Here is a 115,343-nt window from a genome sequence, read left to right as displayed (position 1 = left end):
CCGGCAACGTCTGCACGGAAGACTTCGTCAACGTGCTCGAAACCATGGGCGTGGCAACCGGTATCGATCTGCACGCGATGATGGCCGCCTCGCAAGCCTGCGAGACAGCGCTTGGCCGGCAACTCGCCAGCCGCGTGGCGCGCACCGGTCTCAACCCACTGCTTTCCGTCGCCGCTGCGCAATGACACTGCCCGCCGCTACGCTGCGCATCGAGTCGCAGTTCTGCCTCGATCAGGGCTTTACGTTGGTCGAGGCGGACGACGGTCGCGTCGTTCTGACTTGCGACGTCCTCCCGCGACACACCAATCGCCATGGCAACGCCCACGGCGGTCTGATCGCCACGCTGCTCGACACCGCGATGGGCATGGCCACCCGGGCGAGCGGTGCGGTCGACAACCTTGGCACCGCGAACCTGACGATCAACTACCTTCGCCCCGCTCGCGGGCGCATCACGGCGCACGCGCAGGTGCGGCGCAGTGGCCGCACGCTCGCCTTTTGCGAGGCGCAGGTACTTGACGACGACGGTCAGTGGCTTGCCACGGCCAGCGCCGTTTTTGCCGTTGCGGTTCGTACCGCAACACCGAAGTAGCCCCCGCCTGACCCGCATCGCAATACGCCACACAACTAAAACATTCCGGAGACACCCTTCATGCCTTTCGCAACACGACGCCGCCTCGCGTACGCCGCGGCCTGCCTGTCACCCCTGATGCTCGCCCCTGTCAGCGCGCACGCCGATGTCACGCTTTACGGCCTGATCGACAATGCCGTTCGCTACGAGACGAATGCCAACGCCAGCGCCTCACGCCAGTTCGGTGTCGCGCAGGGCTCGTTCACGGGATCTCGTTTCGGCATCAAGGGCACGGAGCAGATCGCCCCGGATCTCGAATCGTTCTTCGTGCTGGAGAGCGGCTTCAATCTCGGCGACGGAACGTCGTTGCAAGGCACCAAGGCCGCCGGCTTCGGGCAGGACTCATCGAACGGCGCCGGCCGGATGTTCGGGCGGCAAGCGTTCGTCGGTTTGCGCGGCAGCTACGGCGCGCTGTCGATCGGACGGCAGTACAGCGTGGGCTATCAGGCCATGGGCGCTGCACAGATCTTCAACAACCCGAATCTCGACACGTTGATCGTGGCGAGCAACTACGTCGGCAGCCGGCTCGACAACACGGTGAAGTACACACTGGATGCAGGTGGTTTTTCGCTGGGCACGGCTTACACGTTCGGCAACGCGGCCGGCAACGGGCATGCGAATTCCGGCGTGGGCGTGACGGCCGGCTATACCGCGGGCAGCGTCAACGGCACGCTGCTCTACCAGCGCCTGACCTCGGCCGACGGCACGCAGTCACGCAACACGTACGGTTTTTCGACCGGTGCCGCGTTCGGCCAGTGGCGAGCGACGGCAGGCTATTTGCACAGCCTGTTGAGTGAAGTGGAAACGCGCAACGACGTGATGCTGCTCGGCCTGAGCTATAACCCCATCCCTGCGCTCACGCTGGGCGTGGGCGGCTTCGTCGACTGGCAGGCGCAGCCGGGCGGCAAGCGCACTGCCGTCTACGGCATGGCGGATTATCAGTTGAGCAAACGCACCGACGTGTATCTGGAAGTCGACCGCAACAACATCAGCGGCCGGTACACGCTCATTGCCTCGCAAGGCACCTACGGCAGCAAGGTAGGCGTCTCGCTCGGCATTCGTCATACGTTCTGACGGGTGAAGGAATACGACGGGACCGCTAGGCGGCGAGTGTTTCGTCCAGCTCGCGAATCGTCTGGAACAGCACGCGTGTCCCGTCGAGCAACTGCTCGGGTTCGATCCATTCCTCCGGGCAGTGACTGCGGCCGTTCAGGCACGGGATGAAGATCATGCCGATCGGGCCGGTCGGCGCCACGTAGACGGCGTCATGACCGGCACCGCTCGGCAGGCGCATCGACGGGTAGCCCAGACGCTGCGAGGCGCGCTCCACCGCGTCCATGACCACCGGCATGCAGTCGGTCGGCTTCGAGCGGCTCAACGGCGTGCTGGTGCACTTCACACGCAGCGCGACGAGATCCGCCGCCACCGTTTCGAGCACCTGCTCAGGGAACCCGGCCAGTACGTCGTCGTTGTCGCTGCGCACCTCGAGCACCAGTTCGACACTCCCCGGCACCGCGTTGGGCACGTTCGGCGTCATGGCGATGCGGCCCACGGTGGCCACCACGTAATGCGGATTGCCGCTCAACTCGCTCGCCAGTCGATGGGCAGCGTCGATGATGCGTGCGGCCCCGACGAGTGCATCGCAACGAATATCCATCGGGGTCGTGCCCGCATGATCCGGTCGGCCATGCACGACGAGTTGCACGCGGCGAATGCCGACGATGTTCGTCACCACACCAATCGGCAACCCGCGCGATTCCAGCACCGGCCCCTGTTCGATATGCAACTCCACGAACGCGGCCGTCTCGCCCGCACGGCGCAGCGGCTGCGATAGCCGGTCAGGGTCACCGCCCACGCGGCGCATGCCATCAGCCAGCGTCTCGCCCTCGGCATTGCGCGCGGCGAGCATCTCGGCAGACAGCACGCCCGAGAGCGCACGGCTGCCCACGCAGGAGATCCCGTAATCGCTCGGCTCTTCCGAAAGGAAGTCGATCACCTCGAACGGGTGCGCCAGCGTGATGCCTTGCTCCTTGAGCGTATGGGCAACTTCAATACCCGCCAGCACGCCGATGATGCCGTCGAAGCGCCCTCCGCCCACCACCGTGTCGCAATGCGAGCCGGTGACCAACGGCGCCTTCGAGGCATCGCGACCGGGCATGCGCCCGATCAGATTGCCCCCTTCGTCCTGATGCGCGTGAAGACCGGCCGCTTCCATCTCGCCACGCAGCCACGCGCGCGCTTCGAGAAACAGCGGCGAAAATGCGCGGCGCGTCCACGGCACATCCGGGCGCGTGAACTTGGCGAGCGTTTCCACGCGGTCCCAGAGTCGCTTTGCATTGAGCGGCGGCATAGGGACGATGGCGTCCTGATTCATTGTCGACATAGTTTCTTTTTCCCCGCCGTTCAACGCAGGCGCGGACGCAGGAACTGCCCGTCGCCCTGCTGATTGACAATGCCTTTCCCGTCGAACACCTGCTGCCCACGGCACCACGTCCCCGTTACACGCACGGTGAACTCGCGGTCTTCGAACGAACTCCAGCGCACGGCCGACAGGCTCGTCGACGGGTCGTAGGCGTAGCGTTCCGGACGAAGGATCACGACATCGGCGTCGGCCCCTACGTTGAACGTGCCTTTGCGGTCATCGAGCAGGAAGTGTTGCGCCGGGTTGCGGCACAGCTGCTTGACGACCATCGTGGGCGAAATGCCGTGTTCTTCGCAGCCGGTCCAGAACGCGGGCAACAACGTTTCCAGCCCCGGGCCGCCCGACGAATTGCGAAACACGTTGGGATTCTCCTTGCGCTCAAGCCCCCAGCTCACGTGATCGGACGACACGAACGTGCATTCGCCCGCAGCGATATGCGTCCAAAGCAGGTCGACTTCGGCCTTCGGGCGAATGGGCGGATAGTGCTTGGTCTTCGCGCCGAAGCGACGCGTGTGTTCTTCGTGATTGAGCATCAGGTACTGCACGCACGTCTCGATGCTCGCCTGATGACCGGCACGGCGATACATGTTGCAGATCTCAAAACCGCGCGAGGTCGACACGTGCACCGCGTGCGCACGCGCTCCCGTCTCGGCGCCGATCTCGTAGATCAATGCCGTCGCGAGGTTCTCGATCAGCGGCGGATGGGCACGCAGGAAGGCATCCCAGCCGGTATCGCCCGCCTCGATCAGGCGCGCGACGTTCTTGCGCGTGAGGTCCTGCATCTGGTTGTGCACGCCGCACACGATCCCCGACGGGGCAATGCGACGGAACGCTTCATACAACATGTCTTCCTCGACACGCGGAAACCGCCCCGGCGTCGCTTCGAACGTCGAGAACTTGAACGCGCACACACCGCCTTCGATCAGCCCGACCGCCGCATCGAGACCATGCGTGTCGTTGAGCGTGCCGAACAGCGCCACATCCACATGGCAATCGCGCTCCACTTCCGCAATCTTGGCGTCGAGTTGCGCACGCGAGGCCACCGGTTCCGGATCGTCGTAGGGCATGTCGACCATCACCGTCACGCCGCCGGCCGCCGCCGCGCGCGAGGCCATACCGAGCCCTTCCTGATCGCGCTGACTGCCCGAATGCACTTGGCCGTCGACCACGCCCGGCATCACCCACTGCCCGCGCGCATCGATCACTTCCTTTGCCGACGGTGCCGTGCCTTGGCCGCGTGCGGCGATCTTGCCATCGCGCACTGCAAGCCAGCCGTCCACCACGATTGCGTCGGCATCGACCAGATTGCCGCGCATCACCCAATCAAAATCGCTCATCGTTTGTCCGCGTTATTCCAGCGTGTTGAAAAGTTATGCGCCAGTGTAATGAGTGGTTCGGCCAAACGTCTTATGCTTAAATATGCGCACCAATTAACAAAAAGTTAAGGGTATGAAACTCAACCTGCGGCAGATCGAAGTCTTCCGGGCCATCATGCTGAGCGGATCGATCAGCGGGGCATCGAAGCTTCTGTTCGTGTCCCAACCGGCCGTCAGCCGCCTGATTTCCTATACCGAGCAACGGCTCGGCTTCACGCTTTTCGAGCGCATCAAGGGGCGGCTTTACCCGACGCCCGAGGCGCGCCGCCTCTTTACCGAGGTCACCACGCTGTATCAAAGCGTGCAGCGCGTGAACGAGGTGGCCGAGAATCTGGCGGAGAACCGCGACGGGCAACTGCGCCTGTCGTGCAGCCCCAGCCTTGGGCAGTCACTGCTGCCGCGTGCCATCGCCGCGTTTCGCCGCCGCTATCCCGAAGTGCGCGTCGTGCTGCAAACGCTGATCCCGAGTGTGATGCTGCAATCGCTGCTGAGTCAGCAGGTCGAGCTGGGCGTGGCATATATGCCGGTCGATCATCCGAGCCTCGCCACCATCCCGCTGTACGAGAACAAGATCGTCGCGGCCCTGCCCTCCGACCATCCGCTCAGCACCCGCGAGAGCGTGACGATGGCCGAGCTCGCCAAAGAACCGCTCATCGGCTACAGCCCCGATATTCCGTTCGGGATGCTGACGCGAAACATGTTCGGCGGCCCCGACCAGCAGCCCGAACCCGTGGTGGAAGTGCAACAGGCGCACGTGGCCTGTGCACTGGTGCAAGCCTCCGCCGGCGTGGCGCTGGTCGACGAAATGACCGTGAAGGGCCCGGTCTGGACCGACGTCGTGACGGTGCCGATCGTCGACACCGTCAATGTGCCGGTCAACGTGTTCCATCTTCAACTGGAGCCGATGTCGCGGCTCGCGCAGGAGTTCGTGCGTGTGCTGCGTGCCCTCGACGCCGGCTGGCGGCCGCGCCATACCGGCAACCCCAAGAAAAACGACGGGCACGAGCCCACCGATTGACGTCCCGCGCACCCTTAACATGAAGTTATATGGTGCGTATAAATGACGCGACGACATTATCCGGGTGCTTTCTCATAATCTCCTCGACGCAACGCGCTTTGGGCGTTGCCAATGAACGAGGAGAGCAATTCGGATGGGACGCGTATTGACGTTGAAGGATGTCGAAGCCGCCGTGCTGGGCGGTTCGGTGTTTGCGTGCGGTGGCGGCGGCTGGGCGGAACATGGCCGCCAGCTCGGCACGCTGGCCGTCACCCTTGGCCGCCCGGAACTGGTGACGATGGACGAAGTGCCGGACGACGCTTGGATTGCCACGGCTGCCGCCATCGGTGCCCCCGGCGGGCTCACCGACTGGGAGATGCTCGGCATCGACTACGTGAAGGCCGCGCAGCGCGTGCAGGACGCACTGGGTGAATCGCTGTACGGCCTCATCATCGGGCAGAACGGTATGTCGAGCACGCTCAACGCGTGGCTGCCCTCGGCCGTGCTCGGCACCAAGGTCATCGACGCCGTCGGCGACGTGCGTGCGCATCCGACCGGCGATATGGGGTCGCTGGGGCTGGCCAACTCGCCCGCCCCGATGATCCAGAGCGCCGTCGGCGGCAACCGCGCCAACAACGCCTATATCGAACTGACGGTGCACGGCGCCACGGCCAAAGTCTCGCCCGTGCTGCGCAAAGCCGCCGACATGGCGGGCGGCTTCATCGCCAGTTGCCGCAACCCGATTCGTGCCGAATACGTGCGCCGCCACGCGGCACTCGGTGGCATCAGCATGGCGCTCTCGCTGGGCGAGGCGATCCTCGCCGCGCAGCCCAAGGGCGGCGCCGCCGTGATCGACGCGATCTGCAAAGCGACGCGCGGCAGCCTCATCGGCACCGGCAAGGTCGCGCGCAACACGCTGGCCTACACGCAGGAAGCCTTCGACATCGGCACCGTCGAAATCGGCGAAGGCCCGAACCGGCGCGTCATTCACGTGATGAACGAGCACATGGCCGTCACCGACGCGCACGGCGAGCGCATTGCCTGCTACCCCGACGTCATCACCACCCTCGACACCGACGGCAACCCCGTGTCCGCCGGCAAGCTGCGCGAGGGCATGGAGGTCGTGATTCTGCACGTGCACAAGGGGGAGATTCCGCTCTCGTCGAGCGTGCGCGACCCGTCGGTCTACCCCGTGGTCGAGAAAGCACTCGGCATGAACTTCACCGATTACGCACTGGCGAGCTGAGGGCACCCGCATGAAACGAGAATTCCCGATTCCGCACGGCACCACCCTGCGCTGCAAAGGCTGGCGTCAGGAAGCGCTGCTGCGCCTGCTGGAAAACGTGCTCGCCGTGGGCGAAGATCCCGACAACCTGATCGTGTATGCGGCGATGGGCCGTGCCGCGCGCGACTGGCCGTCGCATGACGCCATGGTGCGGGCGCTGCTCACGCTTGAAGACGATCAGACGCTGATCGTGCAGTCGGGCAAGCCCATCGGCGTGCTGCAAACGCATGACCGCGCGCCGATCGTCATCATGGCCAATTGCAATATGGTCGGCCAATGGGCGCGTGCCGAGAACTTCTACCGCTGGGAGAAAGAAAACCTGATTTGCTGGGGCGGCCTCACCGCCGGTGACTGGCAATACATTGGCTCGCAAGGCGTGATTCAGGGTACTTACGAAATCTTCTCGCGCATCGCCGAGCGGCATTTCGACGGCGACCTGCACGGCCGTTTCATACTCACGGCGGGCATGGGGGGCATGGGCGGCGCACAACCGCTCGCGGGCCGCTTGGCCAACGCGGCCATCCTGACCGTCGAGATCAATCCCGAGCGCATCGAGAAGCGTATGAAAGCGGGCTACCTCGAATGCCGCGCCGATAATCTCGATCACGCCCTCACGCTGATTCGCGATGCGCAGGCACGACGCGCGCCGATCTCGGTCGGCTTGCTCGGTAACGCCGCCGACGTGTTCTCCGAAATCCTGGCGCGTGGCATCGTGCCCGACATCGTCACGGACCAGACGTCGGCACACGACCTCGTCTACGGCTATGTGCCGTCCGGCTACACGCTCGCGCAGGTGGCCGAATTGCGCAAGACCGACCCCGACACCCTCATGCGCGAGAGCCGCGCGTCCATCGTGCGCCACGTTACTGCCATGCTCGGCTTTCAGGACAAAGGCGCGGTGGTGTTCGACAACGGCAATCTGATTCGCACGCATGCCAAGGAAGGCGGCGTGGCCCGGGCCTTCGACATCCCCGTGTTCACTGAAGCGTTCCTGCGCCCGCTGTTCGCCCGTGGCATCGGGCCGTTCCGCTGGATTGCGCTGTCGGGCGACCCGGACGATATCCGCAAGATCGACGACTTCCTGCTCCTGCGCTTCGCCGACAACCAGATCGTCGCGAACTGGATTCGCCTCGCCCGCGAGTACGTGCCGTTCGAAGGCCTGCCCGCCCGCATCGGCTGGCTGGGGCACGGCGAGCGCACCGAGCTGGCGCTGGAGGTCAACCGGATGGTGCGGGACGGGGAATTGAGCGCACCGATCGCCTTCACGCGCGATCACCTCGATGCGGGCGCCATGGCGCATCCGAACATCATGACGGAGAACATGCGCGACGGCTCCGATGCCATCGCCGACTGGCCCCTGCTCAACGCCATGCTCAACTGCGCGTCGAGCGCCGATCTGGTCGCGATCCACTCGGGCGGCGGCGGATACAGCGGCTACATGACCAGTGCGGGCGTCACCGTCGTGGCCGATGGCACGCCACAGGCCGACGATCGCCTGCGTCTGTCGATGACCAACGACACGGCCAGCGGGGTGCTGCGCTATGCCGATGCCGGTTACGAAGAAGCGCTCGATGAAGTCGGATTGAAGGGCATCGGCCGCATCGATACCGCGTCGACACCGCAGCCATGACCACAACGGCGGACTGACGCGAACTCGCTAGCGGCCAGCACCCGCCCCGGCGCCCCGCGAGGGGCGCAATAACCATCTTCCATCCCTACGAGTATTTAATTAATAGTACTAATCATAAACTCATGAAAAAAATCAAACATTGGTGGATCGGGGCGGGCGTGGCGCTTGCCACAGCGGGAGCGAGCCAGATCGCTGCTGCGCAGTCGAACGTGTCGTTGTACGGGGTGGTCGATGTCTACGTCGCCGCCCAGAAGGCCCTTGGCAAAGAGCGCGCGTGGAACGTGAGCCCGGGCGGCATGGCGACCAGCTTCTGGGGCATCGGCGGGCGCGAGGATCTGGGCAATGGCTACGCGGCCGTCTTCGCTCTCGAAGCGTTCTTTCAACCGAATAACGGCGGCACGGGACGTTTTGCCGGCGACACCTTCTTCGGACGCAATGCCTATGTCGGCCTGTCGACGCCGGCTGGCGCGTTCCTGATCGGACGCAACACCACGCCGTATTACGTCTCGGCGTTGCGCTTCAACCCGTTCTCGACCTCGTTCGCCTTCTCGCCGGTGCTCAACCACATGTACAAGGGTGTTTCGGGTCAGGGGCTCGCTGGCGACAACGGCTGGAACAACTCGTTGCTCTACACGACGCCAGGCGGCAGCGACTGGCAGGCGAGCCTGATTTACGGCACGGGCAATAAGGCCGGTGCGCAAGGGCAGAACCAGTGGGGCGGCAACGCCATTTACGCGCATGGTCCGTTCTCGGCAACGGTGGCGTATCAGCAAGTGCGCTACGACAAGACACCGGGCGATCTGACCACACAAATCGCCGGGTTCAACTTGCAGTCGGCGGTCATGGCTGCCGTGGGTTACGACTTTTCGGTGGTCAAGATCACCGCGCTCTATCAATACCTGCACGACGGTATCGACAGCGGCGACCTGAACACGCATAGCGGGCAAATCGGCGCATCGGTGCCGATCGGCAACGGCGCCCTCCTCGCCTCGTGGATGTATGCCAAGAGCCACGGCCGGGGCGACCCGATCCGCTCGACGTGGTCGGTCGGCTACGACTACCGCCTCTCTAAACGCACCGACCTGTACGCGGCCTATATGCAAGATCGCGCGACCGGTTACTCCAGCGGCAACACGGCCGGTGTCGGCATGCGGATGGCCTTCTGATATGCACCCACTTCATGCCCCGGCCGCAGCGAACGGTTCGACCGATCGCAACCCCGATGACGCGCAGTCCATGCGCCCGTTCATCGCAGCCCTCGCGCAACGCGGCGAGTTGTTGCGGGTCGGCGAACCCGTTGATCCGCAGTTCGAAATCTCGGCGTGGCTCGCGCAGTTGGCCGATGGGCCTGCTGTGCAGTTCGACAGCGTGACCGGTCACGCGCAAGCGGCCATCGGCAATCTGCTGAACTCGGTAGAGCGCATTGCGCTGGGCCTCGGTATCTCGCGTACTGACATGCAACAGCGCATCGTCTCGGCCATCGAGCAAGGCATTGCGCCGCAACGGGTGGCACACGGCGCCTGTCAGGAAACCGTGATCCACACGCCGGACCTGCGGCGGGAGGTCCCTGCGCCGCTGTTCTTCCCGGGGGAGACCGGGCCGTACATCACGGCGGGCGTCATCTTCACGCGCGACAGCCGCACTGGCAAAGGCAATGTGTCGTTTGCGCGCGTGAAGCTGCTCGACGGCAACCGGGGCATGGTGGGCATCGCGCCCAATCATCACCTTGCGGTCATGGCGCGCGAGGCCAAGGCGCGTGGCGAGACCTTGCCGATTGCGGTGACGGTCGGCAATCACCCTGCCGTGCTGATCGCCGCCGCGCTGTATCTGCGTTTGGGCGACGACGAACTCGACTGCGCCGGTGCGCTGCTGGGCGAGCCGGTTCGCACTGTCGCCTGCAAGACCATCCCGCTGGACGTACCCGCTGCCTGCGAGTGGGTGCTGGAAGGCACGCTCGATATCGACGAGCAGCACGACGAGAAGCTCGTCTCGGAATTTCACGGCATGTACGAGCCGTATGGCAGCGGCCCGGTGGCGACGTTCCATTGCCTGACCCGGCGCAACGATGCGTTGTTCCAGATCATCGAGCCGGGTTACTACCCGGAGCACACGCTGATTGGCGGCGTCGCCATCGCTGCGGGGCTCGCTCGCTCGCTGCGCGCCGTTGCGATTCCCGTGCGCGAGGTGGCCGTCGGCCACGGCGGTTGCGGGCGTCTGAACGCCGTTGTGAGTCTGAGCGCGCATCGGGCAGGCGATGCCCAGAAAGCGATGTTCGCGTTGTGGGGCAGCGTCAATCTGATTAAGAACATCACGGTCGTCGACGACGATGTCGATCCTTGGAACGCCTCGCAAGTCGAATGGGCCGTCGCGACACGGATGCGGCCCGACCGCGACATGCTGGTGATTCCCGGCGGGCGCACCGACCGGTCCGAGCCGATCAAGCAAGACGGTGTGGCCACCAAGCTCGGGCTGAACGCGACACGCCGGGCATGCGACCGCCCGGACTGGACGCGTGCAGTGCCGCCGCCCGATGTGATGGAGAAGGTTGCGCAGCGAATTGCGGCACAGCCCTTAGCCAAGACCTAGCAAGTGCCTAGCCAACCCTTAACGTGGTGTTATGTGTTTCGAATATTAAGTCACACGACGTCATTCCCGAACTTCCCTAGCATCCTGATTATCCCGGCGGCGCGAGCGCATTGCCGGAACGACATCCGCCTGGAGACTCTTACATGAAAGACGTGCTTATCGACCCGGCTGCCGAGCCCGTGCCGCGCGCCCACCCCAAACAGGGGAACGCGGGCCGCCGCGCCATCATCGCCGCGTCGGCCGGTAACGCGCTGGAGTGGTACGACTTCACGATCTACGCGCTCTTTGCCGTCTATATCGGACAGAACTTCTTTCACGACAGCAACCCGACCGTGCAGTTGATGGGGTCGTTTCTCGCCTTCGGGCTCGGTTATGTCGCCCGCCCGCTGGGCGCGCTGCTGATCGGCTCGTATGGCGACCGCAAGGGCCGCAAGGCCGCGCTCACGCTCACCATCATGCTGATGGCGTTCGGCACACTGCTCATCGCCATTGCGCCGCCTTACACGGCCATCGGCGTGGGTGCGCCGCTGCTCATCGTGTGCGGCCGCGTGCTTCAGGGCTTCTCCGCCGGCGGTGAAGTCGGCAGCGCGACGGCGTTTCTTGCCGAACACGCCCCGGCCGACAAGAAAGGTCAGTATGCGTCGTGGCTGCAAGCCAGCATGGGCATCTGCAATATCTTCGGCGCGCTGGTGGCAACGCTCGTCACGACGGTGTTCACGCAGGATCAGATCACCGAATGGGCATGGCGCATTCCGTTCATCATCGGTCTGGCGATTGCCCCGGTCGGTCTGTGGATGCGTAAGGCGCTCGACGAAACGCCGCACTTCAAGCTCGAAGCCCAACGCATGAAACAACAGGGCGACGTGAAGAAGACCCCTTTGCTTCAGGTGCTGCGCGAACATCCGGCACAACTGCTGATCGGTTTCGGTCTCTCGGTGCTGTGGGCCGCCGGCCCCTACGCCCTCATCATCTTCATGCCGATCTACGTGCAGAAGTCGATGGGCTTCACCAGCTCGCAGGCGTTTCTCGCGGCGTTTATCGGCAACTTCTTCCTGACGGCGGGCTGTGTGTTGTCGGGCACGCTCTCCGACAAGTTCGGCCGCCGCACGATGCTGCGTCTCGGCGCGGTCGCCCTGCTCGTCGGTGTGTACCCGCTGATGATGTGGCTTGGTGCATCGCACACGACGCTCACGCTGGTCATCGTGCAATCGGCCTTCTGCGCCATGATTTCGCTGTTCGTGGGTGTCGCGCCCGCCGCACTCTCCGAGATCTTCCCGACGGCCGTTCGCTCCTCGGGCATGTCGCTGTCGTATAACGCGGCCGTCACGCTGCTTGGCGGCTTTGCCCCGGCGATTCTCACGTGGATTACCTACACCACGGGTGTTGCCTTCGCACCTGCCTTGTACGTGATGGGCGCAGCCGTGGTGACGCTCGTCGCCGTGGCCTTCATGCCCGCGCGGCGTGCCGACTAAGCGCTGATCTGGCGCTGATCGGGCGCTGACCACAATCGACGCATCAGACGCGTCAGGCGCATCCCCGGTAACCACGGGCGGTGCGCCTCCTCACTTCTCACCCAACAGGGAGTCCGACATGCAGGCTGGCATGCTGCAAGGCGTCCGCATTCTCGATTTCACGCGCGTACTAGCCGGACCGTATTGCACCGCGATGCTGGCCGATCTCGGCGCGGAGGTCATCAAGGTAGAACCGCCGGCCGGTGACGACCAGCGCTACATGGGGCGGATGGTTCAGGGCGAGAGCGCCAACTTCGTGCTGAACAATCGCGGCAAGCAGAGCCTGCGGCTCGATCTCAAGCATCCCGACGGGCAACAACTCGCCCAGCGGCTCGCGCAAGTCTGCGACGTCGTCGTCGAGAACTTCAAACCGGGGGTGGCCGAGCGTCTGGGCATCGGCTACGCGCAACTCGCCGCGCTCAATCCCAAGCTCGTTTATTGCAGCATCTCGGGTTTCGGCCAGCAAGGACCCAACGCCGGACGTCCGTCTTACGACGTCGTCGCGCAAGCCATGAGCGGCATCATGAGCGTGACCGGCGAACCCGACGGTGCGCCCACGATGGTGGGCGAATCGATCGGTGACATCTGCGCCGGGCTGTACGCCGCGTGGGCCATCATGGCCGCGATGTTTGCGCGCGAACGTACCGGCAGCGGACGGTATATCGATGTCGCGATGCTCGACTCGCTGATCGCCATTCAGCCAACGGCACTCTCGCAATTCCTGTTCGGCGGCAAAGTGCCCGCACGCGTCGGCAACCGGCATCCCATGAGTTCACCGTTCGGTGCCTACGAGGCCCTCGACGGCCATCTTGTCATCGCGGCGGCCAACGACAAACTCTTTCACGCGGTCGCCCTGCTGATCGGTGCGCCCGAGTTATGTACCGATCCACGCTTCGTGACGGACACGTGGCGCAGCCAGCACGATCACGAATTGCGTGCGCACATCGAACGTTGGTCGAAGACGCAGCGGGTGTCAGATGCCGTCGATGCGCTGACGCGCGCGGGCGTGCCCGCCGCCCCGATTCAGGACATTGCGCAAGCGATCGAGGGCAGCCACGTCGTGGCCGATGTCACCCACCCGGTACTCGGTGCCAGTCAGGTGATGCGCCAGCCCGTGCAGTTTTCAGGTGAACCACAACCCGGCGCAGCGCCAGCGCCGATGCTCGGCCAGCACACCGACGATGTGCTCGCACGCGTGCTTGGCCTGTCGGCCGACGCCATCGCGCAACTGCACCGGGACAACGTCGTCTAGCGCGACGCGGTGCCGCCGTATCCGATAAAAACAAGGAGACCCCATCGTGGACATGCGTTTCAGTCCCGAGGAAGAACAGTTTCGTCTCGAAGTCCGGGACTTCCTCACCCGTCATCTGCCGCAAGACATCCGCCTGAAGGTCGAGCACGGCCAGCGCCTGCACAAGCAAGATTACGTGCGCTGGCAGGACATTCTGCGCACCAAGGGCTGGTATGCCGTGAACTGGCCCGAGGCGTTCGGCGGCCCGGGCTGGAGCCCTGCGCAGAAGTATCTCTTCGCGCAGGAGTACGGTGCCCTGCCCTGCCCGCCGCTCGTGCAGTTCGGCGTCAACATGGTCGGCCCGGTGATCTACACGTACGGCAACGACGAGCAGAAGCAGCGGTTTTTGCCGCGCATTCTGGCCAATCAGGACTGGTGGTGTCAGGGCTATTCGGAACCCGGCGCCGGCTCCGATCTAGCCTCGCTCAAGACGAGCGCGGTGCGCGATGGCGACCATTACGTCGTGAACGGTTCGAAGATCTGGACCACATGGGCACAGTGGGCCGACTGGATGTTCGCGCTCGTGCGCACAAGTCACGAGGCGCGGCCGCAGCAAGGCATCTCGTTCCTGTTGCTCGACATGAAGTCGCCGGGCATCACCGTGCGGCCGATCCGATTGCTCGATGGCGACGCCGAGGTCAACGAGGTGTTCTTCGACAACGTGCGCGTGCCGGTGTCGCAACGCGTCGGCGATGAAGGCGTCGGCTGGTCGTACGGCAAGTTTCTGCTCGAACACGAGCGCTTCGTGATTTCCGGCGTGGCGCGCTCGCGGCGGCTGCTCGGTCAACTCGAAACCCTCGCTCGCGCACGCACGGATGGTGTCGGCAACAGCCTGTGGACCAGTCAGGCCATTCGCCTTCGTTTCGCCGATCTGCAAACGCAACTGCGCGTGCTGGAGTTGACCGAGTTGCGCTTTCTCAGCGCGATGAACGCCGGCCAGAGCCCGGGCGTGGCCGCTTCCATCCTGAAGATTCGCGGCACCGAAATCGAGCAGGCGATCAGCGAGCTCGCACTCGAATGCATGGCGCTCGACGTCGCGGCGTTCGACGAGGCGTTTCTCGATGGCCAGCACGGCACATCGGTAACCGCCGACGGTGCCGCCGCCGCAGGTCCGGCGTACTTCAATCTGCGCAAGGTCTCGATCTGGGGCGGGTCCAACGAAATCCAGCGCAATGTGCTGGCCAAGCAGGTATTGGGATTGTGAGCGCGCCATGAACTTCTCGACAAACGAACTGCAACGCATGCTGCAAGACAGCGCGCTCGACTTCGCGCGGGCGCACGGTGACTACGAGCGCCGCCGCAAGCTCATCGCCAGCCCCGCGGGGTTCAGCGAAGACGACTGGCGCCTGATGGCGGAACTAGGCTGGTTCGCCGTGTTGCTGCCCGAGGCCATGGGCGGCATCGGCGGCGGGCCGGTCGAAGCCATGTTGATTACCGAAGCGCTCGGCCAGTCGCTGGCCACTGAACCGTTCCTGTCTACGGCGGTGCTCGGGGCACGCGCGATCAGTGCGCATGGCACGTCAACGCAGCAGGCAAACCACTTGCCGGGCCTCGCCGAAGGCAAGTTGCGCACCGCCTTCGCGTATTACGAACAGGGGGCGCAGCAGAACCGGTATTGGTCGCAGCTACCGCTGCGTGCGGCGGCAGGCGGCTGGGTGCTGCACGGCGACAAGCACATGGTGTTCGACGGCCCCTCGGCCGGACTCTTCATCGTGGTGGCACGCAGCGCAGGCGCGGCGCACGAACGCGACGGGCTCACAGTGCTACTGGTGCCCGCCGATGCGCCGGGTCTCACGCAACGCGACTTCACCCGTCTTGATGGCGGCCGGGCGTGTCATCTGTCATTCGATCAGGTCGCAATCGCCCAGGAGAGCGTGCTGGGTGAGCCCGGGCGTGGTGCCGAGGTGATCGACGATCTGTTCGGCTGGGGCATTGCTGCGCTGTGCGGTGAGGCGCTCGGGGTCATGCAGGTGTTGCACGACGCCACGCTGGATTACCTCAAGACCCGTCAACAGTTCGGCCGGCCCATCGGGAGCTTTCAGGCCCTCGCGCATCGTCAGGTCGATATGTACGCGGCACTGGAGCAGACCCGCTCCATCGCGCTAGCCGTCAACATGGCGATGGCGGACGATCTGCCCGAAGCCTCACGTCTGCAATCGATGGCGAAGGTGCAGCTCGGGCGCGCGGCCAGCATCATCGGTCAGGGCGCGATTCAACTGCATGGCGGCATCGGCATGACGGAGGAGTTGAACGTGGGGGCGTACTTCAAGCGGCTGACCGTCATGAACGCGCAATTCGGCACGGCCGAGCATCATCTTGCGCGTCTGGCTGAGTGAGCTTTGTGGGGACTTGGGAGGTCTAGGGAGCCTCATCGTATCGCGCGGATGACCGCGCTTACGATGCTTACGACGCTTCCATCAACGCGAGCGACCGGTACGCCACCGATGGCGCCACGACGACGCAGTTTCTGCCGTTGGCTTTCGCGGCATAGAGGGCCGCGTCGGCTCGCGCCATCACGGCGGCCAGTGTATCGCCCTCGCCGAACTCATCGACACCCGCACTGAGGGTAGACACCACGTCGCGCCCCTGAACACCGGCGCCCGAGGCCGCCACGATGGCGCGCAGCCGGTTGACGAGGCGCCCGGCGTCCTCTCGTGTTGTTGACGGCAGCAGCAGCGCAAATTCCTCACCGCCGATTCGCCCGACCAGATCCCCCTGCCGGACTTCGCGCGAAATCACGGACGCCACGTGGGCGAGCGTCTTGTCGCCTGCGGCGTGCCCGAACCGGTCGTTGGTGACCTTGAAGTTGTCGATGTCGAGGATTGCAATCGATAGCGTCGAGCGCGTCGCCACGGCGGTTTCGAGGATGGCCTCCGCCCGCGCGATGAAGGCGCGTCGGGCCAGCACACCGGTCAGATCGTCAAACGTCGCCAGTCGCTCCATCCGGTCAGCCAGACGGTCATGCGCGAGCATCACCATGCCGACGGACAGGCACGGCAGCGTCAGCGTCGCCATGCCGAGGAACATGACGTTCAGCGGCGTCGCCTGCAAGAACACCGTCTCGTGGGCGAATCCGAGTCCGTAGGCGATGCAGCGCACGCCATGTACGACGGCCCCCAGCACGGCCGCGATCGACACGAAGTAATAGGCATATTTGGGTCTGCCGGCGGGCCGGTACTTCAACACCATCCAGCCGATCTGGAACCGCACATAGGCGATGAACCCAGAGACCATGGCGCTGCGCGCGTCCACGTGGGGCGACAGAAAGGTCCAGTAGACCAGCAGCACGAGAATGGCGACAACCGCCACGTATTCCCAAGCGAACGTGGTTCGGGTATGCAGAAATTGCCGGAAACCGTGAAGGCCGAGCATCGAGGCGGTCACCAGCAGACTGCTCGCGATCACCACGATCAGGTCGGTCGGCCCGGCCAGAAGCAGCCCCGCCGTAACAGCCAGCATGGCACTTGCGACGCCCCATAAGCGTATGCCCGGGACACCCGTCCGGAACAGCGAGCCAAGAATGGCAACGCTCATGAGGCACGACAGAATCGCAATGCTGATGAATACGGCCGAAATGGACATAGCTACGGGGTCGGGGGGGCTGTGTTTCACATATGTCCGCCAGCATAGCCGAAGTCGATGACCCCGCATCGCCGTTGATGAGAATTGCAACGAAACGGGATGCACCGCCCCATGCGACCCCGGCATATCGCTACCGTGGTTCGTGGTTGGTCGGAACCGGTGGCATGACAAGCTGCCCGAGCTCACCGCGTTGATACGCCCTGATCCGGTCTTCAAGCTGTTCGCGCGTGTTCATGACGAACGGGCCATGCTTGGCGATCGGCTCGTGCAGGGCAGGACCGGAAAGCACGACAAAGTGGCTATCCCCCTCAGCGGCGAGTCGAACGGCAATCGCCTCCTGTGCGGCGTGTTCGTCGAGAGCCACCGCGACGGCCTCCCCTTCGTTCAGATGCCGGACGTTCTCATCGACCGTCACGTGCAATCCGCCCGACACGGCATAGATCATCGCGCTCCAACCCCGCGGCACGTCATGGCTGAATTCGGCCGACGGCCAGAGAAATCCATCCAGCAACGTGAACGGCTCGGGCAGTTGCTGCGTGTGAGGTGCTACCACGCCATTGCTGCTGCCTGACGCCACCCGTACACGGACTCCCTTCGTCCTGAACTCCGGAATTTCATGGGGCTCCGCATGCACGGCATAGGGCGCATCGAACTTCTTGCTGGCAGGCAGATTCACGAAAATCTGCAACGCATGCACGTGCTGGTTTTCGCCCTCCGGCTGCTCCGTATGCACCGCGCCACGCCCCGCCGCAAACCAGTGCAGCGCCCCCGGATGAATCGGGCCGTGATTGCCGAGCGAGTCGTAGTTGACGTGAGCCCCCACGGCGTCCTCGAACATATACGTCACCGCCGAAATGCCCGCATGCGGATGCGGCGCAAACGTGGGGCCGGTCATGTGGAAGTGATCGAGCATGACGACCGGGTCCATCAGGCCGTCGAATGCCCGCTCTTCAAAGTGCTTGGCCCGAAAGGCATCGCCAATGGTCATGTCATGACCGGCGACGACTTTCGAGATACGTGCGAACGGGTTCATATCGGCTTACTTGCTCAGCGCGCTCTTGTACTGCCACACGAGGTTGGCAAACGGCATATCCAGATCGGCGTAGACCTGTGCAGCCTTGGGATCGTCGTTGCCGTGCAGCATTTCTACGCCAGCCGTCGCGTAGTCGGTGACGGGAATGCCGGCACCGGCGAGTCGTTGCAGGCCGACCGTACGCTTCGCATCGGTGAACGTGCCCGAGGCATCCAGCACGACACGCGGATCGTAGCCCGCCGCCTTGAGCGACAGTGCCGGGAACGTGGCGCAGACTTCCAGCGACACGCCCGCAATCAACACCTGCTTGCGGCCGGTCTTCTCGATGGCAGCGCGCACGTTGGGATCGTCCCACGCGTTGATCGACGTCCGGGCAATCACCGGCACGCCCGGCAACGCGGCGGTCAGTTCGGGGATGGTCGGACCCCACATGCCGTCGGGTACGGTGGCCGTCATGATGACCGGGATACCGAGCGTCTTCGCGGCCTTGGCCAGCGCCACGACGTTGTGCTTGAGCTGGCCGACGTCCATATCGCGTACGCCAGTGAACAGGCCGATCTGATGATCGACCAGCACCAGCACGGTGTTATCACGCGAGAGCAGCGAGTACGGTGCGCCCGAGGGGGCTACCGCGCTGGTGGCGTTGGCGGCATTGGCAGCATTAGCGACTGGGGCTGCGCTGGCGGTATTCGCCGTCACTGCGGAAGTGGTGGCAACGGCAACGGCGAGCGCGGCGGCCTTCAGGAAAGGTTTGGTTTTCATGGTCTTTGGGAAACGTAGGCATCTGGATCTGGAAAAGGCCCGGCACCTCTGCACCTCTGCGCCGCTGCCTGACTGTCCGGTGCCCATCGGCGCCGGTTGAAATGAATCATATTTATGCAACGACGATAGATAAATATGTCATTTGACAACCCATCGTTGCATGTATAGAACGATGAACATTACCCACACGTACCCGCGGATGCCCGATGAACCCCGTTTCGGTTGATTTGAATGACCTCTATCTGTTTGCGCAGGTCGTTGAGCAGCATGGATTTACGGCGGCGGGAGAGCGGCTCGGCGTCAGCAAGTCGCGAATTTCCCGTCGCATTACCGATCTGGAAGCCAACCTTGGCGTGCGGCTGCTCCACCGCACCTCCCGGCGGCTGAGTCTGACCGACGCCGGTCAGGACCTCTACGAGCATTGCAAGGCCATGATCGCGGAAGCCCGTGCGGGTGAGGATGCGGTTCGCCAGCGCACCGTCGAGCCCTCGGGGCTCGTGCGCGTCAGCATGCCGGTTGTCGTGACCGACATCGTGCTGGCCAAGCTGCTGCCCCGCTTCATGCAGCAGTACCCAAAGGTCAGGCTGGCCGTACAAGCCAGTAACCGGCAGGTGGATCTCATCGAAGAAAACGTCGATGTCGTCGTGCGGGGGATGGCGGTAGAAGTGGAGTCGTCGAGTCTGGTGCAGGCCCCGTTGTGCACGGTGCACTGGGGGCTGGTCGCGAGCCCCGCCTATCTGGCGCGTCACCCGGCGATCGATCGTCCGGACGCGCTACCGCACGGCGACCTGATGGTCTACGCGTCGATCAACGAACCGGTCACGTCGTTGCGACTGATCGGCACGGACGGCACCGTCACCACGCCGATCGTTCACACGCGGCTGCAAAGCGACAACATCGCCGCCCTGAAAGAAGCCGCGCTCGCCGGCATGGGCATCGCCAGCATGCCGTTGTATGCCTGTGCGAACGAAATGGACGCGGGTCTGTTGCAGGTGGTGTTGCCGGAATGGCGCTCGCGGGAAGGCCGGCTCGCCATCCTGTTCCCGACGCGGCGGGGCATGATGCCCGCCGTGCGTGCGCTGGTCGACTTTCTGAAAGACGCGTTGCCGCCGCTACTGCGCTAAGTGTTGGGAGGAAATTGGCAACGCCCGTGCGATCACGTTGACGTGTTGGCTGCGTCCCCCGCCAATGCCTGATCGACGAGCGCCTGCGCTTCACTCAGCAACTGCTGCAAGTGGCTGTCGTCCAGAAAGCTCTCCGCATAGATTTTGTAGATGCTCTCGGTGCCCGACGGGCGGGCGGCGAACCAGCCATGATCGGTGATCACTTTCAGCCCGCCGATCGGCGCATCGTTGCCGGGGGCGCGCGTGAGGATCGCGTTGATGGGCTCGCCTGCCAGCCGTGTCGAATGAATCCGGTCGGGCGACAACGCCGCGAGGCGGGCTTTCTGCGCCGGCGTGGCACTCGCCTCGCGACGCGCTTCGACCGGCGCCCCGAGGGTTTCGGTCAACTTCACGTAAAGCTCGCCGGGGTCGCGCCCGGTGCGGGCCGTCATTTCACCCGCCAGTAACGCCGGAATCAAGCCATCCTTGTCGGTGGTCCAGACCGTGCCGTCCCGGCGCAGAAAACTCGCCCCAGCGCTCTCCTCGCCCGCGACTGCCAGCGAGCCGTCGAGAAGCCCCGGCGCAAACCACTTGAATCCGACCGGCACCTCGTAAAGCCGCCGCCCGAGCTTCGCTGCCAGACGATCGATCAACTGGCTGCCGACGACCGTCTTGCCGATCGCCGCGCTGGCCGGCCAGTCCGGACGCTCGGCGAACAGGTACTGAACCAGCACCGAGAAATAGTGGTTGGCCGGCAGCAGGCCGACGCTCGGCGCCACAATGCCGTGGCGGTCGTGATCGGTGTCGCACGCGAACGCCACGTCGAATTTGTCTTTTTGCGCAATGAGCCGCTGCATCGCGTAGTGCGACGACGGGTCCATGCGAATCTGCCCGTCCCAATCGGCCGGCATGAAGCGGAAGGTCGGATCGATCGTGTGGCGCGTGACCGAAAGATTCAGGTCGTAACGATCGGCGATGGCCTGCCAGTAATGCACGCCTGCCCCGCCCATCGGATCGACACCCATGTGAATGCCGGTGTCGCGCAGCAACGTCATGTCGACGACGTGACGCAAATCGTCGACATAGCTGTTCAGAAAATCGTAGCCGTGTGTCGTCGACGCACGCATGGCCTTATCGAAACTGACGCGAGGCAAAGCGCGCAGCCCGTCGCGCAGCAGATCGTTGGCTTGCGACTCGATCCAGCCGGTGATTTCGGAGGACGCTGGGCCGCCATTCGGCGGGTTGTACTTGATGCCGCCGTTATCAGGCGGATTGTGCGACGGCGTGATGACCACGCCATCGGCAAAGCCAGCGGTGCGCCCGACGTTGTGCGTCAGGATCGCGTGAGAGACGGCGGGCGTCGGTGTGTATTCGCCGCCGGCGGCCACCATGACCTCGACGCCGTTGCCCGCGAACACTTCCATCGCACTGGCGAACGCCGGTTCGGACAGCGCATGGGTATCGATGCCGAGAAACAACGGGCCGTCGATGCCCTGCGCGCTGCGATAGCGGCAGATTGCCTGACACACGGCGAGCACGTGGGTTTCGTTGAAGGTCGCGAGCGACGACACACCGCGATGGCCCGACGTGCCGAATGCCACGCGCTGCGCGGCCACTTCCGGATCGGGAATTCGCACGTAGTACGCCGTGACCAGACGGGCGATATTGACGAGATGGTCCGGCGACAGCGTCTTGCCCGCGAACGGACTGTCCGGCGGACTCGTCTGCGTCGGCATTAACAAATCATTCATGGTGTTTTCCCTGCGATGTTGGCGGGCAAGCGAGGCTTGACGCCATGGCTCATGATCTGCGCTTTAGCGGCGGCGACGACATGCGTGACGTCGAAGCCGAAGTGGCGCGCGAGCGCTTCACGCGGCGCCGACATGCCAAAGGTGTGCAGCCCCAGAATGGCGCCGTCGATTCCGGTGTAGCGCTCCCACCCGAACGACGAAGCTTCTTCGACGGCCACACGGGCTGCGAGTTCAGGCGGCAGCACGCTGTCGTGATACGCCTGCGACTGGCTTTCGAACACCTCCCACGACGGCATGCTGACCACCCGCGCCAGAATGCCCTCGCGACGGAGTTCATCGTACGCCGCGACACATAACGCCACTTCGCTGCCCGAGGCCAGTAGCAATACGTCCGGCGTCGCGTCTTCCAGACCGGCGTCAACGCAGGCGTCGATCAATACATAAGCACCGCGCGAGACCCCGCTGGCACTGGCGTAGCGGGTTCGGTCCAGCACGGGCAACGGCTGGCGCGTGAGGGCCAGACAGACCGGCGTGTGCCGTAGCGTCATGATGAATCGCCACGCTTCCACCACTTCACCGGCATCGGCCGGGCGCATAACGATCATGCCCGGCATGGCGCGCAGTGACGCCAATTGCTCCACTGGCTGATGCGTCGGCCCGTCCTCCCCGAGACTGATGGAGTCGTGCGTCCAGATGGTGATGAGCGGCAATTCCATCATGGCGCCCAGCCGCAACGCGGCCCGGCAGTAATCGGTGAAGATCAGAAAGCTGGACACGAACGGGCGCAGCAGCGACAGACTCATGCCATTGGCCACGGCGCACATGGCATGCTCGCGCACGCCGAAATGAAAATTCCGGCCGGCATACGTGCCGTCGTCATCCGGCGCAGGCGGCTGAAAATCGCCGGCGCCGTCGAACGTCAACCGGGTGAGCGTCGAGGGCGACAGGTCGGCAGCGCCGCCGATCAGCCACGGCACGCGTGCGGCAATAGCATTGAGCACCTGCCCCGATACGGCACGCGTGGCGATGTCGGGTGCCGGTGCATCGAACGTGGGGAGCGAGGCATCCCAGTCATCGGGCAGCTTGCGGGCGCTCATTTGCGCCAGCGCGTCAGCCAGATCGGGATACTGCGCGCGGTAGGCCGCGGACTGTGCGGCCCATGCGGCGTAGGCCTCGGCACCACGGCGACCGAAGTTGTCGCGCAAATGCGCCGTCACGCCGTCCGGTATGTCGAACTGCTTATCCGGGTCCATCCCGTAGAACTGCTTGGCCAGCCGGACTTCGGCTTCGCCCAGTGGCTCACCATGCGCTTCGCGCGTGTCTTGCCGGTGCGGTGCGCCGTAGCCGATATGGCTTTGCACGACGATAAGCGTCGGTGCGTCGTCGGTGTCGAGAAACCGTTGATACGCCGCGCGCAATTGCGCAAGGTCGTTGGCGTCGCTCACGCATTCCACATGCCAGCCGTAAGCGATGAACCGTGCCGCGACATCTTCGGTAAATGCCAGTCGCGTCGAGCCTTCGATGGTGATGTGGTTGTCGTCGTAGATCCAGCACAAGTTAGCAAGCTTCAGGTGGCCCGCCAGCGACGCCGCTTCCGCGCCCAGCCCCTCCATCATGTCGCCGTCGCCACATAGCGCGTAGACGTTATGGTCGAACAGCGCCAACCCGGGGCGATCGTAGGTAGCACTGAGCCATCGCTGCGAAATCGCCATGCCGACGCTGGTGGCAATGCCCTGCCCCAGCGGCCCGGTGGTGGTTTCCACACCGGTCGTCCAGCCGTACTCAGGGTGCCCCGTGCAATGGCTGCCCGCCTGACGGAACGTCTTCAGATCCTGAAGGGTGACGGCCAGCCCATCGTACGTTTGCGGTGTCGGCGCGTCGGGGTCTTCCCCCTTCACGCCGCACAGATGCAGCAGGCTGTAGAGCAACGCACACGCGTGACCGTTTGAGAGCACAAAGCGGTCCCGGTTGGGCCAATGCGGATGTTCAGGGTCGTAGCGCAGAAACCATTGCCACAGGCAGTAGAGCGTCGGGGCCGCATCCATGGGCGTTCCCGGGTGCCCCGACTGCGCCTTTTGCACCGCATCGATCGAGAGCGTGCGCAGCGTATTGATGCACAGCAGGTCGGGATCTTGTTGTTGTATGACTGACGGCTCCATCGAATCACCCCGCAATGAAAATCGGCTAGCGTGAGCGTGCGGCCACCGGCCCGGTGCTGCTCGCCGGCGCAGAGAAATCCTCCGCCAGCAGGTCACCGATGCGCTCGATGGTGATGTCCGGCGGGTCGTAGCGGGCGAGCGCCTCGGCATCGAGCGCGTAGTGCCCTTGACGCGGAAACACTGTTGTCAGCCGATCGCCCCATACACCCTTCATGATCGACAGCAGCCGCAGCTTGTCGTCCACCATCACATAGCGCCGCGCCGGGAAGTCTTTCTCGATGGCGTCGAGCATCAGCTCCTTGTGCACATAAATACGCACCCGCCCTTCGACGGCATCCCAGAAGCCGGCACGCGCGATCTTGCGTGGCTGAAAGACAGCGTCACCATCCGACACGATGACGGTCGGCCCCCAGCGTTGCAGATGCGCGATGACCGCCAGTGCGCTCGGATACCGCAGCGTCTCGAACGGATAGTCCAGCAGAAACGCCGACATCGACAACATGCGCGGATCGTTGATGTCATCGAGTCGAAAACACTGAAGCGCGCCGAGGTAGTCGACGTAGCCGATCTGCAAACGCAGCGATTCGAGAATCGAGAAATAGCGCGCGCACATGGCGTCGTCGAACGACTCGGTCAGGCGCGTGTTCAGGTCGGCCAGAAAGCGATCGTTGTCCAGCAGGGTGTTATCGACGTCGAGCAGAAAAACGACGTCATGCGGCGCGCTCATCATGCGATTCCTCGATTGGCCGTATCAGGCATCTTTGGCCGGTGGCGTCGATGGCGATGGCGACGAGGCCGCCGCTTCCGCGTGGCCGCCAAACTCCTGCCGCATGGCCGACAGCACTTGATTGGCAAAGCCGGCCTGCCCGCGCGAACTGAAGCGCGAGAACAGCGCGGCACTGAGTACCGGCGCCGGCACGGCTTCGTCGATGGCGGCTTCCAGCGTCCAGCGGCCCTCGCCCGAATCCGAAACATGTCCGGCGAACTGGTCGAGTGCAGGGTCTTTGCGCAACGCGTTGGCAATCCGGTCGAGCAGCCACGAATCGATCACACTGCCGTGCCGCCACACTTCTGCAATCTCCGGCAACGCAAAGTCGTACTGGTAGTACTCAGGGTTTCGCAACGGCGCCGTCTCGGCACCGACCTCGTGCGTGTGCTTGCCGATACCCGCCTGTTTGAGGATGTTCAGGCCTTCGGCGATGGCGGCCATCATGCCGTACTCGATGCCGTTATGGACCATCTTCACGAAGTGCCCGGCGCCATGCAGGCCGCAATACAAATAGCCGTATTCGGCCGTAGCGCTGTCGTCGTCACGGGCATGTCCATTGGGCGACGGCGCGACGTTTGCTGCCCCCGGGCCGCCGTTGCCACCCGGCGCAAGCGCACGAAAGATCGGTGTCAGGTAGGTCACGATGTCCTGCTCGCCCCCGATCATCAGGCAGTATCCGCGGGTTAGCCCGGCGATACCGCCGCTGGTGCCGACATCGACAAAGTGAACGTTCTTTTCGCCGAGTTCGGTGCCGCGCCGAATCCCGTCGCGGAAGCTGGAGTTGCCGCCATCGATGACGATGTCGCCCGGCGAGAGCATCGGCGTCAGTTGTGCAAGCGTCGCTTCGACCGCGCCCGCCGGCACCATCAACCAGAGAATGCGGGGCGCCTTCAACATCGACATCATCGCGTCGAGCGAGTCTGCGCCGCTGGCACCCTCGGCTTGCAGTGCCGCCACCGCCGCGGGGCGCACGTCATGAACAACACATTGATGACCGTGGCGTGTCAAACGGCGCACAAGGTCTGCGCCCATACGCCCCAATCCAATCATGCCGACTTGCATAGCGTTCCTCCTGTCGTTGATCAAGCGAGTGAAGATGCTGAGTGCTGCAATAGTGACGTTGGCATTCGGCTAACCCGCGTGGCCTTCGCGGCGCTCGCGGCAATATCGAATCAGTGCGCGGCTGGAGCTGTCGAGCCCGGGCGCCGCCGAGCCGGCGAGCGCTGCCAGCGTGCGCTCGGCCAACGATTTTCCTAACTCTACGCCCCATTGGTCGAAAGCGTCGATATGCCAGATCGTGCTCTGTGTGAACACGCTGTGTTCATAGAGCGCCACCAGCACGCCCAGTGTGGCGGGATCGAGCGTATCGGCCAGCAGGGTATTGGTTGGCCGGTTGCCTTCGAAGACGCGATGCGGCACCAGCCAGTCCGGCACCCCCTCGGCCCACACCTCGTCATTGGTCTTGCCGAACGCCAGCGCTTCAGTTTGTGCGAACAGGTTCGCCAGCAACAGTTCCTGATGATTGCCGATCGGATGCGTGGCACGGCAAAATCCGATGAAATCGCAAGGCACCATGCGTGTGCCCTGATGCAGCAGTTGATGGAACGAATGCTGGCCGTTGGTCCCCGGTTCGCCCCAGTAGATCGGGCCGGTCTGGTAGTCGATGGGCGCACCGTCGAGCGTCACGTGCTTGCCGTTGCTCTCCATGGTCAGTTGCTGCAAGTACGCCGGAAAGCGCTGCATGTCGTGCGCATAGGGGAGCACGGCGGCCGTCTGCGCATCGAAGAAGTTGTTGTACCAGACGGACAGCAGCCCCATGAGCACCGGCAGGTTGCGAGACAGCGGTGCCGTGCGAAAGTGCTGATCCATGGCGTGAAAGCCGCCGAGCATCGAGCGGAAATTTTCAGGGCCCACGGCAAGCATGGTCGACAAACCGATGGCCGAGTCCATGGAATACCGGCCGCCATCCCAATCCCACAGCCCGAACAACTGGTGGGCGTCGATGCCGAACTTCGCGGCCGCTTCGACGTTGGTCGACACGGCGACGAAATGCCGGGCCACCGCGCGCTCGTCGCCCAGCGAGCGCACGATCCATTCGCGCGCCGTGGCCGCGTTGGTCAGTGTTTCCTTCGTGCGAAAGGTCTTCGAACACACGATGAACAGCGTTTCGGCAGGGTCGAGATCCTGCGTCGCTTCGAGAAAGTCGCTGCCATCCACATTCGAGATGAAACGGAACACCATCTCTTTCGATGCATATTGCCGCAGCGCGTGATAGGCCATCACCGGACCAAGGTCCGACCCGCCGATGCCGATGTTCACGACGTTGCGCAGGCGTTTCCCGGAATAGCCTCGCCATTCGCCGCGATGCACGGCCGAGGTGAACGCCGTCATCCGGTCGAGCACCGCGTGCACCTCTGCCACGACATCGTGGCCATCGAGCAGGATCGTCTGCGTGCGCGGTGCGCGTAAGGCGATATGCAGCGCCGCGCGGTCCTCGCTCACATTGATTTTCTGCCCGGTGAACATCGCTTCGATTTGCCGGGGCAGCCCGCAGGCGTTTGCGAGCGAGACGAGCAGGTCGATCGTCTCGGTGGTGATCAGGTTCTTGGCGTAGTCGAGGTACAAGCCGCAGGCTTGCAGCGAAAAGCGCTCGCCTCGGGTGGTATCGGCGGCGAACAGTTGCCGCAGATGCACCCGTCGCATGCGCTGAACGTGTTGCGTCAGGGCGTGCCACGCGGGTAACTCGGTCAGCTTTGCCTTGGACGCCGGACGTCCGGCATTGGCATAGGTGTCTTCGCTCATGGTGTTTAGCGTTCTCACTGCGTTGAAGTGTCGGACTGCGTCGTTGGGATCGCGCGCCCACACGGGCCATACCGAACGCGAAGACGCCTGCACCGAGCCTCTCCGATCGGCCCCGCGTCGTCGGTCCGCTGGCGTACGCACATCGACATGAGGCCTGTCCGTCCGCTACCGGACGGACAGCGTGCCGGCGCCAGCGGATAAAGGGCGGATGCCCTTTTCACCGAAAAGGGCCGTTGCTTGCCGCTCCGGAGACGTCAATATGTGGGAATTGCCGCGCATCTCGCGCTTTATGGGCGCGAATCATGCAGCCAACGACTTCGGTCCCTCAGAGTCGCCGATTCGAGCGGAACTGTTCAGCCGTGAACGGCTTGAGCAGCACGCCGTCAGTCTTGCCCAAGCCCAGCGAATCTCGCCGCGCGCCCCCAATGCCCGCGCGCTGGCCTCACGCGCCGCAGACAACGAGCGCGTGCTGCGCCATTGTTACGACGCCACCGCACAAGCCACCTTGCGCCGCCGCTCGATCACGCCCGCCGCAGAGTGGCTGCTCGACAACTTCCGGGCCGTATCCGGCCAGTTCACCGAAGTACGCCACGGAGTCGGCGCGCGCGCCTACCGAAACCTGCCGCAGTTGCTCGATGGTCCACTCAGGGGGTATCCGCGCATCTATGGCGTGATGTGGGCGTTTGTGGCCCACACCGACAGCCGGTTCGATCCCACGCTGTTGCGTTGTTTCGTGCTCGCTTACCAGAAGGTCGAGCCACTGACGATGGCCGAGCTATGGGCCATGCCGCTGACCCTGCGCGCCGTGATGATCGAAAACCTGAGGCGCCTGAGTGTTCACGTCACGCGCACGCAAGCCAGCCGCGAAGCCGCCGACAAGTACGCCGACGACCTGCTGGCCCTGGACGGCCGCATACCGCAGGCGGCAGGCCCGCCAGTCAGCAGTCCGCCGCGTTTTGTCGAACCGTTCGAACCCGCCTTTGCCGTGCAGCTGATCCAGCGCTTGCGCTATCAAGACACCTCGCTGCAATGGCTCAACGAGCAGTTAGCCAGACAGGGGCATTCGTCGGACGACGTGGTGCAGGCGGAGCACGCCAGTCAGGCAGCGGCCAACATGTCGGTGCGCAACCTTGTCGGCAGCTTGCGCGATATGCGCTCGTTCGACTGGCAGCCGCTGTTCGAGGACGTGAGTCTTGTCGATGCGCAGTTACGCCGCAACCCGGGCTACGCCGAGATGGATTTCGCCACGCGCGACCAGTATCGGCACGAGATCGAAACACTGGCAGCACGTTCGCCGCTCGCCGAGCTGGCCGTTGCCGATGCGCTGAATGCCAAGTCCGCGGCCGCCGCTCAAGCGATTGCGCACCCGTCCACGCGCCCGCCGAATGGACTCGATCAGGCAACCGATAACCATGACATGCAACGGCGCGCCGATCCGGGCTATTACCTGCTCGCGGCGGGGCGACGCGAGTTCGAGCGCGAAATCGGTTATCGGGTGCCGTTCGCGCAGCGCTGCCTTCGCGCCTACACGTCGCGTGGATCGGCACTCTACATCGCCTCGATCGTTGGCCTGAGCGCGTTGATTCTGGCCAACCCGCTGTGGTTGAGTCATCAGGCAGGCGTGAGCGTACTCGGGCTGCTGCTGCTCGCGCTCTTCGCCGCCATCCCTGCCTCCGATCTGGCCGTGATGGCGATCGACCAAATACTGACCAAGTTGATCGTGCCACGCCATCTGCCCCGCATGGCGCTCGCGCAGGGGGTTCCCTCGACGCTTAGGACCTTCGTCGTCGTGCCGACGCTGCTGACGAACGAAGCGGGTATCAACGAGCAAGTCGATCAGCTCGAACTGCACTACCTAGCCAATGCGGCGGGCGACGTCTACTTTGCCCTGCTCTCGGACTGGAAAGACGCCGATTCGGAACATCTCGAGAGCGACCTGCCCCTTCTGACGGCCGCGAGTGAACGTGTCGCGATGCTTAACGCTCGGTATGCCCATGTGAGTGGCAACTCGCCGCGATTCTTCCTGTTCCATCGCCGCCGGCTGTGGAACGAAGCACAGCGCAAGTGGCTGGCTTGGGAGCGCAAACGCGGCAAGCTTCACGAGTTCAATCGACTGCTACGTGGCGCCACCGACACATCGTTTGTCGATATCGACGGCGTGCCACCGCAAGCCCCGACGGACGTGCGCTACGTCATCACCCTCGACAGCGATACACGGCTGCCGATCGATGCAGTGCGCCAACTGGTGGGCACTGCCGCCCATCCGCTCAATCGACCGGGGATCGACCCGGTGACGCGACGTGTCGTCGAAGGCTACGGCGTACTTCAGCCGCGCATTACGCCGTCGTTGCCGACGCTTCACGAAGGGTCCGTCTATCAGCGTTTGTTCTCCGGGCCCTGCGGTATCGATCCGTATGCCGGCGCCGTATCGAACGTCTATCAGGACCTGCTCGGCGAAGGCAGCTACATCGGCAAGGGGCTGTACGATGTCGACGCGTTCGAAACATCGCTCACCGGCAGAATTCCTGAGAACACCATTCTCAGTCACGACTTGTTCGAAGGCATCTTCGCGCGCTGCGGGCTGGTGACCGATATCGAATTGTTCGAAGACTTTCCGTCGAACGCGCAGGTTGCCGCCGCCCGCCTGCACCGCTGGATACGCGGTGACTGGCAACTGCTGCCGTGGTTGTTCGGTACGAACGGCGAGAAGCTGCCTGCCGTCGGGCGCTGGAAGATGCTGGATAACCTGCGGCGCTCGCTGTCGGCGCCTGCGATGCTCGGCACGCTGCTCTGCGGCTGGATACTGACGAATGCGCCGGTCGGCGTGTGGACGAGTCTGGTATTGCTCGCCATCAGCGCCCCCGCGATTTTGATGATCGGTCACGGTCTGTTTCCGGGTGAACGGGGCATTTCATTGCGCAGCCATTGGCGGGCGGTGGGACGCGATGTGCTCTGGGCCATCGGCCACACGGCCATCGTCGTCACCATGCTGGCCAACCATGCGTGGCTGGCCGCCGACGCCATCGCGCGTACCCTCTACCGCCTGCTGATCTCGCGCCGGCGCCTGCTGGAGTGGGTCACGGCCGCGCAGACCAAGCTGCTGGCCGGGCGCTCGGTCGGTGAGTTTTTCTGGTCGTTGCGCGGTGCCATCGTCATCACCGGGCTGGCCGCAGCGGCCGTGGCGTACGGGCGGCCGCACAGCCTGTTCGTCGCCGCGCCCTTTCTGCTGGCGTGGGCGGTCTCACCGCTGATCGCGCAATGGATCAGCCACGCGGCGTGGCTCAAGCCGCTGCCCCGGCTTGCTGCCAGCGACGTGCCGGCCATGCGTATGGCCGGCAGGCGCATCTGGCGCTTCTTTGCCACGTTCGTGAACGACGCCGAGCACCATCTGCCGCCGGACAACTTTCAGGAAGACCCGCTACCCGTCGTCGCGCATCGCAGTTCGCCGACCAACTTCGGCCTCTATCTGCTGTCGGTGCTGTCGGCACGCGACTTCGGCTGGATCGGCACGATGGAGGCCATCGACCGGCTGGAGGCAACGCTGGGCACGTTGGCGCAATTGCCCCGCTACCGCGGACATTTCTTCAACTGGTACGACACGCAGACGCTTGAGCCCCTGCTGCCGCAATACGTGTCGACCGTCGACAGCGGCAATCTGGCGGCCCACCTGCTGGCCGTCATGGGCGGCTGTGCCGACATGGCCCGGCAACCGGTCTGTTCGACGACCCAGCTCGATGGCGTGCGCGATGCTGCCCGGCTGCTGCGTGACGCCATCGACCGCGAGCGTGACGACCGGCGCACGCTCACCGTCAATCGCAGTCAGTTGATCGAAGGACTCGATGCGCTCGAACAAACGCTGATTGCATCGCCCGGCGCTACGGCGACGGGCACACCGGACGTGACCCTTGCGGTCGCAGCCGAGCACTGGCGCTGGCGTTGGCATCTGTTGGACTCGCTGGCGACCACGCTGGTCGATCTGGCCCAGACCTTCGCGCAGGAGCGCGGGGACGCCGCGCACAGCGAGGTGCTCGCGTGGGCGAATGCCATCCGTGCCGACGTAACCAGCCATCTACGCGACCTGCCACTGCATGCGCCGCCCGTCACAGAGGCGGCCACCGACAAAGACGAGGCCACCGCCGCCGAGCCGGTCGACACCATCGCGCGTGCAGCGATCGTCGCGCGACTGAACGCGGTGTCGCAGACCGCGCGCAAGCTGTTCGATGAAATGGAGTTCCAGTTTCTGTTCGACACCGACCGCCGGCTGTTTGCCATCGGCTTCCGGGTCAACGAGGTCGAGCTCGACAACTCGTACTACGATCTGCTGGCGTCGGAAGCGCATCTGACAAGCTTTATCGCGATTGCGAAGGGCGACGTGCCAGCCACCCACTGGTTCCGGCTGGGGCGCAGCATGATTCCGTACGGCCGGTCGGCCGTGCTGATGTCGTGGTCGGGATCGATGTTCGAATACCTGATGCCCTCACTGGTGATGCAATACCCGCGGCACAGTCTGCTGGATCTGAGTTGCGAATTAGCGGTTGCATGCCAGCGGGCATATGGCCGCGAGCGCGACGTGCCGTGGGGTATCTCGGAGTCCGCCTACAACGTGCGCGACCGCTCGCTGACCTATCAATATGCGGCGTTCGGCGTACCGGAACTGGCGCTCAAACGCGGCCTTGCGCAGAATCTGGTCATCGCGCCCTACGCCACGGCCCTCGCGGCCATGTTCGACGCGCCCCACGCCGTGACCAACTTTCAGCGCCTCGACGCGGTCGGCGGCCGTGGCGTCTACGGCTATTACGATGCGGTCGACTACACGCCCTCACGACTGCCGCAGAACTGCACCGCCGTGCCTGTTCGTACCTACATGGCCCATCACCAAGGCATGGCGCTGGTGGCGATGGCCAACGTGTTGCTCGGCGGTGTCATGCGTCAGCGCTTTCATCGACAGCCGCTGGTGCATGCGGCCGACCTCCTGCTGCACGAGGCCAACCCGCGAGAAATCGGCGTCGTCGACCTCACACCCGATGTGGCCGATACTGTGCGCGCCGCCCAGACGACCGTGCCGGTGGTGCGGCGATATCAGTCCGCCAATCAGGCCATCCCGTCGACCCACTTGTTGTCCAACGGCGAGTACTCGGTGATGGTCACCACCGCCGGTTCGGGCTACAGCCTCTGTGCCGGCCTCGCCGTCACGCGCTGGCGCGAAGACCCGACCTGCGACGCGTGGGGCAGCCACCTGTTCCTGCGCGATACCGCAAGCGGCGAGGTGTGGTCTGCCGCGTTTCAGCCGCTGGGCCTCGAGCCCGAACGCTACGAGGTGTCTTTCTCCGAAGACCGCGCCTGCATCGTCCGTCAGGAAGGCCCGATCGTCACCTCGCTGGAAATCATGGTCTCGCCCGAAGACAACGCCGAGATCCGGCGTCTGTCGATTACCAACGCCGGCGCCGACAGTCACGAAATCGAAGTGACCTCCTACGCCGAAGTCGTGCTCGCCCCGATGGCGACCGACGCGGCGCATCCGGCCTTCTCCAACCTGTTTGTCCAGACCGAATATCTGCCCGAAGTGCATGGGCTGGTGGCCATGCGACGCCCGCGCAGCAGCACGGACAAACCCGTCTGGGCGGCACACGTGCTGGCCAGTGCCACGCCGGGCGATAACGTCGGCTACGAGACCGACCGGGTGTGCTTCCTCGGGCGTGGCCGGTCGATCCGCAATGCCGTGGCGATCATGGACGGCCGGCCGCTGTCGAATACCGTCGGCTCGGTGCTTGACCCGATTTTCAGCCTGCGCAAGCGCGTGACCATCGCAGCGGGAGCGACCGAACATATCGTCTTTGCCACGATGGTGGCCGACTCGCAGGACGCCATCCGCGATCTGACCGACAAGTACCACGACCCCGCCTGTTTCGAGCGCGCTTCGACGCTCGCGTGGACACAGGGTCAGGTCAACCTGCATCACTTGGGCATCACCGCCGACGAGGCGCATCTCTTCCAATACCTCGCCAATCGCGTGCTTTACTCCGACCCCGTGATGCGCCCCGGCGGCGATCTTCTCAAGCGCAACACGCTGAGCGTGCAGGCGCTATGGAAGTTCAGCATCTCCGGCGACCTGCCGATCGTGCTGGTGCGGGTGGACGACATGGATGACCGCGACACCGTCAGACAACTGCTGCGCGCGCATGAGTACTGGCAAGGCAAGGGGTTGCCGGTCGATCTGGTGATCCTGAACGAGCGCAAGGTGTCTTACATCCAAGAGTTGCAAGGCGCGCTGCAAACGATGGTGAGCGGTGCGCAGGTGACACCGGCCCCCGGCTCGCGTCATGGCGGCATCTTCGTGCTTCGCGCCGACGCCATGGCGCCGGACGAACTGACCCTGTTGCTCAGCACCGCACGCGCCGTGCTGGCGGGTGCCAAGCAAGGCAGCCTCGAGGAGCAGGTGGTACGCATGCGTCGCGTCGAGAGTCGCCGCGTCGTGCCCGTCGCCCACCTTCAGTCGGAACGCGCACCAGACATCGACGACGCCCCTGCCGCCCTACCCGTGCTGGAGTGTTTCAACGGGCTGGGTGGCTTCGCTGAACAAGGTGCGGAATACGTCACCGTGCTGGGCCGGGGCCAGCGCACGCCCGCGCCGTGGATCAACATTGTGGCCAACCCGCATTTCGGTTTTCAGGTCTCCGAGTCGGGGGCCGGGTACACGTGGGCAGAGAACAGTCACGAGAATCAACTGACGACATGGTCGAACGACCCCGTCGCGGACCCATGCAGCGAAGCGTTCTATCTGCGCGACGACGAGAGCGGCGAGTTGTGGACACCAACGGCGTTGCCGATTCGGCTGGAAAACACGCGATACATCGCGGCGCACGGTCACGGTTACAGCCGCTTCGAGCACACCGCGCATGGCATCAGAAGCGAGTTGACGCAGTTTGTCAGCTGGCACGACCCGGTCAAGCTCTCGGTGCTCACGCTGGAGAACCGGTCGCGGCATCATCGAAAGCTCTCGGTGACGGGCTATGTGGAATGGGTGCTTGGCAGCGACCGAGCCGCCAATGCGCCTTTCATCGTGACCGAGATCGATCCGGCGACCGGCGCCATGCTGGCAAGCAATCGACGCAACGCCGAGTTTGGCGAGCGCATTGCGTTTATCGACTGGCTGGGCAAACAAACCGGCTGGACCGGGGATCGAACCGAGTTCATCGGCCGTAACGGCAATCTTTCACAGCCGGTGGCACTCGCACCGGCGGGGCAGTTGAGCAACTGGACCGGCGCGGGACTCGACCCGTGTGGTGCGCTGCTCACGCAGGTCTCACTGGCACCGGGTGAACGCGTGCAACTGACGTTCATGCTGGGTCAGGCAGCCGATCGCGACTCGGCCCGCCAATGGATCCAGCAGTATCGCCGTCAGCCGCCGCTCGACGTGCTCGCCGATGCCCGGGCGCAATGGCACGACACGCTGACGCAACTGCAAGTGGAGACCCCCGATCGCACCGCCGATCTGATGGTGAACGGGTGGCTCCTGTATCAGGTCGTCGCGTGCCGCATGTGGGCCCGCACGGCGTTTTATCAGGCGAGCGGTGCCTACGGATTTCGCGACCAGCTTCAGGATTCCATGGCGCTGACGCTCACGCGTCCCGACCTGACACGCGCCCACTTGCTGAAAGCAGCGGCGCATCAATTCGCCGAGGGCGATGTGCAGCACTGGTGGCATCCGCCGGCGGATCGCGGCGTGCGCACCCATATTTCCGACGACCGGCTTTGGCTCCCTTACGTGCTGGCGCACTACCTCGACCAGACCGGTGATGTTGCCGTACTCGATGAGCACGTGCCGTATCTGGAGGGGCCGCCGGTCCCGGCAGACGATGAGAACGCGTACTTCGCACCGACCGTGAGCGCGGTGACCGGCACGTTGTTCGAACATTGCGAGCGCGCAATCGAATGCAGCCTGACCACCGGCACGCACGGCTTACCGCTGATCGGCGGTGGCGACTGGAACGACGGGCTGAACCGCGTGGGTTATCAAGGCAAGGGCGAAAGCATCTGGCTCGGCTGGTTTCTGTACGCCACGCTGAGCGCATTCGCCCCCATCGCCGACGCGCGCGGTGCGACGCTTGCCGCAAAACGGTGGCGCGAGCACGCCCGCAAGCTAAAAGCGGCATTGAACAACGGCGCTTGGGACGGCGCATGGTATCTGCGCGCGTACTTTGACGACGGCATGCCGCTGGGCAGAGCCGGTGACGCCGAGTGCCGCATCGACTCCATCGCGCAAAGCTGGAGCGTGATTTCCGGCGCGGGAGAAGCCGAACGTCAGCGCCGTGCGATGGAATCGGTCGAGCATTACCTGGTGCGCTCCGGCGACGATCTGGTGTTGCTGCTGACACCGCCGTTCGACAAGACACCGCTGGACCCCGGGTACATCAAGGGTTACGTGCCCGGCGTGCGGGAGAACGGCGGCCAGTACACCCATGCGGCCGCGTGGTGCATGATCGCGCACGCCATGCTTGGCGATGGCGATCGGGCGAGCGAGATGTTCAAGATGCTCAACCCGATCAACCATGCGAGCACCCGCGCAGGTGTCCACGCCTACAAGGTAGAGCCCTACGTGATGGCGGGCGATGTCTACGCCGCGCCCGCGCACGTGCGGCGCGGCGGATGGACGTGGTACACGGGTTCCGCCGGATGGATGTATCGCGGCGCGGTGGAGTACATCCTTGGCGTGAAAAAGCACGGCGAGTCGCTGACGCTCGCCCCTTGCATCCCGCACGAGTGGCGGCAATTCCGACTCACTTACCGGCATGGCAAGTCGCGCTATCTCGTGACGTTCACGAACCCGCAGGGGGTGACACAGGGGATTACATCGATCGATGTCGACGGTGAACGACTGCCGCCGGGGTCGAAACACGTCGCCTTGATCGACGACGGGCGTGAGCACACTGTCAGCGTCGTGATGGGGGCGGTGAGTTGAATCGCCCTCCCCCATGACGCCAACTTGCACGCCCCGCGATCAGGGCACCAGTACGATCTTCGAACCGATCTTGTTGCGCGCCATCTCGAACCCGTCGATGGCCTGCGCCAGCGGCAGCCGGTGCGTGACCATCGGTGCGAGCGACGCGTGGTTTTCCACCAGAAAATCACGCACCTCCTGCCACGTCGCGCGCGTCGCCCGGTACGTCCCGCGAATCTGGTGACGCTGGCGTACGAGCTTCGCGCCATCGAAGCTGATCGGTTTGCCGTGGATGCCACAGACCACGAACACGCCCGACGGTCGCAACACGTCCAGCCCGGCTTGCACCGCCGCGCCAACGCCCGTCGCCTCGATGACAATGTCGTATTCGTTCTCGCCCAATAGCGTGCGCATCGCACCTTCCGGGGCGCCGTGGAGATCCAGCGTCGCGTCGATACCCAGCGCACGGGCCGTCGCGAGACGTTCCGCATCGTTGTGGCCGACGATCGCCACGCGGGCGCCGCGCGCCTTCGCCAGCACCGCAATCGCCTGACCGATCGTGCCCGGGCCCATGACCAGCACACGGTCACCGGCTTGCACTTCCGCCGTCTTGACCGCCGACATTCCGATGGACAGCGGCTCTGCCAGCGACGCGACACCGGCATCCAGCCCGGACGGCAGCGTCAGGCAGTTGCGCGCGGGCACGCGCACACGGCTGGCAAATGCGCCGTCGCGCATCATGCCGATGCCCCGGCGGTCGCGGCACTCATCGACGCACCCGGAGACGCAGTATTCACATACGCCGCATTCGACCGAGGGGATGACAACGACCGCATCGCCGATTTGCAGCGTATCGACTTCGGCACCGAGTGTGGCAACACGGCCCGCAAACTCGTGGCCCAGCGTCACCGGGAAGGCGGATCGAAGGAAGTCGTAGCCACCCGACCAGTCGTAGATGTGCACATCGCTGCCGCAAATGCCGGCGGCCGTCACGTCGACGATGACATCGAGCGCACCGGGCTGTTCAGGTTCGGGAACGTCGCGCCACTCAAGGCCGAAGGCAGCGGTTGTTTTCTGAAGGGCTTTCATCGGGGGGACTCCATCAATCTTGTTGTCTTGCGTCGCCGCAAGCGATTACCGTGTGCGGCGCAGCGACGCATCGACATCATCGTGGCCGATCGCAAAGATCAGCGAATACACATCAACGGCAGGCGGCGCCAGCACCGGCAACGCATCGGTCGCAAGCGATGCAATGCGTTCGCGCAATGCCTCTGCTGCCGCCATATCCTCCGTCTCCACAAGCAGAACATGCGTGGGCATATCGGCTGCCGTCCAATGGGCAAAGGCGTTCGGCTGCGCGTCGAAGACTTCGCCCAGATGCGCGGCGACGGCACCGTCCAGCGCAGCACATGCGTCGAGCAATGGCGAGATGGCACCCGATGACGTCGACGGCGTCGGAGATGCGGCTTGCAGGCGAACGCACGCCACTGCCCCGCCGGTGCCCCCGCCCACGGACCCCAGCGTCCGGCAAGGCGCGCGCAACACGTGCGTCAAGGTCGAGCGCATGTTGGCCGACCACGGGGTCGGCTCGTCGATCACGTTCAGATACGCCATCGAACGGAACACTTCGGGCGACACCGCGCCGTAAGCGGTGAAGTACTCCCGCTGCCCCGGCAGCGCGTGCCGATAGCGCCGCCCCTCGATAAAGCCGTCGATGCCGACGCGCTCCGGCACGTGCTCGCGCGTGTGCCAGCGGTTGTATTCCTGCGCGTGCTGCGGCGTGACGTCATTCCAAAGCGCGAGAAATGCCGGACCGGGAAATGCCATGAGTCGTGGTATCCAGTAGTCGTAAAAGTAGGGGTGCAGTGGTCAACGGCTGATGGGCGCCAAAGCCGGGGCGGGTTCACGGCGGGTCGCGGGCATCGCGAACATGCAGAACGCGGCGACCAGCGCAGGCACACCGACGATCGCGAATAGCACCGGATACGCCATGCCCGAGCCGAGCAGCAAGCCGCCGACGCTCGAACCAAGGATCGAACCGAAGCGGCCGATACCGGTTGCCCAAGCCACGCCCGTCGCCCGGTTCGCCGTCGGGTAATACGTTGCCGCGAGACCGTTGAGGCCGACCTGCGTGCCGCTGATGCAAACGCCTGCGATGTACACGAGCGGAGCTAGCACGGCCGCATTGCCGAAGGTGCGGCCGATGCAGATCACCGTCACGAACGCCACCGCGTAGGCCGCGCCCAGCACCCATGCCGGTCGCGCGCTGTCCATCACCCGGCCGAGCAGCAGACCACCCGTGGTGCCGCCAATCGACCACAGCGCGGTAATGAGTGCCGCGTTGCGCATCGAGCCACCGGAATTCGTGATGATGGTCGGCAGCCAGCTTGCCATCAGGTACAGCACCGAAAGGCCCATGAAGAACGCGGCCCACAGCAGCAACGTGCCGCGTGCATAAGGCGCCACCAGCAGTTCGCGCACCGGCGAGCGGCTTTGCTTCTTCTCAAGGGCAACGAAGGTGGTCTGCGGCGTCACAACATCGGGCGCGATGCGGCGCCCCAATGCGCGCAGGCGCTCCTGCTCATGGGGACGGCGCAGCGCGAGAAAGCGCATCGACTCGGGCAACAGCGCCCACAGCACCGGTAACAGCAGAATCGGCAATACCCCGCCCACGAGCACCATGGCGTGCCAGCCGTGCCGCTCGATGATCTGCGAGGCCACCACGCCACCAAAAGCGGACCCCATGGAATTGCCGCACATCATCAGCGTGATGATCGACAGCTTGCGCTTGCCCGACGCGTACTCAGCGGTCAGCGTGACCGCTGCGGGCGAAGCGCCGCCGATGCCCGCACCGGCGATGAAGCGCAGCACCGATAGTTCGGTGACGTTGGTCGCGAACAGCGTGGCCAGCGTCGCGAGCCCGAAGGTTGCCACCGACGCCAGCAACACGAAGCGCCGCCCGCGCCGGTCGGCCAACGGCCCGAACAGCAGCGAGCCGGCCATCATGCCGATCAGTGCCGAGACGAAAATCGGCGAGAGTTCTGCGACCGACAGGCCCCACTCGCGGCGCACGGCCGGTGCGATGTAGGCCGCCAGTCCGATGTCGATACCGTCGATGGCGACGATCAGAAAGCACAGGACGACCACGCGCCACTGAAGCCCCGACATCCGGCGTCCGTCGAGAAACGATTGCAGATCCAGCGGGGCCGGCCCGGTCGCTGAGGTGTTGATGTTTGGCATGCGAGTTCAGGTTCCGTCGAGATATCGATAGGTCGATGAGGTCAGAACAGCTTGCGCAAACCCACGCGCACGGCCATTTGATTGGGCGTGGTCGATGCCGTCAGGCCGAAAATGTCGGCCACGGCCACATTGCCCGTCGAATCGTGCCCGCTCGCGTGCTGCCAGACGACGATGCCGTAGAGGTACGTCGTCTTGGAGAAATTGTAGGCCGCGCCGCCTTCTACCGACTGGTAATGTCCACCGGGCGCGAAGCTGTATTGGTAGCCGATACCCGCCATCGTGCGAGGCGAAAACGAGTACCCGTAGTTGATCTGATAGTTGTTGAAAACGGCATTGGGCGGTGCCAGCGGGTTGGCCGCCGTGCGCACGATGTCGAGAAAGCGCACGTTCTCGTACATGGCCGACACCTGCGAGTTGCCCCACGTGTACTTCGCGCCACCGCCAACCACCTGCTCGCTATTGGCCGTGACGTAGTTCTGGAAGATCGGGTTGGTGACCGGGTTCGAATAGGCCGCCCCCGGCTGCGCCGAAGTGGCTGCGCCAAAGATCGACGTGCCCGGCGTGCGCATGTTCATGTACGCGCCCGCCACTTGCAGACCGCCGCTCGTGTACGAAGCACCGAAGCCGTACGTCCGGTCCTGTGCGAAGTTGCCCGCCACGTTACCCAGCGAGAGCATCGTGCTGAACTTCAGTCCGGCGTAGGTCTGGCTCTCGTACTTGATGACGTTGTTGATCTTGTTGTAATTCCACGAGCCGTCGATATCGCCCAGCGTCGCGCCCAGACCACCGGCAAACATGAACGACGTGGACAGCGGCACAAAGTAGTCGTTGGTCATCGAATACTGGTGACCGATCGTCAGCGTACCGAGCCGCTTGTCCGAGAAGCCGACGAACGCCTGCCGGCCGAACATCGTGTTGGCGGGCTGCGAGGCCCCGTTCATGATGTTGAAGCCCGCTTCGAGCGTGAAGATCGCCGACAAGCCGCCGCCCAGATCCTCAACCCCGCTGAAGCCGAACTTGTCGCCCGCGCGCCCGCCGCTGGCTGCCTGCCACGCGGACTTGCCGCCGCTGTTGTTCACGTAGGTCATGGCGGCGTCGACCGCGCCGTAGATAGTCACGTTGCTTTGTGCGAACGCGCTCAGCGAGCATGCCGCAAGGGGCAGGCAAGCGATCCAGTGCTTCACGGTTGTCTCCTGTATCTCTCTTATTGTCTTGGGTACCGCGCGTCTGGCAGGCAGCGCACGGCTGGCCCAGATAATGGGCGAACGCGGCCCCGCAATATAGGGGCGAAGTGGAAGTTCAGAACACGCGATTCGGAAATAATCGCGAGTCACCCGAAGATTGGGATTGGCAGACGAAACACGCCGCCTGCAAGGTCACAGGTAAGTGCCCTGCTCCTCCAGTCTGGCGAGCCCTGCGACGAGGAAGTCGAGCAGCGCATGGAACAGCTTGGGGTTGTGATGATTGGCCGGACGCAACACTTTGATCCAGTAGTCCGGCAGCCCGAAGCCGGGTAGCAACTGCACCAGACGGCCTGCCCGCACGCTGTCGTTGGCGCGATAGCGCGGGAGTATCGCCACACCCATGCCGTCGACGCAGGCGTTGTGCATGGCGTCGATATCGTTGGTGGCAAAGCCACCGTCGACGCTGACCTGAATGTCGCCGGCGCGCGCGTCGGTGAAGGTCCACGTGCGCACGGTGCTTTGGTACGAATAAAGCAGGCAGCGATGGCCGGGCAGTTCGGACGGGTGCTCTGGCGTGCCGTGCAGCGCCAGATAACCGGGCGACGCGTAGACCAGCCGTTTGAACGGGCACAACGGAAACTCTTCGACGCCGTCATACGTGACGGGTAGCCCGGTAATGACGAAGTCGAAATTCTCCAGCACCGGATCGACGGCCCGGTTCGCCAGTTGCAGTTCGAGACTTGCCTTGGGATGGGTGAGGAAGAACTCGTTGAGCAGCTTGCCGAGAAAGTGGTTCGTGAACGACGCGGGCGCTTTAACGCGTAAGCGGCCGCCGAGTGAGCGATCATCCACCGCCGCGCGCTCGGACAGCCGCTCATAGGCCGCCAGAAAGTCGCGGGCGCTGCCGAGCATGTCGCGCCCGGACGCGGTCAGGGTCAGGCTGCGGGTGGTGCGTTGAAAGAGCAGAACATGCAGCTCCTTCTCGAGCGCACTGACCCGCTTTGTCACCACTGGCGCCGACACATCCAGCCGGCGCGCTGCCGCCGTGAAGCTCCCCATTTCGGCCACCGCGAGGAAGGCTCGCACGTTCTCTACACTATCCATCGCTCACTGCCTCGTTGCGCTGATGGAAGTGAATTGTATAGATTGCCGCGCCCGTCAGGTCGCAAGGTGATCGGCGAGGCGGCGCAGCATTGCGTCGCAGCCTTCGAGTTGTTCGAGGCTCACGAACTCATCCGGCTTGTGCCCCTGATCCATACTGCCCGGGCCACACACCACGGTCGGAATACCCACTTCGTTGAACAATCCGCCCTCGGTGCCGAACGCCACCGTACCGAATTCCCGCGAGTCGCACAGCATCGCCAGCAGCCGCGCGGCATCGCTGTCGGGCGGTGTCGCCAGCGCCGGATACGCCGATAACTCGACGAGACGAATGTCGGTGTCCGGTTTCACGGCGCGCATCTTCGGCAGCAGATCCGTCTCGGCGTAGTGCTGCAATGTGCGGGCGACGTGAGACGCATCGAACCCCGGCAACGCGCGCACTTCAAAATCGAACTCGCATTCGGCGGGCACGATGTTCAGCGCGCGTCCGCCCCTGATGACGCCAGTCTGCACAGTGGAGAACGGCGGATCGAAGCGCGTGTCGTGATACTCGGGATCAGCGAGTTCTTCTCCGATATCTTCCAGACAGTTGATGAGCCGCGCTGCGTACTGAATGGCATTGACGCCATAAGGCGCATACGCCGAATGGCACGGTGCGCCCTTGACGCAGCAACGCATTGCCAGCTTGCCCTTGTGACCGAGCACCGGTTTGAGCGCGGTCGGCTCGCCGATCAGGCATAGCACCGGTTTGTGCGGGCGCTTGGCCAGTTCGGCGAGCATGGGGCGCACGCCAAGGCAGCCGATCTCCTCGTCATACGAGAACGCCAGATGCACGGGAATACGCAGATTACGCGCGACGAAGGTCGGCACTGCCGCCAGTACCGAGGCGATATAGCCCTTCATGTCGGCCGTCCCACGCCCGTAAAGCCGCCCCTCTTTCTCGATGAGGCGAAACGGATCGACCGTCCACGCCTGTCCGTCGACCGGCACGACGTCGGTGTGCCCCGAGAGCACAATGCCGCCGCGATCTTGCGGACCGATGGTCGCGAACAGATTGGCCTTGGTGCGCTCCTCGTTGTAGAAGAGTTCGCTCGGCACCCCGTGTTGCGCAAGGTAATCGCGAATGAACTCGATCAGCGCCAGATTGGAATCGCGGCTGACGGTGGGGAATCCAATCAGCGTTTCCAGCAGCGCGCGGCTCGACAGCTCATTCATCGCCCGGCACTCCATAGCTCGGCGCGGCCGTGGGGTTCAGGGCACGCGTCACGTAATCCTGCATTTGCGGCTTGTAGGCTTGCCAAAGTCCATCGAGCTTGCCGATCGGGTCCTCGTCGGCCCAATCCACGCGCAGGTCGACGATGGGCCAGATCAGGTCGCCGACGATCTTCAGCGCCGCCGAGTGCACCGGTCCGGCTTCTCCGCCACTGGCCATGGCCGCATGCATCGCCGCGAGCAACCGGTCAGCCAGCGGGCCGGGCGTGTTCTCGAATGCCGGGATCATGGCGTCGATGACCTCGCGCCCCCGCAACATGTTGCCGGCGGCGACGCACTGCGCACCGGCGACGGCGTTGTAGATCCCCAGCGTCTGCTCGCCGCTGAAGAACGCCGTGCGCCCCTGCGCGTCGAGCACGGTGACCTGCCGGTACTCGCTCCAGTCGCTGGCGGCCAGCGTTCGGCTCAGTGCAGTTGCCGGGTCATCGGCTTCCTCTGCGAGACGGTCCAGAATCTGCGGCCCCAGCGCAGGCAGCGTAACGTTCTGTGTGGACACCGCGCCGACATTCGCGCACAGCCACGGGCACCGGGCCCCGACAGCAATACTTGACGAACTGATCGCAATGCCGAGTTGTCCGGTCTTTTCACATCGTCCAACGATTGAGAAGGTCATGTTTGCTCCTTACCTCGCTTACGTGCCTTATGCGCCGGGACGCGTCCAGCCGTCCGGAATCACGGCGATGACATCGATTTCCATCAGCCATTCGGGCTGCCCCAGCGCGACCACGGTCAGCCCCGTGGAAATCGGAAACACGCCTTTGAGCCACTTCCCCACTTCGCGATAAACCGGCTCGCGAAAGCGCACGTCGGTCAGGTACGTGGTCGTCTTGACGATGTGCGACAAGTCGCTGCCGGCCTCTTCGAGCAGTTGCTTGACGTTCTTCATGGCTTGCTCGGCCTGCGCACGCGGATCGCCCAGCCCGACCAGATTGCCGGCGAAGTCGGTACCGATCTGCCCGCGCACGTAGACCGTGTTCCCCGCGCGCACCGCCTGACAAAGATCGTTATCGAGCGATTGATTCGGATACGTCTCCTTCGTGTTGAACATGCGGATACGGGTATGCGTCGGTTGGCTCATGGCGTTCCCCTCAGGTCGTTGGCGAGTCGTAATAGGCGAGATATTTGCGCTGGGTGGCGATGTGGTCCGCGATATGCCGCGCGTCGTGCCACACGCCCCAGATGAACGACGATCCACGGCGCGAGAGCCACGGCAGACCGAGGAAATACACACCCGGCTCCTGCGAAACACCGCGTTGATGCTTCGGCTTGCCGTTCTCGCCAAAGGCATCGACTTGCAGCCAGCGGAAATCGACGGCGTAGCCCGTCGCCCAGATGATCGACGTGACGTTGGCTTGCGCCAGATCGAGATCACGCAACGGGTTCGTCAGGCACGCCGGATCGGGCGGAATGACGCGGGCTTCCGGCTCTTCGGGAAGATCGAGACCATTGCGCGCGGCGTAGGCATCCGCAGCATCGAGCAGCGACAAATAGTTTTCGTCGCCGCGCGCGATGTTCTCTGCAAGGTCATCCTGAAAATGCACCACACCGGCCTCGAACGATCGCGTCAGCCCGGTGAGCATGACGCCCTGATGCGCCAGACGTCGAAAGTCCACGGTATGGCCGCCGTGCGCGCCGCTCACTGCAATGGTCACGTGCTCGCGGCCCGGACGCATGATTTCTGCATCCCACTCGCCGAGCACACCGAGCCACCAGCAGAAGTCGCGCCCGCGATAGCCGCGCGGGGGACGGTCATGCGCGCCGACCGACAAATAGACCTGCCGGCCCGCGCGCTGCAACTCATCCGCAATCTGCACGCCTGACGAGCCAGCGCCTACGACGAGGACATTGCCCGGCGGCAATTGCCCCGGGTTGCGATAGTCGGCGGAATGAATCTGCGTCAGCCGCTCATCGGCAGGCGCGATGGCAGGAATCACCGGACGCTGAAACGCCCCGGTCGCCACCACCACGCGCAGGACTTCGAGCGTGCCGTCCGACGTTTCCACGGTAAAGCCCGGCCGCCCTTGGTTGCGCACCACCTTCGTCACTTCGACGCCGGTGCGGATCGGCGCTTCGATCTTGCGGGCGTATTCGACGAAGTAGTCGGCCACCTGCTCTTTCGAGGCAAAGCTATCCGGGTCGATCTCGGCAAAGGTCAGATTGGGAAAGCGGTCGTGCCATGCCGGGCCATTCGCCACCAGCGAGTCCCAACGTCCGGTGCGCCAACGCTCGGCGATACGCGAGCGCTCCAGCACGAGATGCGGCACGCCGTGCTTACTCAGGTGCTCGCTCATCGCCACACCGGCCTGCCCGGCGCCGACGACGAGCGTATCGATTGACGTTGTTTGCACTGTCATGGCTTGCGTCCTTCAGAAGGCAGATTGATTCCGAACGCCCCGTGGGGGAGGTCATTCGCGAAAATCTACGCGCCTCGACAGAATCCGAAAAATATATTTAAAAAATGCAAAGCATCGGATTTGACTATGCAGACTTTTTTTTCGATTTCACAATGCCATCAACCCATGCCGCCTTATGGAGCGATGCCGATGGATAACTTGGCTACCTTGGCAACGTTGGAGACGCTAGACACGCAGCCCCTGCGCTACTCGCTGCGTCAGCTGCGTTATTTCGTGGTCACGGCAGAAGTCTTGTCCTTCACGGCGGCCGCCAAACGGCTGCATATCTCACAGCCCTCCATTTCCACCGCGCTGGCGGATCTCGAAGTCTCGTTCGGGGTGCAGCTGTTCATCCGGCATCACGCGAGCGGCCTGTCGCTGACCCAAGCCGGGCGCGATTTGCTCGGGCAGGCGCGCAACCTGCTGAAAACCGCCGAAGAGTTACAGATGGCGGCCAAAGAGATGGATGGCGGCATGACGGGCTCGATTGCGCTGGGCTGCCTCGCGTCGCTGGCGCCGCCGCTGATGCCGGGGCTCATCAGCCGCTTCACGCAGGAGCACACGGGCATCGGCTTTCGCACCGTAGAAGCGCATCAGGACGGGCTGCTGCGCGGCCTGCACGACGGCTCGCTCGATCTCGTGCTCACGTACAGCCTCGATCTGAGCGAAGACATCGCTTTCACGCCGCTGGTCTCGCTGCCCCCTTACGCCATCCTGCCGCGCACGCACCGGCTGGCCCGCGCTCGCAAGGTATCGCTTGCCGACCTGCTGCCGGAACCCTACGTGATGCTCGATCTGCCGCACAGCCGCGAATATTTCGCTGCTCTCTTCGATGCCGTGGGCAACCGGCCAGTGCCCGCGTTCCGCTCGTCGCAGCCGGAAGTCGTGCGGGGCATGGTGGCCAACGGTCTGGGCTACAGCCTGCTGAATTTTCCACTCAAGTCGAACCGGACGGTCGATGGCGAAGAGTTCGTCATCAAGCGCTTCAAAGACAACGTCAACGCGATCATGCTGGGCATCGCGCAATCGCGCACGATGAAGCCCCGCCGTGTTGTGCAGCGCTTTGCCTCGTTTGCCGAGAACTACATCCAACGGCTCCATCTGGCATCGCAGTAAGCAGTGTCGCACCGGTGAATCAGGCCCTGCATAGGCAAAACCTTTGCCCTGTATCCAAAAACAATATTTTGGCTTGCAATTTGGCTTGATAGATTGATGTTCATGTTGAGTGCGGTGTGCGAGGGCTTGCGGTGTTGCCCGAGCGTCATGGCGAATGAACGGAGGGCTTCATGGCTGAGCAGACAGGGACGATCGCAGGGCAGGCGCTCATCGACGCGCTGCGGACCGGTGGTGAACGCCCGTTCGACGATGCACGGGCCATGCCGCCCGGCGTGTACACGTCGCCGGGCTTTCTCGCCCGGGAACAGCGCGACATCTTCGCGCACGAGTGGCAGTGCGTCGGCCGCGCGAGTGCGCTCGCCGAGCCCGGCGACTACCTGAGCGCGCAGATCGGCGACCAACCCGTCGTGGTGGTGCGTGACGAACAAATGCAGTTGAAGGCCATGTCCAACGTGTGCCTGCATCGCATGTCCGTGCTGCTCGAAGGCCGCGGCAATGTCCGGCGCATCGTGTGCCCCTATCACGCGTGGAACTACTCGCTCGACGGTGCCCTGAAAGGCGCACCGATGATGGACGAGCAGGCGGGCTTCTGCAAGGAAAGCTACCGGCTGCCCGCGATTCGCTGCGAGCAATGGCAAGGCTGGATCTACGTCACCCTCGATAACGATGCGCCGCCGGTGGCCACCCAGCTTGCCGAGCTTACCGATTTAATCGCGCAGTACGGCATGACCGACTACATCGAAACTTTCTATGAAGAACACGTCTGGGATACCAACTGGAAAATCCTCGCCGAGAACTTCATGGAGAGCTATCACCTGCCGATGCTGCACCGCGCGACGGTAGGTCCGCATTCGAAGCTCGAAGAGATGGAATGCCCGCCCGGACACGCGGCGTTCAACTACCACTGGATCACCAAGGAAGCGACGCTGCCCATCGGCAACGCGCATCCGGACAACACGCGGCTGGAAGGCCATTGGCGCAAGACCACGGCGCTGCTGGCCATCTACCCGACGCATCTCGTCACGCTCACCCCGGGGTACTTCTGGTATCTCGTGTTGCAGCCCAGAGGCGTGGACCGCGTGCACATCCGCTTTGGTGGCGGACTCTCGCCTGAATTCGTTGCCGACCCGGCGGCGAATGCGCACATGGTGTCGCTCAAGAAGCTGCTCGACGAAGTGAATGCCGAAGACCGGCGCGGGGTGGAAGCGGTGTTTCGTGGCGTGCATGCGCCGCTCGCGAAGCCCGGCCATCTGAGCCGGCTCGAGCGCCCGAACTACGATTTCGCACGCTATCTGGCCGCCAGGATGGCCTAGGGCCTGTTCGCCCTAACGATGCCACGAACACAGGACGCAATCACGATGCCGAACCCATCCTTCATTTCGTTCTCGGGTGTGAGCAAGTCTTACGACGGCGCCAGCTATGTCGTCGACGACCTGAACCTCGATGTGCGCAAGGGAGAATTCCTGTCGCTACTCGGCCCGTCCGGCTCGGGCAAGACCACCACGCTCATGATGCTCGCGGGGTTCGAGTCGCCCACGCACGGCGAGATTCGTCTGGACGGCAAGCGGCTGGACGACAAGCCGCCGCATCAGCGCGACATCGGCATGGTGTTTCAGAACTACGCGCTGTTTCCGCATCTCACGATTGCGCAGAACGTCGCGTTTCCGCTGTCTGTCAGACGCGTGGGCCGTACCGAGCAAAACGCAAGGGTCAAGCGCGCGCTGGAGATGATCGAGTTGTCGCATCTGGCCAATCGCCGCCCCTCGCAACTCTCCGGTGGCCAGCAGCAACGTGTAGCACTCGCACGGGCGCTCGTGTTCGAGCCGAGCGTGGTGTTGATGGACGAGCCGCTCGGTGCGCTCGACAAGCGTCTTCGCGAAACGATGCAATACGAGATCATGCGGCTGCATCGCGAACTGTCGCTCACCATCGTCTACGTCACCCACGATCAGGCCGAAGCGTTGACGATGTCGGATCGCGTGGCCGTGTTTTCCGATGGCCGCATTCAGCAAGCTGCGCCGCCCAGCGAACTGTACGAGAACGCGCAAAACGCCTTCGTCGCGAACTTCGTCGGCGAGAACAACGGACTGACCGGGCACGTCGTTCAGGCCCATGACGGCTGGGCGACGCTCGCCCTCTCGGACGGCAGCATGATTCGCGGCCGCTGCGAACAAGGACTGAGCGCCGGTGACGACGCGATGCTCGCACTGCGTCCCGAACGCGCGCATATCCCTCAAGTGTCGGCTGCATCCCCTGCCGTGGGCGGGCAAGCCACGCCCTCGGACCCCAACAGCAATGTCGTACGCGCTCGCGTCGAAGACATCGTGTATTGCGGCGATCACCACCGCGTGCATCTCACCCTCGGCTCCCACGACGCGATTGTCGTGAAGGTACCCAATACGCAGCGCCATGCCCTGCCCAACGCCGGCGACACGATCGATGTGGCCTGGCGTCACGATGACTGCAAGATTCTCGCGACCTGCACGCCCCGTGCAGCGCCCGCCATCGATTCCCCAGCCGCACCTTCCCCGTCTCTCATCTTGACCGCACCCGCAGGAGCCAACTGACATGCGCACTTCCCTGAAAACCCAATGTGCCGCGCTTGCGGTACTCGCGTTTGCCGCCACCGCATCACACGCCGCGGAAACGCTCAGTGTGGTGACCTTTGGCGGCGCGTTCGAAGCCGCGGCCAAGAAGGCGTGGTTCGATCCGTTCACCCAGTCGACCGGCGTCACGTTCGCGACCGAGTCGTATGACGGCGGTCTGGCCAAGCTCTCCGCCATGGAGCAGGCGAAGAACACCACGTGGGACCTGATCGATCTCGAAACCAACGACGCGATCACGGCCTGTGACGAAGGCTTGCTCAAGAAGTTCGACAAGAAATCGTTGGGCAACAGCAGCGATTTCATTCCCGGCTCGATCAGCGACTGCGCGGTCGCGAGCATGGTGTGGTCCACCATCTACGCCTATGACGCGAGCAAGCTGAAGGCCGCGCCGACCACCGTCAACGATTTCTTCGACCTGCAAAAATTCCCCGGCAAGCGCGGTCTGCGCAAGTCGCCGAAGGTCACGATGGAATGGGCGCTGATCGCTGACGGCGTCGATCCCAAGGATGTCTACAAGGTGCTGGCCACCCCGGCCGGTGTCGATCGGGCGTTCAAGAAACTCGACACGATCAAGAAGCACATCGTGTGGTGGGAGTCCGGCGCGCAAGCCCCGCAGTTGCTCGCCGACGGTGCCGTCGTGATGGTGCAGGCATACAACGGCCGTATCGACGACGCTGCGAAGAAGGACAAGAAGCCGTTCAAGGCCGTGTGGGACGCGCAGGTCTATGACTTCGAATGGTGGGCGGTGCCGGCCGGTGCGAAGCACGCCGATACTGCGGCGAAGTTCATCGTCTCGGCATCGCAGCCGAAGGCGTCGGCGGATCTCTCGAAGTACATCGCCTATGCGCCGCCGCGCAAAGATGCGATCCAGTATGTCGACAAGCAGCGCCTGGCCGACATGCCGACCGCTCCGGCGAACTTCAAGCGCGCCGTGCAGATCAACGCCAACTTCTGGGCCGACAACGCGGATGCGATCAACAAGCGCTTCCAAGTGTGGCTGACGCAGTAACGGCAGCCTGCACGAGAGGACCGACATGCCCGCATCGACTCACGCCACGTCGTCCGGCGCGCATACCAACGCGAGCGCCGAAGGATTGGCTTCATTCAGGAAAGTGCAACGGCGCGCGTCGATGCGGGCGCTGTGGCTGGCCTTACCGTTGATCGTGTTTCTGCTCTCGACGTTCATCGCGCCCATTGCGCTGCTGCTCGCGCGAAGTGTGCAGAACCATGAGATCTCCGACGGCATGCCGCAGTTGGCTCAGGCACTGGTGGCTTGGGACGGCAGCGGCGTGCCCGGTGAATCGACATTCGCGGTGCTGGCTTCGGGCTTGAAGCAAGCGCGCGAAAGCGGGCAGCTCGGCACGATTGCGAGGCGGATGAACTTCGCGCAGCCGGAGTTCCGCAGCTTGCTCATGCGCACCGCGCGGGCCGTGGGAGATGAAACACCGCCCGCGTGGAAGCCCGCACTGATCGCCATCGACGAGCGCTGGAATTCGCCCGAAACGTGGCGCTTGTTGAAGCGCGCCGCAACTTCCCCCACGCCGGACTACCTGCTTGCGGGCATGGACGCACAGGTGACGCCGCAAGGGGTCATTGCCTCGCTGCCCGAGAACGCCTCGGTGTATCGGGCGGCGTTCGTGCGCACGATCACGATCAGTGCGACGGTGACGTTGCTGTGTCTCGTGCTCGGCTACCCGGTGGCATGGTTGCTCGCGAACTTGCCCGAGAAGCAGAGCAATCGTCTGATGCTCTTCGTGATCGTCCCGTTCTGGACATCGCTGCTGGTGCGCACAACGGCATGGTATGTGCTGCTTCAGCCGGGCGGCGTCATCAACAGTCTGTTGTCGGGACTCGGGCTGACGACGCACCCGGTGCCGCTGATCTTCAACCGCACCGGCGTGCTGATCGGCATGACGCATGTGCTGCTGCCCTACATGATTCTCGCCATCTACTCCGTCATGAAGGGCGTGCCGCCGGTCTATATGCGGGCAGCGAAGTCGCTCGGCGCGCATCCGTTTACGGCGTTCGTGCGGGTCTACATTCCGCAGACGCTGCCGGGCGTAGGTGCCGGGTGTTTTCTGGTCTTTGTGCTCGCACTGGGCTACTACATCACGCCGTCGCTGCTCGGTGGCGCGGGCGACGAGATGATCAGCCAGTTGATTGCCATGCAGACCAATACCCAACTGAACTGGGGACTGGCGGGTGCACTGTCTGCGTTTCTCGTGATCTTCACCGCCATCTTCTACTTCATCTTCAACCGCATCGTCGGCATCGACCGGCTGCGTTTCGGTTGATTGGCTCGCGGATCGGGAGACGCCGACATGCCCATGCAGGACAAGCGCAATACGGTACTGGCAGAGCGCGTCGCGTGGCGCTGGGTACGCCTGCACACCGCGCTCACGCTGTTCTTCCTGATCGCGCCGATTCTCGCGATCGTGCCGCTGTCGTTCAACGCCGGGTCGTATTTCTCGTATCCGTTGACCGGCTTTTCGATGCGCTGGTACGAACAGGCACTCACCAGCCCCGATTGGCAACGCGCGCTGCTCAATAGCATCGGCATCGGTGCGGCGTCGACGGTGATTGCCACCTGTCTGGGCACGCTCGCCGCGCTGGGTTTGAGTCGGTCGCAGTTTCCGTTGCGCTCGGTGATCATGCCGATCATTATCTCGCCGATGATCGTGCCGATTGTCGTGGTCGCTGCGGGGTTCTATCTGATCTTTGCACCGCTCGGGCTCGTGAACTCCTATCCGGGGGTGATTCTGGCGCACGCGGCGTTGGGCACGCCGTTTGTCGTGATCACCGTGACGGCCTCGCTATTGTCGTTTGACCAGAGCCTGCTGCGCGCGGCCGCTGGGCTGGGCGCGACGCCGTGGACCACGTTCCGGCGCGTGACGCTGCCGCTCATCACGCCCGCCGTAGCAACGGGGAGCGTGTTCGCGTTCGCCACGTCGTTCGACGAGGTGATCGTGATTCTCTTTATCGGCGGACCGGATCAGAAGACGGTGCCTCGTCAGATGTGGAGTGGCATCCGCGATTCGATCGATCCCTCGATTCTGGCGGTCGCCACCATGTTGATCGTGTTCGCTGTGTTGCTGTTCGCGAGCATCAATTGGCTGCGCGGGCGCGCAATGGCGGCCAGCCGGGTGATGGAGTGAGGGATGTTCTGCAGCTTAGCCCTGACGCGGCTGTGTGCGGCGGCGGGCGAGAAAACGGTCCAGTTCGCCGGCAAACGTCTTGCTGTCACGCGCGCTGAACGGCGCCGGGCCACCCGTTTCGATACCGGCATTGCGCAGTTGATCCATCATGTCGCGCGCCGACAGGCGCTCTTTGATGTTGTCGCGGGTGAACCAGCTTCCCCGGGGATCGAGCGCATTCCCGCCTTTATCGATGACTGCGTCGGCGAGTGGAATATCGGCCGTAATCACCAGATCGCCCGGTTCCACCATCTCGACGATGCGCGCATCCGCCACATCGAAGCCCGAAGGCACCTGAACCGATTTGATGAATGGCGACGGCGGCGTGCGCAGAAACTGGTTCGCGACGAGCGTGACCAGCAGTTCCTCTCGGCGCGCGGCGCGAAACAGGATTTCCTTGATGGGCGCGGGACAGGCGTCCGCGTCGACTAGCACTTGCATGAGGGGCTTTTCGGGAGAGGCGAGCCGCCATGATAAGGCAATGGCGGCTCGCCTCTCCCCTTCGACCACCAGCTTACCGGGTCAGCATCAGTTCCAGATTCTGAATCGCCGCGCCCGACGCCCCTTTGCCGAGATTGTCGAGCACCGCGGCCAGCAACACCTGACCGTGCTCCTGATTGGCAAAAACACTCAACTGCATGACGTTAGTACCGTTCAGCGCTTCCGGATCCAGTTGCTTCACGACACCGGGGGCCTCCATCGGCATGACGCGCACGTATTCCTGCCCAGCGTAGTGATCGACCAGACGTTTGTGCAGCGTTGCGCCGTCCACGCCGCGTTTCAGGAGGCGCGTCTCAAGCGGTATCGTCAGCACGATGCCCTGACGATACGAGCCGTACGACGGCACGAACAGCGGGCGATACGCAAGCCCTGCCCGCTGCTGAATTTCCGGCGCGTGCTTGTGCGCCAGTTCCAGACCGTAGACGCGGTATTGCGAGCGGGGGGACGCGTTCGGTCCTTCGTTTTCCTCCACACCCGCGCGGCCACGCCCCGAGTACCCCGACACGGCGTGCACGCTGATCGGATAGCCGTCAGGGATCAAACCGCCCTCCATCAGGGGGCGCAGCAGGCCGATAGCCCCCGTCGGGTAGCAACCCGGGTTGGACACACGGCTCGCTTGCACGACGCGCGCCGCCTGACCTTCCGTCATTTCGGGAAAACCGTAGACCCAGTCGGGATGCGTGCGATGCGCTGAGCTCGCGTCGATCACACGCACACGCGGATTGACGATCGACTCGGCCGCCTCGCGCGCCGCAGCGTCCGGCAGACAAAGAATCGCGATATCGCAGCTGTTGATGGCTTCGGCACGGTGTTTCGGATCCTTGCGATGCGCGTCAGGCAACGTGATCAGCTGGATGTCCTTGCGATCGCGCAGTTGCCCGTGGATCTGCAATCCAGTGGTGCCCTGATCACCGTCGATAAAGATAAGCGGAGAAGACATGGTCGGAATCCCTCGTCAGTCGGTCGTGGATATTACTCGGTCCCTTATGATCCCGCCACGAGTAGAATAAGAAAAGTTGAATTCCGTGAATCTGAAATTCCATTTTTCTGAATCAATGAGGGGCGTGGCATGAGAGAGATCAGTCTGGATCGCCTGAAGACGTTGGTCGCTGTCGCGGACAGCGGCTCGTTTGCCGACGCGGCGCAGGCGTTGCATCTCTCGCCGCCGACCGTCAGCCTGCACGTTGCGGATCTTGAGGCGCGGGTTGGCGCGCTGCTGCTGACACGCAAGCGCGGCGAGGTGCGGCCGACGTCAGTGGGAGAGGTATTGGTCGAGCGGGCGCGACGTCTGCTGGCCGATGCCGAACAGACGCTGGAGGACATCGAGCGTCATGCACAGGGGTTGGCAGGCCGGGTCAGGATCGGGGCCTCTACCGGCGCGATCGCGCACTTGTTGCCTCAGGCACTTGAAGCGGTTCGGCTGGATCACCCTGACATCGACGTTCAGGTGGCCATTCTGACGTCGCAGGAGACCCTTGACCGGCTCCGGCGGGGGGCATTGGATGTGGGCTTGGTGGCGTTGCCGCAGACGCCGGTGGCAGGTGTTGTCATCAAGCCGTGGCGGCGCGACCCGGTCATGGCGTTTCTGCCAGCGCACTGGGACGGTCCCAAACAGGTGACGCCGGAATGGCTGGCCTCGCAGCCACTGATTCTGAACGACAGCACGACACGCCTCTCGCGGCTGACCACGGAGTGGTTCGCCGCCGCCGGGCATCACCCCACCCCGCGAATTGAGATCAATTACAACGACGCGATCAAGAGCCTCGTGGCGGCCGGTTACGGCGCCGCACTGTTACCGCAGGAAGGACAAAACGCCGTGCTGGACGAGCGAATCGCCATGCGCGCGCTGCGCCCGGCTCTGTGGAGACAACTCGGCATTGCCCACCGCACCGGCTATAGCGAACAGGCGACGCAATACGTGCTCGATGCGTTGTGGGCGTTGCAGGAGGGGCGCAAGAGCGGTCAACCCCGGCGTTCGCCGACGGGATTGAGCACAAAGTCATAGTGAAGCGCATAGCTGCCGTCGTCGCGCCGCACCCACGGCGCAATTAACGACTGCCGCACGCCGAATACGGCATCCGAGTCGAGCCACTCGTCGTCCGAGCGAAAGACGTGCGTGACCAGCGTCTCGTACCCCGGGGCTTCGATACGGAAGTGAAGATGCGCCGGGCGCCATGGGTGGCGTCGCGTTGCGGCCAGTAGATCGCCCACCGGGCCATCCGTCGGAATCGGATACGCCTCGGCCAAGACGCTATGAAAGTGGTAGCGCCCTTCGCTGTCGGCATGCAGCACACCCCGCCCTTCCGGGTGATCCAGTTCGCTGCGCTGCACGTCGTACTTGCCTTCCGAATCGGCTTGCCAGACGTCGATTTTCGCGCCCGCAATGGGCAGCCCTGCCAGATCGCGGATGGTGCCGCTCACTTCGCATGGCTCGCCGGCAGCACCGTTCGCCACGTCGGCGCCATTCTCGTAGTGCGGTGCGCCTTCGACATAGAACGGTCCGAAGACGGTCGCCTCGGTGCACTGCGGCGGCTTCGCATTGTTCATCGCCACGGTGAGCATCGACAGGCCCAGCACGTCGCTCAGCAGAATGAACTCCTGTCGCTTGTCGTCGCACTTCTGGCCGGTCGCCGTCAGAAAGGCGATGCCTTTGGCCCACTCGTCCTCGGTCAACTCGACCTCTCGCGCGAAGTCGTGGAGGTGGCGAACCAAACTGGTGACAACTTGCTTGAGCCGGGGGTCGGGCGTGTCGGCAAGCCGGCCGATCACCTCTTCGGTAATCGTGTGCTGGTCGAGATTGCGCATCTGATGTCCTCGATGACGTGAGTGCGCGCACTACCTCACGCGCCGTAATGCGGACATTATTGCGCAACGGGTCACCGGGTGCAGCCTTGCACCGCACGCCGCGACGTCTTTCCGAAGCTTTCCGGAAAGTCATCAAGCGCAACGAAGCAAAGCTCACGTCACCGGGAGGGCAAAAGGGACATTTCTCCCTCATAGCCCCCCCTACCCCCCCACGGGGTTTTACCGCACCAAGAAGCCCGCGCCGACCGGATCCTTGCGATCGATGACCCAACGCGCGGTGCCCAGCACACTGGCCGTGCCCTTGACCGTCGGGCGCACGGCACGCGTACCGTTTAGATCGACTTCACCCAGCAGGCAGCCTTCGAACGTGCCGCTGCCAAGCAACCCTTCGGTCAGAATCGGCTGGTTCATCTTCAGTTTCCCGCGCGCTTCGAACATCGCCATCATCGCGCTGGTGCCCGTACCGCCCGGCGAACGGTCGAGCTGACCGGCGCTGAACACGTGCACGTTCTTGTAGAACGCGCCTTCGATCGTCGGCGAATGCCAGAACGTCACGTAGTTGAGGTTGTTGACGTGCGCCTGCGTCGGGTGCTGAATGCGCATCTTCGCGTTGATCTGGTCGCGCACGAGCAAGCCCAGACGCGACAGTTCGCTGCCGTTCTCCGGCGAAATCCGCAGGTTGCACGGGGTCAGATCGACGATGCCGAAATAGTTACCGCCCCACACGATGTCGGCTTTCAGATCTCCGTACCCCGGCAGATGCACCGGCACGTCCTGCGCCGCAACATAAGCGGGCACATTTTCGAAGCGCGTCCACAGCACTTCGTCGCCTTCCGTGGCCACTTCGGCGACTACCAGCCCTGCCGTGGTCTCGAAGCGAATGCGGGTGATGCCGTTCGGGCCACGCGGCACGAAGCCGTGCGCCACCATCGCCATCGCCACGGCAATCGTGCCGTGACCGCACATGTGCGAGTACTCGGTGCCGTCGATGTAGATCAGACCGGCATCGAACTCCTGACTCGACGGCGGCGTGAGGAACACCCCGAACATGTCGCGGTGACCGCGCGGCTCACGCATGAGCGCCATGCGCAGCCAGTCGTAGTTCGCTTCGAGGAAGGCGCGCTTCTCCAGAATGCTGGAACCGGCCGGGTACGGAATGCCGCTGTGGATGATGCAAAGCGGCTCACCTTCGGTGTGGGTGTAGATAACGTCGAACGCGTCTTGCTTGCGCATGGCGATTGCTCCAGAAAAATCGGTTGAGAGTGGGAGTTACGAATTAACGCCGGTCAGACAGCATGTCGAGACCGATGGTGAGATCCAGAATCACGATCGCCACAACGGCTACCAGAATCGTCGCGCCGGACACCGCGGCGATCGTCGGGTCGATCGTGTACTGCACGTAGTTGAACAACTTGACCGGAATCGTGTTGAGGTCCGCCGTCGTGTTGAAGATCGACAACTCGACGTTGATCCATGACGAGATGAACGCGAAGATCGATCCCGTGACGATCCCCGGCCGGATGCGCGGCAGGATCACGAGAAAGAACGTCGTCCACGGGTTCGCCCCCAGATCGCTCGACGCTTCCTCCAGCGCCCGTTGCTCCGGCGTCATCATCGAGAGCACCGAGCGCAGCACGAACGGCGCGACGATGATCGTGTGACCGATCAGCAAGGACAGGAAGCTGCGTGTGAGCCCGAAGTACCCGCCAAACTGCAACAGCGCCGCGCCGAGCACGATGTGCGGCAACGTCAGCGGCGCCATCAGTACGGCTGTGAGCGCCGCCTTGCCGCGAAACTCGTAGCGCGCCAGCACCAGCGACGCCGGCATCGTCAGCAAGAGCGACGCCGCCGTGGCCGCCAGCGCCAGCATCGTGCTCGTCGAGAACGCGGCCAGATAGCTCTGGTCGTGCAGCATCTGCTGATACCAGCGCAACGTGATTCCCTGCGGCGGGAACGCCAGAAACTCGGTGGTTGTCAGCGAACTGCCCAGAATCACGACCAGCGGCAGCATCAGGTACGCGAGCACGGCCCACGCCACCAGACGGATAGAAACGCGCGCGATCATCGGACACCTCCGCGTACCGTGCCCACACGGCCGGCCAACACCACCATCACCAGCGTGAACACCAGCAGCACAATGCTGAGCGCGCCGCCGTAATGAACGTCGAACGTCGTGCTGTATTGCTGGAAGATCAGCATCGACAGCACGGTAATGCGACCACCCGAGAGCAACGCAGGCGTCACGTACGCCGACACCGCCAGCGTGAAGACCATGATGGCCCCCGCCACGATGCCGGGCATCGTCAGCGGCAGCGTCACGTGAAAGAACGTTTCCCACGGCTTGGCGCCAAGGTCCGCCGACGCCTGTTCGAGCGACACATCCACCCGGGCCAGCGAATTACCCACGGCGAGCACGACGAACGGCAGCAGCACGTAGACCATGCCGATGAGAATGCCCGTCTCGGTACCGAGAAAGCGAATCGGACGCTCGATCTGCCCCGCCATCAACAACGTCTCGTTGACCAGCCCGTTGCGCCCCAGCAGCACCATCCAGCCGAACGAGCGCACGATATTGCTCGTGAGCATCGGCACCACCAGCAGAATCACGCAGGCACGGCGCCACGCCTGCCAGCGGACGATGCGCACGAGATACCACGCGAGCGGGTAGCCGAGCAGCACGCTAAACACGGTCGTCAGGCACGCAATGCGGAAGGTGACGAGCGTGACCTCCCAGTGATAACTGTCGGCGAGCACACGGGCATAGTTCGCGAAGGTCAGCGCCGAGAGACCCGCGCCGTGACTGTCGGTGAAGCTCGCCACCAGCACCACGGCCAGCGGCGCGAGGAAGAACGCCGCAAAGAACAGCAACGGCACACCGATCATCCAGACCGGCGCCAGTCGCAGCGAGCGCGCGGTCTCGCTGTGCACTGGCAGCCTCAGGGCCGGGGTCGGGTTCATGCGGCGTCCCCGATCAAATGCACATCGGCCGGATCGAAACCAAAATGCACCGGTGCCCCGGCACGCAGCGTCGCGGCGATACCACTTGTCGTGCGCGCCACGAGGCGGTGCGCGCCCACGTCGGCATAAAGCACCGCGTGGCTGCCGATGTCGACGATGTCGGCCAGCACGCCACGCAGACGGCAGGTCGCGGCATCCGGCGATGCGTTGGCCGCATCCGCCACCACGTGCAGATGCTCCGGGCGAAGCACGGCGACACCGCGCCCCGGCACCGTCGCCGGCACGGGCCATTGCGCCGGGGTTGCCATGTCGAGATGCAGCGCGCCATCGCGCACGTCGAACGCAATCATGTTCGCGTCGCCGATGAATTCGGTGACGAAGCGGGTTGCCGGGCGGCGGTAGATATCGATGCCGGTGCCCACCTGCTCGATGCGCCCCGCATTCATGACGACGATGCGGTCCGCCATCGTCATCGCTTCTTCCTGATCGTGAGTCACGAAGACGAAGGCGATGCCGAGCTTCTCCTGCAAATGTTTCAACTCCAGTTGCATGCGCTTGCGCAACTTCATGTCGAGCGCGGAAAGCGGCTCGTCGAGCAGCAGCAATTTCGGTCGATTGACGATGGCGCGCGCCAACGCAACGCGCTGCTGCTGCCCGCCCGACAACTCGCGGGGGTAGCGCTCACCGAAGTTCTCGAGACCGACCATCGCCAGTGCTTCCCGCGAGCGTTTGGCCGCCTCGTCGCGGGAGACGCCCTGACGGCGCGGCCCGAAGGCGACGTTCTCCAGCACCCGCATGTGCGGGAACAGTGCGTACTGCTGGAACACGGTATTGAGCGGGCGACGGTACGGGGGCAACTGCGTGACGTCTTCACCGTCGATGGCGATCCGGCCGCTGTCGGGCGTCTGAAAACCGGCGATCGCGCGCAGGAGCGTAGTCTTGCCGCAGCCGCTCGGTCCGAGCAACGCGATGAACTCGCCTTGCCGCACGTCGAGGCTGATGCGGTCGAGCGCCTGATACCCGCCAAAGCGCTTGGAGACCGCGTCCAGAGATAGCAATGCTGTCATGACACTACCCTTCCTCACCGCTTCGCGGACACCTGACGGTTCCACGCGGACGTGATCTCTGCGCGGCGCGCGTTGATCATGCTCCAGTCGAACAGCTTCAGATCGTCGACCGACCCGTTAGCGCCCCACGGCAGCTTGCGGGCCACATCGGGCGACACCTTCACACCGGCGACCGCCGGGCCGAGATACAGCTTGCTCGCCAGACACGACGCGGCATCGGGCGTCAGCGCCGTGTTGATGAACTTCTCGGCAGCGGCTTTGTTGCGCGAGCCCTTCACGAGATGCAGACGGGCATCGGTCGCCCACACGCCCTCTTTGGGCACGACGAAGGCAATCGGCACGCCCTTGTCGATCAGGTCCCATGCGCCAACGTTGAAATGCGCGCCGATGATCGCTTCGCCGCTCTGGAACGCATTGGTGGCGGCGCCCGAGCTATCGTAGAAAAGCGAGGCGTCGAGCGACGCGAGCTTGCTGTAGACCGGGCCGAGATTCGACGGATCGACGCCCAGCACGTGCGCCAGAAAGATCACGAACGGCACGCCCGCCGAGTTCGACGGCGACGGCACGGTGACCGCGCCCGCGTATTCGGGCTTCCAGAGGTCTTTCCAGCTCGTCGGCGGCGTCTTCACCGATTTGGTGTTGTACGTCAGGCCGAGCGAGTAGTAGCCGGAGCTCACCGCATACGTCGTGTTGCCGTTGCGATAAACGCCCTTGGTGCTGACGTTCTTCAGATTGGGAATGGCTGCGGCGTCGAGGTTATCGACGACACCGGCACCGAAGGCCAGCTCGCTGATGCCGCCGTCGAGCCATGCGACGTCGATGGTTGGTGAATTCTTTTGCTGTTGCAGCTTGGCGAGCGTTGTGGTGGACGTGCCGATCTCGGGCGTGACGGCAATGCCGGTGGCCTTGGTGAACGGCTCGGCAACGCAGGATTTGAAGGCGTCTCCCCAGTTACCGCCGTACATGGCGACGGTAATGCGCGATGAATCACGCGAGCCCTGTGCGTACGCCCCGAAGGAAACCAAAGACGCGGTCGTCGCGATTGCCATAGCAGCCAAGGCAATAGCGGACTTCCGTAAGGTGTTGCGGTTGCAGAATTTCATGTCGTCCCTCGAGGAAGGTGTGGCCAGTCATTCCAACGCTTGCAAGCATTACGTCCATCTCGTGAATTCAGTGCTAAGTGCTGAATCACTGTGATGCATGGTAGCGAGCAAGGGTTGTCGCCAACTTGCAAGCGTCGGTCAAAAACTTGTATAAACGCGACATCCGAAACGCTATCAATACGGCAAAAACGCCCGACAGGAGACCGCGAAAAAAAATGAAGTCCACGACGCGTGCCCCGAACTGGCTGGTGCCCGATGTCTCGCCGCGTGGTGATGATGTCGGCGGTGCCGTGGATACTGCGCACGTAGCGACGCCGCCCTGCGCGCAAGCCAAGCTGTCGATCGGGCTCGTTTTGCTTCACCAGTTCACGCTGGCCGCATTCGCGGGGCTCATCGACGTGCTGCGGCTGGCCGCCGATCACGGCGGGCGCAGCCGTCAGATCGACGTGCACTGGCGCGTCATGAGCATGGACGGGCTGCCGCGTCAGTCGAGCGCGGGCGTCGCAATCAACGTCGAAAGCGCGTTGCCGGACGATCCGTCGTGCTTCGATTACATCGCCATGTGCGGTGGCAACGATTACCCGAATACCTACTTGCCGCCGCCATTGCGCGACTGGTTGCAGCGGGCGAGCGCGCAACACGTGCGCATGCTCGGCATCTGCACGGGAACGTTCACACTGGCGCAGGCGGGGCTGGTCGGTTCACGCACGGTGTGCGTGCACTGGAATGTGCTGGACGCGTTTCGCACGCGCTTTGGTCAAACGAAGGCCGTCGTCGATCACCTGTTTGTCGACGAGGGCGACCTGATTACGTGCGCCGGCTCGACGGCCGCCATCGATCTGGGGCTGTATCTCGTGGCCCGCCATTGCGGTCAGGCCAAGGCACAACAGGTGGTGCGCCACATGATGCTGCAAGGCATCCGGCCGGCGAAGCTGCCGCAGGCGCACTTCTACGCCGATCTCTCGCATATTGCCGATGTCCGGGTGCGACAGGCCGCGCACTTCATCGAGCAACGCATCGATAATCCGCCGACGCTCGACGCCATCGCCCGCTATGTGAACGTGGGGCGGCGACAGCTCGAGCGGGCGTTTCATGAGGCGCTCGGCGTCTCGCCCATGTCGTTCCTTCGCAGCATGCGGCTCGACTACGGGCGATGGCAATTGCGCCACGACACCCGCAGCATCACCGACATTGCGCTGGAGTGCGGCTTCTCCGACGGGGCGCACTTCTCGCGCGACTTCCGGGCTCGATACGGCGTATCGCCGCGCGAGTTTCGCCAGCACGACGCTACGGCAGAGGGCTGAAGCGAGGGCGAAAACGATAATGCCCCACGGCGGATATTCCGCACGTGGGGCATTGTGATTGGCCGCGCCTTCGCACGGCCTGAACAGCTTCCTTATGCGCCTAATCAGGCAAATCAAGCATTACGCAGCGCCGGACGCGAGCCCTTACCAAGCAGCACATTGGCGACCACCGCAACGACGATGTTCACCACCAGCGCAATGATCCCGGTGTAGAGCGAGTACTTGTCGGCACCCAGCGTGAAGGTGTGCACCGGCTTGATCCCGTCTGCGAACGCAAGCCAACTGCCGCACACGATGCCGAACGCCCATCCGCACAGCAGCGCGCGTGCGCCAAACCAGCCCACGAACAGACCGAACACCAACGCCGGGAACGTCTGCAAGATCCAGACGCCGCCCAACAGTTGCAGATCGAGCGCGAACTGCGTGGGCAGGAACAGGATGAACACCAGCGCGCCCAGCTTCACGACCAGCGACACGATCTTGGCGACCTTCGCCTCCCCTTCATTCGTGATGTTCGGGTTGACGTAGGGCTTCCAGAAGTTGCGCGTGAAGAGGTTGGAGGCACCGATGGACATCACGGCAGCCGGCACCAAGGCACCGATGGCGATCGCGGCGAACGCGAAGCCCGCGAACCAGCTCGGGAACAGGCCGTTGAACAACGCCGGCACGACGTCGTTGTTGGTCTGCACCTTCACACCGGCGGCGTAGGCCATGAAACCGAGCAACGCGATCAGGCCGAGCAGCACGGTGTAGGCCGGCAGGAACACCGCATTCTTGCGAATCGTGTTTGCGTCCTTGGCGGCGAAAATGCCCGTCAGCGTGTGCGGATACATAAACGCGGCCATCGCCGAGCCGAGCGCCAGTGTGGCAAACGGCAGGAACTGCGCCGGTTTGAGCGTCAGACCCGTGGCCCCGCCCTTCTTGGCAAACACGTCACGCGCCGTATCGAACACTACTCCGTAGCCACCCAGCTTGGCCGGTACGACCACCACGGCGACGAGGACGACGATGTAGATCATCAGGTCCTTAACGAACGCGATGAGCGCCGGTGCCCGCAGACCCGCCGAGTAGGTGTACAGCGCCAGAATGACGAATGCGGCCAGCAGCGGTAGCTCACCCGTCAGCCCCAGCGCCTTGATCACGACTTCCATACCGATCAGTTGCAGGGCGATGTACGGCATCGTCGCCACCACACCCGTCAGCGCAATGGCAAGCTCCAGCGGACGCGACTGATAGCGGCCGTAGACGACATCCGCCGCCGTGACATGGCCGGCTTTGTGCGCGGCGTGCCACAGCTTCGGCATGATCAGGAAGACGATCGGGTAGACAAGAATCGTGTAGGGCAGCGCGAAGAACCCGTAAGCGCCGACGGCGTACACCAGTGCCGGAACGGCGATCACGGTATAGGCGGTGTAGAAATCGCCGCCGACGAGGAACCACGTGATCCACGCGCCGAAATTACGACCGCCGAGACCCCATTCGTCCAGATGCGCGCCCTTGTTCGACGGGCCCGCCATCCAGCGCGACGCCCAGAAACCCATGACGGTCACGAGGACAAAGAAAAACACGAAGACCGCTAGCGCGGTCCAATTGATACCGGCGCTCATTTACTCTTCCCCTTTCTTCAGACCATCGCGAAATACGATCCAGATCAGCAGCGATGTCACCGGCACCCAAGCAAACTGGTACCAGTAGAAGAACGGAAATCCCCACAGCGACGGCAGCTCACTGTTGTAGAACGGCACCCACAACAAACCGATAAACGGCAGCAATAGCAATAACCGCATTTCAGCAAGTCTCCTCTTGTTTTAATTCGGCTCAAGCGCATATCAACTACGCGTAAATACACTCTAGCCGAACGATGTAGGATTTGCTGAACACCCCCGAAAGCCCACCAGCAGCGGGTTTCGGGGATTTGAAGCGATGTTGTGCGTGTTAAAACTGAATACCGAATTTCAATCGTTTTACTTTGGTTTTATTCATCGAAATCGGCAATGGCGTTATTTCGCCGACTTCAATCGTTGCTTTTCGTCTGGTAATAGCCTTGTGCCAGCGCGACCCAATAGCGAACGCCATCGTTGAGGATGTCGTCGTTGAAATCGTAAGCCGGATGATGCAGACCGACGCCGGTCTCGCCGCGTGGCGCATTGCCGATGAGCACGTACGCCCCCGGTTTCGCTTCCAGCATGAAACCGAAATCTTCCGACGTCATGTTGGGCGGCACGTCCGCGTGGGTCGCCGCATCGCCGAACGTCTCGCGAATCACCTGCTCGCACAACGCCGTCTCGGGCTTCGTGTTCACCGTCGCCGGGTAGTACTGGAAGAACTCGGTCTCGATCGCTGCGCCGTAGGCCGCTGCCAGACCGTCGCCGATACGGCGGATGTCGTCCTGCAACTGATTGAGCACAGCCGACGACAGCGTCCGGATCGTGCCGCGCAACTCCACCGTGTCGGGAATCACGTTGTCGGTGTCGCCCGCGTGCATCATGCACACCGAGACGACCGCAGGCGCGACCGGATCTTTGTGGCGTGCCGTGAGCGTCTGGCACTGAAGCACCATCGAGCAGGCCAGCGGGATCGGGTCGAGTCCGAGATGCGGCTGCGCAGCGTGGGCGCCCTTGCCGCGAATGGTGATCCGAAAGCGCACGCCCGCGGCCATGATCGGGCCGGTGCGCAGGCCGAACTCGCCCGCCGGCAGCGTCGGCCAGTTGTGCATGCCGAAGACGGCCTGCGTGGGGAACCGCGCGAACAGTCCGTCGTCAATCATCTTCTTGGCCCCCGCACCGCCCTCCTCTCCCGGCTGGAAGACAAAGTGCACCGAGCCCGGCAATTGCGGCATTTCACGCAGTACCCGGGCCGCGCCGAGCAGCATCGTGGTGTGGCCATCGTGTCCGCAGGCGTGCATCACGCCGTGATGGCACGACGCGTGGGCAAACGTGTTGGCTTCCTGAATCGGCAGCGCGTCCATGTCGGCGCGCAACACGATGCCGCGCGCGGGGTCTTTGCCCGGCAGACTGGCGACGACACCCGTGCCTGCCATCCCCCGGTCCACCGTGTAGCCGAGTGACGTCAGGTAGTCGGCAACGACATCGGCCGTTCGACGTTCTTCAAAGCGCAGTTCAGGATGCGCGTGCAAGTCACGGCGCAAGGTGCGCAGCGCGTCGCCGCCTTGGGCGAGCAAGGCGTCCAGATCGCTTGAGGGCATCATGTCTGAGATTCCTTCTGGGTGGGTTCGGGAGCGATGTTGGCGAGGGCACGCAGCATGCCGACGCAGGCGTCGGCGACTTCACGCCCCTTGTGACGAAGGTGCTCGTCGAAGAAGCCATAGTGCTCGTCGTGCGAGTGAAAGTGATGCGGCGTGAGCGACATCGAGAAAACGGGCACATCCGTGTCGAGTTGCACGCGCATCAGGCCGTCCACGACCGCCTGCGCCACGAACTCGTGACGGTAGATGCCGCCGTTGACAACCAGTGCCGCGCCGACGATGGCGTCGTACTGGCCGCTTTGCGCGAGGCGTCTGGCGAACAAGGGGATCTCGAAAGCGCCCGGCACGTCGAAGTGGCGGATGCCTTCGGCGGGCACACCCAGCTCTGCCATGCGCGCCTGAAACGCGTCGCGCGCGCCGTCGAGCAGATCGGCGTGCCAGCCCGCCTGCACGAAGGCGATGCGGGGAATATCTAGGGAATTCGTCATAGCTTGTCTGTCACGCAAGACGCCCGTACCCGGTATGACCCGATGGCACAGGCGTCTCGCTCACTTCATTAATGCGTCGTCATTGCATGTCAGGACGCATCGGCCGACAACCGGGCAGCGCCTGCCGTGCGGCGCGTGAGCAACGTCACGACCACCAGCGTGATCACGTTGAACACCAGCGCGACGATGCCGACGTTGAGGTCCTTGAGCGCGTCCGGGAAGAACGGGAACAGCGCAGCCACCGACTTCTTGGTGATCGACACCCAAGCTACCGTCGCGACACCGACGATGATGCTGGCGAACGCCGCCGGACGCGTCACGAGATGCTTGCCGATCAGGCTGGCCAGCAACACCGGGAACAACTGCGTCACCAACGCATAGGCCATCAGCAGCAACGCCACGATGGTCTGCCCGCCGTTCAGCGTGAACAGCACCGCCAGCGCCATCACGACCGGTGCGAGCCATTTCGCCAAACGAGCCACATCCGCATCGGTAGCTTTCGGACGCAGCGGGCGATACACGTTGTTCGCGAGCAGCGTCGCGGAAGTCATCAGAATCATCGACCCCGGCACGAGTGCCGTCAGAATCCCCGCCGCACCGATCACGCCGACGAACCACGGATCGAACGTCTTGAGCGACACCTTGAACAGCGCCAGATCGATATCGCCACCCGTCAGGCCCGGCACGGCAAGCACCGCCGAGAAGCCCACGAACAGGATGAACAGCAGCATCAACTGGTAGATCGGCAGCACGAAGGCGTTACGGCGCAGCACTTCCTCGCGCTTGGCCGTGTACGTCGCCATGAACATGTGCGGCCACATGTAGAAGCCCAGCGTCGACAGAATCACCGTCGAGACCATCCACACAGGGCTCTCGCCCACATCGCGCAGTGCCAGGAAGCCGGGTTTCGCCTTTTCGATGGCCGCGAACATGTCGCCCACCCCACCGTAGTAGTGGTACGGCAGATAAAGGCCGAGGAACACGGCGACGAACATGACGAGTGCGTCCTTGACCACCGACGTCCATGCCGAGCCGTGCACGCCGGACAGTGCGACATACACCGCCACCACGACGGCGCCGATCAGCACGCCCTGATTCGAGGAAATGGCCGAGTACGACGACACGCTGACGATAATGCCCAGCCCCTTGAGTTGCAGCACGAGGTACGGCACGAGCGCCGCAAAGCCGACGATGGCGACCAGCACGCCCAGCACCGGGCTGTCGTACTTCGACGCGAAGAAGTCCGGCTGCGAAATCAGCCGGCGCTCCTTGGCATAGCGCCAGATCGGCGGCAGCAGGAAGTACGACAGGATGAACGGCAGGCTGCCGTAGCCCAGCAGGTAGTACGCGCCTGCGCCGTGTCCGTAGGCATAGCCGCTGCCGCCGAGGAAGACGAACGTCGTATAGATTTCGCCCGCCATCAGCAGAAACACGATGGCCGCGCCAAAGCCGCGTCCGCCGACGGTCCACTGCTCCAGACTCATGTCCTTGCCGCGACGCGCCCGGATGCCGAGGAACAGCGCCAGCGCGACCGCCAGAAAAATAAAGATCAATGCGCTATTCATGCTCAGGCTCCTTCGCTACCGTGATCGGACGACGCGAGTCGCGCCTGATCGGCATAGAAAATGATGGCCATCACAATCGACGTGAGCACGAGCGCCCCTGCCAGCCATGCCAGCAGAAACGGCATGCCGAGTACGTACGGCGTGACGCGATTGACGAAAAATGGACCTACCAGAACCGCCAATACAGGTAGGAGTGCTAATAGATATATGGACCGCATGCACATCTCCAGGTTGTTCCCGTTTGCTTGTCGTGCCGAACGGCGCATCACAAAAGTGACCGTCGCCGTGCGGCGCTTCACGAATGCGGCGAAGCGTGTCCCGTACGATTCCCCGCGTCGGAGCCGTCGTCGGGTTACGCCGGTTCCATCAGGTGAGAGATGCTCTTGACGTGCGTGTAGCACTCAAGCCCCTCGGTGCCGCCCTCTCTGCCGTAGCCGCTGTCTTTCACGCCGCCGAACGGGGTTTCGGAGACGGCCGACACCAGATGATTGATCGCGAGGTTGCCGACTTCGAGCTCGTCGCCCAGCCGGTAAGCGTTGGCCGCCGAGCGCGTGAAGGCGTAGCCCGCGAGGCCGTACGGCACTTCGTTGGCGCGTGCGATGGCGTCGTCCAGACTGTCGACCGGCACGATGAGCGAGAGCGGGCCGAACGGCTCTTCGAGCATGGCGCGCGCATCGGCCGGCACATCTGCGAGTGCGGTGAACGGGAATACGTAGCCCGGTCCGTCGTTGCGCTCGCCGCCGCAGACCACACGGGCGCCACGGGCGACGGCGTCGTCGACCAGTGAGTGAAGTGCGTCCAGACGACGTTGATTCACCACCGGACCAATATCGCTCGACGACTCCAGCGCGTGGCCCGCACGAATGGCGCCGCCGTGACGCGCGAAGGCATTCACGAAGGCGTCGTAGACGTTGCGATGCACGAAGAAGCGCGTGGGGGCCACGCAGACCTGCCCCGCGTTGTTGAGCTTGCCTTTGACACAGGCGAGCGCGGCCGCTTCGGGATCGGCGTCGTCGCACACGATGACCGGTGCATGGCCGCCCAATTCCAGAATGGCCGGCTTCATGGCCTTGGCCGCGAGACCTGCGAGATGCTTGCCGACCGGCGTCGAACCGGTGAACGTGATGCCGCGCACGACCGGGCTGGCGATCAGGTGCGACGAGATCATCGCCGGATCACCGAAAACAAGGTTGAACACACCATCCGGCAAGCCAGCATCCTGAAACGCCTGCGCCATCAGCACGGCACCCGCCGGGGTTTCCTCTGCCGCCTTGAGAATGATCGAACAACCAGCGGCGAGCGCACCACCGACCTTGCGGGCGGGCGAACTCATCGGGAAGTTCCACGGCGTGAAAGCTGCGATCACGCCGACGGGTTCGCGCACCACCGTGTGACGCATGCCCGGCTCGGCGGGAATCACGCGGCCGTAAAGGCGCTTGCCTTCGTTGGCGTCCCACGTCATCAGATCGCAGCCGCGCAGCACTTCCGCCCGTGCCTGTGCCAGCGTCTTGCCCTGCTCCAGCGAGATCGCGAAGGCGATGCTTTCGACGCGCTCCTTGAGCAACGCGATGGCGCGCAACATGATCTCGGTGCGCTGCGCGGGCGACGTACGCCGCCAGACGCGGAACCCCTTGTCGGCGGCCGACAGCGCGGCGTTGAGGTCGGCGAGCGTCGCCGTCGGCACCATGCCGATCGTCGTGCCCTCTGAAGGGTTCGTCACGGGCTGGCCGGGCGCGCTGCGCCACTGACCGCCGATCAGCATCTTGATGTCAGGGTAGGAATACATTTCAACGTCTCGAAAACAGGAAGGAGAGAACGAAAGAAGACGAATGCGCTATCGCTTGCCGCCCGCCATGCGGCGCGATGCCGGGTGCTGACGCAACCGCCACATCGCGAGGCAACCGAGCACCGGTCCGATCGCCAGCATGCCCATGCCACCGGCCCAGCCGAGATGGGCCACGACGACAGGCACCAACCGGATGCTGGCGAGCGTGAGCAGGAACCCGGCGCATGTCTGCGCGGTGAGCAACGTGCCGACCGAAGTCGGGTCTGCCAGCTCGGCCACGGCCGCCGAGAACTGCGCCGAATCCGCGATCACCGAGAAACCCCACACGAACGCCACGCCCACGACGATCGCCAGCGGCGCGCCCGGCAGCCAGCCGATGACCGCCGCGCACGTCGCGCTAATCGCCATCGCGCCAATCGTGACGAGCGTTCGGCCGATGCGATCGGCGAGCAGCCCCCCGGCCCACGCGCCAACCGCACCGAACGCAATCACCGCGAAGGTCAGCACTTCCGCCTTCTCGTGAAAATCGGCAACACCATGCAAATGCAGCGTGTATTGCAGAAACAGCCCCAGCCACGCCCACATCGCGTACAGCTCCCACATGTGGCCGAGATACCCCAGATTCGCAAGCCGCACGGCCGGATCGCGCCACGCTTGCGTCACCTTCGAAAAATCGACGCGCGACGCCCGCTTGATGTTGGGACCGATAGTGGCGAAAACGATCGCCACGCCCGAGGTCACCGCCAGCATCGCCGCGACCAGATAGACCCAACGCCAGTCGAGGTCCTGCCAGCCGCCGATCAGATGCGGGCTCGCCGACCCCAGCGTGAGCGCCGCCACTAGCAAACCGATCAGCAAGCCAAGGTCGGCCTTCGCCCACGTGGCCACCAGCCGAATACCGACCGGATACACGCCTGCCATGCATACGCCGGTGAGCAGGCGCAGTGTGATCACCAGCGGGCCGGTCGGCGGCAGCACCGCCAGCGCACCGGTCGTGATTGCCGCCATCAAGGCCGACGCTGCGAAGATCTTGCGCAGGTCGTACCGGTCCGGCAGCGCCAGCGTCGCCGACACGACTGTGCCGATGACAAAGCCGAGTTGCACCGCGCCCGTGAGCATGGCCTCGTCGCCCGACGCAATCGCCTGCGTTCGCTTGATGAGCGCGACGGCGGTCGTCGACGAAAACCAGACGCCCATCGCTGCCACCTGCGCCAGCAGCACGATCGCCAGCGACGCGAGTCTGCCGCGTGGTGCGCGGTGGTGGCGGGCGGTGCTCATTGATTCCATGACGCGTCCGCCCTCACGCGCTCGCCGACTGCGCGACCATGCCGACACGGTGGAAACCACGTGCGAAATAGATCAGCCCGTCGAGCGCGCTGGTGGAACGCGCCGCTTTGACTTCGCAGAAGAAGACCGTATGCGTGCCCACTTCCGTCACCGATGCCACCTCGCAGTCGAGCACGCTGACGGCGCCGCGCAACGCGGGCGCGCCCGTCTCCATCGTGTCCCAGTCGCCGCTGGCAAAGCGGGTCTCGATGGAGAGGTCTTTGCTCGCGAACTGCATAGCGATATCGCGTTGATCGGCCGACAGCACGTTCACGCACAGGCGGGCGTTCTCGCGCATGACGGCGTTGTTACGGCTCGCCCGGTTGATGCACACGAGCAGCGTGGGCGGATCGTCGGTGACGGCGCACACGGCCGACGCGGTGCAGCCGGCGAGACCGCCGGGGCCGTCGGTAGTGATGACGTTGACGGCAGCGCCCAGCCCGGCCATCGCTTCGCGGAAGATCGATTTATCCACCGTGCTCTTGTCCATGTCGTTTTCCTCGTTAAAAACGTGACGGTTGCGATTCACGGCGGGCTTACTTTGCGCCCGTGTTGTTGCCCGAGCGGTATTGCGCGGCGCTGTGCGACTGAGGCAGACGGTCGTGGCCGAAGAGCTTCTTGCGATAGGTGCCTTCGCCATACGAGGTCTTGTACGCGCCACGCTCTTGCAACAGCGGCACCACCAGATCGATCACGTCTTCGAAGCATTCCGGCACGACGGTACGCGACAGGTTGAAGCCGTCGATGCCGGTAGCTTCGCTCCACGACATCATCTGGTCGGCAATGCTCTGTGCGGAGCCGACCCACGGCGTCTGGCGGCTGCCCAGCACCATCTGTTCGAGCAGCTTGCGGCGCGTCCACTGCGGACCGGCCGCACGCGTCATCGCGGTCACGTTCGACACGATGGCCTGACTCTTGCCGGTGTCGATCGGCTCGTCGATGTCGTACTTGGCGAAGTCGATGCCGAGCGACGCCGCCGCGTGCGCGAGCGCCCCTTCGGAGCTCACGTAACGACGATACTCTTCGAACTTCTCTTTTGCCTCGGCATCGGTACGGCCCACGATGGGCGTGGCACCCATGAAAACCTTGACGTCGCCGCCATTGCGGCCGTGGGCGACGGCTTGTGCGCGGATCGTGTCGACGATCTCTTTCACGCCGTCCATCTTCTGACCGTTCACGAAGACGCACTCGGCGTGCGTGGCAGCGAACTGGCAGCCGCGCGGGGACGAGCCGGCCTGATAGAGCACCGGCGTGCGTTGCGGCGACGGTGCGCTCAGATGCATGGCGTCGACCTTGTATTGCTTGCCGTGGTGATGAATGACCCGCACCTTCGACGGATCGGCGTACACGCCGCCCGCACGGTCGGCCAGCACGGCGTCGTCGTCCCAACTGCCTTCCCAGAGCTTGTAGACGAGCGACATGTATTCGTCGGCAAGGTCGTAGCGGTCGTCGTGCGCAATCTGGCCTTCGATGCCGATGGCGCGCGCGGCGCTGTCGAGATAGCCCGTGACGATGTTCCAGCCGATGCGCCCGCCCGTCAGGTGATCCAGCGTGGACATGCGGCGCGCGAACAGGAACGGCTGCTCATACGTGAGGTTGGCCGTGACGCCGAAGCCGAGGTGTTGCGTGGCAGCAGCCATGGCCGGGATGAGCATCAGCGGGTCGTTGACCGGCACTTGCACGGCATTGCGCAGTGCAGCGTCGGCGTTGCCGCCATAGACGTCGTACACGCCGACCACATCCGCGAAGAACATGCCGTCGAACAGCCCCTTCTCCAGCTTCTTCGCGTAGTCGACCCAGTACTGAAGCTCGCCGTAGCGCGTGGATTGATCGCGGGGATGCGTCCAGAGACCTTGCTGAATATGACCCACGCAGTTCATCTCGAAAGCGTTCAGCCGAATTTCACGGGGCATGTTGACTCCTTGTCTGCAACAAATTTGAAAGCGGAATCGACGGCTGTCGAATCGTCGTTGCCGTTTACTATAGTAGACGTTTGACTACGATCAAAAAAGTTTCAGATGGGGGTTAACACGGAGTTCGGGTGGGAGACGTCGTCGTATTTCGGTGGGTCGGTGCGAGAGTCGACTTGTATAATTTCGCAACTCGACACCTTTGGAATCACAGCATGACGCCCCCGATGGCCGATCCGACGCCGGCGATTTCACATCGCATCCGAATCGAACGCGAGTCTCGCGGCTGGTCGCTGGGCGACCTCGCCGAGCGCTCCGGCGTATCGAAAGCGATGATCAGCAAGATCGAGCGAGGCGCGGCCTCGCCGACCGCCACGTTGCTGGGGCGCCTGTCAGGCGCGTTCGGCCTGCAACTGTCCATGCTGCTCTCGCTCGCAGAACAGTCGGGAGAACGGTTGAGCCGCGCCGACGAGCAACTCGTCTGGCAAGACCCCGAGACGGGCTACCTGCGCCGCGCGGTGTCGCCGCGCAATGGCGGCATGCTGGAATTGCTGGAGGTCACCCTGCCGCCGGGTGTGAATGTGTCGTATCCGTCGTCGGCGTTCACGTTCCAGCATCAGCAGATCTGGGTGCAGCAAGGCACGTTGATGTTCGACGAGGGTGAGCTGACTTATGAACTAAAGGCGGGCGACTGCCTTCAGTTGGGACCGCCCGCGCCTTGCACGTTCCGCAATCCGGGCAAGCAGCCCTGTGTCTATGTCGTGGCGTTGGTACGGCGATAGATTGAGCGGCCCGCTTTTGTAGCCCATTGCAGAAGGAGTTTTCATGCGCACCATCGGCCTTATCGGCGGTATGAGCTGGCAGTCCAGCGCCGAGTACTACCGCATCATCAACGAAGCCGTGCAGACCCGGCTCGGACCGTTGCGCTCCGCTGAGATGCTGATGTTCAGCGTCGATTTCGGTCCGATCGAGCGCGCCCAGCACGAGGGACGTTGGGACGATGCCGGGGTGTTGCTGCAACAAGCGGCGCAGCGCCTCGAAGCGGGCGGTGCCGAGTGCGTGGTGCTTTGCACGAACACGATGCACAAGCTCGCGAGCTTTATCGAGGAGGCGGTTTCCATCCCGCTGCTGCATGTCGCGGACCCTGTCGGCGACGCTGCCAAAGCGCGCGGCATCACCTGCGTCGGACTGCTGGGGACGGCGTTCACGATGGAACAGGACTTCATCAAGTCGCGGTTGCGTGACAAGTTCGGTCTCGACGTGCTCGTCCCGGATGCTGCGGATCGCGAAGTGGTTCATCGCGTGATCTACGACGAGTTGTGTGTCGGCATCGTCAAGGACGCGTCGCGTGCCGCGTATCAGGAGGTCATGGCACGACTGGCATCACGCGGCGCGCAAGCCATCGTCCTCGGTTGCACCGAAATCTCGCTGCTGGTGAAGCCCGAGGACAACGCATTGCTGCTGCTCGATACGACCGCGTTGCACGCCAACGCTGCGGTGGAGTTTGCGCTGGCAACGCGCTGATCCGGCAATGCCATGCAAAGACCGTTCACGCACGGCTGCGCTGCGCACGCAGCCACAGAAACTGCGCGACGGCTCCGATCACGAAGACTCCCAGCCACACCGTGAGCGCGCCACGCACCAGCGGCGATTGCGGACCGCTTGCGAGCGGATGACCGGCTGGCAGCCGCGTCAGTGTCTCGTTGATGCCCGGCACCATCAGCAGGAAGAAGCTGAACGCGAAGGCGAATTGCGACAGGTAGTGCCGCGAGCGTCCCAGAAAATCGATGCGCGGGATGACCAGCCCGCCCAGTGTCGCGAGCAAGGCCAAGATACCCAGCGCATGGCCCGCGTTGAAACCGCCCGTACTGGACAACCCGAACGACGTCAGCACCGAGATCAACATCCCGGCCAGATAAAGCTTGCCCGATCGGCTGGTGCTTTCGATCTGCCGATACCGGACGAAACTGATCAGCCCCGCAGCAAATGTCACGAGACTGACGGCGGTGTGAGCCGCGCCCAAAGTGGAAATGGGATGAGGCATGGCAATAGACTCCGTCTTAGAAATGATCATCAAGTAATCAACCAACTAGTTGGTTGGTTAAACGATCCAAAAATTGGGCGCCAAAGCGCCCTTCCTTCCGTATAAGCCCGAACGATGCTCAGTCCGTTGTGCGCAAGCGGTGGATCGCCGCCTGCGAAATGGCCTGAAACGAATCCGCACTGCCCAACGCGCGCGCGGTCAGCATGGCACCGTGCACCGTCGACATGAACGTTTGCGACTCCACGCGCGCGCTATCGCGCAACTTGAACTGCCCCTTCGCTACGCCAGCAGCAAGTACCGTCGCGATCCACGCGGCCAGATCGTCGAAGTAGCCGCGAACCTCGTCGGCAATCTCCTTGGGGATCATCGGCAACTCGGCGGCGAGCATGGCGCAAATGCACACGGGCATCGAGCCGTCACGGATGCATTGCGCCCAATAGTCGGTGTAAGCACTCAACCGTGCCGTCGGGTCCGGCACATGCTGGTCCAGCGCCGCCAACCCGGCTTCGGCTTGCTCCCGGTGACGCCTGACGACCGTCAGCACCAGTTCCGCCTTGCTCGGAAAATGGTGGTGGATGCTGGCCTTACCAATGTTCACGCGCTCGGACAAATCCGCATAACTGAACCCGTGATACCCCCCCGCCGCCAGCAATTGCTTGGTGTGATCTGCGATTTCAGTGGCGCGCGGTGACAGCTCTACAGTCATGGGTCCTTGGCTCGATTGACGTCAACGGGGCTCGGCATGCGGCGCCCGAGCCCGCCATTGACGCATGTGAAAACGGCGAATGACAGCCAATCTACTAGTTGGTTGGCAAATTGTCAAATCGATACTTGGAGTCCGTGTGACCCAAGATCGTGCGCCAATAGGTGGGCCGATGTCATCACATCTCGTCGACGGCTGTCGCCGCTGTCGGTTGCCCGTCGCTTTGCTCCAACGAGAAGCGATTGCGCGTGTCGACGTAGAAGCTTGCACCGAAGCGTCCGACCGGGAAGTAGTTCTGCAAGCGCACGCGCCAGTTTTCCGTATCGATCAACTCGTCACGGGCGTGCATGCGCTCGACGCGGCCGATGAAGATGTGACGGCTTGGTGTCTCCAGCGTCTCCCACAAGGTGCATTCGAACGCAACCGGCGCTTCGGCGATGCGAGGCGGGGCAACGAGACTGCTTGGCACCGGCGTGAGTCTGGCGTGTGCGAGTTCGCTTTCGGTCGGCGGCAGGCGGTCGCCGCAAGCGTGCATGCGGGCCGTCATCGCCTCGTCGGTCAGATGCACGACGTATTCCCGGTCACGCAGGATGTTCGAGGCGGTGTCCTTGAGCGAATCGTCGTCAAGCCGGTTGATCGAGAGCATCAGGATCGGCGGCTCTTCACCGAGCATGTTGAACATCGAGAACGGCGCCGCGTTGACCGTGCCGCCCTCGTTGATCGTCGTGACCAGCGCGATGGGGCGCGGCACGATCAGGCTGGCCATCAGCTTGTAGCGCTGATACGCGGTGATTTCACGGAAGTCGATTTCCATGCGTTGTCCTCAGGCGCGTTTGCGGGCGGTGCGTTGGGGGCTAGTGCGTTTGACTGGCGCGGGCGACGGGGCGTCGTCCTCGACGGCGGCGACCTCCGGCAAGCCGAGCAACGACGCCAGACTCTTCTGCCCGCGCATCCGAGTGGTCTCGATGCGACGCTCAAGCTCTTCGAGATGCGACTGCATGCGGTCGATGGCCCCTGCGGCGTCGCGTTGCTCGATGCACGCCACGATCGCGGCATGTTCGTCGTGTTCGCACGGGGCATAGCCCGGCGGCTCGTACAGCCCGACGATGAGCGAACAGCGCGAAATCAGTTCGGTGAGATAGCGCTGCAACACGGCGTTGCCCGCCAGCGCGGCGACACGCAGGTGAAAGTCGCTCGCCAGCCGCGCCCATGACGGCTGATCGAAACGGTGCATGGCTTCGTGTTCGGCGTCGAGTTGCCGACGCAGCATGGCGAGGTCGTCTTCGGTCACGCGCGATACGGCAAGCTCGACCAGCGAACGCTCCAGCGCCCGCCGCGCTTCGAAAATCTCACGCGTTTCCTCCGGCGTCGGCTCGGCAATCACGGCCCCTTTGTTCGGACGCAACGTGACGATGCCGTCGTGCGCCAGACGCTCCAGCACGCGGCGCACGACCGCACGGCCCACGTCGAACAGTTGGCAGAGTTCCGGCTCGGGGAGCTTGGTGCCGGGCGTGAGACGGTGCGCCAGCACGCCGTCGACGATGGTGCGGTAGATGTTCGTCTCGATGCGCGTCTCGGCACTCTGCTCGTCAGCATCGTTGGCGACGGGCGAGTGCAACGAGAGCAGACGGGCTTCGGTGTCCTGCACGGCTGTCGCGTTGGCGGCACCGCGGCGCGCGCGGGGGGACGTGGGTTTGGAAGTGGCTGGCATAAGCGACATGGGCGACAAGGGCGACAAGGGCAATAAGGTCGAGGTCTGGCAATCCGGGCAATACGGCTTGAGCGTCATGATGCGCTCATCCCATGACGGTGTCAGGCTGGTCGACACTGACCGAAGCGACGTGCGAGGCGATTTCGCCCGGTGTCGCGATCCAGATCTCGCCACGTTGCGCCGCTTGCGCGATGGGCGTTAGCGCACGCCGCAAATGCCGAAGCCGATACGGTTGCCCCACGAGATACGGATGCAGTGCAATCCCCATCACGAGCGGCTGCCCGCGCGTCGGGTGCTCGGCCTGCGCGTACATCTCGTCAAAGTTGTCGACAATCATGTCGGCGAAGGCCGCGCCGTCCATCTGGCGTCCGACGATCATGGGGATGTCGTTCACCTCCTGCGGATACGGCACCGACCACAGCGTGCCGTGTGCTGTACGCATGCGCACCGGGCGATCGTCGTGACACCAGTTGAGCGTGTAGCGATATCCCGTGCGCGCGAGCAGATCGGGCGTGTGATGCGTCTCCGAGATCCATGGCGAGAGCCACCCGGTCGGCGTGTGGCCGGTGGCCTCCATCAGACGCGCGCGGCAATGCGCCAGCAGATCGTGCTCGTGCGCGTACTCGAAGTCGCTTTGCCGATGCGCGTTGGTATGGCCATGCCCGATCAGTTCGTGTCCGCGCGTCACGCACGCGTGCACAAGCTCGGGACAGTGATCGAGCAACGACGTATTGAGCACCGCCCCGACAGGCATCGACAGGTCGTCGAACAGATCGAGACAACGCCACGCGCCGACCCGGTTGCCGTATTCGCGCCAGCTGTAGTTGAGCACGTCCGGCTGCGGCGAGGCGGGGCCGAGATTAGCGCCCAACCCTTCTCCGAAAGCGAAGTGCTCCAGATTGAAGCCGAGATAGACGGCCAGCCGTGCGCCGTTGGGCCAGCGATACGTGTCGCGTGCCGTGATGGGCAGATAGTCGAAGCGGTCGTGCGAGCGCAGTGCGCCGAAGCGCGTGTCGTCGGTCGCTGCGTCATCGCGTTCCGGAAGGGTCAGGGCAGAAGTCATCGTGTGTCGTCGTTGCGGTATGGCGTCGCAAGGGGCTCAGGTTCTGAGGCCGTTCATTCGGTCGTCGGTGTGTTCGTGGGCCGTCTTGAAACATTGGCGCACCGCCGCAGTGCGGGCGCGTTCCGAATTGGCGCAAAACACATCGTCTACGAACGCTACACACAATCGTTCGCAATTTCGATGCCAGATCGTCAACACGTTGCCATTCATATCGTACAGACCGATATCGAAGAAATGTCGACGAGGTGGCACACCTCTTGCGTACGGGCTGCATATCACGGGCGCTGCCCGATGCCGGGCAGTGGTCCGCCCTCCTGATTTGCTTTCGATTCGCTTTCGATTCGCTTTCGATCCGCTTTCGAACTGTCGTCTGTGCCCTTACGGAGATTGCTCATGTCTGCCTCTGCACGTCCCAACGCTGCCCTCACTGTCGATATCGCTGGCTCGACGCCGGTATCCGCCCTCGCCTTGTCCTTCTCCTTCTCCCGCTCCCGCCGCCAGTGGCTTCGCACCGGAGTCCTCGCGCTGACGGCGGCCGGCATGTCGTTCGCGAGCGTCGCGAGCTATGCGGCGGACACGGTCAAGATCGGTCTCGTCACCGCGCTCTCGGGGCAGTCGGCGCGCGCCGGTGAAGCGCTCACGCGCGGCATGACGATCGCCATCGACGAGATCAACGCGAGTGGCGGCGTGCTCGGCGGCCGCAAGCTCGAACTGGTGCGTCGCGACGACGAGGGCAACCCGGCCAAAGGCGTGCTCGCCGCACGCGAGCTGATTTACAAGGACAAAGTGGCGGTGCTCTTCGGCGGACTGGATACGCCGGTCTCGATGGCCATCTTGCCGATCGCCAATCAGGAGAAAGTGCCGTTCATGGGGCCGTGGGCCGCCGGCACGCCGATTACCCGCAACGGGGCCAATCCGAACTATGTGTTCCGCGTGTCGGCCGTCGATGAGATTGTCGACGGGGCGATGGTGAACTACGCGCAGCAGACGTTCGGTGCGAAAAAGCTCGGCCTGATTCTCGTGAACAACCCGTGGGGCGAGTCGAACGAGAAAGGCATCGTCGCGGCACTGGCCGCCAAGGGCATGAAGCCCGCCGCCGTCGAGAAGTTCGAGGCGAACGACGTGGACGTCACGCCGCAACTGGGCCGCCTGAAAGCTGCGGGCGCGGACACCTTGCTGATGGTCGGGAACGTCGGCCCGTCGGCACAGGTGGTGAAATCGCTCGACCGCATGGGCTGGAAGGTGCCTATCGTCTCGCACTGGGGTCCCGCAGGCGGACGCTTCACCGAGTTGGCCGGCCCCAACGCCAAGACCGTGCATTTCGTGCAGACGTATAGCTTCTTCGGCGCGACGTCGCCGGTAAGCACACGCGTCGTCGCGGCCCTCAAGGCGAAGTATTCGGACATCAAGGGCGCCGACGACATCACCCCGGCCGTGGGCGTCGCCAATGCCTACGACGCGATGCGTCTCACCGCGCTCGCCATCGACAAAGCCGGTTCGACCAACGGCGATGCGATCCGCACGGGCTTCTACAAGATCGACCGCTACGACGGGCTCATCAAGACCTACGTGAAGCCGTTCAGTGAGCAGCAGCACGACGCGCTGTCGGCACAAGACTACGTGTGGGCGCAGTTCATCGACAACCGCATCGTGCCGGTGGCACCGGCGGGCGCGAAAGTCGCGGCGAAGTAAGTCACACAGTTGGGCTAACGAACGGGCGCCGTGCTGCGGCGTCCCGGAGGACTTTTCATGCAATGGATCTCGGCGCTGGTCGCCGGCCTGGGGCTCGGCAGTATGTACGGCCTCATGGCGCTCGGCTTTCATCTGACGTTCGCCGTGAGTGCGACGGTCAATTTCGCGCAGGGCAGCTCGATGATGCTGGGCGCCGTGCTGGCGTACACGTTCGCACAGACGCTCGGCTGGCCCATGCCGCTGGCGATCGTCGCCGCACTGGCACTTTGCGCCGTCTACGGGCTGGTGGTCGAGCGGCTTGCCGTGCAGCCATTTGTGCGGCGCGGGTCCAGCGCATGGCTGATGGCAACCGTGGCGCTGGGCATCGTGCTCGACAACCTCGTCATGCTGACGTTCGGCACGGAGCCACGCAGCCTGCCCTCGCCGCTGGCGCAAAGCTCGCTGCAAATCGGTGACGCCGGTCTCGGCGTCTATCCGTTGCAATTGCTAATCCCGGTCGTCGGTCTCGCACTCGCCGCGCTGCTGCACTACGTGTTGCGCCGCTCACGCTGGGGTGTTGCCATGCTCGCCGTGGTGCAGAACCGCGACGCCGCCCGCCTCATGGGCATTCCCATTCAACGCACGATCGCCGCAGCGTTTGCCGTCTCGACACTGCTCGCCGGTATCGCGGGCGTGCTGATCGCGCCGCTGTTCAACGTGCAGGCCGATATGGGGACGGTCTTTGGCCTCAAGGCGTTCGCCGTGGCAATTCTCGGCGGCTTGTCGAGCGCGTGGGGCGTCATGATTGCCGGGCTGCTGTTCGGCGTAGCCGAAGCGATGATCACCGCGACGCTCGGATCGGGTTACACACAAATCATCACGTTCGGTCTGGTCATCGTGTTGCTGGCCATGCGGCCGGACGGCATTTTCGGTCGCGCGGAGGTGCGCAAAGTATGAGTGACTCTCCTTTGCGACTGGCGTCGCAGCCTGCCGTCTCTCTCACCCCGATGAAGACGCGGCCCCCGCGTGATGGTCTGGCCCTCGGCGCGGCACTCGCCGTCGCGCTGCTGGCGATGGCCGGTGCGGCGTGTGTGGTGAACGGCTATTTCGTCGTGGTGATCGCCGGTGTGGCGTTGCTGGCCATCTGCGGCGTGGGTCTGAATCTTCTGCTGGGTCTGACCGGACAGGTGTCATTCGGCCATGTCGGCTTCTATGCCATCGGGGCGTACGCCGTGGCGATTCTGACGACGCAGGCGGGCTGGCCGTTCTGGCCTGCATGGCTGGCGGGTGGCGTGATTGCCGCGCTCACCGGTGCATTGCTCGCGTTGCCTGCGCTTCGCGTGCGCGGGCCGGGGCTGGCGATGGTGACGATTGCGTTTGGCTTCATCGTGGAACATGGCGCGGTCGAGTGGCGTGCGTTGACGGGCGGTCAGAACGGCCTGATGGGCGTGCTGCCGCCGGGTGTCTTCGGCATCGCGGGCAGCGAGCGTGTGGTGGCAGTAGCGGCGCTAGCGGTGCTCGCCGTCTCGTTGCTGATCTACGCACGCATCTCTCGCGGTGCGTGGGGCGCGGCCATGCGGGCCGTGCGCGATAGTGAAACGGCGGCGGCATCGATCGGCGTCAATCCCATTGTGGTGAAGGCGGTAGCGTTCGCGTTCTCCGCAGCGCTCGCAGGACTTGCGGGTGGGTTGTTCGCACCGCTGCAAGGCATGGTCACGCCGGGCATGTTCTCGTTCCTCCAGTCGATTCTGTTCGTCCTCGTCGTGATGATCGGCGGCGCGGGCACGATTGCCGGGCCGCTCGTCGGTGCCGTGATCGTCGGACTGTTGCCAGAGTTTCTGGCCAGTCTCGAGAACCTGCGCCTGCTGTGTTTCGGTGTGTTGTTGCTCGTGGTGCTGTGGGGCGCGCCCAATGGTGTGATCGGGGTGCTCGGCCAATGGTGGACGTCACGCAGACGTGCCGCATCGGGTGAGGCCAGCATCGGGACGGCATCGACGCTGACCTTGCCGGTGCTCGCGCCGTCGCAACGCAAGGGACTCGCGGCGCAAGGGTTGACGATGACCTTCGGTGGCGTGAAAGCCGTGGCCGATCTCTCGTTCGAATTGCCTGCGGCGGGCGTGACCAGCCTGATCGGACCGAACGGTGCGGGCAAGTCGACCGTGCTCAATATGCTGTCCGGCTTCTATCGGCCGCAGTCGGGCACACGCTCGCTCGGCGGGGACGGACTTGCGGCACGCGGCGCTTGCGACAGCGCGCGGCACGGCGTGGCGCGCACGTATCAGACGTCGCAACTGTTCGCGGGCATGAGCGTGCTCGATAACGTGACGCTGGGGTTGAGTGCGGGGCGTCTGGGCGGGTTGCTCGGCGTCGCCCGCATGCGAGGCAAGACGCAACGCGATGAGGCGATGGCATTGCTGCGCGCCTGCGGCTATCACGGCGACGTCAATCTGATGGCGGCCGATCTCGCCCACGTCGACCGTCGTCTTGTGGAGATCGCGCGGGCATTGGCGACGCGCCCGACGGTGTTGCTGCTCGATGAGCCGGCCGCCGGTCTGTCGACACAGGACAAAGCGCAACTGGGCAAACTGCTGCGGCAGATTGCCGATAGCGGCGTGGCGGTGGGACTCGTTGAACACGACATGTCGCTGGTGATGGGTGTGTCCGATGGTATCGTCGTGATCGACGCGGGGCGTTTTCTCGCGCAAGGCACGCCGACAGCGATCCGTCACGACGAGCGTGTTCGTCAGGCATACCTCGGCGCTGCGTCTGCGGATGCGGCCAAGCCGGTCGGACGCACCGCTGCGACCACGCCGGAAGTGCTCGGTGTCGGCAAGCTGACGGCGGGCTATGGTGCCGCGCCAGTGCTGCACGACGTATCGATTCAAGTGCGAGACGGCGAACTCGTCGCGCTGCTCGGCGCCAACGGGGCGGGCAAGTCGACCCTCATGCGTGCATTGGCGGGGCTGCATCGTCCTGTCAGTGGCGGCATCACGTTCAATGGTCACGATCTGTCACGGCTAGATGCCGCGAAGATCGCCGCGATGGGCGTGGTGCTAGTGCCCGAAGGGCGTCAGGTGTTCCCGGAATTGTCGGTGCTCGATAACCTTCGGCTCGGCGCGTTCCCGTGCGGCCGTTTGCCGCGCGCCACGCTCGACGCCCGTATTGCGCAGATGTTTGCACGGTATCCGCGTCTGCACGAGCGACAACATCAGCGTGCCGGTCTGCTCTCCGGTGGCGAGCAACAGATGCTGGCGATTGCACGCGCGCTGATGTCGTCTCCACGAGTGCTGTTGCTCGACGAGCCGTCGCTCGGTCTCGCCCCGAAGGTGATCGCTGAATTGTTCGCGTCGCTCGATGCGTTGCGCCGCGAGTCGCTATCGATGCTGCTGGTCGATCAGATGGCGGTCATGGCCTTGTCGATTGCCGACCGTGGCTACGTGCTTGAAGAGGGGCGCGTTACGGTCAGTGGATCGGCGAGCGAGTTGGCCGCCGATACGCGTCTCGCCGCCGCGTATCTCGGTGGCGAGCATGAAGCGGGAGCGGCCGCATGACCGCCCGCGACGTGGTGAATATCGCTTCTTCGGCATCGGCGAGTGGGCGGGCCGGGTTGGTCACGAGTCCGCATGCGCTGGCGAGCATGGCAGGCCGTGACGTGTTGCAACAAGGCGGCAACGCCATCGAAGCGGCCATCGCGATTGCCGCCATGTTGTGCGTGACGATGCCGCACTTCACCGGTCTCGGCGGTGACGGCTTCTGGCTGGTGGCAGACGGTACGTCAGGCAGCAAGGCACCGCTCGCCATCTCCGGCATCGGACAAGCGGCACGCCATCTGCCGTCTGGATTGCTTGATGGAGATGCGATCGCGGTGCGCGGTCCGGCGTCCACATTGACCACGGCGGCCACCGTGGCGGCGTGGGAGGCTGCGTATCGCGTCAGTCGCGAGCAATGGGGCGGCACGTTGTCGTGGGCGTCGCTGCTCGCCCCCGCCATCGCGGCGGCGGAAGATGGCTTCGCGACGAGTCGCTCGCAGGACTTCTGGTATTCGTATCGTGCTGGCGAGATGGCGGATGCGGCGACATGGCACGGCTTTGCGCAGACGTTTCTGCCGGACGGACGCGCGCCCGCCGCAGGCGAGTCGTTTCGGCAACCGGCACTGGCAGCGACATTGCGTCAGCTTGCCGATGGCGGGCCTCGTGAGTTCTATGAGGGCGCGTTGGCCGCCCTTCTGGCAGACGGCTTGCAGGCGGCGGGTTCGCCGCTCACGCGCGAGGATCTTGCGGCCACGCGTGTGCACGTGTCAGACGCATTGACGATGCCGTATGGCGACGGTGTGTTGGCGACATTGCCGCCGCCGACGCAAGGGGTGACGACGCTACAAATCATGGGGATTCTCGCGCGCTTGGGGCTGAAAGATTGTGCTCACGGCAGCGCGACGTATTACCACCGGCTCGTGGAGGCGGTGAAGCAGGCGTTTATCGATCGCGACCGGTACATCGCGGACCCGGAATTCGTGGATGTTCCCGTCGCGACGATGTTGTCGGACGGACATCTTCGCGCCGCAGCGTCACGCATCGATGATCGGGTGGCACTCGACTGGCCGCATCGTTTTCGCGAAGGCGACACGGTGTACTTCGCGGCGACGGACTCGGCCGGGCGCGCGGTGAGCGTGTTGCAGACGATCTACTTCGATTGGGGCAGCGGCGTGATGGCAGGCGACACGGGGGTGCTGTGGCACAACCGGGGCGCGGCGTTTCGCCCGGCGGGCAGTGCGCATCCGAATGCGCTTATGCCCGGCAAGCGGCCCTTTCACACGCTCAATCCCGGTATGTATCTGAAAGATGGGCGAGCGCGATTGCTGTATGGGACACAGGGGGCGGATGGACAGCCACAAACGCTGAGCGCACTGCTTACCCGATTGATCGATTACGGGATGTCGCCACACGAAGCGTTATCCCATCCGCGCTTTCTGCTGGGCCGGACGTTCTCCGACAGCCGGGACAACCTCAAGCTTGAGAGCGACGCAGGGGAAGCGGTGTTCGCAGCACTCGCGGCACGCGGGCATGCGATTGCGTCATTGCCGAAGCATAGTCCGCTGGCGGGTCAGGCCGGGGTGATCGCTATTGCGGAAGACGGTCTCGCGAGTGGTGCGCATGACCCGCGCAGCGATGGGGCGGCGTTGGCGGTGTAGCCCTGTACGGGCCAGACCCGCCGACACCTAGCCTTCGACATCGGATCGCGCGCGAACGTCGAGCATGTAGCCTTCTCCACGAATCGTCCGCAGTAACCGTGGTTCCTTGATGTCCTCTCGTAATTTATGCCGCAGCCTCGATATCTGTACGTCGATGCTGCGATCAAACGCATCGATGGATTTCCCTCGGGCCGTATCCATCAAGTACTCACGGCTTAGCACCCGCCCCGGCGCGGAAAGAAAGGCGTTCAGCAGTCGAAATTCCGCGTTCGAAAGCGGAATAACCGTGTTATCGGGCGCAATCAGATGGCGACCGATCAAGCTCAGACGCCATCCCGCGAACTTCCGCTCGTCCTTGGGTTCGGGTATCGCCCGCGCCTGCGCACGGGTGCGGCGAAGAATCGTCTGAATTCTCGCCACCAGCTCTCGCGGTTCAAAAGGCTTCACGACGTAATCGTCCGCACCGAGTTCCAGACCGACAATTCTGTCGGTCATCTCGCCACGCGCGGTGAGCATCACAATGGGAATTTCCGACGAGGTACGCAATTCCCGGCATAACGTCAGGCCGTCGCTGTCGGGAAGCATCAGGTCGAGCACGACGATGTCGATATCGTTGTGCTCGAGCACGTCGTGCATCTCCTCCCCACTGGCCGCCTGCATACAGGTCATGCCAAAACCGGCAAGACAATCACAGAGCAGAGTCCTTATCTGCGCATCGTCATCGACTACAAGTACGTGCGTTGCCATGGTTTTTTCCTCTTCTCATCCACCGCCGCGTCGATTCAGTGTCCCCAAGTTCCGGATTATCGGCGACAAACGTGCCGGCAATCTTGCGGCTTTGTTGCAGTCCTGAAACATTCGACGCGATCGCATCGCTTCGGCTATGTATCAAACCCGATACAAAGTCGAGATGAAACAGAAATACCCGCGCCGTAACGTGACTCCACACAAGACCTATGCAGGTAGGAGACACGTAGTCCATGAATTACGCTCAGCCCAAACCACCCGCTCGGCGGCTGCTCGGCATCGGCGTGGCACTGCTGCTGCACGCCCTGATTCTGTATGCCTTGCTTAGCGGGCTCGCAACGCGTGTTGCGACGATCATTCAGGCGCCCATCGAGACGCGAATCATCGAAGAAATCAAACCGCCGCCCCCGCCTCCGCCGCCACCTCCGGTAAAGAAGATCGCCCCGGCGCCGCGCCCCGTCGTTCAGCCCAAGGCTTACGTACCGCCGCCCGAAGTTCAGGTACAAGCCACCCCGCAACCCAATGCCGTGGCCGTGCAGACCGACAAGCCCGTCCCCACGACACCGGTCGCCCCACCGGCGCCTCTCGAGAGCAAACCCGTGGCAGGCAACGTCGGCGTCGTTTGCCCAAACTCCGCGCAAGTCCGTGCCGCCATCCGATACCCGCGTGAAGCGCTGCGCGACAACATCACCGGCAGCGTACTCGTCGAGTTCGTTGTTGGCACCGACGGGCAAGTCAAACAACTTCGTGTCGCCCGATCGGCAGCCCCCGTGCTGGACCGAGCCGCGGAGAGCGCGGTGCGGCAATTTCAGTGCGTCGCGCAAGGCCAGGAAGTCCGCGTCCAGGTGCCGTTCGATTTTCAACTCAATTGAGGCGGTCTTCAACCGCCCCCCCCTCGGAACTCACGTCAAGGAGACGACCATGCTTCAGTTCCAGTATCGTGCCATGCCCCGTAAGCGCCGCCTTATGGCGCCCATGGCAGTCGTATCGACGATCGCGGCGTTCGCCTCGTTGAGCGCACACGCAGCATCGACCGTAACCAACCCTTACGGGCTGCAAGCGCTATGGGAGGGCGGCGATATGATCGCTCGCGGGACCCTGCTCATCCTCGTGATCATGTCCATGGGGAGCTGGTACATCATCGTCGCCAAACTGCTCGAACAGGCCAAGGTCCTGCGTCGTGCCCGTGCCGCGGAAAAGACGTTCTGGAATGCCGCGTCGCTTTCCGAAGGCGTCCGGTCGCTCGATGCGGGAAGCCCGTTTCGATACATTGCGGAATCCGCGCTGTCTGCCCGTGATCATCACAACGGCGCACTGCTCGATCAGGTCGATTTGAATACTTGGGTCGCGAGCGCCATCGAGCGTGCGATGACCGGCGTATCGAATCGCCTTCAGGATGGGCTTTCGTTCTTGGGCACGGTCGGTTCGACAGCGCCTTTCGTTGGCCTTTTCGGCACCGTCTGGGGCATTTATCACGCGCTCACCGCAATCGGCATTGCGGGCCAAGCCTCCATCGACAAGGTCGCGGGCCCCGTGGGAGAAGCGTTGATCATGACGGCAATCGGTCTGGCGGTCGCCGTTCCCGCCGTGCTCGGATACAACTGGCTTGTCCGTCGCAACAAAGCGGTCATGGAGCGTGTGCGCGATTTCGGCAGCGAAATACACAACGTGCTGCTCACCGGTAAAACGACGGCGTCGGCCATCGTGGCGACCCGGTCGTCTCAAGTCGCGCGCGTGGGGTGATGCCATGGCGATATCCCTGTCTGGCGGGAGCGGTGGCGCAGAGCACGACGAGGTCATGGCGACCATCAACACGACGCCGCTGGTCGACGTCATGCTGGTGTTGCTCATCATCTTCCTGATCACGATTCCCGTGGTCTCGCACACCGTCCCCGTCACGCTTCCGAAGGAAGCCGTTCAACCCTTGCAGACCACACCGCAGAACGTTGTTCTTGCCGTGACAGGCGACGGCGAGGTGTATTGGGACGAGCGACGTATTCCCGACGCCGCAACGTTGCTGGACAAACTCAAGACGGTCGCTGTATTGACGCCCCAACCCGAAGTGCATATTCGCGGCGATCTCGACGCTCGCTACGCCGCGATCGGACGGGTGGTCCTGGCATGCCAGCGTGCGGGCATCGCCAAAGTCGACTTCATCACCGAAGCGCCGCCGCGCCAATAGCGCGCGAGACGCCCTACATCAGGAGACTTCCATGGCAATGACCATGCCATCGGGCGCTGACGAAAACGGCGACATCATGGTGGAGATCAACACGACGCCGCTCATCGACGTCATGTTGGTGCTGCTGATCATGCTGATTCTCACCATCCCGATTCAGACGCATGCCGTGAAACTCGACATGCCCACCCCTTCCAATGCCTCACCGCCGACGCCTCCGCTCGTCGTGCAAGTCGACGTCGATGCGAGCGGAGTCGTGGCATGGAACGGCTTGCCGCTTAGCGACCGCGCGCAATTGGAGACCCACCTTGCCGAAGCCGCATCGTCCACACCGCCAACTGAGCTTCACCTTCGCGCCGACGCGACGGCACCCTATCGGTCGGTCGCCATGGTCATGGCGTCGGCGCAGCGGCTAGGGGTGACGCGCATCGGGCTGGTCGGCAACGAGCGCTTCGCGCAATGACATCACGTCGGAGCGCCGATGTCCTCACGCGCTGACGCACTCAATACTGGACTTCAAATGTTCGATTCGAATACCGAAAGGCCGCGGTATGCACCAACGTCAAGCCGCGAGCGATATGCGGGGATCGGGGCGTGGCTCGGACTTCTCGCCCTCGTCCTCGTGACGTTTTTCGCCAACGTCGATCGTCAGATGCTGGTGCTATTGGCCGAACTCATTCGCACCGAGTTCGGCCTCGCCGATATTCAGGTGGGGCTTTTGCAAGGCGCCGGCATTGCGCTATTTGCAGGTGCGGCAGCCATTCCGATCGGATGGCTCGCAGACCGCGTGGATCGTCGTGCCGTGCTGGTACTCTGCATCCTGCTCTGGAGCGCCGCGACCGCCGCCTGCGGTTTCGCGACCGGATTCTGGACGCTCTTCATCGCATCGATCGGCCTGGGCATCGGCGAAGCAGGCCTCATGCCTATCATCTACGGCTTGCTCCCCGACCTGTTTCCGGCGCGCCAGCGCATCCTCGCCAACTCGGTCTTCGCACTGGTCAATCTTCTCAGCGCGGGCGCGGGCATGGCACTGGGCGGGTTACTCATCCAGGGGATCGACACCATGCATGGCGTATTGCCCTTCGGTCTGGGAAACGCGTCCACATGGCGGATTGCATTCTTTGCCGTCGCGATCCCCGCGCCGCTGCTGGTATTGATTGTCGCGATGATCCGGCCCCGCTATGCCCATTCGGACACTCAGCGCTCGACCGGCAACGTGCCGGTGCCTGGGCTCGCCGCGGGTGAATACTTTCGCCGGGAGATGCCGATGATGATTCGCTTTTTCGGTGCCATCGCGCTGATCAACATGGCCTTTGCCGGTATCACCACCTGGATGCCGGTCGTCGCCGTCCGCTTCTTTGGTGCAACGCCTGCAACGGCCGGTGCCGGACTCGGCAGCGCGGCGATGACAGGTAGCGTCTTCGGATGCGCGCTCGGTTGGCTGCTCGCTCGCCGCCTGAGTTCGCGACTCGGCGTGCTCGCCCCGCTACGCGTATGTGAGTGGGGGGCCCTGGGGGCATGCGTCGTCAGCCTCGGGTATCTGATCGCACCATCCGTGTCCTATGTCTACGTCCTGTTCGGCGCTCAATTCATGTGCGTTGTGGCAGGCATGATCATGTTTCCGGGACTGATGCAGAGCATTTGCCCGCCTTATCTAAGGTCGAGAGTAGCGGCCATCGGTGTGCTGACGACGGTGCTGATGCAGTCCGGCAGTCCTGTGGCCATTGGCCTGATGTCGGATCACTTGCATCGCACCGAGTCCGGTCTCATATGGGCCATCGTTGCCGTGGCGTTGCCCGGATTCATCGTGGCCTGCCTCTTAATGCGCGGTGCGGCCAATGCCGTACGTCTTGCCATCGAACGCTACGCCTGAGCGCCAATGACCATTCCCTGCAAGCTTTCCGTTCGTATCGAACAGTGGCCGCTGGCCACCCCCTTTCACATCTCGGGCCACACGGTCGACGCGGCCCGCGTCCTGGTTGTCTCGTTGCGATCCGGGCAACACAGAGGACGAGGAGAGGCCGCCGGCGTCTACTACCGTGGAGAAACGCCTGAGGGCATGGCCGAGCAGATTGCCGCCGTACGCCCGCTGATCGAGCGAGGCATATCCCGCGAGGCCCTCATCGGGTTGCTGCCTGCCGGCGGTGCGAGAAACGCCCTCGACGCGGCGCTATGGTCATTGGCCGCTCAGCGCTGTGGCATGACGGTCGCACGACTGGCCGGACGCGCCCGGCTGCGCCCACTACGGACGTCATTCACCGTCGGTGTTGATGCCGCACCCGCCATGGCCGAGGCGGCGCGTGGCTTCGAGGGCGCCGTTGCGTTGAAGATCAAGCTCGACGGCAGCGCAACCGACGTAGATCGACTTGTCGCGATTCGCGCGGCTTGCCCTGGCGCTGCGCTTTCCGTCGACGCTAATCAAGGGTGGACGCAAGAACACATGGTTCGCATGCTGCCGGTCATGCAGCACGTTGGCGTCGACCTGCTCGAACAACCCCTGCCGGCAGGCGAGGATGAGTGCCTTGAATCCATGCGATATCCGATCCGCCTGGCGGCAGACGAATCGTTTCAGGATCTGGACGATCTCGCCACGGTCGCCCGCCGGTACGACGTCGTCAACGTCAAGCTCGATAAGTGCGGCGGCCTCACACGTGCACTCTCGCTGGTCGCGCCGATTCGAGAGCTCGGACTGTCGGTCATGGTCGGATGTATGCCCTGCACATCGCTCGGTGTGGCCCCGGCCTACATTCTGGGGCAGCAGTGCGACCGGGTAGACCTCGACGGGCCCTGCTTCCTGGCTGAGGATCGCGCGCCCTCGTTCCAATACCTAAACGGATATCTGCAAGGCCCCGAGAGCGTCTGGGGTCGCGATGACGCCCCGTATGAGATGCATTGATCCAGGAGGATGGCCGTGTCGGCACAGGAACAATTTGACGGTACCGCTCTGAAGGCGCTGTTTGATCCGTTCAACCGAAGCGATTCACCGGGCGTCGTCGCCGCCGCCGCCATTGACGGCGAGGTCGTGTTGCGCGAGGCCTTCGGTATGGCGGACGTTGGCCTGGGACTGGGTTTGAATGTGCGGACCCTGCTGCGTATCGGATCGACGAGCAAGCACATGACTTGCCTCGCGGCCTTGCTGCTCCGGGAAGCGAAAGCGCTGGATATCGATGTGCCGGTACGCCGCTATTTACCGGAACTGACCGGGGTAGCCGGCGACGCGCCATTACGCGCGTTCATGTTCCACACAAGTGGGCAACGGTGCGCGCTCGACGTATCGCTCCTTACTAACGGGTTGGCGGTGCCGCAGACCGGCTACCTGCTCGACATCATGCGCCGGCAAACTAGTGTCAACTTTCCCACGGGCGAGCGGATGATGTATTGCAACGGCGGATATCACCTGATTTCGCTGGCCATCGAGCGTGTCAGTGCACAACCCTTTGCGGCGTTTCTCGCCGCCGAAGTCTTTGACCCATTGGGCATGAACGATACGTTTCTCCTGCCCGACGACTATCGAATCCGCAGCCATATGGCCGCCTGCCATGTCCAAAACGGCGAGGGTACTTACGATCGGGGGATATTTCCTTCGCGAGAAATTCTCGGTGAAGGCGGTGTCGTCTCGTGCGTGGACGACATGCTGAAATGGTGTTCGCATTTGCGTGGCGAAAAACGCATAGGAAATCCCGACACATGGGACCTGATGTTCTCTTCGCCCATCTTCTCCAGTGGTCTACGCAGCGATTACATGATGGGCTTAAGGCGCTCGCAATATCGCGGATGCGAACTGATCCAGCATGCGGGCGGTGTCGTGGGCGGATCGTGCCAGATGCTCTGCGTCCCCGAGCACGGCATCGATATCGTGTTGCTTGGCAATGGGGCAATCCCAGCTCCGGCCGCGTTTTCGCTTCGCATGCTCGACATTCTGTTGGCGGCCCCGATGGAGTGCTACGCCGTTCCAACGCCCGCCAGCACGGGCCGCTGGCCCGGACGCGCGGGGACCTATCGCGAGGTGAACAACGACATGGTGTACGACATCGCCGATCGCGCCGGAGACATGACGCTTAGCGGGCCGCTTGAACCGAGCAACCCAATGCTCTATCCGTACGATCGCGCCGAAACTGGCACGTGCGAGTTTTCCTTGGAATCGAGTGGCGACGGCACCTTTCTGCTTCAGTGGGGAAGCGCCGTCAATCCGGATGATGCCGAGGCTTTGCGCATCTCTCATTGCGGCCACACGGCAATCTATCGGCGCGTCGAGGTATCGGCGTCGGTAAGCGTCGAAGTTATCGATTCGCTAAGTGGCGCCTATGCCAGCGAAGAAGCCGATGCTCGCGCTACGCTGCGCCCTTCGGTGTTGGGAGATGAATCGCGTGACGACGTTTGCGCGATTATGTCGCTCGAGATAGTGGGACGCGCGGGCGAATGCCACTACGACATCTTTCCAGTCGACGTCGATCTTTTTCGCTTCTCGCCCCGCGCCCCGAATGCCGTCAGAACGGGAACGCTTTCCATCGTGAGGCACCCCGGCACGGGACGTGTCGAGGGATTTTCCGTCAACACCAACCGCACTCGAAACCTTCGATTTGCCAAGTCTTGAGCGGACACGGCAGATACCGCAGAACGCATCGCAGAGGTGGGAACCGACGTTCACAGTTGTTCTCAGTTCCCACCGTCCCCCAACGTCAGTCAATACGAGAGAACGCCAGCCCCCGCGTGCGGGATGTGGAGAGCGAAAAGCGGATGGCCTTGTCTGCGTTGCGCTCCACCCGTGCCGTGCCCGTCGAGAGTGCTGAAGCATCTGCAGGCGCGAAGGTCCAGACATCGCGGGTTATCGCACTCAGGCGATAGCGCACACTTCCCGTAGCGCCGCGAATGGCCAGCGTCAACATCCCGTCCTCGATTGAGACGACGGCGTGGGCGTCGGCATCGTGGCTAAAGTATCGACCACAGATTCCGTCCATTTCCAACGCCTCATCCGGCAGGACAATGTCGTATCGGCGCAGAGTCACGGCATGCCCGCTCTCGATGACATCGATGGCTGAAACGTCGCCTGCCGGCGTACGCACATGCGGCACCACACGAGTCTGCGCACCCGCACCATCGTCGATCCGGTATCCGAGCTCAGCCGCGATGAGTGGTTGCGGAAGGTGTGTCTGATTATGTGTCGTTGCGTACCAACCGTCGTCCCGCTCGATGATTTCCACCCACTGAAGCGGGTCGACGGAAAGATATTTCCCGCGCAAACCGGGATTGTCCGACGTCTGTGCCGGCCCTTGCCGCGGCGGACCGAGGACGTCATCGCCAAGGACGATATCGACAATCTCGGTCGCCAGCGCGACGGGATCGACTGGGGCGCCGTTGCTCATCAGCACAATATCCAGAGCATGTGCGGGAACCGTCAACATCTGACTGCATCCACCAAAAACGCCGCCCGCATGATGAATGGTTTCGACGTTACGATATCGGGTGCGTATCAGGCCCAGCGCGTAGACACCGAGTTCTCCGCTCGAATACCGAGGCATCGTCAGCATCTCACGCCACGTCTCGGGACTACCCAGCTTGGTGGGATGACGAAGATGTCCGGCCCACTTCAGCATATCGTCGATCGTGGAGACGATACCGCCCTCCCCCAGTACATCGACACTCGGAAACAGTCCGCGCAAATACCCGCCATCGCCGTCAGGAACATGCTGTGTGGCCATGCGTGGCCTGATCCGCAAATCGTCACTGACGGATTCCGTGTCGTTCATGCCCATCACGCGGAAAATCCGCTGCTTGAGAAACCGTTCGAACGACATGCCGCTGACGCGCGCAATGACCTGCGACAGGAGGTGATATCCCCCGTTGCAATAGATCATGCGCTCGCCCGGCGGGAAATTAACATCCTGCTGACGAAGCTCGATCGCCAGCGGTACACCCGGCCCGATCGTGGCAACGCCTTGCGTCATCACTGACAAGTCCAGATAGCATCGATAGCCTCCGGTATGCGTCATCAACTGACGCAGCGTTGGCGCCCCCTTCAATTCCGGCAATTCGGGAATATAAGTGCGCACGCCCGCGTCGATATCCAGTTTTCCGTCCTCTGCGAGCAGCAGCGCCGCAAGACACGTGAAATGTTTGCTGGTCGACCCGATCCGCATGCGGGTCGCCGAAGTGTTCGCGACGCTGTGTTCGAGGCTCGTCATGCCAAAACCCTTGCGGTACAGTGCCCGCCCTTCATGGGCAACACCGACCACGAGCCCCGGCGCGTCGCCTCGGTTGAACTTCGCCAGATGGGCATCAAGGCGAGCGTGCAGGTCTTTCTGCTGCAAAGTCATTGAGAGTCTCCGGTATTCGGTCATGGGATTCAGAACGGCACGGTGAGCACAGCGCCGATAGTGCGCGGCTGTGCCACGCTGACCAGCGCCGGCCCGCCGAGTGGCATCAGTGCGGTGCCTGCGGCCAGGAGCGCGCGGCGGTCAAACAGATTGCGCACGTAGAAGTTCAGACTGGCGCGGCCGAAGTCGATGCCCGCCTGAAGGTCGGTCACGGCATAACCCGGCAGCGGGTAATCCGGCCGGCCGCTGCTGCCGCTAAATCCAGAGTGGCGACGGCCGACGAATCGTTCGCTAAAGCCGACGTACGAGGCGTACGTCCCGAGCGAGAAGTGGTAGGTCCCGGTCAGTGTGGCCGAGAACTTCGCCGAGTTCGGCAGCGGGTCGCCCGATTGCGTCCCAGTTGCGGCGTTGCCTTGCGTCAGCTTGGCGTCGATGTAGGAAAAGCCCAGGCCAAAGCTCCAATGCCGATCAGGGCGGAAGCTGCTCGCCAGCTCAAACCCTTTAACGCGTGCATTACCCGCGTTGAGCACCTGATTGACGCCGTCCACGGCACCGAGCTGCTGAATGTTTTTCCACTCGATGTCGTAAACCGTGGCTGAAAACGAGAGACGTTTGTCGAACAAGTCGGCCTTGTAGCCTGCCTCGTAGGTCCAAAGCGTATCGGGCTGAAACGTTGGATTGCCATTGCCGGGAAGCCCTGTGATCGGGCTGATGAGCTGTGCGTTCGGCCCACCGGGACGATAGCCGCTGGCCGCGCGAACGTACACGTTGCTGTTATCGGTTAACCCATAGCTGGCCGTCAGCATGTAGGTCTTACTGGTGTCGGACGACGGCGACGAAGTCGATTGCGGCGGGCCACCCAGAAGCCCCGACGTGGTTTGATCGTAATTCTGCTGGTTGTGGGCAATTCTGACGCCGCCCGTGAGTGCCAGACGTGGCGTCACGTGGTACGTCAAATCGCCATACGCCGCGTATTCGGTGTAGGTACTCGGTGCCACCAGCCCAGAGAGGGTGGCCTGCGTCCCGTTGGGGAATCCCGCGAGAATGCCTTGATCCGATTCACTTCGTTCTCGGGTAAAGAAGAGCCCGCCTAACCATTCGAGGCGTTGGTTCGCCGCCGATGTCAGACGAAACTCTTGCGTCACCTTGTTCGTTTTCGCAAAGTTTGCCGCGACGACCGAGTTCAAATTGAGCCCTTGCGCAGCGAGCGCCGGCACGTAGACCACCGACAGATCCTGAGGCTGGTCTGTCTTGACCGATTGATACGACGTGATCGAGTTCAGGCGTGCCCAGCCGAAGTCGTACTCCAGACCGAGCGAGTAGAGCTGAACGTTTTGATGGAACGGTTCCGGGGCAAAAACGCGCGTTGTCAGGTCGCCATCGACAGGCTGGCCACTCTTGTCGTAGGCAACGTAATTGGGCGCGTTGCGATTGATGTTTTGCGTGATCGCGCTCAGACGCACGGTGAATTGACTCGTGGGTGTCAACAGCAAAGACGCGCGCGCGCCGTACGTATCACCTCTGTCGATGCGGCTCCCCGCCTGCGGGCCAACGGCGTCGATGTAACCGGCATCATGCTGGCTAAACGCCGACACACGCACGGCGGCTACGTCGTTCTTGATTGGAATATTCAGGACCGCGCTGGCCGTATTGCCAATGCCGCCGTGCTTCGTCGACGACATGCCAAGGCTCGCCTGCCCGGAGAATTCGTTGGTATCCGGCTCGTTCGTAACGTACTTCAACAACCCGCCCATCGCCCCTGCGCCGTAGAGCGTGCCCTGCGGCCCGCGCAGCACTTCGATGTGATTCAGATCCAGCAGGCTCATGTCCAGTGCAAACGTGGCGCCTTGCGAGAAGAGCGTGCTCCCCCCGAAGGCGACATCATCGACGTAGACACCCACGGTGGGACCGGTTTGTTCACCGGTCGTCACGCCGCGCATGCTGATCTGTCCGGCACCGCTTCCGCCTTGTGTGTTGAGATCCACCCCAGGTTCGCCCGCGAGAAAATCGGACATCGTCTTCGCGCCACTCTTCTGCAACTCGTCCGCCGAAATGACGTTGATCTGCATCGGCACTTCGCGCGCGGGTTCGCGACGGCGCGTGGCAGTCACCACCACGGTATTGAGTGTCGCGCCGTCTTTCGCCGAAGCGGCGGTCTTGGTTTCTGCGCTTTCTGCGGTATTGCCCGGACCTGCGTTGGTCTGCGGTGCCGGGTTAGCGCTCTCCGCGTCGGCACTCACCGCCGACGCCGCACCGGGCGGTGCTACGGTTTGCGCATGTCCATAGGCCGTCGCCAGCCCCAGCAGCGAACCGACCAACCAGGTTCCTCCGCGCGGACGCAGCCTGAATCGGTGCAAGGTGACTGCGGTATGCCTGCGATGTTGTCTGATTGCCACTGTCGTCTCCTCCGGGATTTCCGCACTTCGGTCATCACGAATGCCTTCGCGGTTTGGTTCGTTTAGCGTTGTGTGTCCACGCTGATTCGAGTCTTAGCTCCGGGATAGACGTTATTTGCGCGATATTTCTGGTTCATGTGGACTTTGTATCGCCCGTGAAACATAGCCACGTGAACGCGGCTTCCGAATCCACGGGAAGTCGAACGTGAGGTATGCACCGGAGGATGTTTCCGTCCTGAAACAATCTGTTGACGAAGCCGCTACATGGGCGCGGGATAATGGCGGCATGTTCGAGTCCTCTTCCACGGCACCTGCCGCAACCACCATGCAAAAGCCATCGTTCGACTCTGCGTTCTATCGGTTGCTGTTTGTCATGCTCGTCATGGTGGCCCTGACACAAACCGGTACCGCGACACTGATGTACACGCTGTACTCCGCAGCGGCTTTTAAACCACCGCCCGGCATGTCAAACACGCAGCAGTGGGCACTCGCCACCGCTGTGCAGATCGTTCCGCTGCTCGTCTCCTCTTGGGTCGGCGCGCGAATGCTGTCGATACCGTTTAAGTCGCTGGCTGCGGGCGCCGCAGAGTTGTCACGCAACATGGACGCGCCACCGATTCCGGAAGCCGGCCCCATCGAAGCGCGACAGGCCGCTCGTGTTTTCAACTCGATGCAGGCGGCGATACGCCGTCAGGTGAACGATCGCAATCGATTTCTCGCAGCCGTCTCGCATGACTTACGCACACCGCTCACGCGAATGCGTCTTCGGCTTGGGGCGCTCGACGCCTCGGAGTTCAGTGATCGACTGGTTGCCGATATCGATGAGATGACGCAGCTGCTCGATGCAACGCTCTCGTTTCTGCGCAATGAAGCTGTCACCGAAGAAGTCAGCCCCATCGACATCGATGCGCTCGTGGACGCCATTGCGGAAGACGCGATGGAGCGTGGCCAGAAAGTCTCTGTGCATGGCGCCATCGCGCCGCTGCTTGCGCAGCCACTAGCATTGAAACGGTGTCTCAGCAATCTGGTGGCGAACGCTATCCGCTACGGCGGCGAGGCTCGAATTGAACTCATCGACGGCCATGACGCCGTTCAGATAGATATCGTCGATCGTGGCCCGGGCATTCCGGAGCGTGATCTGGAGCGGGTGCTGGAGCCATTTTTTCGGCTCGAACAATCCCGCAACCGGGACACTGGCGGTACAGGGCTCGGGCTGGCCATTGCCCACGACGTAGTGAAGCGGCACGCCGGATCGTTGACACTGATCAACGGTAGAGAGGGCGGACTGATCGCACGCGTTGTGCTGCCGAGGCGATAGCGCTCGCAAAGTCGCCTTCCGTGGCTTCTGTGTCAATGTGGATACACATTGCTCACAATCCGGCAACGCGGTCCCAATAGAGTGTGTGTCATGGCATCCATCACACCTCTGGACTCGCAATGAAGATATTCGCGGCACAGCTATCGACCGAAACCAATACCTTCGCGCCGTGCCCCACGGGCTGGGGCGGATTCCAAGAATTCGGGATCTTTCGGGGCGACGCAAGCCTGCGCGCACCGGAAAGCGTGGGCTATCTGATGGCCGAACTTCGACGACTCGCCGAGTCGGACGGAAACGAAATCGCGGAAGGGCTCAGCGCAGAAGCGCAGCCTTCGGGCCCGGTGATTCGAGAGGTCTACGAAACGCTGCGCGACGAGATCGTCGCCGGCGTACGCGCAGCGCTGCCGCTCGATGCCGTTGTACTCATGCTCCACGGTGCCATGGTGGCGCAGCATCACGACGACTGCGAAGGCGATCTCCTCGCGTGCATTCGTGAAGTTGTCGGCCCCGATGTGCCGATCGCGGCGACGCTCGACCCGCATTGTCATTTCACCGATTTGATGCAGTGTGCAGCCAATATTCTCATCGCGTACAAGGAGTATCCGCATACCGATGCGATCGACCGATTGCGCGAAGTCTATCGGCTGGTGACGCAGGCGGTCGACGAGAAAGTCACCCCGGTCACAGCGGTGCACGATTGCCGCATGGTCGGGGCATGGCATACCACGTCGGAACCGATGGCCGGTTTTGTGCGGCGCATGAAGTCCTTCGAGGGACGCGACGGCATTCTCTCCGTATCTCTCGGCCACGGATTCCCCTGGGGCGATGTTCCCGAGGCGGGCGCGAAGCTTTGGGTGATTGCGGACCGTGACCCCACCCAAGCCGGTGCGTTGGCGCGTCAGCTCGGAGATGAATTCTGGGCGATGCGGCATGAGGTTCAGCCCCAATGGCATGACCTGAATCACGGGCTCGACTTGGCATTGGCCGTGGGCGCTGGACCGGTGGTCGTGGCGGATGTGGCTGACAATCCCGGCGGCGGCGCCCCCGGGGATAGCACCTTCGTCCTTCGGCGAATCGTCGAGCGCGGTATCCCTGATGTCGCGCTGGGTTGCTTCTGGGATTTGGGCGCTATTCAAATCTGCGCCGATGCCGGCGTCGGTGCGACGCTCGATCTTCGCATCGGCGGCAAATGCGGGGTCACTTCAGGTGACCCTGTGGATCTGCGCGTAACCGTCCGAGCCGTGCACGATACACATTCGCAAAGCATCCAAGGAATGTCGATGCCATTGGGCCGCTCGGTTTGGGTCGAAGGACCGAACGGGTTGGACATCGTGCTCGTTTCCGTGCGAACCCAAGTCATGGGCGTCGATGCGTTTACCGGCATAGGCATCGCCATGGACGCCAAGCGGCTCGTGATCGTGAAGTCAACGCAGCACTTTCAGGCCGAGTTTGCGCCTCGGGCGAAGGCGATCTTTCACGTCGCGGCGCCGGGCGCACTGACGCCCGACTTCGCGGCAATTCCGTACCGCCGCCGCGACCTCAATTACTGGCCACGCGTCGAAAACCCGTTCGTGTGATCCGAAGGGTACCGACGCCACGGACGGCCGTTCCGATCGTTTGCCGGGAATCGCCAAAACCCCGGCAAATTTTGCCCTTCTTATCGAAGGGCTTTTTTTCGTCTGAAGCGCCGCAGGGCGGAGGCATGTCTCGAACGAGGGGAACGGTGCTGCACAAAGTCAGAATCGGTCAGCACGAAATGGTGACGGGTCGACCAACGCCGGTGTGCCGGTGAGCATCTCGGCAATTAAACGTCCTGTCACAGGACCGAGCGTCAGGCCATGGTGGGCATGACCGAAGGCGAACCAGAGGTCGCGATGCCCGGGCGCCGGGCCGATGATCGGCAGCATGTCGGGCGTGCAAGGGCGGCAGCCCATCCATGGGGTCGGTTCGACCGGCGCTCCCAATGGGAACAAACGTCTCGCCAGCGGCTCGACTGCCGCGAGCTGCACCGGTGTCCGACGCGCGTCGCGTAGCGCGAGTTCGACGCCCGTGGTCAGACGAATGCCCTGACGCATCGGTGCGATCAGGAATCCGCTTTCGGCATCCAGTACCGGTTGATTCAAGCTTGCGCCGGACTCGGGCAGAAAATGCCGGTGATAGCCGCGCTTGACCATCAGCGGCAGCCGGTAACCCAGCGCTTTCGTGATCGTATCGGACCACGGCCCCATGGCAACGACGGCGCGCCGGCCTTCAATGTCACCTTCTGCCGTCTGTACGCGCCAGTGGGGAGTCAGCGTCGTTGCGTCGCCGCGAATGATGCGCCCGCCTATCGACGTAAAGTACTGCGCAAAACGAGTCACCAACTCACCCGGATCGCGTATCGAACTCGAGGCAGTATGTCGAATGGCACCTGCGAGGGACGTCGAGAGCGACGGCTCATCGCGCTGAAGCTGCGTCGCTTCGAGCCGTTCGAAGGGCACGTCGTACTCACGTTGCCACCGCTCGGCTTCAAGATGAGCGGCGTCGAGTGCAGCACGTTGATGGAAGACCTTGAGCCACCCGCCGTCACGTAGCAGATCATCGGCGCCCGCAAGGCTGATGAGTGTCTTGTGCTCAGTCACGCAATGCTCGATCAGGGTGCTGTAATGACGGGCGATGCGAGCATGGCGATGTGGCGCTGAGTGATGCCAGTAGCGCGCGAGAAACGAAGCAACGCCCGGCAGCGCCGACGGATGATAGCGCACGTCCGTCGATCGATTGCGCGCGTAGTGAAGCAACGCACCGAAATGCCGAGGAAACGCGTAGGGATACACGCCTTCACGCTGTATCAATCCGGCGTTGCCAAACGATGTTTCCCGGCCCGGCGCCTCACGGTCGATAAGTGCAGTAGTCAGACCACGGCGCTGAAGATGGATCGCCGTCGACGTGCCGACGATCCCCGCGCCGAGTACGAGAACGTCGTATTTCATGCTAGGCCAACGCCGTCACGGCAATTTCTACGTCGAAACCCGCTCGCATCAGTGGCGACTGAACGCACGCGCGCGCGGGTGCATTTCCTTCAGGAATCCAAACATCCCATATGCGGTTGAATTCATCGAAATAACGCGCATCGGAAAGCCAGATATTCGCCGTGAGAAGATGGGTTTTGTCCACGCCTGCCGACGCGAGTAGCGCATCGATTTGCTTCAGGACTTCGATCGTCTGCTCGGTAATCGTGGCGTGCTCCGTCATCGGCACCTGACCGGCCAGATAGACAACACCACCAGCAACGACCACCTGACTCATACGGGCATTCGTTTGCAAACGCGTGATTTCTTTCTTCATTGTTGGACTCGGAAAAAAGTGACGATGCGGTGAATGACGATGCGGCCGTCAACGCCGACTCAAGGTGTCTGTGGCTATTCCGGTTATCATATATGAGAATTTTAATTCTCGTATACGAGAAAACACTGAGAGATTGACACCATCAGCTATGCAGGGCCGGTTCGCATCGCCGGGTCACGCGTGGCCTATATCAGCCCTATGACGCCATCGACACGAAAGAAGCCCGCTTCGGCAGGCAAACAGAAACGCAGCGATAGCCAAGTCAGTCACGAAACCGTGGGTGCACGATTGCGAAATGCGCGCAAGGCGAACGGGCTGACACTCAAGGCGTTGAGCGAGCGCTCAGGCGTTGCGGTATCGACGATCTCGAAGGCAGAGCGCGGCGACATTGCCCTCACCTACGATAAGTTTGGCGCACTGGCATCTGCCCTTGGTCTGGATTACGCCACCCTCTTCGGGCAAGGCAACGCCGAACCCGCCGAAGGGATCCGCCCATGCTTCACCGAAGCGGGAAAGCAGGCGATATACGAAACACCCAACTATCGCTACGGCATGATCGCCTCGGATCTTGCCCACAAACGCATGGTGCCGATGCGCGCCCACATTCGAGCGCGCAAGCTGGAAGATTTTCCCGATTACATTCGCCACGAGGGCGAAGAGTTTGTTTTTGTTTTATCGGGCAGCTTGCTTTTGCAGTTTGAAAATGGCAGCGAATTCCGTCTGGCGCCGGGAGATAGTCTGTATTTCGACAGTGGCGTGGGGCATGTCTATCTGAGCGAGCACGATGGCGGCGTGGACGCCATCGTCTGCTGCGTGGATGTGAATCGCGCGAGCGCATGAGCGAGACATCACTCCTCTTCCGCAATATCCCAATACCGGTCATTCCAGAATACGTAGTAGGAGTGTCCGGCATCCAATGTGTAGGTCTTGATGCGCCCGCTCCTCGTCCCGTTGTCGGTGGATATCGATGCCGTGAACGTTCTGCATCCGGGGTCGCCGATGTCCATTCGCTGACCCGGCTGCAAGGTAATTTCATTCGACCCGGATTTTCCGGATCGGTCGCGGCACTCTACGACGAAGCTGACTCGCGTATCCGGATCGTTTCGAATCGAAAAGTCTGCCGCGAAAGCAAGCGTCGGCAGCACCGACACGGCAGCGCAACACAGGGGAGCCGTCAGTATTTTCATGACGCTCATCCTTGATCGCTATGGATTGCCGAGGGCGTGAATACGCCGCGAAAGCGCATCTTCCCCGTCGCGAGACGGTCGTACGCTTCGGTCGCCTGCTCAAGCGCAAACGTCTCGACGATGGGCTTCACTTTTCCGTTGGCGGCGAGATCGAGTACCTCGCTCAAATATCGCAATCCCCCATGCGTGGAGCCGACGACTCGTTGGCGCATCATGTGGAATGGCTTGCCTGCGGACGAGATCGAGAATGGCCGGCTGAAATCCAATCCGCAAAGCACGACGCGACCGTCAACACGCAAGCCCGCCATGGCTTCCTCTGCCGAGCCGAAATCGTTGGAGGTCACCAGCAGCACATCTGCCCCGCCGATATCGCGAAGTTCTGCGCCGCTGGCAACGACGTGTTGCGCGCCCAACTGCGTTGCCAACGCGTGTTTGTCCGCCGAATGTGTGATCGCAATCGTCTCGAACCCGCACGCGCTCGACAGTTGCAAGGCCACGTGCCCTAAGCCACCAATGCCGAGCACAGCGACTTTTTCATGCGGTTGTGGCGCGGCATCTCTGAGCCCGCTCCACGTGGTGTAGCCGGCGCACATCATCGGCGCAGCATCCACGTATGGCAGCGCATCGGGTAACAGTACGGTCCCTTCTGCGGCCACGGCGATGTATTCCGCGTGCCCACCTTGGGACGCGAAGCCGGTGGTGCGCGGGGCATCGCAATTCATCGCCGTTTGCCCGGACAGTGGACGACTCTCCCGGCAATACGGACAGCGGCCGCACGCGGACTGCACCCACGTCGTGCCGATTCGGTCACCGACGCGTCGCGTGTGTACACCGGCGCCCACTTCGACAATCTCGCCAACGACTTCGTGACCGGGCGTCTGCGGGTAGATGTCGCCGCCATAACCTTGCGTCGACCACACATCGGTGTAGCACATCCCCGATGCATGAACCTTGACCAACACCTGCCCCGGCTCCGCCTTCGGGACCGGAACTTCCCACAGCTCCCATGGCCGATTGGCCCCCGTCATCACGACTGCCTTCATCTTCATTGCTGGCTCCTTGTTCGACCTGAATTGCGGCGAGTGGTCGGCGGTCGGTGATTACGTAGCGCCGAGAAACCAGCCCAGTCTAAAAAGGACGCATTATTATTACAATCTCGCCAATCTTGATACAAACATGAGCACTGTTCATCAATTGAGAAGCGCCGACATCTTCTCGCTCAACGTGTTTCTGGCGGTGGCCACGCACCTCAGTTTTCGAACGGCGTCGATCGAACTCGACATCACGCCATCGGCGGTCAGTCACTCGGTGAAAAACCTTGAGCAACGGCTCGGGGTTCGCTTGTTCCATCGCACCACGCGCAGTGTGTCGCTGACGGACGCCGGCGCGCGCCTCGCCGACAAACTTCGCCCCGCGATTTTCTCGGTGGCAGAGGCGATGCAGAGCGTCGAAGGGCTGCGCGACGAACCGAGCGGAACGGTACGTATCAATGCGAGCGAGGGAGCAATCGATATGGTGTTGAAGCCGGTGCTCGCACGCTTTCTGCGCGAGTATCCGAAGATGCATCTCGATATCGTGACGGACGGAAAACTCAGCGACATCGTCGCGGGCGGTTTCGATGCCGGCATCCGGCTTACCGAAGCGGTGCCGCAGGACATGGTGGCCGTTCAGGTGTCGGGGCCGGTCACGTTTGCGGTCGTCGGGTCTCCGGCGTATTTCGCTTCGCGTGGCCGCCCCAAAGTGCCGCAAGACCTCTATCGACACGACTGCATCCGTTTTCGCTTCGATAGCGGCGCCATCTACCGATGGGAGTTCGAGCGCAAGGGTGTAGTTGAAACCGTGAACGTCACCGGCCCGCTAACGCTGAACCATCAGCCGCTCATGGTGAGCGCAGCGCTCGACGGTATCGGCATCGCTTTTGTCCCGGATCACCTCGCCGAACACGCACTGGCCGATGGCCGTCTCGAGCGCGTACTTGCCGATTGGTGCCCGGTCATGCCCGGGCTGTGTCTCTACTATCCGAGCCGGCGGCACGTGGCGAGTGGCCTGCGTGCGCTCATCGACATGATGCGCATTTCCTGAAATGGGTCGGGGCCGCCAACGCCGGACGCGCATCAGGTTTCGCCGATCGCCGCGCGTCGTTACTGCATCGTCAGCGCACTGAAACCCGGGTCGATCAGCCGGGCATCGGCAAACCGGTGCAGTGATTCGAGGATGCGCGATTTATCGAGTCCGTCAGTAATGAACACCAGCCGCGATGTCGACGATTCACCTTCGACTCGTGGCAAATGGCTTGGCGGATAGACGCGATGACGCACGCCCTGCACCACCAGTTGCCCGGGTGTCGAGCGTATCGACAACACGGATTTGAAGCGCAGAATGCGGTCGCCGTGACGGTTGAGCAGCGCGGTGAGCCAGACCGAAAATGTGGCCCAGTCCAGCGACGCGTCGAGCGCGGTAGAAAAGCTCTGCACCGAACTCGTGTGCACATGCGCGCCCATCTGACGTGCAGGGACGACCTCACCGATGGCCGTGGCTTGTCCCGGCGCAAAGAGCCGATCGGGCACTTCGCTGGTCATGATGGCGCACGCCGGATTGACGGCACGCACGGCGTCGACGAGTGTGCTCAGGTGGCTCTCGTCGAGTAAATCTGTCTTGGTGAGGGCCACCCGATCGGCGGCGGCAAGTTGCGCCGCAGCTTCGGGAAATCGCGCCAGCGACTCAATCCCTTCCAAGGCGTCGAACGTCGTGATGCACGCGCCGACGCGCAAGTATTCGTCGAGATTCTCATCCGACAGCACCGTCCCCAGAATGGGGCCCGGGTCGGCCAGACCGCTGGTCTCGATGATGATGCGCTCTAGTTCGGGCAGTTCACCGCGCGCACGACGGGTCAGCACGTTCAGCAGCGTCTCGCGCAGATCGTCGAGTACCGTGCAGCACAGGCAACCGTTGGCGATGGTCGAAATCTCCGAATTGAGGTGCAACGTCAGCCGGTCGTCGATCGACTCACGCCCGAACTCGTTGATGATGACCAACGTCGAGGCGGGCGGCCGTTGCGCCAGAAAACGCTTGAGCAGTGTGGTTTTGCCACTGCCGAGAAAGCCCGTGACGATATTCAGTTCGAGACGCGGTACGAGTCTGACCATGACGATTGCGCGACCGTGAAGTCGCCCTCCAGAGGATCGATGAGGGAGTGGCCCAGACGCTCGGCAACACGCCATAGCGACGACAAGTCGGAAGCCAGCTGACGGCGGCCGCTGGCGTCTTCCACGCTGTACGATTCGCCGTCCCAGTCTTCGGCTTTCAAGCCGTGCGGGCGCAGAATTCGGTTGATCAGCCGCAGCCGGCGAGCGCGCTCGCTGCGGTTTTCCAGAATGCCGGCGGCAACGGAGTGCTGGCCCATCGGGTCGGCGGCGTCCGTCCAATGCTCACTCACGCCAAAGACGGCGCACACTTCGCACATTTCAGATCCCTCCGGTAAGCCCCGGGACATTCGCCAGCGTGCCCACGGCCATGCTGCCCAGCGCACTCAGCGAGATGTACTCGGTCACACGTTTGCGCGCGAGATTGGTGTGGGAGGCAGCGAGCTGGTCCGCCCGCTCGGCGTCCCGCACGCGAATGGCGTCCAGAATCTCGCGGTGTTCTTCCAGAATCCTGTTCAGATGCGCCTGCCGGGCCTCTTGCGTCGGGAACGTCTCGTAGCTCATCGCCAGCCGCGCGATCCGCAAATTCTCGGTGAGCAGATTGGTGTAGATCTTGGCGAGCACCCGATTGCCGCAGGCGTTGCCGATGGCCAGATGCAACTCCCAGTTGCCATCGATCATGCCGTTGACGTCTTCCTTCTCATGCGCTTGCTCGAACGCGACGACCAGTGCCTCGATGCGAACCAGATCGGCGGGCGTACGCCGTAGCGCCGCCAGTCGTGTGGTGGCGCGTTGCGTCAACTCGAACGCCTCCAGATGCTCCTGCAACTGCGGGATGTCCATCGACGACACCCGCGCCCCCCGATTCGGCAGCAACGAGATCAGCCCTTCTGCGGCCAGACGAATCATCGCCTCGCGCAGCGGCGTGCGTGAAATGCCCAGTTCATCGACAAGCGCCTGCTCGTCGATGTCGTCGCCGGGATGCATTTCGAGCGAAACGATGCGATCGCGCAGCAACTGATAGGCCTTGGAAGCCCCGGAACCCTTGACGTGTTTGGTCGCCGCGTCTTGAGCGGCCTCTGCTTTCTTGCGCATGGTGAGACGGGAAGTGATCGATTGGCAGCCAGTGTAGCGAACAATCCCCACTTGACACAATATTTTTATACACAAACAATTTGTTGTGTATTTACTGTGTATTTTGGAGATTGAGATGAACGAACAACCCATGGACCTGGTGATCAGGCGCGGCCGAGTGCACACGCCAGAGGGGTTCTCGACGCTGAACATCGGCATACGGGGCGGGAAAATCGTGGCGTTGACGGACGACGCGAACACGCCCCCGGCGCTGCGTACCATCGACGCGAATGGTCTGGATGTGCTGCCCGGACTGTGGCACGTGCATTGCCACTTTCGCGAGCCGGGGCACACGTACAAAGAGGATTTCACGTCGGGCACGACGGCCGCGGCAGCCGGCGGCATTACGTTCTGCATCGACATGACGAACAACGATCCGCACCCGACGACACTCGAGTCGTTCATGCTCAAGCGCGAAACCATCGCGCCGAAAGCGCTGGTCGACTATGCGTTGTACGGCGGAGGTCTGTATCCGAAGACGGTCGAGGCGCTGGCCGAGGCCGGGGCAATTGGCATCAAGGTGTTCAACACCCGGCACGTGAAAGAGGTGTATCCGTACATTTCCGAGTTAGGCGTGGTCGATCACGGCATCCTGCATGAACTGTACGAAGCGGTCGCCGACAAGGGGCTGATCTGTGCCGTACATCACGACGATAGCGAGTGGTGCAAACGCCTGACGTTTCGCGATTACATCAATCCGGGGAAGACCAGCAATCGTGACTACATGGAGGCGTACGAGCGCGGTTACATGTATGGCCACGGCATGGCGGCGGGCTTGGCAGCGTCGATTTATTACGCGCGGCTGACCGGTGTTCGTCTGCACGTTCTGCACATGGGGGTGATGCCGCCGGGGGCGAACGAACTGGTGAGACAGGCAAAGGCACAGGGGCAGGACATCTCCGGCGAGATGGAGTCTGCGACGCTGTTCATGACGCGTGCACAAGCGGAGAAGGTGGGGCCGGGCGCCTATGCGTGGGCATACGCGCCGGAGAGTCATTGGGCGGCGGTTCGCGACGGCACGGCCGACATGCTGGTCGGCGAGCATGCGCCTCACACACTCGAAGAGATCACACCGGGCTGGCAGGACAACTTCTCGGTCCCGCTGGGCATTACGGGGGCGCAGGAATTCATTCCGCTGGTGCTCAATGCCGTGAACGAAGGAAAGTTGACGCTTCAGGATGTCGCGCGCCTTTGTGCCGAAGCGCCGGCCAAACGCTTTGGCCAGTACCCGAAGAAAGGCCGCATCCAGTGTGGCGCCGACGCCGATTTCACCATCGTCGACATGGCGCAAACGCAAACGTTTACCGTTGCCGACATGCACACGAAAGCCGGGTACACCGCGTGGGAAGGCATTCGTACGACGGGTATGCCGGTCTACACCATCGTGCGCGGCGAGACGGTCATGGACCACGGCAAGATTGTCGGCACGCCGGGGCATGGCCAATTTCACCCGGGCACTGGCGCATCGGCCTGACACGAATCGACGTGACGCGAATCGACGCAGCGATTCCCCATGACAACGGTGCCGGCGCGCAGGCCGGCACCCACAGACAGACCAGAACATGACGACTTCTCAATTCGACGCTCGCCAGACCGGCGATGCCGGCCGGATCTCCGGTAGCGATGGTGCCCCGGGCTCCGCCGCTTCGGTGCCGACGCATTCGGTGCTGACTCAGCAGGACATTGCCCGGCGGCTCGACCGCTTGCCGGTGTCGCGCTTTCACCTGACGGTGCTTGTCGTTGCAGCGCTCTCGTTGTTTTTCGACACGCTCGACACCGTCATCACCGGCTTCGTGCTGGCCACGTTGCGGCCGCTGTGGGGTTTCGACGCCGCGACGATCGGCGTGATTTCCGCCATTGGGCTAGGCGGCTATCTCGTGGGTTCCGCGATGGCCGGTTTCGCGGCCGACCGGTTCGGGCGCAAACGGATGATCATGCTCACGCTGGTGCTGTATTCGCTGTTTTCCGCATCGCGCGGGTTAGCGAACGACGTGTGGTCGTTTGCGGCGCTGAACTTCTTTACGTGGTTGTTCGTGGGTGCGGAGAGCTCGATCGTCCCGGCGTATCTGGCCGAACTCTGGCCGACGCGCGTGCGCGGCAAATTGGGCGGCTGGATGATGGGCTTCTTTGCGTTGGGTATTGCCGTGTCGCCGCTCTGGGCATTGAACATCATTCCGCATTGGGGCTGGCGCGCCGCCCTGTTCCTGACGCTGCCGTTCGCCGTCGTCGTCGGTCTGATGCGCTCGGGTCTGCCCGAGTCGCCCCGATGGTTGTTGCTTCGCGGACGAGCGGCCGAAGCCGAGGCCGTGCTCGCGTCGATCGAGCAACGTGTCGGGCGGCAGTTGCCCGAGGATGCGGAGGTGACACCCGTTGCGTCCGCCGTTGCCGCCAAGCCGGCCAAGGTCTGGCGTGCCCGGGATTTGCTGAGCCCGCGCTTTCGCAAGGTGACACTGATGTTGTGGGCGGCGTGGTTTGCCGAATACGGCGTGCTCTATACCTTCATGACCTTCGTGCCGACGCTGCTTGCCATGGAGGGCTTCAGCATCGTCAAGTCGTTCGAGTTCTCCATTGCGATCTACGCATCGGTGATCCCGGGGTATGTGTTCGGCGGCTACGTGGTCGATTGGCTCGACCGGAAGCCGACGGCCATTCTCGCCTTCATCGGCACGGCTATTTTCGGCACGTTGTTCGGATTGTCGACGACATCGGGGGCGCTCATGGCGTTCGGCGGACTGACGGCATTCTGCCTCGCCCTTGGCTCGACAGCGATCTACAGCTACACGCCGGAACTGTATCCGACGGAGATTCGTGCGACGGGGATGGGTCTGGCGTCAGCCTGGGGGCGAGCCGGTGCGATTCTGTTGCTGCTGGTCTTCGGCGTGTTCGCCGTGCTCAAAGGCAAACTGTTCGTGTTCATCATCAGCGACGTCATCCTGCTGGTGGCAGCGATTTGCATCGCGCTTTACGGCCCGTCGACCAAAGGAAGGTCGCTGGAAGATGCATCGACCGGGGCACCCGAGTAATCCCTTCGCGTGGAAGGCACTGCAACCGCTGCCGCCGGTTGTGGTGCTTTCAACTCGCGAAGAAGCATCACGTTGTGACCGGCGGCAATACCGCCGCGGCTCGCAGCTGATCGATCAACGTGGCCAGCACCGACTGGTCCAGCGCCTGCACGGCATAGCAAATACCCACGCGGCGCGACATTTCGAATCCGTCGATGGACGCGACGTCTACGTTCGTGTGAGCGCGTGCCAAAGATTCAGGTGCGACGCACGCCCCCAAACCGGCGGCGACCAGATCCAGTGCGAGTGCCAGCGTTTCGGCACTGGCCGCAGGAGCACCCGCAGCGGCGCCGTAATACGGCAGAAGACGTTGATGGGTGGGATGGTTCGGACAGACAATCCATGGCAACCCTTCGGCATCTGCGCCTTCCGGGATAGCCAGCACATACGGCTCGGCGAACAGCGGCAAAAACAGTTCGTCCTCGCAACGTCCGTCTTCCGTCGACAAGCGGGCATCGCCCTTGCACCCGTCAAGCAAATTGACGAACAACGCAGGCATCGCCTGTCGCGCCAGACGTACGAACACGGCGACGTCTTGTCCTGCAATATCCGCCTCAATGCCGATGTCGATCGCCGAAACATTTCCGCCCTGACGGAATTGACGCGTCATGGAATCGGTCTGAGACAGAATCCGGCGGGCCTGCGGATACAGAATGCGGGCTGCCTCTGTCACTGCCACGCCGCGCGCTTCACGTGTGAAGAGTTGCGCGCCCAACAGGTCTTCGAGGCTCTTGATCGTGCCGGACAGCGCGGGCTGGCTCAAGTGAAGACGTCGCGCCGCTGCCGTGATGTTGCGTTCTTCGAAGACGGCGATAAACGCCTTTAATTGACGACCATCCATAAGTTTCTCCGATGCCTGCGAAAAGAATAAACCATTTTTCGCCGATGAAATTTGTGCTTAGAATTTTATTCAACGCTTATTGATAAGCAGCACCAATATCTGGAGGAATCTCATGACCGCATCGCAAAAACCCCTCGTGATCGTCACCGGTGCCAGTTCGGGCATCGGTATGGCGACCGCCCGCCTGTTCTCGTCTCACGGCCATTCGCTACTGTTGCTGGCGCGTCGACTGGAAAAGATGCAATCGCTCGACTTGCCGAACACGATGACGCGATCGGTGGACGTCACCGACCGGGATGCGCTGGTCGCCGCCGTGCGAGACGCGGAAAAGCAGTTCGGTCCTGCCGAGGCGATCATCAACAATGCTGGCGTGATGTTGCTGGGCGACATCACGCGGCAAGCGCCGTCCGAATGGGATCGCATGATCGACGTCAACATCAAAGGCGTGTTGAACGGGGTGCACGCCGTGGCCGCCGGTATGGTCGAGCGCAAACACGGCACGATCGTCAACATCAGCTCCGTGGCCGGGCGCAAGACGTTCCCCAACCACGTGGCGTACGTCGGCACCAAGTTCGCGGTGCATGGGCTGTCGGAAAACCTGCGGGAAGAACTCTCGTCGCATAACGTGCGCGTGGTGACGATTGCGCCGGGGGCCGTACAGACCGACCTGCTCAGCCACACCACCGACAAGGCCATCAAGACGGGCTACGAAGCATGGAAGACGGAGATGGGCGGCAAGGTCCTTGCGGCGGAGGATGTGGCCAATGCCGTCTATTACGCCTACGCTCAGCCCGCAGGCGTGTGCATTCGCGAGATCGTGCTGGCGGCAACGCGTCAGCAGGCATAAGACGTCTGGCGCATTGCCGGTGGAATGGCGAAAAGGGTTGCGAGGACGAAACGCCTCGCAACCCTTTTTGCTACGCCCCGTGATGCAGACGAATTAACGCGTCGTCATGCCGGTCTCAGCCAGCAAGAACTGGCTCAGACAGAGCTTTACGGAAGAACATCGACATTTCTTTAATCGAAAGACAAACTTCGTCCGTATCCTCGGCGCCGAAGGGCGGCATGCTTTCGGATACGACACTGACTTCAGTGTTTCGCCGTGTGGGACACCTAGCTTAGGCGGGTGGCTGACACGCCTCCATCTCCCATCCGTTTTCAGTCGCGGCGAGATGATGCGTCAGGCCCAATGCCTCCAGAAAGGCGTCGTCGTGTGACACGACGACGAGCGCACCCGAGTAGCTGCGTAGCAACGTCTCCAGCGCCTGTAGCGACGGCAGGTCCAGATGATTGCTGGGTTCGTCGAGCAACAGAAGCTGCGCCGGCTGGTCGGCGTAAAGCACGCGGGCCAGCGCCGCCTTCAGGCGCTCTCCCCCGCTGAGCGTCCCGCTCGGGGCCATGATGGCCTGCGCGTCCAGTCCGAGTTGCGCGAGCCGCGTGCGAAGTTCTCCCTGCGTGTGCGTCCGATTCACTTCCATCAGTTGGTCCAGCACGGTGCGCTCAGGCGACAGGTTCGCCAGCCCCTGATCCAGATACAGACACTGCACCGGAACATCGCAGACGCCGCCCTCGGGCGCAAGCGTTCCTGCCAGCACCTTGAGCAGTGTGGACTTGCCGCAGCCATTAGGACCGATAACACCCACGCGCTGCTGGCCGGTCAGCGTCAGGTCGATGTGGCGTGTGGCGCGCGGCACATGGGGCAGCGATACCGCCGCCAATTGCGCGACACGTCGCCGCGCCGCCGTCGATGCCCCCGCAAGCGCAGAGGCACGCATCACGATGCTCGCCTCGTCCTCGACTTGCTGCGCGGCTTCGTGCACTCGGGCATTGAGCGCCTCGCGCGTCTGCGCATGCTGCGCGCGGAGCTTTCCTGCACTCCCCTCGCTGCGCTCCTTCTGACGTCCCAGCAGAATCTTTGCCTGATTGGCCTCGTGCCCATGACGGTTACCGCGCGCCTGCCGCCGCGCCAGCCGTTCCTGCTGCTCGCGCAGTGACCGGGCCTCGCGATCGCGTTCCGACTTTCGCTGCTCCAGCGTTTGCAACGCGTTCGCCCGTTCTTTCGCCTTGCATTGCGCATAGAAACGATAGCCGCCGCCGTAGCTCTGCAAGCCAAGCGGTGAGAGTTCTACGATGCGCGTCATGTGTTCCAGCAGCCGACGGTCGTGACTCACGATCAGCAACCCACGCGGCCATTGGCGGAGTTGCTCGATGAGGGCGCTGCGCGCGTCACGGTCAAGGTGATTGGTCGGCTCGTCGAGGATGAGAAAGTCGGCTTCGGACAACAGTGCCCCGATCAGGCTCACACGCATGACCTCCCCGCCGCTCAACTCACTAGCGGGTGTCGCGGCGTCGAGATGGGCAAGGCCGTGGCGTGTCAGTTCGCTGTCGAGTTGCCGGCGTACGTCCCAGCGCTCGCCCACGGCGTCGAAATCTTCAGGCGCTGTGCTACCGGCTTCAATGCGTGCGAGGGCATCGAGCGTGTCTCGGACGTTGGCCAGATCGGCCACGGTCGCGCCAGCGCGAGGGGCAATCTGCTGCGCGAGGTAGTAGACAGTGCCCGAGCGGGCACAACGTCCGGTCGTCGGCGAAATCTGTCCGGCAAGCACGCGGGAGAGCACGGACTTGCCGGCGCCGTTGCGGCCGACGAGGCCAGTAGGTCGCGCGTCGAAGTGCTCGTTCAGATCGGAGAAAAGGGTTCGGCCGTCAGGCAGAACATAAGACACGCCTTCCAGCGTGAGATAGGAATTCGTCATACGTGATTCCGAAGATGCCAAGAACTCCCCCTGCTCATGGGGGTAGGTGGAGACTGGCCGTCATGAAGACGGCGGCATCAATGGCGCATGGCGAAAATCCTCGAGAATCAGTAGATATTGCCGAATTGTACGGACTTCTGTTGAAACCTGTTAATCACAGACCCGTAAAACAAAAAAGCCCTTGAATGATCAAGGGCTGATTTGTTTGCTTGGCGGAGAGGGTGGGATTCGAACCCACGGTACGGTATAACCGTACACCAGATTTCGAGTCTGGCGCATTCGACCACTCTGCCACCTCTCCAAGCACACTTTCTGCTTTGAGTCGCTGCCTGAGTGGCCTCAAGCAGCGAGAAAGAGATTATAGCCGAATTTTTTCGGCTGCCAAGCCCTTTTTTGAAAATTTTTACGCGGTGGGCTCAAGGCGTTCAATGCCGCCCATGTACGGACGCAGCGCGTCCGGCACCGTGATCGAACCATCGGCGTTCTGATAGTTCTCGATCACCGCCACCAATGCACGGCCCACCGCCAGACCCGACCCGTTCAGCGTGTGCACCAGCTCCGGCTTGCCCTGCGCATTGCGGAAGCGCGCCTGCATGCGACGCGCCTGGAAGCTTTCCATGTTCGAGCACGACGAAATCTCACGGTACGTGCCCTGCGCCGGAATCCACACTTCCATGTCGTACGTCTTGGCTGCACCAAAACCCATATCGCCCGTGCACAACACGATCGTGCGGAACGGCAGCTCAAGCTTCTTCAGAATTGCTTCAGCGTGACCGACCAGCATCTCCAACGTGTCGTACGACTCTTCCGGACGCACCACGTGCACCAACTCGACCTTGTCGAATTGATGCTGGCGAATCATGCCGCGCGTGTCCTTGCCATAGCTGCCCGCCTCCGAGCGGAAGCACGGCGTATGCGCCACCATGCGCATTGGCAACGCGTCGTTCGTCAGCAACTCGTCACGCACCAGATTCGTGAGCGACACTTCCGCCGTCGGGATCAGGTAGAAGTTCTCGATGCGCTCGCCATCGTCACCGCCCACCTTGCGCGGCACCTTGAACAAGTCGTCTTCGAACTTCGGCAGTTGGCCCGTGCCGCGCATCGACGCCGCATTCACGATGTACGGCACATACGTTTCCGTATAACCGTGCTCGCCCGTGTGCGTGTCCAGCATGAACTGCGCCAGTGCACGATGCAGGCGGGCAATGCCGCCCTTCATCACCGAGAAACGCGCGCCCGCCAGCTTGGCTGCGGCGTCGAAGTCGAGACCCAGCTTGGCGCCCAGATCGACGTGATCGCGCGGCGTGAAGTCGAACTCGCGCGGCGTGCCCCAGCGGCGCACTTCAACGTTCTGCGTTTCGTCGTTGCCCACCGGCACGCTTTCGTGCGGCAGGTTCGGCACGCCCAGCAGCACGTCCGACATGCGCGTCTGAATCTCTTCCAAGCGCACCGACGATGCCTTGAGCGTGTCGGCAATACCGCCAACTTCGGCGATTTCGGCCGAGGCGTCTTCGCCCTTGCCCTTCTTCATGCCGACCTGCTTCGAGAGCGCATTACGGCGGGCTTGCAGTTCCTCGGTTTGCGTCTGGATCTGCTTGCGCTCTGCCTCGAGCGCGGCGAACGTCGCCACGTCCAGCGTGTAACCGCGCGCCTTGAGCCGCGCCGCAACGCCGTCGAGATCCTTGCGAAGAAGTTGAATGTCGAGCATGGTGGGAAGTCTGTCGTTAGCGACTCACTTCAGTGAGTCATAAAATTCGTTCTGGCCGCAAATGGCGCGCTCATCGCGCCAAAAACGGCATCAAGCGGGTGATTTTAC

Annotated in this window: 97 protein-coding genes and 1 tRNA gene (1 of these 98 running past the window's edge); 42 read left to right on the top strand and 56 right to left on the bottom strand. The window is 63.2% G+C overall.

Annotation, left to right across the window (positions count from 1 at the left end):
- The 3 genes in view from PIN31009_RS07760 to PIN31009_RS07750 are tightly spaced (at most 60 nt apart) and all read left to right on the top strand, a layout consistent with a single transcriptional unit that may run on beyond the window.
- Positions 1 to 185, top strand: partial view of a hydroxymethylglutaryl-CoA lyase gene (locus tag PIN31009_RS07760; protein ID WP_246185550.1) — the 3' portion only. It extends 796 nt beyond the left edge of the window; 185 of the gene's 981 nt are visible here — the last part of the coding sequence; its start codon lies off the left edge, out of view; its stop codon occupies positions 183 to 185.
- A complete protein-coding gene (locus tag PIN31009_RS07755; protein ID WP_150789861.1) occupies positions 182 to 589 on the top strand; it encodes a PaaI family thioesterase in 408 nt (135 codons plus the stop codon). Before PIN31009_RS07760 ends, PIN31009_RS07755 begins: the two co-directional genes overlap by 4 nt.
- 60 nt (positions 590 to 649) lie before the next feature.
- Positions 650 to 1,702, top strand: coding sequence for a porin (locus tag PIN31009_RS07750; protein WP_150789860.1), 1,053 nt, complete (start codon positions 650 to 652; stop codon positions 1,700 to 1,702).
- Between the two features lie 25 nt (positions 1,703 to 1,727).
- Here PIN31009_RS07750 and PIN31009_RS07745 read toward each other — a convergent pair whose 3' ends face one another.
- Together PIN31009_RS07745 and PIN31009_RS07740 are read right to left on the bottom strand one after the other, a co-directional pair.
- Positions 1,728 to 3,011 carry a Zn-dependent hydrolase gene (locus PIN31009_RS07745; RefSeq protein ID WP_246185549.1) on the bottom strand — a complete coding sequence of 428 codons (1,284 nt, stop codon included), beginning with the start codon at positions 3,009 to 3,011 and terminating at the stop codon, positions 1,728 to 1,730.
- A gap of 20 nt (positions 3,012 to 3,031) precedes the next feature.
- Positions 3,032 to 4,387, bottom strand: coding sequence for a dihydroorotase (locus tag PIN31009_RS07740; protein WP_150789859.1), 1,356 nt, complete (start codon positions 4,385 to 4,387; stop codon positions 3,032 to 3,034).
- 112 nt (positions 4,388 to 4,499) lie between these two features.
- Between PIN31009_RS07740 and PIN31009_RS07735 the strand changes: the two genes are divergently transcribed.
- The 9 genes from PIN31009_RS07735 (at position 4,500) to PIN31009_RS07695 (ending at position 16,062) form a co-directional block, all read left to right on the top strand.
- The gene (locus tag PIN31009_RS07735) at positions 4,500 to 5,444 is read left to right on the top strand and encodes a LysR family transcriptional regulator (protein ID WP_150789858.1); all 945 of its coding nucleotides are present in this window, start codon (positions 4,500 to 4,502) and stop codon (positions 5,442 to 5,444) included.
- Between the two features lie 133 nt (positions 5,445 to 5,577).
- Entirely contained in the window at positions 5,578 to 6,669 is a 1,092-nt protein-coding gene (locus tag PIN31009_RS07730; protein WP_150789857.1) for a thiohydantoin desulfurase, read from the top strand.
- Positions 6,670 to 6,679: 10 nt separating this feature from the next.
- On the top strand, positions 6,680 to 8,338 hold the full coding sequence (locus PIN31009_RS07725) for a thiourocanate hydratase (RefSeq protein WP_150789856.1): 1,659 nt from the start codon (positions 6,680 to 6,682) through the stop codon (positions 8,336 to 8,338).
- Between the two features lie 122 nt (positions 8,339 to 8,460).
- The gene (locus tag PIN31009_RS07720; RefSeq protein WP_150683711.1) at positions 8,461 to 9,504 is read left to right on the top strand and encodes a porin; all 1,044 of its coding nucleotides are present in this window, start codon (positions 8,461 to 8,463) and stop codon (positions 9,502 to 9,504) included.
- A 1-nt stretch (position 9,505) separates the two neighbouring features.
- Positions 9,506 to 10,924, top strand: a complete 1,419-nt coding sequence (locus tag PIN31009_RS07715; protein ID WP_150789855.1) for a UbiD family decarboxylase — start codon at positions 9,506 to 9,508, stop codon at positions 10,922 to 10,924.
- A 143-nt stretch (positions 10,925 to 11,067) separates the two neighbouring features.
- The gene (locus PIN31009_RS07710) at positions 11,068 to 12,396 is read left to right on the top strand and encodes an MFS transporter (protein ID WP_150789854.1); all 1,329 of its coding nucleotides are present in this window, start codon (positions 11,068 to 11,070) and stop codon (positions 12,394 to 12,396) included.
- 118 nt (positions 12,397 to 12,514) lie between these two features.
- Positions 12,515 to 13,687: a CaiB/BaiF CoA transferase family protein gene (locus tag PIN31009_RS07705; RefSeq protein WP_246185548.1), complete on the top strand. Its 1,173-nt coding sequence runs from the start codon at positions 12,515 to 12,517 to the stop codon at positions 13,685 to 13,687.
- A gap of 46 nt (positions 13,688 to 13,733) precedes the next feature.
- Positions 13,734 to 14,930 (top strand): acyl-CoA dehydrogenase family protein, encoded by a 1,197-nt coding sequence (locus PIN31009_RS07700; RefSeq protein WP_150789853.1) that lies wholly within the window; start codon positions 13,734 to 13,736, stop codon positions 14,928 to 14,930.
- A 7-nt stretch (positions 14,931 to 14,937) separates the two neighbouring features.
- On the top strand, positions 14,938 to 16,062 hold the full coding sequence (locus PIN31009_RS07695; RefSeq protein ID WP_174997030.1) for an acyl-CoA dehydrogenase family protein: 1,125 nt from the start codon (positions 14,938 to 14,940) through the stop codon (positions 16,060 to 16,062).
- A 67-nt stretch (positions 16,063 to 16,129) separates the two neighbouring features.
- Here the strand turns inward: PIN31009_RS07695 and PIN31009_RS07690 are convergent, their stop codons facing one another.
- The 3 genes from PIN31009_RS07690 to PIN31009_RS07680 all read right to left on the bottom strand — a co-directional run bounded on the left by PIN31009_RS07690 (position 16,130) and on the right by PIN31009_RS07680 (position 19,103).
- Entirely contained in the window at positions 16,130 to 17,308 is a 1,179-nt protein-coding gene (locus PIN31009_RS07690) for a GGDEF domain-containing protein (protein WP_150789851.1), read from the bottom strand.
- Positions 17,309 to 17,438: 130 nt separating this feature from the next.
- On the bottom strand, positions 17,439 to 18,341 hold the full coding sequence (locus tag PIN31009_RS07685) for a pirin family protein (protein ID WP_246185547.1): 903 nt from the start codon (positions 18,339 to 18,341) through the stop codon (positions 17,439 to 17,441).
- A 6-nt stretch (positions 18,342 to 18,347) separates the two neighbouring features.
- Positions 18,348 to 19,103 carry an isochorismatase family protein gene (locus PIN31009_RS07680; protein WP_150683705.1) on the bottom strand — a complete coding sequence of 252 codons (756 nt, stop codon included), beginning with the start codon at positions 19,101 to 19,103 and terminating at the stop codon, positions 18,348 to 18,350.
- 206 nt (positions 19,104 to 19,309) lie between these two features.
- Here PIN31009_RS07680 and PIN31009_RS07675 point away from each other — a divergent pair, with 206 nt between their 5' ends.
- Complete coding sequence (locus PIN31009_RS07675; RefSeq protein ID WP_150789850.1) at positions 19,310 to 20,227, top strand: LysR substrate-binding domain-containing protein; 918 nt, start codon at positions 19,310 to 19,312, stop codon at positions 20,225 to 20,227.
- A 32-nt stretch (positions 20,228 to 20,259) separates the two neighbouring features.
- Here the strand turns inward: PIN31009_RS07675 and pgm are convergent, their stop codons facing one another.
- From pgm to pgi, 5 genes are all read right to left on the bottom strand, one after another.
- On the bottom strand, positions 20,260 to 21,957 hold the full coding sequence (gene pgm, locus PIN31009_RS07670) for a phosphoglucomutase (alpha-D-glucose-1,6-bisphosphate-dependent) (protein WP_150789849.1): 1,698 nt from the start codon (positions 21,955 to 21,957) through the stop codon (positions 20,260 to 20,262).
- A complete protein-coding gene (tkt, locus tag PIN31009_RS07665) occupies positions 21,954 to 24,116 on the bottom strand; it encodes a transketolase (protein ID WP_150789848.1) in 2,163 nt (720 codons plus the stop codon). The genes pgm and tkt overlap by 4 nt, the downstream gene beginning before the upstream one ends.
- Before the next feature lie 25 nt (positions 24,117 to 24,141).
- Entirely contained in the window at positions 24,142 to 24,843 is a 702-nt protein-coding gene (locus tag PIN31009_RS07660) for an HAD family hydrolase (protein ID WP_150789847.1), read from the bottom strand.
- 24 nt (positions 24,844 to 24,867) lie between these two features.
- Positions 24,868 to 25,947, bottom strand: a complete 1,080-nt coding sequence (gene gnd, locus PIN31009_RS07655) for a phosphogluconate dehydrogenase (NAD(+)-dependent, decarboxylating) (protein ID WP_150683701.1) — start codon at positions 25,945 to 25,947, stop codon at positions 24,868 to 24,870.
- Between the two features lie 69 nt (positions 25,948 to 26,016).
- Positions 26,017 to 27,687, bottom strand: coding sequence for a glucose-6-phosphate isomerase (pgi, locus tag PIN31009_RS07650; RefSeq protein ID WP_150789846.1), 1,671 nt, complete (start codon positions 27,685 to 27,687; stop codon positions 26,017 to 26,019).
- A gap of 259 nt (positions 27,688 to 27,946) precedes the next feature.
- On the opposite strand from pgi, the gene PIN31009_RS07645 reads away from it, so the two are divergent.
- Positions 27,947 to 36,646, top strand: coding sequence for a glycoside hydrolase family 94 protein (locus PIN31009_RS07645; RefSeq protein WP_174997028.1), 8,700 nt, complete (start codon positions 27,947 to 27,949; stop codon positions 36,644 to 36,646).
- A 39-nt stretch (positions 36,647 to 36,685) separates the two neighbouring features.
- Here the strand turns inward: PIN31009_RS07645 and PIN31009_RS07640 are convergent, their stop codons facing one another.
- The 9 genes from PIN31009_RS07640 to PIN31009_RS07600 form a co-directional block, all read right to left on the bottom strand.
- Positions 36,686 to 37,714: a zinc-dependent alcohol dehydrogenase gene (locus PIN31009_RS07640; RefSeq protein WP_150789845.1), complete on the bottom strand. Its 1,029-nt coding sequence runs from the start codon at positions 37,712 to 37,714 to the stop codon at positions 36,686 to 36,688.
- A 45-nt stretch (positions 37,715 to 37,759) separates the two neighbouring features.
- A complete protein-coding gene (locus PIN31009_RS07635) occupies positions 37,760 to 38,452 on the bottom strand; it encodes a DUF4286 family protein (RefSeq protein WP_150789844.1) in 693 nt (230 codons plus the stop codon).
- A 42-nt stretch (positions 38,453 to 38,494) separates the two neighbouring features.
- Complete coding sequence (locus PIN31009_RS07630) at positions 38,495 to 39,865, bottom strand: MFS transporter (protein ID WP_150789843.1); 1,371 nt, start codon at positions 39,863 to 39,865, stop codon at positions 38,495 to 38,497.
- Between the two features lie 41 nt (positions 39,866 to 39,906).
- A complete protein-coding gene (locus tag PIN31009_RS07625) occupies positions 39,907 to 41,049 on the bottom strand; it encodes a porin (protein WP_174997026.1) in 1,143 nt (380 codons plus the stop codon).
- Positions 41,050 to 41,241: 192 nt separating this feature from the next.
- The gene (locus PIN31009_RS07620) at positions 41,242 to 42,153 is read right to left on the bottom strand and encodes a LysR family transcriptional regulator (RefSeq protein ID WP_150683695.1); all 912 of its coding nucleotides are present in this window, start codon (positions 42,151 to 42,153) and stop codon (positions 41,242 to 41,244) included.
- 54 nt (positions 42,154 to 42,207) lie between these two features.
- Complete coding sequence (gene argE / locus PIN31009_RS07615) at positions 42,208 to 43,365, bottom strand: acetylornithine deacetylase (RefSeq protein WP_150789841.1); 1,158 nt, start codon at positions 43,363 to 43,365, stop codon at positions 42,208 to 42,210.
- Positions 43,358 to 44,035 (bottom strand): DUF1028 domain-containing protein, encoded by a 678-nt coding sequence (locus PIN31009_RS07610; RefSeq protein WP_150789840.1) that lies wholly within the window; start codon positions 44,033 to 44,035, stop codon positions 43,358 to 43,360. Before PIN31009_RS07610 ends, argE begins: the two co-directional genes overlap by 8 nt.
- A gap of 27 nt (positions 44,036 to 44,062) precedes the next feature.
- Positions 44,063 to 44,500 (bottom strand): RidA family protein, encoded by a 438-nt coding sequence (locus PIN31009_RS07605; RefSeq protein WP_150683692.1) that lies wholly within the window; start codon positions 44,498 to 44,500, stop codon positions 44,063 to 44,065.
- Positions 44,501 to 44,510: 10 nt separating this feature from the next.
- The gene (locus PIN31009_RS07600; RefSeq protein ID WP_150789839.1) at positions 44,511 to 45,776 is read right to left on the bottom strand and encodes a flavin-containing monooxygenase; all 1,266 of its coding nucleotides are present in this window, start codon (positions 45,774 to 45,776) and stop codon (positions 44,511 to 44,513) included.
- Positions 45,777 to 45,965: 189 nt separating this feature from the next.
- On the opposite strand from PIN31009_RS07600, the gene PIN31009_RS07595 reads away from it, so the two are divergent.
- The 6 genes from PIN31009_RS07595 to PIN31009_RS07570 all read left to right on the top strand — a co-directional run bounded on the left by PIN31009_RS07595 (position 45,966) and on the right by PIN31009_RS07570 (position 52,692).
- Positions 45,966 to 46,931, top strand: a complete 966-nt coding sequence (locus PIN31009_RS07595) for a LysR family transcriptional regulator (RefSeq protein ID WP_087724385.1) — start codon at positions 45,966 to 45,968, stop codon at positions 46,929 to 46,931.
- Between the two features lie 170 nt (positions 46,932 to 47,101).
- Positions 47,102 to 48,244, top strand: coding sequence for an aromatic ring-hydroxylating oxygenase subunit alpha (locus PIN31009_RS07590; protein ID WP_150789838.1), 1,143 nt, complete (start codon positions 47,102 to 47,104; stop codon positions 48,242 to 48,244).
- Positions 48,245 to 48,289: 45 nt separating this feature from the next.
- Positions 48,290 to 49,498 (top strand): ABC transporter ATP-binding protein, encoded by a 1,209-nt coding sequence (locus PIN31009_RS07585; protein WP_087688559.1) that lies wholly within the window; start codon positions 48,290 to 48,292, stop codon positions 49,496 to 49,498.
- A gap of 1 nt (position 49,499) precedes the next feature.
- Positions 49,500 to 50,546 carry an ABC transporter substrate-binding protein gene (locus PIN31009_RS07580; RefSeq protein ID WP_150789837.1) on the top strand — a complete coding sequence of 349 codons (1,047 nt, stop codon included), beginning with the start codon at positions 49,500 to 49,502 and terminating at the stop codon, positions 50,544 to 50,546.
- Between the two features lie 25 nt (positions 50,547 to 50,571).
- A complete protein-coding gene (locus PIN31009_RS07575) occupies positions 50,572 to 51,831 on the top strand; it encodes an ABC transporter permease (protein ID WP_150789836.1) in 1,260 nt (419 codons plus the stop codon).
- A gap of 33 nt (positions 51,832 to 51,864) precedes the next feature.
- A complete protein-coding gene (locus PIN31009_RS07570; protein WP_087688776.1) occupies positions 51,865 to 52,692 on the top strand; it encodes an ABC transporter permease in 828 nt (275 codons plus the stop codon).
- A gap of 15 nt (positions 52,693 to 52,707) precedes the next feature.
- On the opposite strand, the gene PIN31009_RS07565 is transcribed toward PIN31009_RS07570, so the two are convergent.
- Both PIN31009_RS07565 and argC read right to left on the bottom strand, forming a co-directional pair.
- A complete protein-coding gene (locus PIN31009_RS07565) occupies positions 52,708 to 53,172 on the bottom strand; it encodes a YaiI/YqxD family protein (protein WP_150789835.1) in 465 nt (154 codons plus the stop codon).
- A 73-nt stretch (positions 53,173 to 53,245) separates the two neighbouring features.
- The gene (argC, locus tag PIN31009_RS07560; protein ID WP_150789834.1) at positions 53,246 to 54,172 is read right to left on the bottom strand and encodes an N-acetyl-gamma-glutamyl-phosphate reductase; all 927 of its coding nucleotides are present in this window, start codon (positions 54,170 to 54,172) and stop codon (positions 53,246 to 53,248) included.
- A gap of 129 nt (positions 54,173 to 54,301) precedes the next feature.
- On the opposite strand from argC, the gene PIN31009_RS07555 reads away from it, so the two are divergent.
- Positions 54,302 to 55,237 carry a LysR family transcriptional regulator gene (locus PIN31009_RS07555; RefSeq protein ID WP_150789833.1) on the top strand — a complete coding sequence of 312 codons (936 nt, stop codon included), beginning with the start codon at positions 54,302 to 54,304 and terminating at the stop codon, positions 55,235 to 55,237.
- Here the strand turns inward: PIN31009_RS07555 and PIN31009_RS07550 are convergent.
- From PIN31009_RS07550 to PIN31009_RS07525, 6 genes are all read right to left on the bottom strand, one after another.
- Entirely contained in the window at positions 55,195 to 56,037 is an 843-nt protein-coding gene (locus PIN31009_RS07550; protein ID WP_150789832.1) for an intradiol ring-cleavage dioxygenase, read from the bottom strand. The genes PIN31009_RS07555 and PIN31009_RS07550 overlap by 43 nt on opposite strands.
- Before the next feature lie 219 nt (positions 56,038 to 56,256).
- A complete protein-coding gene (locus PIN31009_RS07545) occupies positions 56,257 to 57,270 on the bottom strand; it encodes a proline racemase family protein (RefSeq protein ID WP_058375361.1) in 1,014 nt (337 codons plus the stop codon).
- 43 nt (positions 57,271 to 57,313) lie between these two features.
- Positions 57,314 to 58,102, bottom strand: coding sequence for an ABC transporter permease (locus PIN31009_RS07540; RefSeq protein WP_150789831.1), 789 nt, complete (start codon positions 58,100 to 58,102; stop codon positions 57,314 to 57,316).
- Complete coding sequence (locus tag PIN31009_RS07535) at positions 58,099 to 58,995, bottom strand: ABC transporter permease (protein WP_150789830.1); 897 nt, start codon at positions 58,993 to 58,995, stop codon at positions 58,099 to 58,101. Before PIN31009_RS07535 ends, PIN31009_RS07540 begins: the two co-directional genes overlap by 4 nt.
- Positions 58,992 to 60,062: an ABC transporter ATP-binding protein gene (locus PIN31009_RS07530; RefSeq protein ID WP_150789829.1), complete on the bottom strand. Its 1,071-nt coding sequence runs from the start codon at positions 60,060 to 60,062 to the stop codon at positions 58,992 to 58,994. The genes PIN31009_RS07535 and PIN31009_RS07530 overlap by 4 nt, the downstream gene beginning before the upstream one ends.
- 14 nt (positions 60,063 to 60,076) lie before the next feature.
- Positions 60,077 to 61,111, bottom strand: a complete 1,035-nt coding sequence (locus PIN31009_RS07525) for an ABC transporter substrate-binding protein (protein ID WP_150789828.1) — start codon at positions 61,109 to 61,111, stop codon at positions 60,077 to 60,079.
- Positions 61,112 to 61,380: 269 nt separating this feature from the next.
- Here PIN31009_RS07525 and PIN31009_RS07520 point away from each other — a divergent pair, with 269 nt between their 5' ends.
- Positions 61,381 to 62,469 carry a GlxA family transcriptional regulator gene (locus tag PIN31009_RS07520; protein ID WP_150789827.1) on the top strand — a complete coding sequence of 363 codons (1,089 nt, stop codon included), beginning with the start codon at positions 61,381 to 61,383 and terminating at the stop codon, positions 62,467 to 62,469.
- A gap of 113 nt (positions 62,470 to 62,582) precedes the next feature.
- On the opposite strand, the gene mctP is transcribed toward PIN31009_RS07520, so the two are convergent.
- The 10 genes from mctP to PIN31009_RS07470 all read right to left on the bottom strand — a co-directional run bounded on the left by mctP (position 62,583) and on the right by PIN31009_RS07470 (position 72,752).
- Positions 62,583 to 64,076 (bottom strand): monocarboxylate uptake permease MctP, encoded by a 1,494-nt coding sequence (gene mctP / locus PIN31009_RS07515; RefSeq protein WP_150683678.1) that lies wholly within the window; start codon positions 64,074 to 64,076, stop codon positions 62,583 to 62,585.
- Positions 64,077 to 64,256, bottom strand: a complete 180-nt coding sequence (locus tag PIN31009_RS07510; protein ID WP_058375367.1) for a DUF3311 domain-containing protein — start codon at positions 64,254 to 64,256, stop codon at positions 64,077 to 64,079.
- A 227-nt stretch (positions 64,257 to 64,483) separates the two neighbouring features.
- Positions 64,484 to 65,674: a M20 aminoacylase family protein gene (locus PIN31009_RS07505; RefSeq protein WP_150790252.1), complete on the bottom strand. Its 1,191-nt coding sequence runs from the start codon at positions 65,672 to 65,674 to the stop codon at positions 64,484 to 64,486.
- Positions 65,674 to 66,162 (bottom strand): 6,7-dimethyl-8-ribityllumazine synthase, encoded by a 489-nt coding sequence (locus PIN31009_RS07500; RefSeq protein WP_150789826.1) that lies wholly within the window; start codon positions 66,160 to 66,162, stop codon positions 65,674 to 65,676. The genes PIN31009_RS07505 and PIN31009_RS07500 overlap by 1 nt, the downstream gene beginning before the upstream one ends.
- A gap of 89 nt (positions 66,163 to 66,251) precedes the next feature.
- Positions 66,252 to 67,727, bottom strand: coding sequence for a sodium:solute symporter family protein (locus tag PIN31009_RS07495; RefSeq protein WP_087724412.1), 1,476 nt, complete (start codon positions 67,725 to 67,727; stop codon positions 66,252 to 66,254).
- Between the two features lie 2 nt (positions 67,728 to 67,729).
- Positions 67,730 to 67,945 carry a DUF3311 domain-containing protein gene (locus tag PIN31009_RS07490; RefSeq protein ID WP_150789825.1) on the bottom strand — a complete coding sequence of 72 codons (216 nt, stop codon included), beginning with the start codon at positions 67,943 to 67,945 and terminating at the stop codon, positions 67,730 to 67,732.
- A 134-nt stretch (positions 67,946 to 68,079) separates the two neighbouring features.
- The gene (locus PIN31009_RS07485; protein WP_150789824.1) at positions 68,080 to 69,513 is read right to left on the bottom strand and encodes an NAD-dependent succinate-semialdehyde dehydrogenase; all 1,434 of its coding nucleotides are present in this window, start codon (positions 69,511 to 69,513) and stop codon (positions 68,080 to 68,082) included.
- 48 nt (positions 69,514 to 69,561) lie between these two features.
- The gene (locus PIN31009_RS07480; RefSeq protein ID WP_150789823.1) at positions 69,562 to 70,800 is read right to left on the bottom strand and encodes an MFS transporter; all 1,239 of its coding nucleotides are present in this window, start codon (positions 70,798 to 70,800) and stop codon (positions 69,562 to 69,564) included.
- 13 nt (positions 70,801 to 70,813) lie between these two features.
- A complete protein-coding gene (locus PIN31009_RS07475) occupies positions 70,814 to 71,329 on the bottom strand; it encodes a flavin reductase (protein WP_058375374.1) in 516 nt (171 codons plus the stop codon).
- Between the two features lie 46 nt (positions 71,330 to 71,375).
- Positions 71,376 to 72,752, bottom strand: a complete 1,377-nt coding sequence (locus PIN31009_RS07470) for an LLM class flavin-dependent oxidoreductase (RefSeq protein WP_150683673.1) — start codon at positions 72,750 to 72,752, stop codon at positions 71,376 to 71,378.
- Positions 72,753 to 72,964: 212 nt separating this feature from the next.
- Between PIN31009_RS07470 and PIN31009_RS07465 the strand changes: the two genes are divergently transcribed.
- Complete coding sequence (locus tag PIN31009_RS07465) at positions 72,965 to 73,531, top strand: helix-turn-helix domain-containing protein (protein WP_058375376.1); 567 nt, start codon at positions 72,965 to 72,967, stop codon at positions 73,529 to 73,531.
- A gap of 43 nt (positions 73,532 to 73,574) precedes the next feature.
- The gene (locus PIN31009_RS07460; RefSeq protein ID WP_150789822.1) at positions 73,575 to 74,273 is read left to right on the top strand and encodes an aspartate/glutamate racemase family protein; all 699 of its coding nucleotides are present in this window, start codon (positions 73,575 to 73,577) and stop codon (positions 74,271 to 74,273) included.
- 25 nt (positions 74,274 to 74,298) lie between these two features.
- On the opposite strand, the gene PIN31009_RS07455 is transcribed toward PIN31009_RS07460, so the two are convergent.
- From PIN31009_RS07455 to PIN31009_RS07435, 5 genes are all read right to left on the bottom strand, one after another.
- The gene (locus PIN31009_RS07455) at positions 74,299 to 74,793 is read right to left on the bottom strand and encodes a hypothetical protein (RefSeq protein ID WP_150683671.1); all 495 of its coding nucleotides are present in this window, start codon (positions 74,791 to 74,793) and stop codon (positions 74,299 to 74,301) included.
- 118 nt (positions 74,794 to 74,911) lie between these two features.
- Positions 74,912 to 75,499 (bottom strand): TetR/AcrR family transcriptional regulator, encoded by a 588-nt coding sequence (locus PIN31009_RS07450; RefSeq protein ID WP_150789821.1) that lies wholly within the window; start codon positions 75,497 to 75,499, stop codon positions 74,912 to 74,914.
- Between the two features lie 175 nt (positions 75,500 to 75,674).
- Positions 75,675 to 76,310: a flavin reductase family protein gene (locus PIN31009_RS07445; RefSeq protein ID WP_150789820.1), complete on the bottom strand. Its 636-nt coding sequence runs from the start codon at positions 76,308 to 76,310 to the stop codon at positions 75,675 to 75,677.
- A gap of 9 nt (positions 76,311 to 76,319) precedes the next feature.
- Positions 76,320 to 77,216, bottom strand: coding sequence for a GntR family transcriptional regulator (locus tag PIN31009_RS07440; protein WP_425495478.1), 897 nt, complete (start codon positions 77,214 to 77,216; stop codon positions 76,320 to 76,322).
- A gap of 76 nt (positions 77,217 to 77,292) precedes the next feature.
- Positions 77,293 to 78,270 (bottom strand): polysaccharide deacetylase family protein, encoded by a 978-nt coding sequence (locus PIN31009_RS07435; protein WP_150789819.1) that lies wholly within the window; start codon positions 78,268 to 78,270, stop codon positions 77,293 to 77,295.
- A gap of 540 nt (positions 78,271 to 78,810) precedes the next feature.
- Here PIN31009_RS07435 and PIN31009_RS07430 point away from each other — a divergent pair.
- Genes PIN31009_RS07430 through PIN31009_RS07415 form a run of 4 tightly spaced genes read left to right on the top strand, consistent with a single transcriptional unit; the run spans position 78,811 to position 85,129 of the window.
- Entirely contained in the window at positions 78,811 to 79,962 is a 1,152-nt protein-coding gene (locus tag PIN31009_RS07430) for an ABC transporter substrate-binding protein (RefSeq protein WP_246185611.1), read from the top strand.
- 57 nt (positions 79,963 to 80,019) lie between these two features.
- Entirely contained in the window at positions 80,020 to 80,898 is an 879-nt protein-coding gene (locus PIN31009_RS07425) for a branched-chain amino acid ABC transporter permease (RefSeq protein WP_150683666.1), read from the top strand.
- A 50-nt stretch (positions 80,899 to 80,948) separates the two neighbouring features.
- The gene (locus PIN31009_RS07420) at positions 80,949 to 83,492 is read left to right on the top strand and encodes a branched-chain amino acid ABC transporter ATP-binding protein/permease (protein WP_425495477.1); all 2,544 of its coding nucleotides are present in this window, start codon (positions 80,949 to 80,951) and stop codon (positions 83,490 to 83,492) included.
- Positions 83,489 to 85,129 (top strand): gamma-glutamyltransferase family protein, encoded by a 1,641-nt coding sequence (locus PIN31009_RS07415; protein ID WP_150789816.1) that lies wholly within the window; start codon positions 83,489 to 83,491, stop codon positions 85,127 to 85,129. Before PIN31009_RS07420 ends, PIN31009_RS07415 begins: the two co-directional genes overlap by 4 nt.
- A 27-nt stretch (positions 85,130 to 85,156) precedes the next feature.
- On the opposite strand, the gene PIN31009_RS07410 is transcribed toward PIN31009_RS07415, so the two are convergent.
- A complete protein-coding gene (locus PIN31009_RS07410) occupies positions 85,157 to 85,876 on the bottom strand; it encodes a response regulator (RefSeq protein ID WP_058375385.1) in 720 nt (239 codons plus the stop codon).
- 233 nt (positions 85,877 to 86,109) lie between these two features.
- On the opposite strand from PIN31009_RS07410, the gene PIN31009_RS07405 reads away from it, so the two are divergent.
- From PIN31009_RS07405 to PIN31009_RS07375, 7 genes are read left to right on the top strand one after another with little or no spacing between them, the layout of a single operon-like run.
- Positions 86,110 to 86,748 carry an energy transducer TonB gene (locus PIN31009_RS07405; protein ID WP_087724439.1) on the top strand — a complete coding sequence of 213 codons (639 nt, stop codon included), beginning with the start codon at positions 86,110 to 86,112 and terminating at the stop codon, positions 86,746 to 86,748.
- A gap of 49 nt (positions 86,749 to 86,797) precedes the next feature.
- Positions 86,798 to 87,619, top strand: coding sequence for a MotA/TolQ/ExbB proton channel family protein (locus PIN31009_RS07400; RefSeq protein ID WP_425495471.1), 822 nt, complete (start codon positions 86,798 to 86,800; stop codon positions 87,617 to 87,619).
- Between the two features lie 4 nt (positions 87,620 to 87,623).
- On the top strand, positions 87,624 to 88,058 hold the full coding sequence (locus PIN31009_RS07395; protein ID WP_087688588.1) for an ExbD/TolR family protein: 435 nt from the start codon (positions 87,624 to 87,626) through the stop codon (positions 88,056 to 88,058).
- Positions 88,059 to 88,089: 31 nt separating this feature from the next.
- Positions 88,090 to 88,518 (top strand): ExbD/TolR family protein, encoded by a 429-nt coding sequence (locus tag PIN31009_RS07390; protein ID WP_087688589.1) that lies wholly within the window; start codon positions 88,090 to 88,092, stop codon positions 88,516 to 88,518.
- Between the two features lie 57 nt (positions 88,519 to 88,575).
- On the top strand, positions 88,576 to 89,928 hold the full coding sequence (locus PIN31009_RS07385) for an MFS transporter (protein WP_150683662.1): 1,353 nt from the start codon (positions 88,576 to 88,578) through the stop codon (positions 89,926 to 89,928).
- Between the two features lie 6 nt (positions 89,929 to 89,934).
- Complete coding sequence (locus tag PIN31009_RS07380; protein WP_150683661.1) at positions 89,935 to 90,951, top strand: dipeptide epimerase; 1,017 nt, start codon at positions 89,935 to 89,937, stop codon at positions 90,949 to 90,951.
- Positions 90,952 to 90,966: 15 nt separating this feature from the next.
- Positions 90,967 to 92,649, top strand: coding sequence for a serine hydrolase domain-containing protein (locus PIN31009_RS07375; RefSeq protein WP_174997022.1), 1,683 nt, complete (start codon positions 90,967 to 90,969; stop codon positions 92,647 to 92,649).
- 85 nt (positions 92,650 to 92,734) lie between these two features.
- Here the strand turns inward: PIN31009_RS07375 and PIN31009_RS07370 are convergent, their stop codons facing one another.
- Together PIN31009_RS07370 and PIN31009_RS07365 are read right to left on the bottom strand one after the other, a co-directional pair.
- Positions 92,735 to 94,369, bottom strand: coding sequence for a serine hydrolase domain-containing protein (locus PIN31009_RS07370; RefSeq protein WP_150789814.1), 1,635 nt, complete (start codon positions 94,367 to 94,369; stop codon positions 92,735 to 92,737).
- A 29-nt stretch (positions 94,370 to 94,398) separates the two neighbouring features.
- Complete coding sequence (locus tag PIN31009_RS07365; protein WP_246185546.1) at positions 94,399 to 96,687, bottom strand: TonB-dependent receptor; 2,289 nt, start codon at positions 96,685 to 96,687, stop codon at positions 94,399 to 94,401.
- 283 nt (positions 96,688 to 96,970) lie between these two features.
- Here PIN31009_RS07365 and PIN31009_RS07360 point away from each other — a divergent pair, with 283 nt between their 5' ends.
- Together PIN31009_RS07360 and PIN31009_RS07355 are read left to right on the top strand one after the other, a co-directional pair.
- Complete coding sequence (locus tag PIN31009_RS07360; RefSeq protein ID WP_246185545.1) at positions 96,971 to 98,083, top strand: ATP-binding protein; 1,113 nt, start codon at positions 96,971 to 96,973, stop codon at positions 98,081 to 98,083.
- A gap of 119 nt (positions 98,084 to 98,202) precedes the next feature.
- A complete protein-coding gene (locus tag PIN31009_RS07355) occupies positions 98,203 to 99,660 on the top strand; it encodes a M81 family metallopeptidase (protein WP_150789813.1) in 1,458 nt (485 codons plus the stop codon).
- A gap of 159 nt (positions 99,661 to 99,819) precedes the next feature.
- On the opposite strand, the gene PIN31009_RS07350 is transcribed toward PIN31009_RS07355, so the two are convergent.
- Entirely contained in the window at positions 99,820 to 101,052 is a 1,233-nt protein-coding gene (locus PIN31009_RS07350) for an NAD(P)/FAD-dependent oxidoreductase (RefSeq protein WP_150789812.1), read from the bottom strand.
- Between the two features lies 1 nt (position 101,053).
- A complete protein-coding gene (locus PIN31009_RS07345; protein WP_087688597.1) occupies positions 101,054 to 101,407 on the bottom strand; it encodes a RidA family protein in 354 nt (117 codons plus the stop codon).
- 198 nt (positions 101,408 to 101,605) lie between these two features.
- On the opposite strand from PIN31009_RS07345, the gene PIN31009_RS07340 reads away from it, so the two are divergent.
- Positions 101,606 to 102,247, top strand: a complete 642-nt coding sequence (locus PIN31009_RS07340; RefSeq protein WP_150790247.1) for a helix-turn-helix domain-containing protein — start codon at positions 101,606 to 101,608, stop codon at positions 102,245 to 102,247.
- Positions 102,248 to 102,255: 8 nt separating this feature from the next.
- Here the strand turns inward: PIN31009_RS07340 and PIN31009_RS07335 are convergent, their stop codons facing one another.
- Together PIN31009_RS07335 and PIN31009_RS07330 are read right to left on the bottom strand one after the other, a co-directional pair.
- Entirely contained in the window at positions 102,256 to 102,594 is a 339-nt protein-coding gene (locus PIN31009_RS07335; RefSeq protein ID WP_150789811.1) for a hypothetical protein, read from the bottom strand.
- A gap of 5 nt (positions 102,595 to 102,599) precedes the next feature.
- Positions 102,600 to 103,643 (bottom strand): alcohol dehydrogenase catalytic domain-containing protein, encoded by a 1,044-nt coding sequence (locus tag PIN31009_RS07330; protein WP_217426770.1) that lies wholly within the window; start codon positions 103,641 to 103,643, stop codon positions 102,600 to 102,602.
- Positions 103,644 to 103,770: 127 nt separating this feature from the next.
- On the opposite strand from PIN31009_RS07330, the gene PIN31009_RS07325 reads away from it, so the two are divergent.
- Entirely contained in the window at positions 103,771 to 104,676 is a 906-nt protein-coding gene (locus PIN31009_RS07325) for a LysR family transcriptional regulator (RefSeq protein WP_150789810.1), read from the top strand.
- Between the two features lie 59 nt (positions 104,677 to 104,735).
- Here the strand turns inward: PIN31009_RS07325 and PIN31009_RS07320 are convergent, their stop codons facing one another.
- From PIN31009_RS07320 to PIN31009_RS07310, 3 genes are read right to left on the bottom strand one after another with little or no spacing between them, the layout of a single operon-like run.
- On the bottom strand, positions 104,736 to 105,740 hold the full coding sequence (locus PIN31009_RS07320; RefSeq protein ID WP_174997020.1) for a CobW family GTP-binding protein: 1,005 nt from the start codon (positions 105,738 to 105,740) through the stop codon (positions 104,736 to 104,738).
- Positions 105,710 to 106,057: a hypothetical protein gene (locus PIN31009_RS07315; protein WP_150789808.1), complete on the bottom strand. Its 348-nt coding sequence runs from the start codon at positions 106,055 to 106,057 to the stop codon at positions 105,710 to 105,712. The genes PIN31009_RS07320 and PIN31009_RS07315 overlap by 31 nt, the downstream gene beginning before the upstream one ends.
- Position 106,058: 1 nt before the next feature.
- On the bottom strand, positions 106,059 to 106,832 hold the full coding sequence (locus PIN31009_RS07310) for a GntR family transcriptional regulator (protein WP_174997019.1): 774 nt from the start codon (positions 106,830 to 106,832) through the stop codon (positions 106,059 to 106,061).
- A 115-nt stretch (positions 106,833 to 106,947) separates the two neighbouring features.
- On the opposite strand from PIN31009_RS07310, the gene PIN31009_RS07305 reads away from it, so the two are divergent.
- Complete coding sequence (locus PIN31009_RS07305; RefSeq protein ID WP_150789806.1) at positions 106,948 to 108,345, top strand: dihydroorotase; 1,398 nt, start codon at positions 106,948 to 106,950, stop codon at positions 108,343 to 108,345.
- Positions 108,346 to 108,433: 88 nt separating this feature from the next.
- A complete protein-coding gene (locus tag PIN31009_RS07300; protein WP_150789805.1) occupies positions 108,434 to 109,894 on the top strand; it encodes an MFS transporter in 1,461 nt (486 codons plus the stop codon).
- A 67-nt stretch (positions 109,895 to 109,961) separates the two neighbouring features.
- On the opposite strand, the gene PIN31009_RS07295 is transcribed toward PIN31009_RS07300, so the two are convergent.
- A complete protein-coding gene (locus PIN31009_RS07295; protein WP_150789804.1) occupies positions 109,962 to 110,774 on the bottom strand; it encodes a LysR family transcriptional regulator in 813 nt (270 codons plus the stop codon).
- A 112-nt stretch (positions 110,775 to 110,886) separates the two neighbouring features.
- On the opposite strand from PIN31009_RS07295, the gene PIN31009_RS07290 reads away from it, so the two are divergent.
- Positions 110,887 to 111,621: an SDR family oxidoreductase gene (locus PIN31009_RS07290; RefSeq protein WP_150789803.1), complete on the top strand. Its 735-nt coding sequence runs from the start codon at positions 110,887 to 110,889 to the stop codon at positions 111,619 to 111,621.
- 271 nt (positions 111,622 to 111,892) lie between these two features.
- On the opposite strand, the gene PIN31009_RS07285 is transcribed toward PIN31009_RS07290, so the two are convergent.
- From PIN31009_RS07285 to serS, 3 genes are all read right to left on the bottom strand, one after another.
- Positions 111,893 to 113,527: an ABC-F family ATP-binding cassette domain-containing protein gene (locus tag PIN31009_RS07285; protein ID WP_150789802.1), complete on the bottom strand. Its 1,635-nt coding sequence runs from the start codon at positions 113,525 to 113,527 to the stop codon at positions 111,893 to 111,895.
- 210 nt (positions 113,528 to 113,737) lie between these two features.
- Positions 113,738 to 113,828: transfer RNA gene (locus tag PIN31009_RS07280), tRNA-Ser, on the bottom strand.
- Between the two features lie 102 nt (positions 113,829 to 113,930).
- Positions 113,931 to 115,235: a serine--tRNA ligase gene (serS, locus tag PIN31009_RS07275; RefSeq protein WP_150789801.1), complete on the bottom strand. Its 1,305-nt coding sequence runs from the start codon at positions 115,233 to 115,235 to the stop codon at positions 113,931 to 113,933.
- Positions 115,236 to 115,343 lie beyond the last annotated feature (108 nt).

The organism is Pandoraea iniqua (assembly GCF_902459685.1).
Lineage (GTDB): Bacteria > Pseudomonadota > Gammaproteobacteria > Burkholderiales > Burkholderiaceae > Pandoraea > Pandoraea iniqua.
This window is presented reverse-complemented; position numbering and strand designations above follow the sequence as displayed.

Coding starts and splice junctions, on each gene's coding strand:
- PIN31009_RS07755 (WP_150789861.1), top strand. CDS start 182: ATGACACTGCCCGCCGCTACGCTGCGCATCGAGTCGCAGTTCTGCCTC.
- PIN31009_RS07750 (WP_150789860.1), top strand. CDS start 650: ATGCCTTTCGCAACACGACGCCGCCTCGCGTACGCCGCGGCCTGCCTG.
- PIN31009_RS07745 (WP_246185549.1), bottom strand. CDS start 3,011: ATGTCGACAATGAATCAGGACGCCATCGTCCCTATGCCGCCGCTCAAT.
- PIN31009_RS07740 (WP_150789859.1), bottom strand. CDS start 4,387: ATGAGCGATTTTGATTGGGTGATGCGCGGCAATCTGGTCGATGCCGAC.
- PIN31009_RS07735 (WP_150789858.1), top strand. CDS start 4,500: ATGAAACTCAACCTGCGGCAGATCGAAGTCTTCCGGGCCATCATGCTG.
- PIN31009_RS07730 (WP_150789857.1), top strand. CDS start 5,578: ATGGGACGCGTATTGACGTTGAAGGATGTCGAAGCCGCCGTGCTGGGC.
- PIN31009_RS07725 (WP_150789856.1), top strand. CDS start 6,680: ATGAAACGAGAATTCCCGATTCCGCACGGCACCACCCTGCGCTGCAAA.
- PIN31009_RS07720 (WP_150683711.1), top strand. CDS start 8,461: ATGAAAAAAATCAAACATTGGTGGATCGGGGCGGGCGTGGCGCTTGCC.
- PIN31009_RS07715 (WP_150789855.1), top strand. CDS start 9,506: ATGCACCCACTTCATGCCCCGGCCGCAGCGAACGGTTCGACCGATCGC.
- PIN31009_RS07710 (WP_150789854.1), top strand. CDS start 11,068: ATGAAAGACGTGCTTATCGACCCGGCTGCCGAGCCCGTGCCGCGCGCC.
- PIN31009_RS07705 (WP_246185548.1), top strand. CDS start 12,515: ATGCAGGCTGGCATGCTGCAAGGCGTCCGCATTCTCGATTTCACGCGC.
- PIN31009_RS07695 (WP_174997030.1), top strand. CDS start 14,938: ATGAACTTCTCGACAAACGAACTGCAACGCATGCTGCAAGACAGCGCG.
- PIN31009_RS07690 (WP_150789851.1), bottom strand. CDS start 17,308: ATGTCCATTTCGGCCGTATTCATCAGCATTGCGATTCTGTCGTGCCTC.
- PIN31009_RS07685 (WP_246185547.1), bottom strand. CDS start 18,341: ATGAACCCGTTCGCACGTATCTCGAAAGTCGTCGCCGGTCATGACATG.
- PIN31009_RS07680 (WP_150683705.1), bottom strand. CDS start 19,103: ATGAAAACCAAACCTTTCCTGAAGGCCGCCGCGCTCGCCGTTGCCGTT.
- PIN31009_RS07675 (WP_150789850.1), top strand. CDS start 19,310: ATGAACCCCGTTTCGGTTGATTTGAATGACCTCTATCTGTTTGCGCAG.
- pgm (WP_150789849.1), bottom strand. CDS start 21,957: ATGAATGATTTGTTAATGCCGACGCAGACGAGTCCGCCGGACAGTCCG.
- tkt (WP_150789848.1), bottom strand. CDS start 24,116: ATGGAGCCGTCAGTCATACAACAACAAGATCCCGACCTGCTGTGCATC.
- PIN31009_RS07660 (WP_150789847.1), bottom strand. CDS start 24,843: ATGAGCGCGCCGCATGACGTCGTTTTTCTGCTCGACGTCGATAACACC.
- gnd (WP_150683701.1), bottom strand. CDS start 25,947: ATGCAAGTCGGCATGATTGGATTGGGGCGTATGGGCGCAGACCTTGTG.
- pgi (WP_150789846.1), bottom strand. CDS start 27,687: ATGAGCGAAGACACCTATGCCAATGCCGGACGTCCGGCGTCCAAGGCA.
- PIN31009_RS07645 (WP_174997028.1), top strand. CDS start 27,947: ATGTGGGAATTGCCGCGCATCTCGCGCTTTATGGGCGCGAATCATGCA.
- PIN31009_RS07640 (WP_150789845.1), bottom strand. CDS start 37,714: ATGAAAGCCCTTCAGAAAACAACCGCTGCCTTCGGCCTTGAGTGGCGC.
- PIN31009_RS07635 (WP_150789844.1), bottom strand. CDS start 38,452: ATGGCATTTCCCGGTCCGGCATTTCTCGCGCTTTGGAATGACGTCACG.
- PIN31009_RS07630 (WP_150789843.1), bottom strand. CDS start 39,865: ATGCCAAACATCAACACCTCAGCGACCGGGCCGGCCCCGCTGGATCTG.
- PIN31009_RS07620 (WP_150683695.1), bottom strand. CDS start 42,153: ATGGATAGTGTAGAGAACGTGCGAGCCTTCCTCGCGGTGGCCGAAATG.
- argE (WP_150789841.1), bottom strand. CDS start 43,365: ATGAATGAGCTGTCGAGCCGCGCGCTGCTGGAAACGCTGATTGGATTC.
- PIN31009_RS07610 (WP_150789840.1), bottom strand. CDS start 44,035: ATGACCTTCTCAATCGTTGGACGATGTGAAAAGACCGGACAACTCGGC.
- PIN31009_RS07605 (WP_150683692.1), bottom strand. CDS start 44,500: ATGAGCCAACCGACGCATACCCGTATCCGCATGTTCAACACGAAGGAG.
- PIN31009_RS07600 (WP_150789839.1), bottom strand. CDS start 45,776: ATGACAGTGCAAACAACGTCAATCGATACGCTCGTCGTCGGCGCCGGG.
- PIN31009_RS07595 (WP_087724385.1), top strand. CDS start 45,966: ATGGATAACTTGGCTACCTTGGCAACGTTGGAGACGCTAGACACGCAG.
- PIN31009_RS07590 (WP_150789838.1), top strand. CDS start 47,102: ATGGCTGAGCAGACAGGGACGATCGCAGGGCAGGCGCTCATCGACGCG.
- PIN31009_RS07585 (WP_087688559.1), top strand. CDS start 48,290: ATGCCGAACCCATCCTTCATTTCGTTCTCGGGTGTGAGCAAGTCTTAC.
- PIN31009_RS07580 (WP_150789837.1), top strand. CDS start 49,500: ATGCGCACTTCCCTGAAAACCCAATGTGCCGCGCTTGCGGTACTCGCG.
- PIN31009_RS07575 (WP_150789836.1), top strand. CDS start 50,572: ATGCCCGCATCGACTCACGCCACGTCGTCCGGCGCGCATACCAACGCG.
- PIN31009_RS07570 (WP_087688776.1), top strand. CDS start 51,865: ATGCAGGACAAGCGCAATACGGTACTGGCAGAGCGCGTCGCGTGGCGC.
- PIN31009_RS07565 (WP_150789835.1), bottom strand. CDS start 53,172: ATGCAAGTGCTAGTCGACGCGGACGCCTGTCCCGCGCCCATCAAGGAA.
- argC (WP_150789834.1), bottom strand. CDS start 54,172: ATGTCTTCTCCGCTTATCTTTATCGACGGTGATCAGGGCACCACTGGA.
- PIN31009_RS07555 (WP_150789833.1), top strand. CDS start 54,302: ATGAGAGAGATCAGTCTGGATCGCCTGAAGACGTTGGTCGCTGTCGCG.
- PIN31009_RS07550 (WP_150789832.1), bottom strand. CDS start 56,037: ATGCGCAATCTCGACCAGCACACGATTACCGAAGAGGTGATCGGCCGG.
- PIN31009_RS07545 (WP_058375361.1), bottom strand. CDS start 57,270: ATGCGCAAGCAAGACGCGTTCGACGTTATCTACACCCACACCGAAGGT.
- PIN31009_RS07540 (WP_150789831.1), bottom strand. CDS start 58,102: ATGATCGCGCGCGTTTCTATCCGTCTGGTGGCGTGGGCCGTGCTCGCG.
- PIN31009_RS07535 (WP_150789830.1), bottom strand. CDS start 58,995: ATGAACCCGACCCCGGCCCTGAGGCTGCCAGTGCACAGCGAGACCGCG.
- PIN31009_RS07530 (WP_150789829.1), bottom strand. CDS start 60,062: ATGACAGCATTGCTATCTCTGGACGCGGTCTCCAAGCGCTTTGGCGGG.
- PIN31009_RS07525 (WP_150789828.1), bottom strand. CDS start 61,111: ATGGCAATCGCGACGACCGCGTCTTTGGTTTCCTTCGGGGCGTACGCA.
- PIN31009_RS07520 (WP_150789827.1), top strand. CDS start 61,381: ATGAAGTCCACGACGCGTGCCCCGAACTGGCTGGTGCCCGATGTCTCG.
- mctP (WP_150683678.1), bottom strand. CDS start 64,076: ATGAGCGCCGGTATCAATTGGACCGCGCTAGCGGTCTTCGTGTTTTTC.
- PIN31009_RS07510 (WP_058375367.1), bottom strand. CDS start 64,256: ATGCGGTTATTGCTATTGCTGCCGTTTATCGGTTTGTTGTGGGTGCCG.
- PIN31009_RS07505 (WP_150790252.1), bottom strand. CDS start 65,674: ATGCCCTCAAGCGATCTGGACGCCTTGCTCGCCCAAGGCGGCGACGCG.
- PIN31009_RS07500 (WP_150789826.1), bottom strand. CDS start 66,162: ATGACGAATTCCCTAGATATTCCCCGCATCGCCTTCGTGCAGGCGGGC.
- PIN31009_RS07495 (WP_087724412.1), bottom strand. CDS start 67,727: ATGAATAGCGCATTGATCTTTATTTTTCTGGCGGTCGCGCTGGCGCTG.
- PIN31009_RS07490 (WP_150789825.1), bottom strand. CDS start 67,945: ATGCGGTCCATATATCTATTAGCACTCCTACCTGTATTGGCGGTTCTG.
- PIN31009_RS07485 (WP_150789824.1), bottom strand. CDS start 69,513: ATGTATTCCTACCCTGACATCAAGATGCTGATCGGCGGTCAGTGGCGC.
- PIN31009_RS07480 (WP_150789823.1), bottom strand. CDS start 70,800: ATGGAATCAATGAGCACCGCCCGCCACCACCGCGCACCACGCGGCAGA.
- PIN31009_RS07475 (WP_058375374.1), bottom strand. CDS start 71,329: ATGGACAAGAGCACGGTGGATAAATCGATCTTCCGCGAAGCGATGGCC.
- PIN31009_RS07470 (WP_150683673.1), bottom strand. CDS start 72,752: ATGCCCCGTGAAATTCGGCTGAACGCTTTCGAGATGAACTGCGTGGGT.
- PIN31009_RS07465 (WP_058375376.1), top strand. CDS start 72,965: ATGACGCCCCCGATGGCCGATCCGACGCCGGCGATTTCACATCGCATC.
- PIN31009_RS07460 (WP_150789822.1), top strand. CDS start 73,575: ATGCGCACCATCGGCCTTATCGGCGGTATGAGCTGGCAGTCCAGCGCC.
- PIN31009_RS07455 (WP_150683671.1), bottom strand. CDS start 74,793: ATGCCTCATCCCATTTCCACTTTGGGCGCGGCTCACACCGCCGTCAGT.
- PIN31009_RS07450 (WP_150789821.1), bottom strand. CDS start 75,499: ATGACTGTAGAGCTGTCACCGCGCGCCACTGAAATCGCAGATCACACC.
- PIN31009_RS07445 (WP_150789820.1), bottom strand. CDS start 76,310: ATGGAAATCGACTTCCGTGAAATCACCGCGTATCAGCGCTACAAGCTG.
- PIN31009_RS07440 (WP_425495478.1), bottom strand. CDS start 77,216: ATGTCGCTTATGCCAGCCACTTCCAAACCCACGTCCCCCCGCGCGCGC.
- PIN31009_RS07435 (WP_150789819.1), bottom strand. CDS start 78,270: ATGACTTCTGCCCTGACCCTTCCGGAACGCGATGACGCAGCGACCGAC.
- PIN31009_RS07430 (WP_246185611.1), top strand. CDS start 78,811: ATGTCGTTCGCGAGCGTCGCGAGCTATGCGGCGGACACGGTCAAGATC.
- PIN31009_RS07425 (WP_150683666.1), top strand. CDS start 80,020: ATGCAATGGATCTCGGCGCTGGTCGCCGGCCTGGGGCTCGGCAGTATG.
- PIN31009_RS07420 (WP_425495477.1), top strand. CDS start 80,949: ATGAAGACGCGGCCCCCGCGTGATGGTCTGGCCCTCGGCGCGGCACTC.
- PIN31009_RS07415 (WP_150789816.1), top strand. CDS start 83,489: ATGACCGCCCGCGACGTGGTGAATATCGCTTCTTCGGCATCGGCGAGT.
- PIN31009_RS07410 (WP_058375385.1), bottom strand. CDS start 85,876: ATGGCAACGCACGTACTTGTAGTCGATGACGATGCGCAGATAAGGACT.
- PIN31009_RS07405 (WP_087724439.1), top strand. CDS start 86,110: ATGAATTACGCTCAGCCCAAACCACCCGCTCGGCGGCTGCTCGGCATC.
- PIN31009_RS07400 (WP_425495471.1), top strand. CDS start 86,798: ATGCTTCAGTTCCAGTATCGTGCCATGCCCCGTAAGCGCCGCCTTATG.
- PIN31009_RS07395 (WP_087688588.1), top strand. CDS start 87,624: ATGGCGATATCCCTGTCTGGCGGGAGCGGTGGCGCAGAGCACGACGAG.
- PIN31009_RS07390 (WP_087688589.1), top strand. CDS start 88,090: ATGGCAATGACCATGCCATCGGGCGCTGACGAAAACGGCGACATCATG.
- PIN31009_RS07385 (WP_150683662.1), top strand. CDS start 88,576: ATGTTCGATTCGAATACCGAAAGGCCGCGGTATGCACCAACGTCAAGC.
- PIN31009_RS07380 (WP_150683661.1), top strand. CDS start 89,935: ATGACCATTCCCTGCAAGCTTTCCGTTCGTATCGAACAGTGGCCGCTG.
- PIN31009_RS07370 (WP_150789814.1), bottom strand. CDS start 94,369: ATGACTTTGCAGCAGAAAGACCTGCACGCTCGCCTTGATGCCCATCTG.
- PIN31009_RS07355 (WP_150789813.1), top strand. CDS start 98,203: ATGAAGATATTCGCGGCACAGCTATCGACCGAAACCAATACCTTCGCG.
- PIN31009_RS07350 (WP_150789812.1), bottom strand. CDS start 101,052: ATGAAATACGACGTTCTCGTACTCGGCGCGGGGATCGTCGGCACGTCG.
- PIN31009_RS07345 (WP_087688597.1), bottom strand. CDS start 101,407: ATGAAGAAAGAAATCACGCGTTTGCAAACGAATGCCCGTATGAGTCAG.
- PIN31009_RS07340 (WP_150790247.1), top strand. CDS start 101,606: ATGACGCCATCGACACGAAAGAAGCCCGCTTCGGCAGGCAAACAGAAA.
- PIN31009_RS07335 (WP_150789811.1), bottom strand. CDS start 102,594: ATGAAAATACTGACGGCTCCCCTGTGTTGCGCTGCCGTGTCGGTGCTG.
- PIN31009_RS07330 (WP_217426770.1), bottom strand. CDS start 103,643: ATGAAGATGAAGGCAGTCGTGATGACGGGGGCCAATCGGCCATGGGAG.
- PIN31009_RS07325 (WP_150789810.1), top strand. CDS start 103,771: ATGAGCACTGTTCATCAATTGAGAAGCGCCGACATCTTCTCGCTCAAC.
- PIN31009_RS07320 (WP_174997020.1), bottom strand. CDS start 105,740: ATGGTCAGACTCGTACCGCGTCTCGAACTGAATATCGTCACGGGCTTT.
- PIN31009_RS07315 (WP_150789808.1), bottom strand. CDS start 106,057: ATGTGCGAAGTGTGCGCCGTCTTTGGCGTGAGTGAGCATTGGACGGAC.
- PIN31009_RS07310 (WP_174997019.1), bottom strand. CDS start 106,832: ATGCGCAAGAAAGCAGAGGCCGCTCAAGACGCGGCGACCAAACACGTC.
- PIN31009_RS07305 (WP_150789806.1), top strand. CDS start 106,948: ATGAACGAACAACCCATGGACCTGGTGATCAGGCGCGGCCGAGTGCAC.
- PIN31009_RS07300 (WP_150789805.1), top strand. CDS start 108,434: ATGACGACTTCTCAATTCGACGCTCGCCAGACCGGCGATGCCGGCCGG.
- PIN31009_RS07295 (WP_150789804.1), bottom strand. CDS start 110,774: ATGGATGGTCGTCAATTAAAGGCGTTTATCGCCGTCTTCGAAGAACGC.
- PIN31009_RS07290 (WP_150789803.1), top strand. CDS start 110,887: ATGACCGCATCGCAAAAACCCCTCGTGATCGTCACCGGTGCCAGTTCG.
- PIN31009_RS07285 (WP_150789802.1), bottom strand. CDS start 113,527: ATGACGAATTCCTATCTCACGCTGGAAGGCGTGTCTTATGTTCTGCCT.
- serS (WP_150789801.1), bottom strand. CDS start 115,235: ATGCTCGACATTCAACTTCTTCGCAAGGATCTCGACGGCGTTGCGGCG.